The organism is Bosea sp. 124 (genome assembly GCF_003046175.1).
In the GTDB taxonomy this organism is placed as follows: Bacteria; Pseudomonadota; Alphaproteobacteria; order Rhizobiales; family Beijerinckiaceae; genus Allobosea.
Map to the genome: position 1 here is coordinate 1 of NZ_PZZM01000001.1, position 110,036 is coordinate 110,036.

Genomic DNA, 110,036 nt, shown 5'->3' on the forward strand with positions numbered 1-110,036 from the left:
CCGCATCCAGCCTCCAGACAACGCCACCAGCACGCAACGATTGAGGTCTAACTGTGTTCAGAGCGTGATCGCTCGCAATGTCGATGATCTTGCGATCATCGACAAGGTCGAGCGACACATCCTAGCGAAGCGTCAGCGATACTGTCCCGAGCGGGCTGAGCTTGGTGACGATCTCGCCCTTGCCCGGCGAGAGAACCCCGCCGCAGAGGCTGCCCGTGGTGACGATCTGGCCGGCGCGCAAGCCGCCCATCAGCTCGTCCTTGCGGTTTGCCCAGGCGAGGAAAGGCGCCATCGGATCGCCGTTTCCATGCACCGCCGCCTGGTCGTAGATCGTGACGCCGTTGAGCGAGATGAAGCAGCCGAGCCCGGTCAGGTCGTCCAGCACCTTCATGTCGAGTTCCGGGCCGAGATAGTAGCCGCCATGGCCGAGAGCGTCGGCGAGCCAGAGCGCGAAGGGCACGCCCTGCCAGTTGGCGAGGCGGCTCTCGACGATCTCGATGCCGAGATAGGCCTTGTCGCAATGGCCCAGCAGTTCGGCACGCGAATAGGGCTGGCCCGGCCGCATCGGCACGTCTCTGGCGAGCCTGAGCGCAATCTCGATCTCGACGCGGAGCTCGGCACCGATCGCGCCGTCATAAACGTCTCCCGGCGCCAGATAAGGCCCCGGCATCAGGCCGGCGACGGGCAAGCCGCCCTCGGCGATGGCGACCTTCCAGCCGGCTTCGGCATGGCCGAGGCGCTTGGCGATCGCAGCCTGCACGCCCAGCCCTTCGAGGAAGGACGCGGGAACCGGCTGCTCCGTCATCTCGATCAGGGCCTTGTCGCGGCGCGCGGCAACCAGCGCATCGCGCAGGGTCTCGTTCGTGGTCGGCATGCGTCTCGTCCCCGGCTTCGTGTATCGTTTTGTCTTGATCGATCCGGCCCGCACCCTGCACGAGCCGTGTCCTCGATGCCACCCTGCTAAACGGAGCGGCCGCCCCCGGCAAGGCAGCACCGCCTCACACTCCCGCCACGAGCGGACGGCAGACTGACGTTTCGTGGCGGGACTCAATCAGGGAGCACAACTGCATGACAGCGTCCGAAAACGACCAGCGGATCGACTATGTCGAGTTTAACGTCGCCGATCTCGGCCGGGCGCGGGACTTCTATGCAGCCGCCTTCGGCTGGACGATGACCGACTACGGACCAGAGTACTGCGCCTTCGCCGACGGACGGCTGGAAGGCGGCTTCACCACGCAAGGGACGCCCAAACCGGGCGGACCGCTGGTCATCCTCTACGCCGACGACCTCGCCGCGACGCAAGGCCGGATCGAGGCGGCGGGTGGGCGCATCGTGAAGCCGGCGTTCGATTTCCCCGGCGGGCGGCGCTTCCATTTCAGCGATCCCAACGGCTACGAACTCGCGGTCTGGTCGAAGCCTTGAGCGTGGCGCAGGCAGGTTTTTCGGAACCCCGCCTGCCCTCCCGGGTTGCTCGACCATGCTCCCCAGCGACCATGGAAAGGCATCGACCGCGATGAGACTGCTCCTCCCGATCGTCACGGCAGCCGTGCTCAGCGCCTCCTCTGCCTCCGCGCAGACGTCGCTGCTGCCGCAGGACTTCGCGGCCCAAGCCGCGGTCGCGAACATGTTCGGGGTCGAGTCGGCGACGCTCGCCCTGCACAAGACGAGTTCACCCGAGATCAAGAGTTTCGCCCATCGCCTCGCGAATGATCACGGCACGACCGGCAGCAGCCTGAGGCAGATTACGGCGCGGCGTTCCGACATCGCGCTGCCGGAGCGCCCCGATAGCCGCCATCTCGACATGCTGCGCGATCTCTCGTCGATGCAGGGGCCGGAATTCGACAAGGCCTATGTCGCTGCCCAGCGCGCCGCGCAGCAGGAAACTGTGGCGCTGGTCGCGGCTTATGCCGAGAGCGGTTCAGACCCTGAATTGAAGAGGTTCGCTGCCAAGGCCCTGCCGACGCTGCAGTATCTCGACCGCAAGGCTAAGGCGCTGCCGACGCCGGACTGAGCGGCGCCCGATCCGTTGAACACTTGGCGCGACTAGGCAGGAACGTATGTCAGCCTGATCGTGTCCCTGCCGATGACATCGCTGGTCACAAGGCGAAGCCGCGGCCGGGAGCCGGCGAAAAAGGGCTTGCTGCCCCCCAGAACAACCGGGTGGAGGTAGAGTCGATACTCATCGATGAGGCCAAGTTCGGTCAGGCTTCGAGCCAAGTCCGGGCCGGAAACGGCAATCTCCCCAACGAGTTGTGCCTTCAGCCCACGGATCGTCGCCTCGACGTCGCCCTCGACAAGCGTGGCGTTGGGGCCAACCGATTTCAACGAGCGCGACACGACCCATTTCGGTTGCTTCCGCCAAGCCACCGCGAAATCGCGGCGCTCCGGGGTCCACGCAGGGTCGTCTTCGTCCCAATAGCGCATGATCTCGTACATGCGGCGGCCATACACGCTGCCCGCGAGGCCGCGCACATGCTCTGTCCAGTGGTGAAAGAGCAGGGGATCGGGAGCAAACTCCTGATGATCGACATAGCCGTCCAAGGACTGATTCATTCCGAAGACGATCTTTGCCATCGTGCCAAATCTCCAACCCAAGTTCTTCAAAATAGCGCGACTTGCTGTCGCCCGTCATCGAGATCGGGCACGACCCGCGTGGCTTTGTCTGCATGACGTATAATCAGAGGTCCGCTTGACAGCCGCGCACAGCCCGCCTCCGTTGGCCTTCGAACGAGGGAACAGCGCGACATGCTCACCTTGCGACAGATCGAGGTGATCCGCGCCATCATGATCGCCGGGACGATCAGCGGCGCGGCGAAGCTGCTCGCGGTCTCGTCGCCGGGGATCAGCCGGCTGATGAAGCATACCGAGCGGACGCTGCGGTTGAAGCTGTTCGAGCGCCGGCACGGCCGCTATGTGCCGACGCCGGAAGCCAACGACATCTTCGAGCAGATCAACGGGGTCTACAAGAAGGTCGACGACCTGCACTACACGCTGGCGCGGATCGAGCGCGGCGGCGATATCGAGCTCAGGATCGGCTCGGTGCCGAGCATCTGCCACGTCATGGTGCCGCGCGCGATCGAGAAGCTGAAGCGCAAGCATCCCGATCTGCGCCTCGACATCAACATCCTCAAGATCGAGGAAGCGCTCGACTATCTCCTGCTCGGCAAGGGCGAGATCGCGGCGATGAGCTACAAGCTCGACCATCCCGGCATCGATTTCGTGCCGCTCTCCATCGGCGAACTGCTCTGCATCGTCCCGGAAGGGCATGAGCTGGCCGGGCGCGAGGTGATCTCGGCGGCCGAGATCGTGCGCCACGAGCTGATCGGCATCGATCCGAACGATCCCTATGGCCGGATCATGGCCGAGATCTTCAGCCGGCAGGGGCTCGGCTACGACATCGTCATCAAGGCCCGCTTCGGCACCACGGTCTGCTCGCTGGTGCGCGCCGGGCTCGGCATCGCCGTGATCGACCAGTTCACCGTCGCACATGGCTCGATGCAAGGCATCGTGGCTATCCCGATCGCCGAGCCGACGCAGTTCCAGACCTATGTCGCGATCAAGAACGACAAGGCCCCGTCCCTCTATGCGGAAACCTTCGTGGCCCTGCTGCGGCAGGAGATGGATGCGGTCGTCAGGCCGCGCGCGACCATGGCCGCAAGGACCGCTGGAAAGATAACATCAGGTTAGGTAACCGACACCAATTGGTTATCGCGTTATCAGGCCCGATCGGCCTATTCTCCACGCGGCAACGCCTGCCGAGAAGACGGGCGAGCCCAACAGGGACGAGACGATGCCGGGCATTCCCATCGCCAACCGGACGAAGCGCGTGCTGCTCGGGCTGATTGGCTCGCCGATCGCGCATTCGGCCGCGCCTGCCATGCATGAGACGGCAGCGCGGGCGGCAGGTTTCGCGCTGCATTACCACCTGATCGAGGTGGCGGGTGCGGGCCGCGACGATCTCGTCGCCATGCTCGACGGCGTGCGCCGCATGGGCTTTTCCGGCGTCAATGTGACCTATCCCTACAAGGAGGCAGTCGTTCCGCTGCTCGACGCGCTCTCGCAGGAGGCGGCCGCCATGGGCGCCGTCAACACGGTCGTGGCGCGGGACGGGGTGCTGACCGGCCACAACACCGATGCGACGGGTTTCGCCACGGCCTATCGCGCGCTTAACCGCGATGACGGCGACGCGCCGGTCGCGATCATCGGCACGGGGGGCGTCGGCAAGGCGATCGGCTTTGCGCTCGTCGGCTGCGGCGTCGGCCATCTCAAGCTGTTCGACAGCGACCCCGCCAAGGCGCAGGCGCTCGCCACCCAGATCGGCGCGCGGGCACGCGTCGAGATCTGCACCAGCGTCGAGGCGGCGGCGGCCGGCACGGCAGGCCTCGTCAACGGCACGCCGATCGGCATGCTGCCCAACCGCGACAGCCCGATTCCGGCCGGCCTCATCCACAAGTCTCAATGGGTCGCCGACGCGGTCTATCATCCGCTCTGGACACCGCTGCTCAAAGCCGCGCAGACAGCGGGCGCCATGGTGATGACGGGCCGCGAGCTCAGCATCAACCAGGCCGTCGACGCGTTCACGCTGTTCACCGGCGTGCAGCCCCCGGCCGGGGCTATCGCCGAGGCCTTCGACCGAGCCCTGGCCGCACAGGAGGCGAGCCACAAAGCAGCCTGAGATCATCCGAACGACGAACGACCCGCGACAGCCGGGCGACCAAGAAACCAACAAGAACACCAAGCCAAACCCTGGAGGAGACAGCCTTATGAAGACCCAATGGATCATCGCCACCGCGCTGGCGACCGCGCTTGCCCTGCCGGCCTCGGCGCAGGACAAGGTCAAGCTCGTCGATGTCGTCGAGCTGTCGGGCGCCGGCGCCACCGCCGGCACCAACTGGAAGAACGGCATCGACCTCGCCGTCGCCGACATCAATGCCAAGGGCGGCATCCTCGGCAAGCAGATCGAGATCGTCCACTACGACACCCAGACCAATCCGGGGAACACCCGCGCTGCCGTGCAGCGCGCCATCGACGAAGGCACCTATGCCGTGCTCGGCCCGGTCTTCTCAGGCCCGATCGGCGCCTCGATGCAGATCGCCCAGCGGGCCGAGATCGCCCAGCTCGTCGGCGGCGAGGCGGCCGGACTGACCAAGCAGGGCAACCAGTTCCTGTTCCGCACCTCGCTCAGCCAGACGGCAGCGATGCCCAAGATCGCCAACTACCTGAAGAACACGGTCAAGGCCGGCTCGGTCGCGGTCGTCTGGGTCAACAACGACTTCGGCAAGGGCGGTCGCGACGCGATCATTCCCGAGCTTGAAAAGGCCGGCATCAAGGTCGCTGCCGATGTCGCGACCGAACAGGGCCAGGCCGATTTCGCGGCTGACGCGATCAAGATCAAGAACTCCAATGCCGATGCGGTCTTCGTCTATCTGAACGAGGAGGAGAGCGCTCGCTTCCTGCGCGCCGCCAAGCAGCAGGGCATCACCAAGCCGATGGTCGGCGAAACGACGCTGCTCGGCGCCAAGGTGATCGAACTCGCCGGTGAGGCCGCCAATGGCGTCCGCGGCCATGTCGGGCTGTCGATCGACGCGCCGATCCCGGCCTTCCAGGAGTTCGGCAAGAAGTTCCAGGCGAAGTACAACTACGCCTCCGACCATAACGGCCTGAAGGGCTACATGGCCGTCTACATGGTCAAATGGGCGACCGAAAAGCAGAAGAAGTTCGACAAGAAGGGTGTCGCCGACACGCTGCGCGGCGCAACGATCAAGCCCTCGGACGAGCCCGGCATCCTGATGGAGACCACCATCGAGGAGAATGGCGACCTCGACCGCGAGAGCTTCCTCGCCGAGGTCATCAACGGCAAGCAGGTGATCAACGCAACGCTGCCGAAGATCAGGCCGTAAGGGGCCGGGAAACCGCGACCTAAACCCCTCCCCCTCGTGGGGAGGGGCTCAGGTCGAGCCGCCCTCGCCTTTCTTCAACCGCTCATCAGAAGAGCGAGACCGCCATGGCCGAATTCATTGCCTATCTCATCGCCGGCATCGCCACGGGGGCGATCTATGCGCTCGCCGCGATCGGCTTCACGCTGGTCTGGCAGACCTCGCAGACGATCAACTTCGCGCAGGGCGAGTTCGTGATGTTGCCGGCCGTGCTCGTGCTGCTCGCGATCAAGCTGTTCGGCGCGCCGGTCTGGCTGGGCGCATTGATCGGAATTGCCGCCTTCATTGCGATCTTCGGCATCGGCTTCAAGCTCGCCGTGGTCGATCCGATGATCCGGCATGGCGTGCTGCCGCTCGCCATCGCCACCATGGCCTTGTCGATCATCATGAAGGAAGGCGCCAAGGACGGCTTCTCGGCCGAGGCGCAGAACTTCCCCTCCTTCGTGCCGACGCAGACGATCGAGGTCTTCGGCGCGGCAATCTCTCTGCAGCATCTCGCGATCATCGCCTGCGCCTTCGCCGTCATTGGCCTGCTGCAATGGTTCGTCGGCGGCACGCGGCTCGGCCGGCAGATGCAGGCAACGGCGCAGAACCCGACGGTGGCGCGCATCCTCGGCATCCCGGTCGAGCGCATGGTGCTTTTAACCTTCGTCATCAATGCCGCGCTCGCGGTCGTCGCTTCGGTGCTGATCTCGCCGATCTATCTGGCGAAATTCTCCAATGGCGAGGTCATCGGCCTCTTCGCCTTCATCGCGGCGATCGTCGGCGGCTTCAACCAGGTGCGCGGCGCGCTCGTCGGCGGGCTCGTCGTCGGCATCGTCGATTCGATGGCCGCCGCCTACATCTCCAGCTCCTACCGGCTCGCCGTGCCGCTCGTGCTGCTCGTCGTCATCATCCTGCTCAAGCCCGAAGGGCTGATGGGCCGCAGAGAGGAGCGCCGTGTATGAGCGCGCCCGCAACCCAGCCCGCGACCAACGGGCGCCTGACGGCCTCCCCTCGCCTCGCCCGGCTGCCCGGCATTGCCGGCACGATCGACGGCACCTTTCTCACCCTCGTGATCGGCGCCGCAATCCTGTGGTTCGCGCCGGTCGGGATGGGCCGCTACGGCACCTATGTGCTGTCGCTCTGGCTGGTGATGAGCATCGCCGTGATGGGGCTCAACCTGACGCTGGGCTATGCCGGGCTGAAGTCGTTGGCGCAGGCCGCCTTCATGGGGTTAGGGGCCTATACGACGGCGCTGCTGACGACCAAGGCCGGCGTGTCCTGGTATGCCGCCTTTGCCCTGTCGGGGCTCTTGACCTTCGCGGTCGGCATCCTGCTCGGTTTCCCGGCGCTCAGGGTCAAGGCGCATTACCTCGCCTTCGTCACGCTCGCCTTCTCGACGCTGATCTGGCTGATCCTGCGCAACGAGCAATGGCTCACCGGCGGCGTCTTCGGCATCTCCAACATCAACCGGCCGGATTTCTTCGGGATCAAGCTGTTCGGCGCGCTCGAATTCCACCGCTTCGTCGTAGCGGTGACCTTCATCCTGGCGGTGGCGCTGTGGTGGCTGATCCGCTCACCCTGGGGCCGCGCCTTCACCGCGCTCCGCGAGAACCCTATCCGGGCCGCGAGCCTCGGCATCGACACCCGCGCCTATACCCTGCTCGCCTTCGCCATCGGCTCCGCCTATGCGGGTTTTGCAGGGGCGCTCTATGCGCCGCTGGTCGAGTTCATCGACCCCTCGCCCTTCTCGCTGTCGCAAAGCTTCTTCCTGCTGCTGATGGTGGTGGCGGGCGGGTCCGGCTACCTGCTCGGGCCCTTCGTCGGCGCGCTGCTCGGCGTGGTGCTGCCGGAATGGCTGCGCTTCGCCGGATCGCTTTATCTGATCATCTTCGCGTCCATCGTGATGCTGCTGCTGATCGCCTGCCCGCAAGGGGTGAGCGGCCTGCTGGAGCGCGCCTGGGCGAAGCTCACCGGCAAGCGGGGAGACAGCCGATGAACCAGGTCTCTCCAAGTAATAAAGTTCTGGAAGTCAGCAACCTGCACAAGGCTTTTGGGGGCATCAAGGCGGTCAACGGCGTCTCCTTCTCGGTGAATGAGGGCGAGATTCTCGGCATCATCGGGCCGAATGGCTGCGGCAAGTCGACCCTGTTCAACTGCATTCTCGGCCAGTTGGAGCCAACCGAAGGCAGCGTGAAGCTCGACGGGCGGGAGGTCACCAATATGCGCCCGTCCGATCTCAACCGGCTCGGCGTCAGCCGCACCTTCCAGCTCCTGCAGGTCTTCCCGGAATTGTCTGTGCGGGAGAACCTGATCCTCGCGGGCCAGGAGCATGAGGGCTCGATGCTGTCGCGGCTGTTCGGCGCGCGCGATGCGGGGCTGACGGAAAAGGCCGAGCAGATGATCGGCTTCTTCAAGCTCGGCCATCTGGCGGATGCCAAGGCGGGCGGGCTCTCCTACGGCCAGCAGAAGCTGCTCGATGCCGCCATGGCGTTCATGGCCGGCCCACGCCTCGTGCTGCTCGACGAGCCGGCCGGCGGCGTCAACCTGACCATGCTGGGCGACCTCAAGGAGCGCCTGCGCGCCATCAATGCCGAGCAGGGCGCGACCTTCGTGGTGATCGAGCACAACATGGATTTCGTCATGAGCCTGTGCTCGCGCGTCATCGTGCTGGCCGAGGGCAAGGTGCTGGCGGAAGGCACGCCTGCCGAGGTCAGGGCCAACCCGGCCGTGATCGAAGCGTATCTGGGGCATTGAGGCTCATGAGGAGCACGACGACGGCAACTCCCCTCCCCCTCGTGGGGAGGGGTTGGGGGTGGGGGGCGACCCGCCTGGTGAGCGGTCTTCGGATCGAACGCGCCGGCGGAGGAGTTTTGCTGTCCAGCGATTTACCCAGTCGCTCGCCCCCCACCCCTATCCCCTCCCCACCAGGGGGAGGGGAAGAGCTTTGCCGATCTCGCGCAGTGCAGTCCGAAAGGAGGCTCACGCCATGACCACACCCATCCTCGAACTCGATGGCGTGGTCGGCGGATACGGCGCCATGACCATCCTCAACGGCACCATGTTCAAGGTGCCACGCGCCGCCATCACCACCGTGATCGGCCCCAACGGCGCCGGCAAATCGACCGTGTTCAAGGCGATCTTCGGGCTGCTCAGGGTGCGCGAGGGCCAGATCCGGCTGGAGGGCACCGAGATCACCAACTGGAGCCAACGCAAGCTGCTGGAGGCCGGGATTTGCTACGTCCCGCAGGGGCGCAACATCTTCCCGGAACTGTCTGTGCGCCACAATATCGAGCTGGGCGCGGTCGCGGCGGGTTCGCATATCACGGACATGCCCAAACGCATCGAGGCGGCGCTCGACCGCTTCCCGGCGCTGCGGGCCAAGGCCGACGTGCAGGCCTCGACACTCTCGGGCGGGCAGCAGAAGCAGCTCGAGATCGTGCGTGGCCTGCTGCTCGATCCCAAGCTCGTGCTGATCGACGAGCCCTCGATCGGCCTGTCGCCGATGCTGGTGCAGGAAACCTTCGGCATCCTGATGGATCTGCGCGCCAAGGGCGTCACCATCCTGATGATCGAGCAGAATGCGCGCTCGGCGCTCGAGATCTCGGATGAAGGCCTCGTGCTCGAACTCGGCCAGACGCGGATGCAGGGCCCGGCGGCCGAGATCCTCGCTGACCCGCGCGTCGCGCAGTTGTTTCTCGGCGGCGCACTGACGGAGGCGGCGTGATGGGCCGCCTCCTCATGACGAGCCGCCACCCTACTCCCTCCCCCCGCATGCGGCGGGGAGGGTCAGGGTGGGGGGCCGGAAAGCCGGAGCTCCGTCCTGAAGCGGCTTGCCGAGCGGCACTGCCCCCCACCGCAGCCCTCCCCACCGCAAGCGGGGGGAGGGAGTGGCGTCGCGGTTCCAGCGCGAGAAGGTCGGCATGAGCCCCCGCCTCAACATCGCCCTCGTCGGCGCGGGGCTGATCGGTCGGGCGCATCTCGAACGCCTCGACGCTTCGCAGGATTGTGACTGCGCCGCGATCTGCGACCCCACGGATGGCGCCAGGGCGCTCGCCACAGAACGCGGCACACCATGGTTCGCCTCGATCGGCGAAATGCTGGCCGCGATGAAGCCCGATGGCGCGATCATCGCCACGCCCAACGCCATGCATGTGCCGGGCGCCATCGACTGTCTGAAAGCCGGCGTTCCCGTGCTGATCGAGAAGCCGCTGGCGGAGAGCGTGGCTGCGGCGCGGCAATTGGTCGAGGTTCAGGCGCGCACGGGTGTGCCCGTGCTCGGCGGCCATCACCGACGCCACAACCCGATCGTCAAGGCGGCGCGCAAGCTCGTGCAGGGAGGCAGGCTCGGGCGCCTGGTCGCGGTCAACGCGCTGTTCCTGATCCGCAAACCGGACGACTATTTCGACGTCGCCTGGCGGCGCGAGCCCGGCGGCGGGCCGGTGCTGATCAACCTGATCCACGACATCGACAATCTGCGCTTCATCTGCGGCGAGATCGACAGCGTGCAGGCGATGACCTCGAACGCCGCGCGTGGCCTTGCAGTCGAGGACACCGCCGCGCTGATCTTCCGCTTCGCCAATGGGGCACTCGGCACGGCAACCGTCTCGGACGCGACGCCCTCGCCCTGGAGCTGGGAGCTCTCCTCAGGCGAGAACAAGGCGTATCCGCAGCGCGAGGGGCATTGCTACTTGATCGCGGGGAGCGAAGGCTCGCTGTCGCTGCCCGGGCTCGAACGCTGGCACTATGAGGGCAGGCAAGGCTGGTGGGAACCGCTGCTGCGGGAGAGCCTCGCGGTCGAGCCGCTTGAGCCGCTGGCCGAGCAGATCCGGCATTTCTGCGCTGTGATCCGCGGCACAGAAGCGCCGATCACCGACGCCGCAGACGCCGCGCGCACACTTGCTGTCGTCGAGGCCGTCAGCGAGGCTGCGCGGCGTGGCGGCCTCGTCACCATCGCAGGACAGGCAAGGGCACAAGCTGCATGAACCCGACCTCGATCGCCACCGTCTCCCTCAGCGGAGACCTGCCCGAGAAGCTCCAGGCGATTGCCGCCGCCGGTTTCGATGCCGTCGAGGTTTTCGAGAATGATTTCCTGACCTTCGACGGCGGCCCGCGCGATGTCGGCCGCATGATCGCCGATCTTGGCATGACGATCTCGGCCTTCCAGCCCTTCCGCGATTTCGAGGGCATGCCGGAACCGCTGCGGGCGCGGACCTTCGCCCGGGCCGAGCGCAAATTCGCGATCATGAACGAACTCGGCGCCGAGCTGATGCTGATCTGCTCGAATGTCTCGCCGCAGGGGCTGGGCGGGATCGACCGCGCCGCGGCCGACCTTCACGAACTGGGCGATCTCGCTGCGCGCTACGGCGTGCGCGTCGGCTACGAGGCGCTCGCCTGGGGCCGCCACGTCAACGATTACCGTGACGCCTGGGAAATCGTGCGCCGGGCCGACCATCCGCGCATCGGGCTGATCCTCGACTCCTTCCACACGCTGGCGCGCCAGTCGCCGCTGGGGCCGATCGCCTCGATTCCCGGCGACCGGATCTTCCTCGTCCAGCTCGCCGACGCGCCGAAGCTCGACATGGACGTGCTGAGCTGGAGCCGGCATTTCCGCTGTTTTCCCGGTCAGGGTGATCTTGCCGTCGCCGATTTCGTCCGGGCCATCGCGCAGACCGGCTATTCCGGGCCGCTCTCGCACGAGATCTTCAACGACCAGTTCCGCGCCGGCTCGGCCCGGCGGCTGGCCACGGATGGCATGCGCTCGCTGATCGCGCTGGCCGACCAGACCGCTCCGCATCTGCCGCCGCGCACCGGGCTCGTCGACGTCGAGTTCATCGAATTCGCGCTCGACGAGGATACGGCGGCTGAACTCGCCAGGCTCCTCTCCGCACTGGGCTTCCGCCAGACCGGCACGCATCGCAGCAAATCCGTGACGCGCTGGAGCCAGGGTGGCATCAACCTCGTGCTCAACACCGAGAAGGACGGCTTCGCGCAGTCCCACGCGATCATGCATGGCCCCGGCGTCTGCGCGATCTGCCTGCGGGTCGAGGATGTCGAACAGACCGTGGCGCGCGCCCGGGAGCTGCGGATCGCGGCCTTCGAACAGCCCGTCGGGCCCGGCGAGATGCAGATTCCCGCGATCCGGGGCGTCGGCGGCTCGCTGATCTATTTCACGCAGCCGAAGGGTGACCTCGGCGATATCTGGGACACGGATTTCATTGCGGCGAAGGACGACGCCGCCAAGCGGCCAGCGTTGCTCGGCCATGTCGACCACATCTCGCAATCGATGGACTATGACGAGATGCTGTCCTGGCTGTTGTTCTACACCTCGCTTTTCCAGCTCGACCGGATTCCGCAGCTCGCCATCGCCGATCCGGCGGGGCTCGTCGAAAGCCGGCCCATTGTCTCCCCGAACGGGGCGGTGCGCTTCATCCTGAACGGCTCGCAGGCGACGCGCACCCTGTCGTCGCGCTTCGTCTCCGAGCATTTCGGCTCGGGCGTGCAGCACATCGCCTTCGACGCCCCCGACATCTTCGCGGCCGTCACGGCGATGCGCGCGGCGGGGCTCTCCTTCCTCGACATCCCCGAGAACTATTACGAGGACCTGGAGGCGCGGCACGGGCTCGAACCCGCTTTCATCGACGCCTTGCGCGAACACCACATCCTCTACGACCGCGACGGCGAGGCCGAGTTCCTGCAGGTCTACAGCCATGTCTTTGCACAGCGCTTCTTTTTCGAGATCGTCGAGCGACGCGGCGGCTATTCCGGATTCGGGGCGGTGAATGCGCCGGTTCGGCTCGCGGCGCAGGCCCGGGAAGCACGTCCGGTGACGATGCCGCGACCGCTGCGGGAGCCTTAGATCGTCGCGTTGCCGGTGAAGATTGTGTGTCTTAATTGACGGTCGGCCGCGTGATCGTGCATCAAGATACACATGATCTGGGTCATCGAGACCGCCGTTTTCGCCGATTGGCTACAAGGCCTGCGCGATGTGTCGGCACGTGCCCGGATCGTTGCGAGGGTCCGGCGCGCGCAAGGCGGCAACCTCGGCGATGTGAAGCACTTCGATGGCATCGGCGAGATGCGGATCGATCATGGCCTGGGATATCGGCTGCATTTTATCCAGCGCGGCGCCGAACTGATGATCCTGCTGTGCGGCGGCGACAAGCGCCGGCAGGCGGCGGACATCGCCAGGGCAAGGCAGATGGCAAAGGAGCTTTAGGATGCCTATCGAAACGCGGGAATTCGACGTCCGGAACTATCTGAAGACGCCCGAGGATCAAGCGGCCTATATCGAGGCTGCGCTGGAGGACGGCGATGCCTCCTTCATTGCGGCCGCGATCGGTGACATCGCGCGGGCACGGGGCGTGACGGCGTTCGCCGGAGAAACGGGGCTGAGCCGGGAAGCGATCTACAAGACGTTCAGGCCTGGGGGGAACCCGACGCTCGAGACGCTCACCAAAGCAACCAAGGCCCTGGGGTTGAGATTGGCGGTCGTGCCCTGCTGAGGTCCTGGAGCGCAGCCCTCGCAGCGCAAGCTCTCGACGAGGCGCGCCGAACCCTGACGACATCGGGATCGTCGCGAGGCGATGATCTTCACCGTGTCATATCTTCACCGTGTCATGGCGATGCTGCGGTGCTAGCCTGTGTGTGGCGCGGCAGATCAGGAGCAGGCCATGGCACGCGAATGCCGTTTCAACCGCCGTGACACGCTGAAAGCCGCAGCCGCCCTTGCCGCCAGCGCCGCCCTGCCATCGGCGCTCGCAGCCCAGACGCCTGCCCGCATGAAGCTGCGCGTGCTGGAAACCACCGACCTCCACGTCAACGTCGTCCCTTACGACTATTTCCGCGATGCGGCCGACGACACGGTCGGCCTGGCCAAGACCGCGAGCCTGATCAAGGCGGCCCAGGCCGAGGCCAGGAACAGCCTGCTGTTCGACAATGGCGACTTCCTGCAGGGCTCTTCGCTGGGCGACTACATCGCCTACAAGAAGGGGCTCAAGCCCGGCGAGACCCATCCAATGATCGCCGCGATGAACGCGCTGCCCTATCTCTGCGGCACGCTCGGCAACCATGAGTTCAATTACGGGCTCGATTTCCTCGACAACGGGCTGGCCAAGGCCGAATTCCCGCTGGTCTGCGCCAATGTCGAGCGGATCGGCGGTTATCCGCTGGTCGACCCCTGGCGGCTGTTCGAGCAGAGCTTCGAGGACGAGGCCGGGCAGCAGCATGTCCTCAAGATCGGTGTGATCGGCTTCGTTCCGCCGCAGATCATGCAGTGGGACAAGGTCAATCTCGACGGCAGGGTCGTCGCCAGCGACATCGTCAACGCCGCGCACAAGCATCTGCCCGAACTGCTGAAGGCCGGTCCCGACCTCGTCATCGCGCTCTGCCATTCCGGCATCGCCGGCGGCGAGCGGAAGGGCATGGAGGAGAACGCGGCGCTGCATCTCGCCGCGCTCGACGGCATCGACGTGATCCTGACCGGCCACCAGCATCTCGTCTTCCCCGGCGGAAAGGCCTTCGACAGCATTGCCGGCGTCGACAACGTCAAGGGCACGCTGCACGGCAAGCCGGCCTGCCAGCCCGGCTTCTGGGGCTCGCATCTCGGCATCGTCGATCTCGATCTGGAGAAGCGCGGCGAGCGCTGGCAGATCGCCGGATTCAAGGTCGAGCCGAAGCCGATCTACGAGCGGACGCCGGACCGCAAAATCGTCGCGAAGGCGGCCGCCGAACCTGCCGTGCTCGCCAGCGTCAAGGCCGACCACGAGGCGACGCTGGTCTATATGCGCGAACCGGTCGGCACGACCGCCTCACCGATCAACAGCTTCTTCGCGCTGGTCGCCGACGACCCTTCGGTGCAGATCGTGGCCGAGGCGCAGATCGCCTATGCGAAGGGGCTGATGGCGCAGTCGCCCTGGAAGGACCTGCCGTTGCTCTCGGCCGCTGCGCCGTTCAAATCGGGCGGCCGGGCGGGACCGGCCTTCTTCACCGATATCCCGGCCGGGCCGATCACGATCCGGAACGTCGCCGACATCTATCTCTACCCGAACACGGTGCAGGTCGTGAAGGTCACCGGCGCGCAAGTCGCCGAATGGCTCGAACGCTCGGCTGGCATCTTCAACCGCATCGACCCGACGAAGATCGCCGAGCAGCCGCTGATCGATCCGGGCTTCCCGGCCTTCAATTTCGACGTGATCGACGGCGTGACCTACAAAATCGACGTCACGCAGCCGTCGCGCTACGACGGCAACGGCAAGCTCGTCGCGCCCGAGGCGCATCGCATCGTCGATCTCGCCTTCGCGGGCAAGCCGATCGACAAGGCGGCCGAGTTCATCGTCGTCACCAACAACTACCGAGCCTCGGGCGGCGGCAACTTCCCGGGGACGAAGACGACCGTGGTGCTGGAGGCGCCCGACCTGAACCGCGACGTCGTCGTGCGCTATATCCTCGACAAGAAGACGATCGAGCCGAAGGCCGACGACAACTGGGCCCTGGCGCCGTTGCCGCCGGGTGTCGAGGTCACCTTCGTCACCTCACCCGCCGCGGCTGGCAAGTTGCCCGAAGGGCTGAAAGCGCAGCCTGCGGGCGATGCGGGCGACGGCTTCGCGAAATACCGGCTGCAAGGCTGACGAAGCCGGGCGCGAGCTCTTGCCACCGGAATGCATGGACAAAATTTAACTTTGCGTCGCTTTCGCTCTGATATAGATTAGAATTATTCTAATCAATGATCGGCCTGCTCCATGATATCCACGCCCCAGCCCCTCGCCGCCGCCTCCGTCTACGATCCGGTGGCGCGGCTGCTGCACTGGTCGATGGCGCTTCTCATCGCCCTGGCCTTCGCCATCGGACTGATCGTCGATCTCCTGCCGAAAACCTGGGAACACGGCATCGTCGAAACCCACAAGGTGATCGGACTGGGGCTGCTGGCACTGCTGGGCACGCGCATGGCCTGGCGGCTCGGCCATCGCCCGCCGGCGCCGACCGATCGCTCGCCGCTGGTCGCGCGCGCCTCGGGCCTCGGCCATGCCAGCCTCTACGCGCTGATGCTGGCTGTGCCCGTGATCGGCCTCGTCTATGCCGTCCTGCGCGGTCAGGGACTGGATCTCGGCCTGTTCAGCATTCCGCCGATCACCGCTGCCGCCGCGCGCACGGTGTCACGTCCGGTCAAGGAGATCCACGAATGGGCGGCCTATGCGCTGATCGGCCTCGCCGCACTGCATGCACTGGTGGCGCTCTGGCACCATGTGGTGCTCAAGGATGGCGTCTTGCGCCGGATGCTGCCACGGCCGTGAAAGGCGCGTCCCGGGCCTGCCACCGTCAGGCGGCCCGGGCCGTCTTGAGCACGACCTGACGGAAGGCGCCGACGAGGGCCGCATCGAGCTTGCCGCGCATCAGCAGCAGAAGGTCGAAGGCCTGGTCGGGCAGCATCGGCGGTTTGTAGCTGCGCCGCTCGATCAGGGCTGCATAGATGTCGCAGATCGTGATCATGCGCACGATGTCGGAAATCTCGTCGCCGCCCAGCTTGTCGGGATAGCCAGACCCGTCGAGATATTCGTGATGCGAGCGGACGGCGGCGAGCACCTCGGGCCGGAAGCCGCCCTGGGCCAGCAGCATCGCATGGCCGAGCGCGGGATGGCTGCGCATCACGGCCTGCTCGGCCTCGTCGAGCGCGCCGGGCTTGTGCAGGATGTCGAGCGGAATCCTGGCCTTGCCGATGTCGTGGAGCACGGCCGCCCGGGTCACCAGCCGGCGGTCATCCGCCGAGAAGCGGAGCTGATGCGCGAAGCTCGCCGCAAGGCCAGCGACGAGCATGCAGTGCTGATAGGTCAGATCGTCATAGCTCCACACCACCTGGAGCCAGTCGCCAATGTCGCTGGCGCCGGCCATCTGGTCGATGGCGTCGACGGAAGCATCAACCGCGCCGAGCGGGATCGGCTTCCCGGCGGAGGCGGATTCCAGCATGTCGGCGAGCGACACCGCCGCCGTCGCGAGATGGGCGCGGGTGAAGGCCGCCGTGCCGCGAGCCGGATCACCGCCGTCCTCCTCCCGCAGCAATTGGCTAACCGTCTGCAGAAGCAGGGAACAGGCCGCGTCAGCGGGCAGGACCTCGGTCGCGCCGATGGCTCGGGCCTGGATGGTCGAGCGCGCGGTCATGTCCCGCAGAAGGCAGATATAGGGCGCTCCCCGGCTGCGGTGCCGGGCCAGCGCGACCCGCATCGCCTCGACCGACCGCCTCTGTCCGAGGTCGGCGTCGCTGACGACGATCGTCGGCTGGGTGACGGGACCATCGGTCGCTTGCTCAAGTCCGACGACCGTGCACGGCCCCCAGAGAGCGAGGCGTCGCGCCAGGTCCCGGCTTTCGTCCGGGCGGTCGGTGATCAGAAGCATTCCCGCAGGTTTCCCCGGCCCGGCGTCATCGTATCGCAGGACATGGGACATGGAATTTATGAATTTACTGCTTATTCGGATGCGGCTTCCGGTCGATGCGCTAAGGCGCGATCTCGAAGACCACATTCACGGTGGTGCTGTAGCTGTTCTCGCCGCGCTCGACGGGAACAAAGCTGTCCGCGGCCGCCGCCCGCATCATCTTCGGCATCGGACCCGGCCGGGCCGCCTGTTCCTCGATCGAGAGAATGCGGCCCAGCTTGACGCCCGCAGCATCAGCCAGCGTCCGCGCCCGTCCAACGGCGTCGTCGACGGCGCGCTTGCGCGCCTCCGTCAGGCTCGGCCGTGGATCGTCGTTGACGAAGCTGATGTCACCGCCCTGGTTGACGCCGAGGCCGACGACCTTGTCGAGGATGGCGCCGACCACCGAAAGATCGCGGATACGGACCGTCAAGGCATTGCTCGCCGCATAGCCGCTGATCTTCGGCGTCTGAGGCCTGGCCTGCGGGCCGGGCTGGGTATAGCGCGGCTGGATGTTCAGGCCAGCGGTCTGCAGGTCGCGCTCGGCGATGCCGGCCACCTTCAAGGCGCTGAGCACCTGCTTCATCGCCTCGCTGCTGGCGCCGAGCGCGTCGCGCGCGGTGTCTGCCTCGCGCAGCACCGACAGCGTGAGGATCGCCATATCGGGGGCGATACTGACTTCACCCTCCCCGCTGACGCTGATCCGGGGCGAAGGCTGCGTCGGGCCCTGCTGCGCCATGGCGGGGGCCGACAGCGCCGCAACGGCGCCAAGAAGCGCCGATCCAAGAAACACGGTGGCTACGCGGTTCGACATCGAATGATCCTGCTGCTCTCGTCCCGTTCCGGGCACGCCGAGAGAAGCAGGGCCATCATGTCGAAATTATTGCCGGAGAGTGGCCCTCACCCCTCGACGAGCCGCCTTGCGATGACCTGGGCCTGGATTTCGGCAGCGCCCTCGAAGATGTTGAGGATGCGGGCGTCGCAGAGCACGCGGCTGACCGGATATTCCAGCGCGAAGCCGTTGCCGCCGTGGATCTGGAGGGCGTTGTCGGCCGCCGCCCAGGCGACGCGGGCGCCGAGCAGCTTGGCCATGCCGGCCTCGAGGTCGCAGCGGCGCTCGGCATCCTTCTCGCGGGCGGCGAAATAGGTGAGCTGGCGGGCGATCAGGATTTCCACCGCCATCATCGCGAGCTTGTCGGCGACGCGCGGGAAGGCGATCAGCTTCTTGCCGAACTGGACCCGTTCGCGGGCGTAGCGCAGGCCGAGATCGAAGGCCGACTGGGCAACGCCGACAGCGCGGGCCGCCGTCTGGATGCGCGCGGCCTCGAAGGTCTGCATGAGCTGCTTGAAGCCCTGCCCCTCGACGCCGCCGAGCAGGTTTTCCGCCTTGACCTCGAAGCCGTCGAAGGCGAGTTCGTATTCCTTCATGCCGCGATAGCCGAGCACCTCGATCTCGCCGCCGGTGAGGCCTGCGACCGGGAAGGGATCGGCATCGGTTCCGCGCGGCTTCTCGGCGATCAGCATCGAGAGGCCGCGATAGCCGGCGGCGGTGGGGTCGGTGCGGACCAGCAGCGTCATGATGTCGGCGCGGACGGGATGGGTGATCCAGGTCTTGTTGCCGGAGACCCTCCAGACAGCGGCATCCCCTTCGCCGTCTAGGACCGCGCGCGTGCGCAGGCTGGCGAGGTCGGAGCCGGTGTTGGGCTCGGTGAAGACGGCCGTCGGCAGGACCTCGCCCGAAGCGAGCTTCGGCAGCCATGCCTGCTTCTGCTCCGGCGTGCCGCCGCAGAGGATCAGTTCGGCCGCGATCTCGGAGCGGGTGCCGAGCGAGCCGACGCCGATATAGCCGCGCGAGAGTTCTTCCGAGACGACGCACATCGAGACCTTGGAGAGGCCCATGCCGCCGAATTCCTCGGGAATGGTCAGCCCGAAAACGCCGAGCTCGGCCATCTTCTCGACCACCTCGATCGGGATGTAGTCGTTCTTCAGATGCCACTCATGGGCATGGGGGGTGACCTCGGCGGCGCAGAAGCGGCGCATCTCCGAGCGGATCGCCTCAAGCGTCTCGTCGAGGCCCGGATCGCCGACAGCTGCGGCGCCGTCATCCTGGCTAAACAGGGCGACGAGGCGGGCGCGGTTCTCCGGCGTGTTGCCCTCGGCGATCAACGCCTCGGCCGCGGCCGAACGTGCGGCTGCGATGGCCCTCGCCGGGAGGCCGAGCGCTGCCAGCCGGACGATCTCGCCCTGGCTCATCGGGATGCCGCCGAAGATCTGGGCGGCATATTCGCCAGCGCCGATCCGGATGGCGTAATCCTCAACCGCGCCGTAGCGGTCCTCCGCCCCGAGGCGCTCGCCATAGGCCTTGAGCTCGCGCAGCGCCATGACATAGGTCGCGAGCCAGGACAGGCCATGGGCAGCGTGCTGCTCGGCCTCCAGCAGTGCCGAGGAGATCTTGCCGTCGGCCGTAACCTTGCCGCGCACGGCGGCAATCGCCTCCTGCAGCAGGGCCTCGAAACCCGGCAGCGCCGCCCCGATCAAGGCGACGGCCCCGGCGGGCATCTGCGACGGGGCGGCTGCGGCGTTCGCGCTCATGGTTTTCTCTCCCTTGTTGCGACGCAGCATATGCTGAACGGCGAAGGGACGAAAAGCCGTCTTTCGGGTGAAGCCGGGGTCGCGGCGCTATTTCCGGCTCGCCAGCACGACACCGATGATCGTCAGCGCCATGCCGGCAATCTGGATCGGCAACATCGTCTCGCCGAACAGGAACCAGGCTTCGAGCGCGACCAGCGCAGGGACGAGATAGAGGAAGGTCGCGATGCGCGAGACCTCGCCGCGCCGCAGGATGATGAGGTAAAGCCCGATCCCGCCGAGCGAGAGCGCCAGAACCGACCAGGCCAGGACGAGCGCCATGGTCAGGTTCCACTCGATCCGCATCGGCTCGAGCATGAACGCGAGCGGGAGCGTGAACAGGAAAGCGGCGGCATACTGGATCGTCGTGACGGTGCGCAGGTCGCCCGAGACGATGCGGGCCTTCTGGAAAAAGGAGCCGAAGGTCACCGCGACCATGCCAACGACATTCACCGCCACCGGCAGCAGGATGCCCCACAGCGCCACCGGATCGACGCCGACGAGCTTCGGTTCGAGCACCAGCGCGATGCCGAGGAAGCCGCACAGAATGCCGGCCCAGCGGATCGGCGAAATGCGCTCGCCGACGAGGGCGGGGGCGAGTATGGCGGTCAGGATCGGCTGCAGGCCCGCGATCAGGCCGGAGATGCCGGCCGGCAGGCCATGGCGCACCGCCCACCAGACGCCGCAGAGATAGAGCGCATGGAGCAGGACACCGGCAATGATGCAGTCGAGCCAGGCGCGCGGCGTCGCAGGCCAGCGTGCTCCGACAGCCAGCGAAAGCGCGGCGAGCAAGATCCCGGCGCTGGCGAAGCGGACGGACAGGAAGGTCAGCGGATCGGCGTATTGCGCCGAATAGCCCGCGACGATCCAGCCCGACGACCACAGGAAGGTGAAGATCAGCGGGATGGCGCGCAGGAACAGGGGTGATGACAGCATGGGACCGGCTTCGCGAGCGCGATGCTCTACATGGCTTCCAAGGTCCGTGACAGCGCGTCGACGCCCTCCCGCCATGTGCGGGGTGGCGGGTGAAAGCCCGGGCCGCCTCAGTCGCGGTCGGGCGCTCCCGGCGGGAAGAAGTGGCGATAGGGCCGCCCCTCATCGACGGCGCGCGCGAAGGACGGGCGCGTCAGCAGTCGCGCGCGGTAGGCGCGGGTGTTGGGAAAGGCGACATCGATCTCATGGACCCAGTCGGCATAGAACAGCGACGGCGCGGCAGCGCAGTCAGCCATACCGAAATCGTCTCCGCACGCCCATTCGCGCCCGGCCAGCCTTGCGTCGAGCCATTGATAGGCAGCGTCCAGCATGGCGCGCGCGTCGGCGACGCCATGCGGGTCGCGGTCCTGCGGCTCGCGGATGTGGTCGAAGACGATCTTCTGCATCGGCGTCATGACGTAGTTGTCGAAGAAGCGGTCCATCATCCGCACGGCCAGCGCCGCCTTCGCGCCGGCCGGGAGCAACGGGCTTGGACCGGGATGCGAGAGGGCGAGATGCTCGATGATGATGCTCGACTCGATGACGGTCTCAGGCCCGTCGACCAGCACCGGAAAGCGCTTCAGCGGCCAGAGCGCGGCGAGTTCCTCGCCGGCTTGCGGGTCATCGAGGCCGAGCAGCCGATAGGTGAAGGGCGTGTCGTTCTCGTAGAGAGCGACCAGCACCTTCTGGCAATAGGACGAGAAAGGGTGCGCATAGAGCTGAAGGGACATCGACACCTCGATCGATCGTTACTTTACCGAACGATTAAGTGTTATCGTGCTCCGGCGCAAGCCTGCGGGCCGGCGCCCTATCCCGCCAGGGCCTCCGCGACGTCCTCATAGGTCCGCAGGCCCGTCCGGGGCGAATAGACCAGCACGGCCATGTTGCCGGGCGCATGCTCGTTCTTCCACATCTTGTGATGCGCGAGCGGTATCTTCTCCCATGGGAAGACCTCGGACATGCAAGGGTCGACGCGGCGGTCGATGACGAACTGGTTGGCGGCGCTGGCCTGCTTGAGATGGGCGAAATGCGAGCCCTGGACGCGCTTCTGGCGCATCCAGACATAACGGGCGTCGAAGGTGATGTTAAAGCCCGAGGTGCCGGCGCAGAACACGATCATGCCGCCGCGCTTGGCGACGAGGCAGGAGACCGGAAACGTCGCCTCGCCGGGATGCTCGAAGACGATGTCGACATCTTTCTTGCCGGTGATGTCCCAGATCGCCTTGCCGAACTTGCGGGCCTCCTTGGTCCAGTCGTTGTATTCCGGGCTGTTGACCTTGGGCATCTGGCCCCAGCAATTGAAATCCTTGCGGTTGATCACGCCCTTGGCGCCGAGCCCCAGCACATAATCGCGCTTGGTCTCGTCGGAGATCACGCCGATGGCGTTGGCGCCCGATGCGGCGCAAAGCTGCACACCGAAGACGCCGAGGCCGCCCGAGGCGCCCCAGACCAGCACATTGTCGCCGGGCTTGATGGTGTGCGGGGCGTGGCCGAAGAGCATGCGATAGGCCGTCGCCAGGGTCAGCGTGTAGCAGGCGGCCTCCTCCCAGGCGAGGTGCTTGGGCTTGAGCATGAGCTGGCGCGACTGGACGCGGCAGAACTGCGCAAAGGAGCCGTCCGGCGTCTCGTAGCCCCAGATGCGCTGGGAGGACGAGAACATCGGGTCGCCGCCATTGCACTCCTCGTCGTCGCCGTCGTCCTGGTTGCAGTGGACGATGACCTCGTCGCCAACCTTCCAGCGCTTCACTTTCGAGCCGACCGCCCAGACGATGCCGGAGCAGTCCGAGCCCGCGATGTGGAGCGAGCCCTTGTGGACATCGAAGGGGGAGATCGGCTGGCCCAGGCCCGCCCAGATGCCGTTGTAGTTGACGCCGCCGGCCATCACGAGGAGCAGCACCTCCTCCTCGCCGATCGTCCAGGTCGGGACCACCTCGATCTGGAAGCTGTCCTGCGGCGGCCCGTGACGCTCGCGGCGGATCGTCCAGGCATACATATTCGCCGGCACATGGCCGAGCGGCGGCAACTCGCCGAATTCGTAGAGATTCTTATGCGATGTCGCGGTGGGCTGCGGCTTGGACATGGTCGTCTCTCCCCTGCTTTTGTCCGGCGGCTTGCGAGCCGCCGGAGCGGCCCCAGCGGACTTGGCCACGATCATGCACCTTATGCTGCGGCGCGCCATCCACCCATCGGACTATGATGCAGCGCAAAATGACCGATGGCGAGAGGCGCCGGCCATGCCTCGCGTGCGATCCTGCGGAGTCCTGCGCGATCCTTGCCGAGGCCTGTCCGATGCTGCAGCATCCCCTTAACGGCCGGATGCTATATCATCCGGGCGTTTTTCCGAGGATGTTCCATGCGCGCCCTGATCCTGATGCTCGGCCTGCCGGACATGTCGACACCGCAGCTCGTGATTTTCCTGGCCATCGTCGCGGTCGGCGTGCTGCTGTTCGGCTGGATCTCCGACGTGCTGCTGCGCGACGGCGCCTTCGGCATCATCATCAACGGCCTGCTGGTGCTCACCGGCGCGATCCTCGGGACGCTGCTCTGGCGCAAGCTCGGCTACACGATCGGACATAATTCGGCGCTGACCGTCTCCTTCGTCGCCCTGGCTTCGGGGCTGGTGACGCTGATCGTGCTGAGCACGATCCGCCGCTGGCTTTGAACGGGCCGCCGCGCTCCCAAGCGCCACTCAGGCCGGGCGCTGCGCCGCCAGCATGTAGTTGACGTCCGTGTCGCGTGCGGCCGACCAGCGATCCGTGAAGGGGTTGTAGACAACGCCGGTGCTGTCGCCGAGCTCGAGGCCGCCGCGCTCGATCGCGTCGCCGAGTTCGTCGGGTGTCACGAATTTCTGCCAGTCATGGGTACCGCGCGGCAGCCAGCGCAGCACATATTCGGCGCCGACGATGGCGAGCGCATAGGATTTCAGCGTGCGGTTGAGCGTCGCCATGACGAGGAGCCCGCCGGGCTTCACGGCCGCGCAGCAGGCTGCGACAAAGGCCTCGACATCGGCGACGTGCTCGACCACCTCCATCGCGAGCACGATGTCGTAGCGGGCGCCACCAGCCACCAGCGCCTCGATGGTCTGCTCGCGGTAATCGATGGAGAGCCCGCCAGCCTCGGCATGGGCGCTCGCGACCGCGATGTTGGTCGGCGCCGGGTCGAGCCCCGTGACCTGCGCGCCCAGCCGCGCCAGCGGTTCGCAGAGCACGCCGCCCCCGCAGCCGATATCGACCAGGGTCAGCCCCTCCAGCGCCTTCAGCGTCTTCGGGTCGCGCCCGAAGCGCTCGCAGGCGAGGTCACGGATGAAAGTCAGCCGGACCGGATTGAATTTGTGCAGCACGGCCATCGGCCCCCTGGGGTCCCACCAGGTCTTCGCGATCGCTTCGAAGCGCGCGACCTCCGCGGAATCGATGGTCGAACCGTTCCGGATCGAGTCTTCGCGCTGGGCCGTCGCAGCCATGGTCTTGCCTCCGTTTGCCTGCCTCCGCCCCTCGTCGCATTGACAGGCCGGCCGCTGCCCGTCATCTACACCCGCCCCGCGCCAGGCGCGAGGGTGACCTTTCGTCCCGTTTCGAAGCGGGACCCGCGATAGTCGAGAGCCTCTGGACCGCCATGGCCCGTCTGGTGATGAAATTCGGCGGCACGTCCGTCGCCACTGTCGAGCGCATCAAGAACGCGGCCCGGCATGTCAAACGCGAATTCGACGCCGGCCATGAGGTCGCGGTCGTGGTCTCGGCGATGTCGGGCAAGACCAACGAGCTGGTTTCCTGGTGCAAGGAAGCCGCCCCGCTCTACGACCGCGCCGAATACGACGTCGTCGTCGCCTCGGGCGAGCAGGTGACCTCCGGCCTGATGGCGCTGGTGCTGCACGAACTGGGCCTGCCGGCGCGCTCCTGGCAGGGCTGGCAGATTCCGATCTACGGCTCCGACGCGCATGGCTCGTCGCGCATCGAGAGCGTCGACGGCGCCGGCATCCTGGCCGGCTTCGACCGCAACCGCGAGATCGCCGTGTGCTCGGGCTTCCAGGGCGTGCATGCGCAGTCGGGCAGGATCGTCACGCTCGGGCGCGGCGGCTCCGACACCTCGGCAGTCGCCATCGCCGCCGGCCTCAAGGCCGATCGCTGCGACATCTATACCGATGTCGACGGCGTCTATACGACCGACCCGCGCGTGGTGCCGAAGGCGAAGCGGATGGACAGGGTCTCCTTCGAGGAGATGCTGGAGATGGCCTCGCTCGGCTCGAAAGTGCTCCAGGTTCGCTCGGTCGAGATCGCCATGGTCCACCGCGTGCCGACCTATGTGCGCTCCTCCTTCGATGATCCCAACAATCCCAATCCAGGCACCCTCATCTGCGACGAGGACGACATCGTGGAACAGCAGATCGTCACCGGCATCGCGTTCTCGCGCGACGAAGCCCAGATCACCCTCCGGCGCGTGGCCGACAAGCCGGGCGTGGCAGCCGCGATCTTCGGCCCGCTCGCCGATGCCAACATCAATGTCGACATGATCATCCAGGTCGTGTCCGACGACCAGGCGACGACCGACATCACCTTCACCGTGCCGACCGCCGATTACGAGCGCGCCCGGACGTTGCTGGAGAGCCTGCACGACGCGATCCACTATCAGGCGCTGCAGGGCGCGACCGATGTGGTCAAGATCTCGGCGATCGGCGTCGGGATGCGCAGCCATGCCGGCGTCGCCGCGCGCGCCTTCCGGGCGCTGTCGGAGAAGGGCATCAACATCCGCGCGATCACGACCTCCGAGATCAAGTTCTCGGTGCTGATCGACGCCGCCTATACCGAACTGGCGGTCAGGACGCTGCATTCGCTCTATGGGCTCGATGCGGCGTAAAAGCCGCTCGATTTCGCCTCAAATTCATTAAGGGATTCATGAGACCGTCTTAGCCGACGAATTCCCCGGCTTTGGCGTACATTGTCCCACGATCCCAACCACGTCCCATCCGGTGCCAGACCCGTCGCGATCACGGGCGCGGCCATCGAGAAGCTGCTGCTCGCCTCGGGCGTCGATGCGCTGGCGCGGGATGTGGCACGCTCGCTCCTGCCTGTCGTCATCGCGCAGACGGGCAGCGCCTGTTCCGCCTATTGCGACCATATCGAGCGCTCCGTCGCCGACATGAAGGCGCATGTCGTCAAGCACCGCCAGCCGATCGTGGAGGCCGAACGGCGGCATTTCGAATTGCTGTTCAAGGGCGAATTCGGCGACGACTATGCCGAGGGGCTGAACCGGGCGACGATGACCGAGTTCGGCGACGCCATGGGCATCCGCACGAGGCTGGGCACGGCCTTGCGGCTGATCGAGCCGCTGTTCCAGGAGATCGGCCGCAGGCGACGCCTGAGCAGCCGCAAGGCGATCGCCGAAGCCGCAGCCCTGACCCGCCTGATCCTGTGCGACGCTCTCGCCGCGACCTCCTGCCACCAGCGGGCGAGCCGCATCGGCCTGACCCAGCGCGAAAACGCGCTGCATCTCGCCGCCTCGTCCTTCCAGGGCAATATCGGACAGCTGTCGGAGAGCCTGCGGATCGCGGCCACGACACTGCGGAACTACGCCGCGACCAGCCTCTACCGCAGCGGCCAGGCCGACCGGGAGGCGACGCTGGCTGAGGACGCCGCACGGGCCTGCACCGACCGGATCGATCGCGCGGTGGCGGCGACCAACGATCTGGTCAGCGCGCTCGACCATGTCAGCAGCGAAACGCAGCAGAGCTTCTCGATCACCGGAGAGGCCGTCGCCGACACGCGCGAGGTCACCGAATCGATGGCAGTGCTGGCCGAAGCCGCCGGCCGCATCGGCTCGATCGTGACGCTGATCCAGCAGATCGCGACCAAGACCAATCTCCTCGCCCTCAACGCGACCATCGAAGCCGCGCGCGCCGGACCGGCCGGCAAGGGCTTCGCGGTCGTCGCCAGCGAGGTCAAGTCGCTGGCGCACCAGACGGCCAGCGCGACCGGCGAGATCGCCACGCAGATCGCCCAGGTTCAGTCGGCGACCGAATCCTGCGTCGCGCATGTGAACTCGATCAGCCTGACCATCGCGCGTCTCGAGCAATCCGCGGCCTCGATCGCTAACACCGTGCAGCAGCAGACATCGGCCACCAACGAGATGGCGGCCGACACGACCCAGGCGGCGACGCGGACGCGCGAAGGACTCGCCTCGGCGCAGGCTGCCCGGCACTCGATCGGCGACGTCGCGAAGATGTCGATCGAGCTCGACTCGGCGGCCGTGCAGGTCGAGGCCTCCGCAGGCATGATCAGCGACCTGGTCACGCATTTCCTGGCCAATCTGCGCGCGGCGTGAAGCCGCCTGGCGCCTCATCTCTTCGTCGCTCTGGGAGCCGGCCGCCAGCCATGTTAGCCGTGGACCGGCGCTGCCGAAGCCAGTCTTGTGCCAGCGCCACGGGCCGTTTCCAATGCGTATCGCCGTCCTCGCGGACATCCACGCCAATCGCGAAGCCAACGAGGCGGTGCTGGAGGCCGTGCGCGAACTGGCTCCGGACCGGATCATCCTGCTCGGGGACCTCGTCGGCTATGGGCCGGACCCGGTCTACGCCGTCGAGACCGCGGCGCGGCTCGTCGAGGACGGGGCGCTCTGCATCCAGGGAAATCATGACGAAGCCGCCGCGAGCGACGGCCCAGTCAGGATGACGCCGAATGCGCGCGCCGCCATGATCTGGACAAGGGCCCAGCTCACGCCGGCGCATCGCGGCTTTCTCGCCGGGCTGCCACTGACCGCGGATCTCGGGGATACGAGCTTCGTCCATGCCAGCGCCTTCGACCCGCCGGGCTGGAACTATGTCAGCGATGCCGGCGCCGCCCGGCGCTGCCTCGACGCCAGCAGCGCCGCGCTGATCCTGTGCGGCCACACCCACCGCCCGGCCATCCACTATGCATTGCCCGGCCGGATGCCTGTCCCGTTCACGCCTCTCGACGACGTGCCCGCCCCGCTCTCGGCGATGCGGCGGCATGTGGTCGTGGCCGGCTCCGTCGGCCAGCCCCGCGACGGCAACCCTGCCGCCTGCCTCGCCCTGCTCGACACCGCGGCCCGGACGGTGACGATGGTGCGCGTCGCCTATGATGCACGCGAGACCGCACGCAAGATCGCCACCGCCGACCTGCCGCCCTGGCTCGGCATGCGGCTGCTGGTCGGGCGCTAGAGCATTTTCGAGCGAAGTGGATACCGGTTCGCGTGAAGAAAATGCGCCAAAATAATGAGCTGGGGTATGGGGGAATGATGCAGCGGTTTGAACCGGGCTCCATCATCGACGGCTTCGTGCTGGAACAGCGCCTGCCGTCAGGCGGCATGGCCGAGATCTGGCGCGCCAGCCACCCCTCCGTCGCCGGGCCGCTGGTGCTCAAGATCCCCTTTCTCGATCCCGGCCAGGACGTCTCCGTCATCGTCGGCTACGAGGTCGAGGAGCTGATCCTGAAGCGGCTGAGCGGGCCGCATGTGCCGCGCTTCGTCAACGCCGGGCCGCTCGACCAAATTCCCTATCTCGCGATGGAATGGGTCGCGGGCACGAGCCTCGCCGACACGGTCGCGACCGCGCCGCTGCCGGCGGAGGAGGTCGCGACGATCGGCATCGCCATCGCGGTCGCGCTGGCCGACGTGCATCGTCAGGGCGTCGCGCATCTCGACCTGAAGCCGCAGAACATCATCATCGCAGAGCGCGGTGCCGTATTGCTCGATTTCGGCCTCGCACGCCATGCCGAGCTTCCCGACCTGTTCGGGGCCGAGAGTTCGGGCCCGATGGGCAGCGCTGCGTATATGGCGCCGGAACAGGTCCTGGGCGACAGGTCCGACCCGGCCAGCGACCTGTTTGCGCTCGGCTGCATCCTCTATCAGCTCGCGACCGGCGAGGAACCGTTCGGCCGGCCGGCGACCCTGGCCGGCCTCAAGCGCCGCCTCTATCACGACCCGAGGCCTCCGCGCGCCGTCAACCCCGCCGTCCCGGCCTGGCTGGAGGAGATCATCATGCGCTGCCTGGAGGTCGATCGCGGCCGGCGCTATGGCGAGGCCGGCAAGATCGCCTTCGACCTGCGCCATCCCGACCAGGTCGTCCTGACCCGGCGGCGCGGACAGCGGGCACCGGCCGGCTTCTGGCAGCGGCTGCTCGCACTGTTCCAGAAACGCGACGAGCGCCAGTTGCTCGGGATGCCGGAAGCGGGGCAACGCCGGGCCGGGCCGGGACTGGTGCTGACGGCCGTCGATCTCTCGGTCGGGCCGGATGCGCTCGCCGCCGCCGTCCGGGCCGAGACGGCAAGGCTGCTCGCCGCGCGGCAGGATTCCTGGCTGGCCTGCCTCACCGTCCTGAAGACAGAACTGATCGCCGAGACGAAATATGCCGACGAGACCGGCCGCTCGCTCTATATCGGGCGCCTCGTCGCCCTGAAGGACTGGGCTCGCTCGCTGCAACTGCCGGAAGAGCGCGTCAGCTATCACGTCATCGAAGTGGTCAGCGCTGCGGACGCGATTCTGCGCTACGCCGAGCACAACGATGTCGACCATATCGTGCTGGGCGCCCGCTCCTCCTCGGCGCTGCGCCGACATCTCGGCAGCGTCTCCAGCAAGGTCGTGGCGGAGGCGCAGTGCTCGGTCTCGGTGGTGCGGATGAAGAGTGGCGGCGCGCCGGACGCCGGGGCGCCCTGAGTCCGGGCCGGTTGACCGGGCGATGTGGCGCCGCGACAATGCCCGCCATGTCCGCCGGCCCCGCCTCCTCCGCTCCCGAATTCGACACCGGCCGGCTCGATGCCTTCCTGCGCGCTGCCCTGCCTGGCCGCGCGCAGGGCGCGATGACGCTGGAGCGGATCAGCGGCGGACAGTCGAATCCGACCTTCTTCCTGTCCTATACGGCGGCCGGCACGCGGCTGGTGCTGCGCAAGAAGCCGCCGGGCCCGCTGCTGCCCTCCGCCCATGCGGTCGATCGCGAATACCGCGTGCTGAAGGCGCTGGCGAACTCGAGTGTCCCGGTGCCGCCGGTCGTGCTGTTCCATGGCGATGACGACGTTGTCGGCACGCCGTTCTACGTGATGGAACGGCTGGACGGCCGCGTCTTCCACGACACCGCCCTGCCCGGCGTGGCGCCCGAGGCGCGCCGCGCGATGTATTTCGCCATGGCCGAGACGCTGGCCGCGCTGCACGGCTTCGACTGGCAGGCGGCTGGCCTCGCCGATTTCGGCAAGCCCGGAAACTACTTCGCCCGCCAGATCGCGCGCTGGGGCCGGCAATGGTCCGAGACGAAGACGCATGAGATCGCGGCGGTGGACCGCGCCTTTGCCTGGCTTACCGAGCATCTCGACGACAGCGTCGAAACCACTATCGTCCATGGCGATTTCCGGCTCGGCAACCTGATGTTCGCTCCCGATGCGCCGCGCGTCGTGGCCGTCCTCGACTGGGAGCTCTCGACGCTGGGACATCCGCTCTCGGACGCCGCGTTTTCCTGCCTGCCCTGGCATTCGACGCCGCAGATGTATGCCGGCATCGACGGGCTCGACCGCGTGGGTCTCGGTATCCCGACGCAGGCCGAATATCTCGAGCGCTATTGCGCGGCGGCGGGACGCAGCGAGGGACCCGGCCGGTTCCACCTCGCCTTCTCGCTGCTGCGCTTCGCCGTCATCCTTGACGGCATCGCGGCCCGCGCGAAGGCCGGCAATGCGGCGGCCGAGAACGCCGTCGCGGTCGGCGAGATGGCCGAGAGTTTCGCGCTGCGCGCGCAGGCCGTGATCGACGGCCGCGACTGAAGGAAAACGCCATGGATTTCGCCTATTCCGCCAGGGTCGAGGAGCTGCGCACGCGGCTGCAGGCCTTCATGGACGCCCATATCCAGCCGGCCGACGCCGTCTGGCGGCATGAGGTCGAGGCCGGGCGCTATCCGATGGCGCTGATCGACGGGCTGAAGGCCAAGGCGAAAGCCGAAGGATTGTGGAATCTGTTCCTGCCGGCACTGAAGCAGGATGAGCCCGGCACGCGGCTCGCCAACCTCGAATATGCGCCGCTCGCCGAGATCATGGGCCGGATCTACTGGTCGTCGGAGGTGTTCAACTGCAACGCCCCCGATACCGGGAACATGGAAATCCTGCACATGTTCGCGACGCCAGAGCAGCGCGAGCGCTGGCTGGTCCCGCTCATGAACGGCGAGATCCGCTCCTGCGTCGGCATCACCGAACCCGGCGTCGCCTCCTCGGACCCGACCAATCTCCAGACCACGATCATCCGCGACGGCGACGACTACATCATCTCGGGCCGCAAATGGTGGACCACCGGCGCGCTGCATCCCAACGTCAAATTCTGCATCGTGATGGGGCTTTCGGATCTGGCGCCCGATGCCGATCCACACCGGCGCCATTCGATGGTGATCGTGCCGATGGATGCGAAGGGCGTCAGCGTGATGCGTAACCTGCCGCTGCTGAATCACCATTCTCCAGAAGGCCATACCGAGACCGATTTCGACCAGGTCCGCGTACCCGCCACCAACATCCTCGGCGAGGAAGGGGCGGGCTTCGCGCTGGCGCAGGCGCGGCTGGGCCCAGGCCGAATCCACCACTGCATGCGCTCGATCGGGCAATGCGAGGTGGCGCTCGAGCTGATGGTCGAGCGCGCGCTGCAGCGCAAGGCCTTCAGCCGCAACCTCGCCGATTATGCCAATGTGCAGGACTGGATCGCCGAGGGCCGCATGGAGATCGACCAGGCGCGGCTGCTGTGCCTGCGCGCCGCCTGGATGATGGACAACCTCGGCAACAAGGCCGCCCGCACCGAGGTCTCGTCGATCAAGGTGGTCGCGACCAGATTGCAGACGAAGATCGCCGACCGGGCGATGCAGGTCTTCGGGGCAGCGGGTCTCTCCAACGATACCCCGCTGGCCTTCATCTATAGCTGGGGCCGGGCGCTGCGCTTCATCGACGGGCCCGACGAGGTGCATCTGCGCACCGTCGCCCGCGCCGAGATCAAGAAGCGCCAGCAATCTGGCCACTCGACCTTTGCCGAGCAGGGCGTCCGGATGCCCTATCAGAAACCCGCGCACTGACCGGGCCCCCCCCATGGCCGGCGCGCCGCCCGTCTGCCTGTTCGACGGCGTCTGCGTGCTCTGCTCAGGCGGGGTGCAGTACACGCTGCGGCACGAGCGCGACCACGAAATACGTTTCGTCGCGATCCAGTCGCGCGAGGGTCGCGCGCTCGCGCAGCTTCATGGCGTCGATCCCGACCAGCCCGACAGCTTCCTGTTCATCGAGAACGATGTCGTGCTGCGCAAATCTGAGGCCGTCCTCGGCGTCGTCGCGCATCTCAGCTGGCCAGCAAGGCTGGTTCTCGCCGCCCGCATCCTGCCGCGGTCGCTACCGGACTGGCTCTATGACCGGATTGCCCGCAATCGCTACAGGTTGTTCGGGCGCAAGGAGAGCTGCAGCCTGCCCGACCCCGAACAACGCCATCGCTTCAGCCTGCCGGAGACGCCGTGAGGCGCTTCTGACGCCATCGTGAAGCGTAACGGCGCGCATGGCTGCCGCTCGCGGGCAGGACTGGACTTGGCAGCGGGCAACGTGATGATCGCGCCATCATTCCCTACGGTATCTTTCGGCGAGACCTTTCCATGAGCAAGCTCTTCAGCCCCTTCCAGATCGGCGGCCTCACGCTCGCCAACCGCATCGTCATCGCGCCGATGTGCCAGTACTCGGCGGATAATGGCAATGTGAGCGACTGGCACACGATCCATCTCGGCAATCTCGCCCTGTCGGGCGCCGGTCTGCTGATCATCGAGGCGACGGCGGTCGAGCCGGCCGGACGGATCAGTCCGCAGGATGTCGGGCTGTGGTCGGACGAGAACGAGGCGGCGCTGGCCGGCGTTCTGAAGTCGGTGCGGAAATGGTCGGACATGCCGATCGGCGTCCAGCTCGCCCATGCCGGGCGCAAGGCCTCAGTCGACCAGCCCTGGAAGGGCGGCGCCCAGCTCGGCGTCGAGCAGGGCGGCTGGCAGGTGTTCGGCCCGTCCTCCGCCGGCTTCGAGAGCTATCCCCGCCCGCCGCAGGAGCTGTCGACCGATGACCTCGCCCGGCTGAACGAGGCCTTCGCCACTGCGGCCAAGCGCAGCGTGCGGCTCGGGCTCGACATGATCGAGCTGCACGGCGCCCATGGCTATCTGCTGCACCAGTTCCTGTCGCCGCTTTCGAACCGGCGCGACGACGAATACGGCGGCTCGCTGGAGAACCGGATGCGCTTCCCGCTCGCCGTGTTCGAGGCGGTGAAGGCGGCGGTCCCGGCCGGATACCCGGTGGGAATGCGCGTCTCGGGCACGGACTGGGTCGCGGGCGGCTGGGACATCGAGCAGACGATCGCCTTTGCCAACGAGTTGAAGGCGCGCGGTGCCGACTTCATCCATGTCTCCAGCGGCGGCAATTCGACGGCACAGCAGATCCCGCTCGGCCCGAACTATCAGGTGCCGCTGGCGCGGGCCGTGAAGCAGGCGACCGGCGTTCCGACCATCGCAGTCGGGCTGATCACCGAGGCCGACCAGGCCGAGGCGATCGTCGGCACGGGCGAAGCCGACCTCGTCGGGATCGCGCGCGGCATCCTGTTCGATCCGCGCTGGCCCTGGCATGCGGCCGCCCATCTCGGCGCCCGCGTCAAGGTCGCGCCGCAGTTCCTGCGCTCGCAGCCGCGCCAGTACAAGGAGCTGTTCAGCTAAGCCGGGGACGGCTTGGCTCATCGGCTTTGTCCGAAAACCGCGTTCCAATTTTCGGGCCGATGTTCTAGGACCGCCTGCCACATCATGCTCCAGTTCCTCGCGACTTCGACGCCGTTCTTCGCGGTGATCGCCTTCGGCGCGCTGATGTCCGGGCGGATGGGGCTCGGCCCCGAGGCCATCCGCATCCTCAACGTCTTCGCCTTCTTCGTGGCGGCGCCGGCCATGATCCTGCGCGTGGTCGCGCGCCAGCCGCTCGCCGAGCTCTGGAACATGGCGTTCTTCGGCGCGCTCTCGGCGATCGCCATCGTCGTCCTGCTGGTCGGGCTCGCCGTCGCACGCAAGCTGTTGCGCCTGCCCTATCTCGACGCGGTCTCGCGTGGGCAGGCGCTCATCGCGTGCAATTTCACCTTCCTCGGAATCCCGTTGATGCTGGCTTTTCTAGGCGATGCCGCTGCCGGGCCGATCGCCATCGCCCTGATCATCGACGGGGCCGTGGTGTTGCCCTTCGCCTATGGGCTGCTGGAGGCCGGACGAGGCGACGGCTCGCTCGCCGCCAGTGCCTGGAAGCTGGTGCGCGGCACCTTCTTCAATCCGTTCATGCTGTCGATCCTCGGCGGCGTCGTGCTGTCACTGGGACAGATCACGATCCCCGAGCCGATCGACCGTTTTCTCGGTTTTCTCGGGCCGGCAGCGGCGCCCGCGGGTATCTTCGCGCTGGGCCTCGCCACAAGGCAGTGGAGCCGGGGCGGCTGGCCGCTCGGATCGATCTTGCCGCTGGTCGCCGGCAAGCTGATCCTGCATCCGCTGATCGTCTTCGTGGTGATGGCCTATGTGCTCCGGCTAGACCCTTTCTGGGTCAAGGCCGGCGTGCTCTATTCAGCGCTGCCGATCGCCAGCAACGTCTTCCTGCTCGCCGAACGCGCCGGAGGCGATGCGCGCGTCATCGCGCTGTCCGTCGTTGCCTCGACTGCGCTGGCGGCCCTGAGCTTCCCCATCGCCGGCTGGCTCGTGACGCTCTGGGCCGGCGGCTGAAAGACGAAACCGGAGTCGTTTTGCATGACCGCCTATTCCGCCCTCTCCGCCCATTTCGGCCGCGCCTCGGCGCTCGGCAACGCCATCGGCATCCTGCAATGGGACAACGACGTGATGATGCCGAAAGGCGCTGCCGGCGCGCGGGCCGAGAGCATGGCGCTGCTGCGGGTGATGCATCACGGCATGATCACAGATGAGCGGATTGGCGACTGGCTGGCGGACGCGGACGCGGATGAGGGGCTCGGCGAGTCGAAGCTCGGGCCCTGGGAGCGCGCCAATCTGCGCGAAATCCGGCGGGTCTGGACCGTCGAGACCGCGCTGCCGTCCGATCTTGTCGAGGCCTCGAGCAAGGCGATCTCGGCCTGCGAGATGCGCTGGCGACAGGCGCGGGCCGAGGCCGATTTCGCCGGGCTCCTGCCCTATCTCGCCGAAGTCCTGACGATCCAGCGCGAGATCGGCCGGGCCAAGGGCGAGAAGCTCGGCCTCTCGCCTTACGACGCCCTGCTCAACGACTACGAGCCGGGCGGGCGCTCGGTGAAGATCGACGCGCTGTTCGACGATCTCGCCGGCTTCCTGCCGGACTTCACGCAGGAGGTGCTGGCCGCGCAGGCGCAGCGGCCCCAGGTGCCCGACCCGGAAGGCCCCTTCGCGATCGAGAAGCAGCGGGCGCTCGGCCTCAGGATGATGGCGGCGCTGGGTTATGATTTCGAACGCGGCCGGCTCGACGTCTCGACGCATCCGTTCTGCGGCGGGGCCGACAACGATGTCCGCATCACCACCCGTTATGACGAGGCCGACTTCGCCAAAGCGCTGATGGGCGTGCTGCACGAGACCGGCCATGCGCTCTACGAGCAGGGCCGGCCGCAGGGCTTCCTGAACCAGCCGGTCGGCGCCGCGCGCGGCATGAGCCTGCATGAGAGCCAGTCGCTGCTGGTCGAGATGCAGGCCTGCCGCTCAAGTGAGTTCATCGCCTTCGCCGCACCGCTGATGCGGGAGAGCTTCGGTGGCTCCGGCCCCGGCTGGGAGACCGACGCGCTGTGGCGGCGCTACACCAAGGTCGAGCCCGGCTTCATCCGGGTCGATGCCGACGAGGTGACCTATCCCGCCCACGTCATCCTGCGCTACCGGCTGGAGAAGGCGCTGATCGCCGATGCGATGCCGCTTTCCGAGCTGCCAACCGCCTGGAACGCAGGCATGCGCGAGCTGCTCGGCGTCAACGTGCCGGACGACCGGCTCGGCTGCCTGCAGGACGTGCACTGGCCGAGCGGCGGCTGGGGCTATTTCCCGACCTATACGCTCGGCGCCATGACGGCGGCGCAGATTTTCGAGGCCGCCTGCGTGGCCTCGCCCGACATCCTGCCGGCAATCGGCCGCGGCGATTTCTCCGGGCTGCTCGGCTGGCTGCGCACCAACATCCACAGCCAGGGCTCGCTGCTGGAGACGGATGCGCTGCTGACGCAGGCGACGGGCCGGCCGCTGGATGCAGAGGTGTTCAAGGCACATCTGCGGCGGCGTTACGGGAGCGAAGAGTGAGGGAGGGCGGCGAAGAGGCATGGACCCGACACGCACTCTGCGGGATCATCGCATCATGGTCCGAATCGTTGCCGCCCTGCTCGCCGCTTCTGTGCTGTGCACCGCTTCCATGGCGCTCGCGGCCAATGCCTGCCGGCCGACGCGTGACGGGAAGGACCGCATCGACCCGGCGGGGGGCTGCCCGAGCGGGTATTTCATGCGCGGCGCCTGCTGTGAGTCCTTCAACACCATGTCGCAGCCCAGCGCTGCCGTGAAGACATGCCCAGCGGGTACGGTTGCAAATCTCGGAGCCTGTGTCGCCAAGAAGTGACCGGCGCAACCCCTCACTCAGCCGCGCACATCTCTTCCCCCAGCTTCAGGCTCGACCTCCGCTGGATCTTGTCGTCCTTGGCAAAGAGCTCCGCCAGCCAGTCGACGAAGACGCGGACCTTGTTGGAGAGGTGGCGGTTCGGCGGGTAGACGATGTGCAAGGGCTTCGGCGCCGAGCACCAGTTGGTCAGGACAGGGACCAGGGCGCCCGCCGTGATGTGGTCCTGCACCATGAAGGTCGGGGCCTGGATGACGCCGAGGCCGGCCAGCGCGGCGGCGACATAGCCCGTGCCCTCGTTGAGTGAGACGATGTAGTTGCCCCTGACCTCGATGCTCTCGCGCCCGTTGGCATAGAGGAAAGGCAAGGTGCGGCTGCCGCCCGCCATGCGGTAGCCGACGATGGCATGCTCCTTCTCCAGATCGTTCGGATGCTTCGGCATGCAGTGGCTGGCGAGATAGGATGGTGCGGCGCAGGTGATCGTGAACATCTCGCCGATGCGCCTTGCGATCAGGCTCTGGTCCTGAATTTCGCCGCCACGGATGGCGCAGTCGAGATTCTCGGCCAGGAGATCGGCCGGGCGGTCGCTCAGGCCGAGATCGAGCTGGATTTCGGGATAGCGCTCATGGAAGGCCGGCAGCGCCGGAATGATCACCGCCAGAGCGAGCGAGGCGCTGCAATCGACCCGCAGCCGCCCGCTCGGGCGCGCCTGCGACAGCGCCATGCTGGCATCGAGTTCGTCGATCTCGCCCAGCACCCGCAACGCCCGCTCGTAATAGGCCGCGCCATCCATCGTCACCGTGACGCGCCGCGTCGTGCGGTTCAGGAGTTTTGCGTGCAGATGCGCCTCGAGCTGCTGGATCTGCTTCGTCACCGTCGGCTTGGGCATTTCGAGCAGATCCGCGGCGCGCGAGAAGGTGCCCGCCTCGACCACCCTGACGAAGGCGCGCATGGCGTTGAGCTGATCCATTCCACTCCTCCGCTTCGGTTCATCGCCTTCTGCCTATTATTTCTCTCAGGAAATAATGAATGAACAAAAGAGCCATTTATTGCTCCAACAGTATCTCTTAAATCGTGCTGCATCGCAACACCACAGGCCGCGCCATGCTCGCCACGTCCACTCAGCCCTACCGTAACCCTCGCTCCGTCTTCTGGCGGCAGGAGACGATTGTGGCCGGGTCGACCTCTCTGGCCGCCAGGCTCTACGCCCCGGCCGAGATCGCGGCGCAGGCCGGGCTGGTCGTGCATCTGCATGGCGGCTCCTTCACCGGCGGCTCGCTGATGGAGGGCGAAGCCGTCGCGACGATGCTGGCCGAAGCCGGCGCCGTGGTGCTTTCGCTCGATTATCCGCTGGCGCCGGCGCATCGGTTCCCCGAGGCGCTGGAGGCCGCATATGGGGCGCTCGCCGGCATCGGCAAGAGCCGCGTCCGCTGGGCCGCCAAGCTGGCGCCGCTCTATGTCGCGGGCGAGGAAGCCGGCGGCAACCTCGCAGCCGCGCTCGCTTTGATGGCGCGCGACCGACGCGGGCCGTTGCTGTCCGGCCAGATCCTGCTTTCGCCGATGCTCGACCCCTGCCTCGGCACCTGCTCGCTCCGGGAGGTCGATGCCGGGCCGGTTGGCTGCCACTGGGCCGATGGCTGGTCGGACTATCTCGGTTCGCCCGACAAGGCGGCCCATCCCTATGCCGCCCCGAGCAACGCCTCGCGCCTCGCCGGACTGCCGCCTGCCTTGCTGATCTCGGCGCAGGACGACCCGATGCGCGACGAGGCCGCCGCTTACGCGTCACGCCTGCAGGAAGCGGGTGTGAGCGTGCGGCACCATGTGCAGACTGGGCCGACGCAATGGCCCATCGCCTATGCCGGCGCGCCCGAGAATGGCTCCTGCCTCTGCCTGGCATGCCACCATGTGAGTGATTTCTACGCCCTGACAGCACCGCCCTAGGCGCGCGACCGCGCCTTTCCGCTTTTTGCCTTTCTCTCATCCAAGGAACCAACCCATGATTCAGGGAACGCATCGTCGTGGCCTGCTGGGCGGCGGGCTCGCCGCCGGCGCCTCGCTCGCCACCCTCGCCCTCGCCTTCAACCTGTTCGGAGGCCACGCTCACAGCGACGCGCCGGCCGCCACTCCGGCGGCGCCGCCGGCAACTCCGGTCTCGGTGGCAACCGTCGAACCGCGCGACATCGTCAACTGGGCCGAGTTCTCCGGCCGGCTCGAGGCCATCGAACGGGTCGAATTGCGCTCGCGCGTCTCCGGCGTGGTCGAATCCGTGCATTTCCGCGAGGGCGGACTGGTCAGGCAGGGCGATCTCCTCGTCAGCATCGACCAGGCGCCTTATCTCGCCGAATTCGAACGGGCGCAGGCGCAGGTTCTCGCCGCCGAGGCGCGCGTCGCCCTCGCCTCCGGCGAGCATGAGCGTGGCCAGCAGTTGATGGCCAGCCGCAACGTCTCGCAGCGTGAGCTGGACACCCGCTACAATGCGCTGCGCGAGGCGCAGGCCAATCTGCGCGCCGCGGAAGCCGCCCAGCGGACGGCACGGCTCAATCTGGATTACACCCAGATCCGGGCGCCGATCAGTGGCCGCATCGGCAGGCTCGGCGTCACCATCGGCAACCTGGTCGCGGCCGGCGCTTCGGCCCCGCTGCTGACGACGCTGGTCTCGGTCGACCCGGTCTATGCCTCGTTCGACGCCGACGAGCGCACCGTGCTCGATGCGCTGGCCAGCCTGCCGGGCAGCGAGCGCGCGCTCGACCGGATTCCGGTCCGGCTCGCGACCGCGACCTCGGAGGCCGCGAACTTCACCGGCAAGCTGCATTTCGTCGACAATGGCGTCGATGCGGCAAGCGGCACGGTGCGGGTGCGCGCGCTGCTCGACAACCCTGACGGCAAGCTGCTGCCGGGCCAGTTCGTCCGTGTCCAGATGGGCCAGGCCCGGGCCGAGCAGGGGCTCGCGATCAACGAGCGCGCCGTGGGCACCGACCAGAACAAGAAGTTCGTCTTCGTCGTCGGCGCCGACAACAAGGCGCTCTGGCGCGAGGTGACGCTGGGAGCCTCGAATGAGGGGCTGCGCGTCGTCACCTCCGGCCTGAAGCCGGGCGAGCGCATCGTCGTCAACGGCCTGCAGCGCATCCGCCCGGGCGCATTGGTCGCGCCGGAAGCGGTGCCGATGGCCGAGAAGTCCGAGCTGAAGCGCGAGCCGGCCAAGACCGAACTCGCACAACGCTGATCGATACACGCGTCATTCTCGGGCGAAGCGAAGCGCAGAGCCCCCAGAATCTCCTGCAGGAGATGCCCGGGTCAAGCCCGGGCATGACGGCGCTTTTCACGCAAGACATCCGCTCCAAAGGGGGGCGTGCCATGAACCTGTCCAAATTCTTCATCGACCGGCCGATCTTCGCCGGCGTGCTCTCCGTCCTGATCTTCCTCGCCGGGCTGATCTCGCTGCGGATCCTGCCGATCTCGGAATATCCTGAGGTGGTGCCGCCCTCTGTGGTGGTGCGGGCGCAGTATCCCGGCGCCAATCCGCGCGTCATCGCCGAGACCGTGGCGACGCCGATCGAGGAGCAGATCAACGGCGTCGAGAACATGCTCTACATGTCGAGCCAGGCGACGACGGACGGCGTGATGACGCTGACCGTCACCTTCAAGCTCGGCACCGATGCCGACAAGGCCCAGCAGCTCGTCCAGAACCGAGTCTCGCAGGCCGAGCCGCGCCTGCCCGAGGAGGTGCGCCGCCTCGGCGTCACCACGATCAAGAGTTCGCCCGACCTGATGCTGGTCGTGCATCTGCTCTCGCCCAATAACCGCTACGACATGACCTATCTGCGCAATTACGCCGTCCTCAACGTCAAGGACCGGCTGGCGCGGATCGACGGCGTCGGCCAGGTCCAGCTCTTCGGCTCGGGCGACTATTCGCTGCGCGTCTGGCTCGACCCGCAGAAGGTCGCGGAGCATGGGCTCTCGCCCGCCGATGTCGTGCGCGAGATCCGCGCCCAGAACGTCCAGGCGGCGGCGGGCGTCGTCGGCGCCTCGCCGAGCGCGGCGGGGCTCGACCTGCAGCTCTCGGTCAACGCGCAGGGTCGTCTGCAAAGCGAGGAAGAGTTCGGCGAGATCATCGTCAAGACCAGCCCGTCCGGCGCCGTCACGCGGCTCCGCGACATCGCCCGGCTCGAACTCGGCGCGGCGGACTACGCACTGCGCTCGCTGCTCGACAACAAGCCGGCCGTCGCCGTGCCGGTGTTCCAGGCACCGGGTTCGAACGCCATCACCATCGCCGACCAGATCCGCACCACGATGGAGGAGATCAAGCAGAACATGCCGGAAGGCGTGGACTACTCGATCGTCTACGACACCACACAGTTCGTGCGCGCCTCGATCAAGGCCGTGATCACGACGCTGCTGGAGGCGATCGCGCTCGTCGTGCTCGTCGTCATCATCTTCCTGCAGACCTGGCGGGCCTCGATCATCCCGCTCGTCGCCGTGCCGATCTCGGTCGTCGGCACCTTCGCGGTGATGCATCTGTTCGGCTTCTCGATCAATGCACTCAGCCTGTTCGGCCTCGTGCTCGCCATCGGCATCGTCGTCGATGACGCGATCGTCGTGGTCGAGAATGTCGAGCGCAACATCGAGGAGGGGCTGGAACCGCGCGAGGCGACGTACAAAGCGATGCGCGAGGTCTCCGGCCCGATCATCGCGATCGCGCTCGTGCTGGTCGCGGTGTTCGTGCCGCTCGCCTTCATCAGCGGCCTCACGGGGCAGTTCTACCGCCAGTTCGCGCTGACCATTGCGATCTCGACAGTGATCTCGGCGGTGAACTCGCTGACGCTGTCTCCGGCGCTGGCGGCGCTCCTGCTGCGCTCGCACCATGCACCGAAGGACGCGCTGACGCGGGGCATGGACAAGGTGCTCGGCTGGTTCTTCCGCGGCTTCAACCGCTTCTTCCAGTGCTCGTCGGAGGCCTATGGCGGCGGCGTGCGCCGCATCCTGTCGCGCAAGACGCTGATGATGGCGGTCTATCTCGTGCTGGTCGGCCTGACCGCCGTGCTGTTCCGTACGGTGCCGGGCGGCTTCGTGCCCGGTCAGGACAAGCAGTATCTCGTCGGCTTCGCGCAATTGCCCGATGCCGCCACGCTCGACCGCACCGAGGACGTCATCCGCCAGATGGGCGAAATCGCCCTGAAGCACCCGGGCGTGCAGAGCGCCGTCGCCTTCCCGGGCCTGTCGATCAACGGCTTCACCAACTCGTCGAATGCCGGCATCGTCTTCGTGACGCTGAAGCCGTTCGAGGAGCGTAAGGACCCGTCATTGGGCGGCGCCGCGATCGCGATGCAGCTCAACGGCCAGTTCGCCGGCATCAAGGAGGCCTTCATCGCGATGTTCCCGCCGCCGCCCGTCCAGGGGCTCGGCACGATCGGCGGCTTCAAGCTGCAGATCGAGGACCGCGCGGGGCTGGGCTACAAGGCGCTGGACGAGGCGACCAAGGCCTTCATGGCGAAGGCCGCCGCCGCCCCCGAACTCGCCGGCATGTTCTCGAGCTTCCAGGTCAATGTTCCGCAGCTCTATGCCGATATCGACCGCACCAAGGCGCGCCAGCTCGGCGTTGCGGTGACGGATGTCTTCGACACGCTGCAGATCTATCTCGGCTCGTCTTATGTCAACGACTTCAACAAGTTCGGCCGGACCTACACGGTCAGGGCGCAGGCCGACGCGCCGTTCCGCGCCTATGCGGAAGACATCGGCAAGCTGCGCGTGCGCTCGGGCACGGGCGAAATGGTGCCGCTCAGCGCCGTGTTGAACGTGCGCAACGACACCGGGCCGGAACGCGCCATGCGTTATAACGGCTTCCTGGCCTCGGACATCAATGCCGGCGCCGCGCCCGGCTACTCGTCCGGGCAGGCGCAGGCGGCGGTCGAACGCATCGCGGCCCAGACACTGCCGAAGGGTTTTGCCTTCGAATGGACCGAGCTGACCTATCAGGAAATCCTCGCCGGCAATTCCGCCGTGCTCGTGTTCCCGATCGCGATCCTGCTCGTCTTCCTGGTGCTGGCGGCCCAGTATGAGAGCCTGACGCTGCCGATCGCGATCATCATGATCATCCCGATGGGGCTGCTCGCGGCGATGGCGGGCGTCTGGTATTCGGGCGGCGACAACAACGTCTTCACCCAGATCGGCCTCGTCGTGCTGGTAGGGCTATCCGCCAAGAACGCGATCCTGATCGTCGAATTCGCGCGCGAGCTCGAATTCGAGGGCAGGACGCCGGTCGAGGCCGCGATCGAGGCCAGCCGGTTGAGGCTCAGGCCGATCCTGATGACCTCGCTCGCCTTCATCATGGGCGTGGTGCCGCTGGTGCTGTCGACCGGGGCCGGCGCCGAGATGCGGCAGGCCATGGGCGTCGCAGTCTTCGCCGGCATGATCGGCGTCACCGCCTTCGGCATCTTCCTGACGCCGGTGTTCTATGTGCTGATGCGCAAGCTCTCCGGCAACAAGCCGCTGCGGCAGCATGGCGCCGTGCCGGAGCCGGCGCATCTGGCCGAGGCGGCTTGAGCTCGCCGCGCTAACAGAGCGCCGTCATCCTAGGCTTCGCGAAGCGAAGTCCCGGGATCCAACGAAGGGCTTCGTGCTCGACGATGGATCCCGGGCGGACCTTCGGTCGCCCAGGATAACGGCGTGTTTCAGAGTCTCAAGCTCTGGATCGAGGGCGGCTTACCGCTCGATCATCTTGTTCCAGCGGCTGTTCCATTCCGGGCGCTTGGCATTGATCGCGTCCCAATCCAGCACCACGGCGGTCTTCATGAAGCCGTGAAAGGCCTCGAGCTTCTTCTCGGCCTCAGGCGTCGTCGCCTTCGACCTGGTGTTCGACGGCACGACGTTGCCGACCGCCAGCGCCTTGGACTGCGCCTCAGCCGAGAGCAAATAGGCGGCGAGCTTCTGCGCCAGTTCCGGCTCGGAATTGTTGGCGATGACGCATTGCGCCACCATCAGCACCACCGAACCTTCCTTGGGCTGGGCGTATTCGACCGGGATGCCCTTTTCCTTCAGATTCGCGACGCCGGTCGGGGTCAGCGGGAAGATCGCGGCCTCGCCGGTCTGGACCATCTCGGAGATCTTGGCCGAGTTCGGAATGAACTCGATGACGTTCTTGCCGATCGTCTCGCGGAACTTGGCGAATCCAGGCTCGACATTGGCCTCGGTGCCGCCCTGGATGCGGTTGAACATCAGAAAGGCGTGCAGGCCGAAGGAAGAGGCCGAGGCCGACTGGAACACGACCTTGTCCTTGAACTTGGGGTCGGCCATGTCCATCCAGGAGGTCGGGGCGGCCCAACCCTTCTCGTCGAACATCTTCTTGTTATAGGCGAGGCCGGTCATGCCCATGTCGATGCCGACGGCCATGTCGCCCTTCATGCGGGCGCCCTGGTCGAGTTCGGCGAGTTCGGGGCCGTCCTTCAGCTTCTCGCAAAGGCCGGCCCCGACGGCGCGGACCATGACGCCGTCATCGAGGAACATGACGTGCATCTGCGGCTTGTCCTTGGCTGCCGTCGCCTTGGCGAGGATGTCCGAGGAGGTGCCCGGGACGACGACGACCTTGACGTTGTTCGTCTTCTCGAATTCCGGGAGGACGCCCTGGGTGAAGGTCTTCTCGAAGTTGCCGCCATTCATGCCGATATAGAGCGTCTTGGTCTGGGCGAAAGCCGCCGTGCCGGCGATGAGCGCGAGCGTGGCGACGGCGGCGCCAAGAGCGTTGCGGCCGGAAATGGCCTTGCGACGATCAATCATGAGAGGTCTCCCCTGTGTTGCGGCTCTGAATGGCGATCCGCACCCGAGCCGTCGGCTGTGCGGTCGCTGCGTGAAGGGACTTGCGCAAAGCGCGCGATCGAGAAGGCCTCGATCGGCGTGGTCGTGGCGCCGTCGCGGACGAGTTCGGCCAGCACCTCGCCGACACCGGGCGCGATCTGGAATCCCGCTCCGGAAAAGCCGAAGGCGTGGAAGAGGCCGGGCGTGGTGCCGCTTGGCCCGATTACCGGGTTGCGGTCCGGCATCGAAGCCTCGGTGCCGGTCCAGAAGCGGATGGCCTGGGCGTGGTGCATCGCCGGGAAGAGTTCGGCCGCCTTGTTCATGATGGCGAGCGCGCCTTCGCCGGCAGGCCGGGAGAAATCCGGATCGGCCAAAGGCAAGCCGCGCTCGCCACCGACGATGCAGTTCCCGCGCACGACCTGCCTTGCATAGATGCCGGCGCCCTCCATGCCGGTATTGACCGTCATGATCGGCGCGAGCGGCTCCGTCACCACCATCGAGGGGTAGATCCGGCTGACCGGGACCGGCTCGGCAAAACTTTCAGCGAAGCGGCCGGCCCAGGCGCCGGCACTGTTGATGAGCGCGCCGGCCCGCAGCGTCAGTCCGTCGCCCGCCTCCAGCGCGAAGCCGGCCCCGTTGCGGGTCGCACCCGTCACGGGCGTGTTCTCCAGCACATGGGCGCCGGCCCGGCGCGCAGCGCTGGCGAAGCCGGCCGAGACCAGGCGCGGATTGGCGTGGCCGTCGCCAGCACAAAGCGAGGCGCCGGTGATGTCTCCGTCGATCCAGGGAAAGCGCTGGCGCAGGTCGTTATGGCCGATCAGCTCGAGATCGAGACCCTGATCGGCGACAGCGGTCGCATAGGCTTCAAGCGCTGCCATGTCGGCCTCGCCGCGGGCAAGCTTGAGATGGCCGGAGCGCAGGAATTCGCCATCGATGCCGATGAGGGCGGCCAGACGCGGCCAGATCGCATGGGCGCGCTGCGACAGCGGCAGTTGCTCGCGCGGGCGGCCCTGCCGGCGCACACCGCCATAGTTCACCCCGCTCGCCTGCGCGCCGCAGAAGCCCTTGTCGAGCAAGGCAACGGACAGGCCCATGCCGCGCAAGGCGAGCGCCGCCGAGGAGCCGACGAGCCCGCCGCCGATGATCGCGACATCGACATCGAGGCGCGCGCTCACGACACCGTCTCCGTCTCCCGCGCGGCCGGCTTCAACACCAGCGGTACCGGCTTCAGCGGCGCCTGCGAGCGCAGACGCCCGACGTCTTCGAGGCTGCGCCCCGTCCGGGCTGCGAGCAGTTCCGCCGCCGCTCCGGCGCAGATGCGCCCCTGGCAACGGCCCATGCCGACGCGACTGACGGCCTTCAGCCGGTTGATCTCCGTGATGTCGAAATGGTCGATCGCCCTGCGGGCCTCGCCGGCGCTGATCTCCTCGCAGCGGCAGAGCAGCGTGTCGTCGGCGCAATCGGCTGCCCAATGCGCCGGGAAGGGGAAGGCCGCCTCGAGCACGTCGCGGAAGCGGTCGATACGGGCGAGTTCCGCCTCCAGCCGGGCCGCGCGCTCCGGCGCATGCGGCAGGCCGCGATCCTCGCGGAGCGCCAGTGCCGCCCGCTCCCCTGCCCGCTCCGCCGCGTCAGCTCCCGCGATGCCGGCACCGTCTCCCGCAAGATAGACGCGGGGGATGCTGGTGCGCCCGGTCGCATCGCGCCGGGGCAGCCAGGCGCGGTCACGCTGATCGAACCGGAAGGCGCAGCCGGCGAGATCGGCGGCTTGCGTCTCCGGGCGCAGGGCAAGACCATAGCCGACGCCGTCGCAGACGATCCGGCGCGCGTCGCCGCCCTGCCGCCAGGCGATGCCTGCGACGGCACTCTCACCCTCGATCCGGACATCCTCGACGCCATAATGGATGGCGACGCCGCGCAGGCGCAGTTCGGCGACGAAACGCATCCCGCGCAGGATGATGGCCGGGAACAAGGGCAGGCCCCGCAGCATGGCGAATTTGGCCGAGAAGGGGGCTGCGTCCAGCACGGCGGCGACCTCGACGCCGGCCTTCATATACTGCCAGGCGACGAGATACAGCAGCGGGCCGGAGCCTGCGAAGACGACGCGCCGGCCGATGGCACAGCCCTGCGCCTTCAGGGCGATCTGGGCACCGCCGAGCGTGAAGACGCCGGGCAGCGTCCAGCCCGGGATCGGCAGGATGCGATCGGTGGCGCCCGTCGCCAGGATCAGCCCGTCATAGGTGACGCGGCGGCTCTCGCCCGCGACCGCGATGTCGGCCACGCCTTCGCGCAGGTTCCAGAGCAGAGCCTGGGGCCAGTAGTCGATGCGGCCTGCCAGACCGGCGAAATCGCGATGCAGGGCCTGCGCCTTGCCGGCCTCGGACCCGTAGAGCGCCCTCGCGCTGCGCTCGTCCGGGACGAGGCGCTGGCGGTAGATCTGGCCGCCGCAGGACGGCGCCTCGTCGACCACCAGCGGCCGAAGTCCCGCCGCGACGAGCGCCTGCGCCGCACGAATGCCGGCCGGCCCGGCGCCGACGACGAGCGGCTGGGCGCGCCCGATCACGCGGCCAGCCTCGCTCGCGTGACGATGCTCATGCCTGCGGCCAGCGGCGTGGTGCAGGCGCGCAGGCGTTCGCCATCGGCCAGTGTCACCCAGCAGTCCTGGCAGGCGCCCATCTGGCAGAAACCGGCGCGCGGCTGGCCCGAGAACTCCGTCTGCCGGACGGCATCGGCCTGGCTGAGGATCGCGGTCAGCAGCGTGTCGCCGGCCCGGCCCTCGCAGGCAGAGCCGTCGAGGATGAAGGCGATGGCAGCGTGATCCTTGCGGGCGATGCGATGGAGCAGCGGCATGGCTCTCGCCCTCACTTCTGCCCGACGAGGATCTTGTCGAGGCCGAAGGCGCGGTCGAGGATCAGCATGGCGCCGGCCGTCAGCGCGATCATCAGAGCGGAGACCGCCGCCATCATCGGATCGATCGATTCCGTGGCGTACATGTACATCCGCACCGGCAGCGTCACCGTCTGCGGCGAGGTCACGAAGATCGACATCGTCAGCTCGTCGAACGAGTTGATGAAGGCGAGCAGCCAGCCGCCGGTGATGCCGGGCAGGATCATCGGCGCCGTGACCCGGCGGAACACCGTCCAGTGCGAGGCGCCGAGCGTCATCGCCGCCTGCTCGGCGCTGCGGTCGAGCCCCGTGAAGGCCGCCATCACCAGCCGCAGCACATAGGGCGTGATGATGATGACATGGGTCGCAACCAGCCAGGCGAAGGAGCCGGTGCCGCCGATCAGCGCAAACAGCCGCAGAAAGGCGACGCCGAGCACCAGATGCGGGATGATCAGCGGCGACAGGAAAAGCGCGTTCAGCGCATCGCGGCCGGGAAAGTCGTATCGGTCGATGGCGAGCGCGGCAGGCACCGCGAGCGCCACCGAGATCGTCGCGGCCAATGTCGCCAGCCAGAGGCTGTTGGCGAAGGAGGCGACGAAATCGGGATGGACGAAGATCTCGCGGAACCAGCGCAGCGAGAACGACGTCGTCGGGATCGAGAGCGTGTTCTCGGGCGTGAAGGCGACGAGGCAGATCACCACCAGCGGCGCCAAAACGAAGGCGACGACGAGGCTGTGGAAGATCAGGGCGGTGGGGCCGTTCTTCTGCATGGCGCCCTCCTCAACCCAAGGTCCGGCGGGCGCGGGCCTCGACCATGCGGTTATAGGCCAGCATGATGGCGAGGTTGGCGACGAGCACGATGATGGCGATGGCGGCGCCGAGCGGCCAGTTCAGCTCGTGCATGAATTCGTCATAGACCAGCGTCGCGGCCATCTTGAGCCGGCGTCCGCCAAGCAAGCCGGGAATGGCGAAGGCGCTGGCGGAGAGCCCGAAGACGATCAGGCTGCCCGACAGCATGCCGAGCGAGACCTGCGGCATCACCACGCGGCGCAGCGCCGTGAAGTGGGAGGCGCCCAGCGTCAGGGCGGCCGCCTCGACCATCGGATCGAGCTTCTGCAGCGCCGTCCAGACCGGTATGACCATGAAGGGCAACATGACGTGGACGAGCGCGATCACGATCGCCGTCTCGGTGTAGAGCAGCTTGACGGTGCCGAAGCCGAGCACCTGCAACGTCTGGTTCACCAGCCCGGTCGAGCCCAGCAGCATGCTCCAGCCGAAGGCGCGCACCACCACGGAAACCAGCAGCGGCCCGATGATCACCAGCAGGAAGACCGAGCGCCAGGGATCGCGCATCCGCGACAGGATATAGGCCTCGGGCGCCCCGATCAGCACGCAGATCAGCGTCGTCAGGAAGGCGAGCCGCAGCGTGCGCCAGAAGATGCCGAGATAGTAGCTGTCGGAGAAGACCGCGGCGTAGTGACCGAGCGTGAATTCGTTCTTGATGCCGGTGGTGTGGTCATAGGCGTGGAAGGACAGGATGACCGTCAGGATCAGCGGCAGGACGACCAGCCCGAGGAAGAGCAGCGCGCCGGGGCCGACGAGCAGCCAGGGCGTCGGATTGGCGCGTTTCGCAGCCGGAACGACAAGGCCGGCAGCGCCGATATCTGGGCTTGCGCTGCTCATGCGGCGGCTCCCGCCAGCGCATCGACCTTGAGACTCGCCGGCGCCCAGGAGAGCGAGACCTGCGCGCCCTCGCCCGGCGGCTCCTCGCCCTGGTTCGGCACCGAGACCGAGACGACCCCGACCGGCGTCTCGACGTTGAAGAGCCAGTAGCTGCCGAGGAAGAAACGGGCTGCGATGCGCCCGTCCAGAACTCCTTGCCCGGCCTCGCCCAGCAGGATCTTCTCCGGTCGCAGCGACAGCGCGACAGCCTGCCCGTCCGCGAGACCAACCAGCTCGCTCGGCAAGGCGAGGCTTGCCACCTCCGCACGACCGCCCCGCCAGATGCCCTCGATCCGGTTCATCTTGCCGACGAAGGAGGAGATGAAGGCCGTCGCCGGCCGCTCATAGAGCCGGTAAGGCGCATCGATCTGGGTCATCGCGCCCTGTTCCATCACCACGACGCGGTCGCTGATCGAGAGCGCCTCGGCCTGGTCATGTGTCACCATGATCGTCGTGGTGCCGACGCTGCGCTGGATACGGCGCAGTTCGAACTGCATCTCCTCGCGCAGCTTGGCGTCGAGATTGGAGAGCGGCTCGTCCAGCAGCAGCACCGGCGGCTCGATGACGAGCGCTCGCGCAATGGCGACACGCTGACGCTGTCCGCCCGAAAGCTGGCGCGGATAGCGCTCGGCGAGAGCCGCGAGATGGACCAGCGCCAGCATCTCCGCGACGCGCCTGTCGCGCTCGGGTTTCGCGACCTTGCGCATCTCCAGTCCGAAGGCGACGTTCTCCGCCACGGTCATATGCGGGAACAGGGCGTAGCTCTGGAAGACGATGCCGAGGCCGCGCCGGCTCGGCTTCTCATGGGTGATGTCGCGCCCATCGAGCGTGATGCGCCCGCCCGTCGGCTCGACCAGGCCCGCGATCATCTGCAGCGTCGTGGTCTTGCCGCATCCGGAGGGGCCGAGCAGCGAGACGAATTCGCCCTTGGCGACGCTCAGGTCGACATCGCGCACGGCGGCGAGTTCACCATAGACCTTGCTCAGCGATTGCAGCGTCAGGAAGCCCATCGGCACCTCGAATGCGGGCTCCCGGACATGATCGAACCGGAGGCCGGACTGCGATGCCCCAAGGAGACGCAGGCGACATAAATCCGTCAATCGAGGATTTCACATTGGAGAATTTATATTGACACAATTCTTCCATGTGGAATTTATTTCCTTCCGAGACGCGACTCATTCCGCACAAAATGTCCGAAACTAGCGAACCCCCATCGAGTCTCCAGCGCGCGCTGCGCCTGCTGCGCATCGTGTCGGCGGGCGATGCCGCCGGCATGCGGCTGAAGGACATCGCCAGCGCCGCCGGCTGCGGCCAGCCCAGCGCTCACCGCGCCTTGCGCGACCTGATGGCGGAGGGCTTCGTCGAGCAGGTCGCGGGCGGCAAGCGCTACCGGCCGGCGCTCGATTTCTTCGTGCTGGCCGCCCGCGCCGGCCAGGCCGGAGGCCTGCGCGAACTGGCGCGGCCGGCGCTGCTGCGGCTCTCGGCGACGCTGAGCGACACCGTCTTCCTGCTGGTGCGCAACGGCTATGACGCGGTCTGCCTCGACCGGATCGAGGGCCCCTTCCCGATCCGCTCCTTCACCGGCGACATCGGCGGCAAGGTGCCGCTCGGCATCGGTCAGGGCAGCCTCGCCATCCTGGCGCATCTGCCGGAAGCCGAGCGGGAGGCGGTGATCCGCTTCAACATGCCCCGCCTGCTCGATCGCGGCTTCCTCGACGAGGCGGCGCTGCGCAGCGGGCTGGCGAAGGCCCGCGAACAGGGCTGGGTCAATCTCAACACCGGGCTGATACCCGGCATGGCGGGCGCCGCCGTGCCGGTCTGCGACGCGGAAGGGCGCGCGGTGGCAGCGCTCAGCATCGGCACGCTGGCCGAGCGGCTGCGCGAGGACCGGCTCCCGAACGTCGTCGGCATCCTGCAAACGGAGGCGCAGGCGCTAGGCGCCAGACTCAACCCTTTCGACATGGCGCTGCGCTATCCCTCGCGCAGCCTGAGCGCGGTCGCCGGCTGAAACGGCGCTTCCCCGAGAGCGCAAAACGCCGTAGCGTCACACAACCCTTGAGGGAGATCGCCATGGAAACGATCCTTTCCCGACTGCGCCTCGCCTTGCTGATGATCGGCCTGCCCCTGCTTCCGCCAGCCGGCAATGCGGCTGCGGCGGAGCCGCCGGCGATCAGGCCCAGTGCCGGCCCGCTGCCCGCCGGCGCGGGCTTCGCGTTCGAGCGCAGGACAGAGGACACGCGGCAGTCGCTCAGCGGGGTCGCCTGCCCGGCGATCGCCGCCGCGCCGCGGCTCTGCCTGGCGGTTTTCGACGAAGGCGGCGAAGCGCGCTACCTGACGATCGATGACGCCGCGATTCGCCCCAACCCGAAACGCGTGGTGCTGCGGCCGGGCAAGGTCGAGCTCGATGGCGAGGCCGCCGCGACCGACGGCAAGTTCTACTACATCGCCGGTTCGCACAGCGCCAAGCGCGGCGATTGCGAGGCCAATCCGCAGAGCCGTCACCTGATCCGCTTCATGATCGACCCCGCCACGGGCCGCGGCAAGGAGGACGCCACCGGGAAACTGGCCGGATTTGCGGATACGGGCGCGCTCTGGACCCTGATGGCAGGCCTGCCCGGGCTGAAGGACCATGTCGGCGACGGGATGTGCCTCGGCACCGAGCCGCCGAAGAAGAAGCCGGAACTGCGCGGCAGGCGCGGCGTCAACATCGAGGGGCTCGCCATTCGGGACGGCAGGCTGTTCATCGGCTTTCGCGGCCCTGCGAGCAACGGCACAGCCAAAATCCTCTCCATCGATGCCGAGGCGCTGTTTGCGGGAGGCGATGCCGCGCCGAAGCTCGGCACCATCGCTGTCGGCCAAGGGCGGGCCGTGCGGGACCTGCTCGCGGTCAGCGACGGCATTCTCGTGCTCGCCGGCCCCGACGACGACGACAAGAACGAGAATCGCGGCTGGGTCGTGCTGCGCTGGGACGGCAAGGATGCCGGCGACGCCACCGTCCAACCAACGCCTCTGGCCGCGCTGGACCTGAGCGGCGTGCCATTACGGAACTGCTCGGAAACGATCAAGCGCAAGGACATCAAGCCCGAAGCGCTCGCCGTTCTCGACGACAAGCCGGACCAACCTTATCAGGCGGTCATTTTCTCCGACGGGCTCTGCGACGGCGGGGCGCTGCGCTTCAGCATCCCGCGCTGATCTGCCATGCCGCACGGCTCTTGCCTCGCGGTGGGAAAGCATGGTCTCGAAGGCCAGCCCCCTTCCTGAAGGCAAAGCGTCATGACCGAAACCGCCCCCAAGCCCGCCCCGCGCATCGCGATCACCTATTGCTCGATGTGCCAGTGGATGCTGCGCGCCACCTGGCTCGGCCAGGAACTGCTCTCGACCTTCGGGCAGGATCTCGGCGAGATCGCGCTGATCCCGCGCACCGGCGGCATCTTCCAGATCCATTACGACGGCGAGCTGATATGGGACCGCAAGGCCGATGGCGGCTTTCCCGACTCCAAGGTGCTGAAGCAGCGCGTGCGCGACCGGCTCGACCCCGAGCGCAGCCTCGGCCATGTCGACGGGCATGTCGCGGTGGAGAGCGTCTGACGCCGAGGCGTCATTCTCGGGCTTGCCCCGAGCATCCCGCAAACCAGTGCCTTCTCATCATGCGATTCTCGGGTCAAAGCCCGAGAATGACGCATCCTATCCCGCGGCGCGGCTGCGCGTCGCCGCGATCCAGGCCTTCAGCCGTGCCTCCGGATCGGCGTTGAGGGTGATGTCCGTCACCGCCGCGACGATGTCCGCCCCCGCCTCGAAAACGCCCGGGGCGCGCTCCAGCGAGATGCCGCCGATGCCGACCAACGGGATCGTGCCGATGCGGCGCTTCCATTCCGTGACGCGATCGAGCCCCTGCGGGCCCCAATGCAGCGCCTTCAGGATGGTCGGATAGACCGGCCCCAGCGCGACATAGTCGGGCTGCGTCGCCAGCGCCCGCTCCAGCTCCGCCTCGTCATGGCTGCTGACGCCGAGCCTCATGCCGGCCTTGCGGATGGCGGCGAGATCGGCCCCGTCAAGATCCTCCTGGCCGAGATGGACGAAGTCGCAGCCTTCCTCGATCGCCAGATGCCAGTAGTCGTTAACGACGAGGACGCAAGCCGCGGCCTCGCAGAGCCGCTTGGCGCGGGCGATCTCGCGGCCAGTCTCGACCTCGCTTTTGTCCTTGATGCGCAGTTGAACCAGCTTCACGCCGAGCGGCAGCATGCGCTCCAGCCAGCCGGCACTGTCGAAGATGGGGTAGAAGGGATCGAGCTTCATGCGAGACAGGTCTTTCACGACAGGAACGCCTTGCCCATGACGGGGGTGGAGGGAGCGGCCATGTCGCGGGCTTCGATCGGCTGCGCCTCGAAGGCCTGCCGGCCGGCTGCGATCGCCATGGCGAAGGCCTGCGCCATCAGCGCGGGATCGCCGGCTTTCGCAACCGCGGTGTTGAGCAGGATCGCGTCATAGCCCAACTCCATCGCCTGCGCAGCGTGGGAAGGCAGGCCGATGCCGGCATCGACGACGAGCGGTATGCCCGGGAAATGCTGGCGCAGGGTGCGCAGGCCGTAAGGGTTGTTCAGCCCCCTCCCTGAGCCGATCGGCGCGCCCCAGGGCATCAACACCTCGCAGCCGGCATCGAGCAGGCGGCCAGCGACGACGATGTCCTCGGTTGTGTAGGGAAAGACCTCGAAGCCGTCATCGGTGAGGATGCGCGCGGCCTCGATCGTCCCGACGACGTCGGGCTGGAGCGTGTCGTCTTCGCCGATGACCTCGAGCTTGATCCAGTTCGTGCCGAAGACCTCGCGTGCCATATGCGCCGTGGTCACCGCCTCTTTGACGCTATGGCAGCCGGCGGTGTTGGGCAGTACCCGGACGCCGAGTTCGCGGATCAGCGACCAGAAGGCCTGGCCGGCACCGCCCTCGCCCGCCTCGCGGCGCAGCGAGACGGTGACGACTTCGACGCCGGACAGCCTGACCGCCTCGGCGAGGATCGCCGGCGAAGGATAACGCGCCGTGCCGAGGAAGAGCCGGTTCTTCGGTTCGAAACCATAGAAGTCGTTCATCTCGGACCTTTGCATCTCAGCCCCCTGCATTTCAGCCGCCCTGCATCGGTGCGAGAACCTCGATACGGTCGCCCTCGGCCAGCCTGAGCGCCTCGCGCTGGCGGGCCGCGACGAAATCGCCGTTCACCGCCGTGGCGACGACCTTGCCGGCGTAGCCGAGTTCGGCCAGCGCCTCCGCCAGCGTCGCGGCGGCTATCTCCCGGGGTTGCCCGTTAAGCAGCAGCGTCATGCAACATCTCCGGAATGGCGGCTGGATCGAGCACGGCCTCGGCCGCCAGCCGCGCCATGGCGGGGCTGAGGAGGAAGCCGTGGCGGTAGAACCCGTTGACATGGAGCACCCGGCCCCGGCGCGTCAGCCGCGGCAGGTTGTCGGGAAAGGCCGGGCGGGCATCGACGCCGATCTCGACCAGCTCGGCCTCGCCGAAGGCGGGATGCAGCGCATAGCCCGCGCCGAGCAGTTCCAGCATCGAGCGGGCCGAGATGCGGCCGCGCTCACCGCTTTCGATCATGGTCGCGCCGACCATGAAGAGCCCGTCGGCGCGCGGGACAACATAGAGCGGAATACGCGGATGCAGCAGCCGGACCGGGCGCGACAGCGCAATGTCGCGGCTCTTCAGCAGCAGCATCTCGCCCTTGACGCCGCGCAGATCGGACAAAGCATCGCGAGCCGAAAGGCCGCGGCAGTCGAGCACGGTTTCGGCGGCGATGTCGCCGGCCGCCACCTCGCTGCCGAAATGGATGCGACCGCCCAGCGCCCTGACCTTGTCGGCCAGGCCGGCGAGTGCCAGGCGCGGATCGAGATGCGCCTCGCCGTCGAAGAACAGCCCCTTGCCGAAGCGCCCGGCGAGATCGGGTTCGAGCGCCGCGATCCCCTCCCCGTCCAGCTCGACGAAATGGGAGGTGCGCTGCCCGAAACGCCTGAGCTCGCTGCGGTCGCGGCTCGGCGCCAGCACGAGCGTGCCGTTGCGGACGACACCGCCGACATGGCGCGCCCACCACGCTGCGGCTTCCTGGCCCAGGCGGATCACGGGTTCCTCGGCGCTCTCGCCCTCGCACCACGGCGCGAGCATGCCGCCCGCATGCCAGGAGCAGGCCCGCTCGCCCGCGAAGGCGCCGCGCTCATGCATCTCGACCGTGGCGCCCCTGCCGAGCAGTTCCACCGCGCAGGCGAGGCCGACGACGCCCGCACCGACGATGCCGACATGGACGGGTCTGTCCAGACGTGGATGCGTCTTCGCCATGCCGTTCCCCTTCCCGGGAAGGCAACGGTCATGGCGTGACGAGGCGAGCGACGAGCCGATGACCGTTCCCTTCGCCGGCATTACCCGGATCAGGTTCGATGGGTTGGTGCATCAGCACCTCTCAGCCTCGCGGCACCCCAACGGATGAGTGGCAGTTTAGGGCCCCGAGCCCGACGGGGCAAGCCGTCAGGCCAGCGGCCTGGCGAAGCGTGCGATGGCCTCCGCGGTCGGCGTCGTGCCCGCGCCGGGCTTCTGGGGCTTCAGGAAACAGCCATCGACGACATCGGCCGGCTCCTCGAAGGCGTCCTTGATCCAGGGAATGTATTCGAGGACCGGCGTCGCCTGATGCCAATAGGCGAGATGGACATGGACCTGACTCATCTCGCCGGCATGGGGCGCGACCGGCAGGCGGCTGGCAAGCGCCAGGTCCGCGACCTGGATGTATTCGGTGATGCCGCCGAGCCGGGTCACATCGGGCTGGACGAAATGGATCGCATCGGCCGCGATGAAGGCGCGGAAGGCGTCGAGCGAATAGAGCTGCTCGCCAAGCGCGACGGGGATCGAGGTCGAGCGGGCGAGCGCCGCATGCGAGCCGACATCGTCATACCAGAGCGGCTCCTCGAACCAGAAGATGTCGAGCGGCTCGGCGCGGGCGCAGAAGCGCTTGCAGGTCGGCAGGTCCCATTTGCCGTTGCCGTCGATGGCGAGGGTGACATGGGAGCCGACCGCCTGCCGCACCGCCTCGAGCCGGCCGATATCGATGCCGGGGTCGGCGTAGCCGACCTTGACCTTGATGCGGTGGAAGCCGTCGCGTTCGACCGCCTTGCGGCAGCAGTCGACGAGTTGGTCCTTGGGAATCGAGAGCCAGCCGATATCGGTGTTGTAGGCTTCGAGCCGGGGCTTGCTGGCGCCGCCGAGCAGATGCCAGAGCGGCACGCCGGCCTGCTTTGCCTTGAGATCCCAGAGCGCGACATCGACGGCCGCAAGAGCGAGCTGGGTGATGCCGGCGCGGCCGACCCATTGCAGCGCCGGGTGACGGGCGAGCTTGAGCCAGAGCCGATTCGTCTCGGCCGCATCCTCGCCGATCAGCAGCGGGGCGTAGCAGTCGCGGATGCAGGCGGTGATCAGCCGGTCGGAGGGCAGATCGGCATGGGTGCCAGTGAAGCCATAGCCTTCCAGCCCGTCCTCAGTGACGATCTTCGTGCCGACCACGCCCCAATGGCTGATGCGGTGCGTCGAATCGGAGATCGACCCGCCCGTGACGGGGATATGCAGGATGAAGGGTTCGATACTGGCGATGCGCATAATGGTCCTCCCGGCCTCCGCTCGCCGCGTGAATTGGCTGCGACGGCGTGTTGCCAAGAGTTCGACCACAGGATGCCGGCCGCTTCAACGGCGATGGAGGACGGCTGGCAAAGCCCAATGCGCGGCAAGGGCAGATGGCGGGCGCGGCGCTTCTGGTGGTTCGAAACGATCAATCAGGGAAGTGGCGGAGACGGAGGGATTCGAACCCTCGATACCCTTGTGGGGTATGCTCATTTAGCAAACGAGTGCCTTCAGCCTCTCGGCCACGTCTCCGTTAGACGCTCTATGCCCGATTGCCGCTCGCTTTGACAAGCCGTCGAATGGACATTCCCGCGTGTTTCCGCATCCGCCTCCCGGCCGCGGCGCGATGGCGGCGCAGGTGCTGTCGCAAAGCCGTCAAAGCGACTGGACAGCCCGAGCGCCACCGACTATACCCCGCCCACCAACAGGGATGCGGCTTCACGCTTCCCCGGCGCCCAGATAGCTCAGTTGGTAGAGCATGCGACTGAAAATCGCAGTGTCCCTGGTTCGAATCCAGGTCTGGGCACCATTTCCTTTCCGGCGTTTCGTCCGTCGAGATTCGAGCCTTTGCAGAGCCTTGCGCGTCACCAACGGGATCCGAACGGTGCGCGATACCGACTCCACAGGCTGGCCCGGTGAAACGCCCGCATCATGCGCCCGCCCCAAGTATTCCGGCCGGAACCGTATCGCGGGCGGTCTCAGCCCTTCCCTTGTTCCCTTGGCCGAGGGGAACGATCCCGCACCCTCGGCGTTACCCAGAGCCCGCCAGACGCGGCGCGAAAGGATTTGACATGAACAGGACGTTCCTTGCCGGCATGATCGGCGCTATCGCTCTCGCAGGCGCCGCAATGGCTGCGCCCGCCGCGGCCGAGACGGCGGGGAACCTGCCTGCCGCGATTGCCCATCAGCTCGACAGGCAGGCTGCAGAATTCACGATGACCGCCGCAAAGCAGCGCCGGCTGCTGATGATGCAGGAATCTGCGCGCCAGCAGCGCTACGGGCGTGGCGGCGGCGGCTATGGACGCGGCCCCGGTTACGGGAATCGCGGCGGCTATGGCGCCAGGCCGGGCTACGGTCCCCGCCCCGGCTATGGTTCCCGTCCGGGCTATGGCACGCGTTCGCGCGACGCCCGCGGTTACGGCTACTGATCGCAGGGTTCATCCCTTGCCCGGATGCCCCCGCTGGCAACAGCGGGGGCATCTTTTTTGGGTGCATTTCTTGCCCCCGCCGGCAGCCTTTCAGGAGAGGCGGCGATCACGGATGTCGAGGATGCGATCGCAGACCGCGCGATGTTCGGCGAGCAGCGCCTCGAGCGGCGTCAGCGGCCGGAAGGCGCGGCTGTCATGGGCCTCCTCACCCTCCTCGCTCCACGCATCGATGGCCTCCTCCGCCGCATGCATCTGCGACCCGGATGGCGCCTCGTCGGCGGGCTCGCCGCGCTCCTGCGCGAGAAGCAGCGCGATGCGGCGCCGGAGCACCTGCTCGGCTTCGAGAACGGGCTCGAGTTCATCCCGATAGGCCATCGCTTCAAACCCCATAGAGCGGTCGCTGCCGCCGCGCGCCATCAGGCCTCAGAGCCATGGGGGCGCACGAGCGCCCCCATCCCGCGCAAGTGCGGCGAACCACGGCCAGCGGCCTACTGGATGATGCCGCGCTTGATCATGCCGTCGATATCGCAGCGGCAAGCCGAGCCCACCGGGAGCGGCTGCGTCTGGCAGGCGCCGCGCGACGTCGCGCAGTAGTCGCCAAAGCGCCGGCCGCGCGGCCGGTAGGGCTGCTCGTCATAGCCGTAGCGCGGACGCCGATCGTCATAGCCACGCTCATAGCCATAAGGCTCGGGCTGATAGCGCTGACGCGGCTGGGGCTGGGGCTGGGGCTGGCGATAGCCGGGAGGCGGCGCCTGATAGCGATAGCCCGGCGGTGGAGCCGAGGGGGCATCCTGCGCCACCTGATAATCCTGCGCCCCTGCCGAGGCCACGGACAAAAGCGCCGCAGCGGCGACGGCCATGAGTGTCAGCTTGCGGAACATCCTGCGTATCCTTCTCCCGACACCATCCGGCTGCAATCAATGCGTGGATGGCTGGTCAGGTTCCGATTAGCAGCGCGATCATGAATGAGGGCTGAAACGAAGGCAGACCGGCCTGGCGCCGTCACGCCTCCTCGTCGCGTTCGCGTGGCGGCAGGCCGGTCTCGGTCTCCTCGACCGCTTCGCCGGGGATGACATAGCTGCCCTTCAGCCAGCGGCCGAGATCGATATCGGCGCATCTCGCCGAACAGAACGGTTTGTAGCGCGCCACCGCCGGCTTGCCGCAGATGGCGCAGGGCTTCACCGGGGACGGCCTTGCGGCAGGCGGCGTATTGTCGTTGTCAGTCATATTTGAGCGTGATTCCTCCATCGACGACGAGTTCAAGGCCCGTCACGTAGCGCGCTTCATCGCTGGCCAGGAACAAGGCCGCATAAGCGACGTCCCAAGCCTCGCCCATATGGCCCATCGGGACCTGCGCGTCACGCGCCGCCCACATCGCGTCGATGTCGCCCTCGCCATAGACCTGGGCGAGGCCGGCGGAATGCTCGATCATCGGCGTCTTCATCAGCCCGGGCAGGATCGCGTTCACACGGATCTTCTGGCGGGCGTATTGTACGGCGGTGGTCCGGGTGAGCTGGTTCAGCGCCGCCTTGGTGGCCGAGTAGCTGGCATAGGGCACGCCGGTATAGCGGATCGAGGCAATCGAGGAGATGTTGATGATCGAGCCGCCCTCCCCGCTCTCCTCGAACTGGCGCTGCATCACCGGGATGACATGCTTCATCGCCAGGAAGGCGCCGGTGAGGTTGACCCTGAAGACGCGGTCCCAGACCTCCTCGGAGAGTTCGACGACGCCGCCGACCTCGGCGATGCCGACATTGTTGTCGAGGATATCGATGCGGCCATAGCGACCGAGCGTGCGCCCCACGAGATCGGCCATGGCATCGGCCCTGGTCACATCGGTCTCCACAGCGAAGGCCTGGCCGCCCTCGTTCTGGATGAAGGCGGCCGTCTCCTCGGCCGCGTCGCGGTTGATGTCGGCGCAGATCACCTTCGCGCCCTCGCGGGCGAAGACCGTGGCGGTGGCCTTGCCATTGCCCCAGCCGGGCCCGATCGAACCCGCTCCGGCGACGATCGCGACCTTTCCCCTCAGACGTCCGGACATGCGTATTCCTCCGTTCGGCGCGCCTTGTCAGGCCGGCGCGTTTTGCGGGTGCAGGATCGGGGGTTATCGGACGGGGTGCAAGGCCGGGCGAGATGGACGGGCGGTTCGCGGAACCGGAATATCCGCGAGTCATCGACGCCTGTTCACTACTGAAAAATACTGATAATTTCTTTCGGCGTCGGAATCGAACGCAGCGGCAGGCAGGCGCGCCGCTTCCTTTTCAGGAGCAAGAACCATGAAGATAGCAGCAGCTTTTTCGCTCCTGATGGCCGTCCTCTTCGCCAGCATGCCGGCGGCGGCACAGTCGTCGCAACTGGGCCCGGCCACCGGCACGGTCAAGATCGAGCAGCTTCAGGTCGCCTTCATCGGCTCTGGAGCGATCGGCGGCGGCACCCTGAAATTCCGCGGCCGCTCCTATGGCATCACCGTCGGCGGCCTCGGCATCGGCGGCATCGGCGCCTCGCGCCTGCGGGCCACCGGAACGGTCTACGGGCTAAGCAACGTCAAGGACTTCACCGGCGCCTATGTCCAGCTCCGCGAAGGCTGGGCGCTCGGCGATCAGGGCAAAGGGCGGCTCTGGCTGCGGAACACGAATGGCGTGACCCTGCGCCTGGCGACGCAACGCAAGGGCTTGCAGCTCTCGCTCGGTGCCGACGGGGTGCTCATCGGCTTCAAGTGATTTCCCGACATCCGGCGGCGACGCCGCGGCGAGCGATGCCGCTGCCGGAGGCGGACATTTCCCGGACAGTCGGATGGCAAGCCGACAGGAATGAATCAGTCGCGACAGCCTGTCGCGACTGGCCCTTACCCCACATTCATCCAGCCGAAGCGGACAGGAAAGCCCTCGCCGCCGAGCAGGTTGACCGTCTCGTGCAGCGGCAGGCCGACGACGGCGGTGTAGGAGCCGACGAGCTTGACCACGAAGGAGCCGGCGATGCCCTGGATGGCGTAGCCGCCGGCCTTGCCGCGCCACTCGCCCGAGGCGAGATAGGTCTCGATGTCCTCGGTCGAGAGCCGCTTGAAGCGCAGTCTGGTCTCGACCACCCGCTCGCGGATCGCTCCGCCCGGCGTCACCAGCGCGACCGAGGTGTAGACCCGGTGCGCACGGCCCGAAAGCAGGCGCAGGCAGGCGGCGGCCTCGTCGACGATCTCGGCCTTGGGCAGGATACGGCGCCCCACCGCGACGACGGTATCGGCGGCGATGATGTAGCAGCCTTCGAGATCGGGGCGGCTGGCCGCGCCGATTCGGGCTGCCTGGGCCTTCTCGCGGGCGAGCCGGCGGGAGAGGTCGCGCGGGCGCTCGCCCTTCAGCGGTGTCTCGTCGAGATCGGTCGGCAGCAGCGCATCGGGTTTCAGCCCGGCCTGCTCCAGCAAGGCCAGGCGACGCGGCGAGGCCGAGGCCAGCACCAGCATCGGCCGCCAGCCGGGGTGTTTGGGAGAGGCGAAGAAGCTCAAGGGCAGCCCGATACGGTTCCGGCGGCCGGGACGCCGCGCTGTGCAACAGGCTCTAGAGCATTTTCGGCGATGGATAAATCCGCCCGTTTCGTGTTGCAACAGACGCGGGACATTGCCACGAAAGCGGGCGCGTCATTCACCTTGCGCATAAATAGGGCAGCCCCTCACCGCCTACCGCATTGCACAACGGGTCGGAACCCGCCACATTGCAGGGCTGACCTCGTGGCCGCCTTGCGGATGCACCCATCAGCCAACCTCTCCCGAAGTCCCGGAGTTTCCCAACCCATGGCCCGATCGAGCAGAAAGCCGCGTGCCGCGACGGCCGCGGGAGGTGAAGCGCAGGCGCTCGCCAGCAGGATGATGAGCCTGCACGCCGATGCCGGACTGACGATCGCGATGCGCATGCCGCTGCTGGTGAGAGGCGCGCTCGGTGACAGCCATGGCCAGCGTGAGGCGGCCAAGGCCGTCAGCGAAAAGGTCTCGGCCGTGATGGAGAGTGGTTTCGCTGCCGGTCACGCCACGGCGATGTTCTGGTGGGGCATGGCGCTCAACCCGCTCGCCCGCATCGATCTGGCCGCGGAGGCCGTCAAGGTCGCCCACAGCACGCTGGAGCCGTTCTCGAAGCGCACCAGCGCCAATGTGGCGCGGCTGACCAGCCGCAAGCGCTGAAAGCCGAAGCCTTCAGGCCCGGGTTTCGTCAGGCTCCTTCGGCCGGCGCTTCCAGCGGCTCTGCCGCAGCGGCGGCGTGCTCGCGCTCGAGCTTGCGGTAGCGCGCCACGCTGAGCGGGATCAAGGCGAGATAGGTGATGACGACCAGCGCCAGCATCTCGAACGGATAGGCGAAGAGCAGCCCCGCCACCACCACCACCGCGACGAAGATCGGCAGCACCCGGTCGCGCGGCACGCGGGTGCCCAGCGTCTTGCCGGCATAGCAGGGGATGCGCGAGATCGTCAGGAAGGCGATGAACAGGATATAGGCGCCGACCGGCACCGCGCCGTAATCCTGCACCGGCACGCCGATGAAATGCAGGTAGAGCGGCAGCATCGCGGTGATCGCGCCCGCAGGGGCCGGCATGCCGACGAAGAAGTTCTTCTGCCATTCGGGGCGATTCGGATCGTCGATCATGACGTTGAAGCGCGCGAGCCGGAGTGCCATGGCGCAGGCCAAGGTCAGCACGATGATCCAGCCGAAGGAGCGCAGGTCGTGCAGGACGAAGATCCACAGCACATAGCCGGTGGCGACGCCGAAATTGACGAAGTCCGACAGCGAATCGAGCTCGGCACCGAAGCGCGAGGTGCCCTTGAGCATCCGCGCGAGGCGGCCGTCGACGCCATCGAGCGCGGCTGCGATCAGGATGCAGATCGTCGCCGTCTCGAGCTTGCCCTCGACGACGAGGCGCATCGCGGTCAGCCCGAGGCAGAGCGCCAGCAGGGTGATGACGTTGGGCGCGATCAGCCGGAACGGGATCGGCTTGAAGCGGGCGCGCTTCGATTCGACGCGCTCGGGCTCGAAGGGGGGAAAGAGATCGCTCATGCGAGCCGGAATACGCGGTTTCGGGGGCGGAGGCTAGGTGGCTCTTCCCTTCTCCCCTTACGGCAGAAGGGAAGAGGGGAGCCCCTCAAATCCCGCGGAACATCCGCGGCGCCGGCTCGCTGCCGGCGAAATCGGCCAGCACCGTCTCGCCCGCGAAGGCGGTCTGGCCCTCGCCGACCAGCGGCACGACGCCGAGCGGCAGGTAGACATCGACGCGCGAGCCGAAGCGGATCAGGCCGAAGCGCTCGCCGGTGCCGATGACGTCGCCCTCCTTGACGAAGGGCACGATGCGGCGCGCGATCAGGCCAGCGATCTGGACGACGCCGACGATGCCGGCCGTGGTCTCGATCGCGAGTGCGTTGCGCTCGTTGTCGTCGCTCGCCTTGTCGAGCTCGGCATTGAGGAACAGGCCCGGCGTATAGGCCATCTTGACGATGCGGCCGGGAACCGGGGCACGGTTCACATGGCAGTCGAAGACGTTCATGAAGATCGAGATGCGCGTCATCGGCTCAGCCGGGAGGTTGAGCTCCGGCGGCGGCAGGGCCGAGGCGATCTGGCTGACGCGGCCATCCGCCGGCGAAATCACCAACCCCTCGCGCTGCGGCGTGATCCGGATCGGATCACGGAAGAAATAGCAGATCCAGAGCGTGATGATCGAGCCGATCCAGCCGAAGGGCGACCAGAGATTGGCGAGCACGATCGTCGCGACCAGCGCGATGGCGATGAAGACGTAACCTTCCTTGTGGATGGGCACGATCACCTTGCGGACGGAATCGACGAGCGACATGGCTAAAGTTCCGTGATGTGGCTGGCGCGGTATCCGCGCATGTGGCTGCGACCTGTGGCGGAATGACCTCCGCACGCTTTGGACGCGTGGTGTAGGGGGTTCGGAGCCGCGGGGAAAGGGGTCTGCGGCAGCTTGTCCCTTATCCGCCCGGGCAGTGCTGCACGAGATCGGCGAGTGCGCGCCGGCTCGCCGTGAGATCGAAGGTCGCGGAAGCGGTATGGCCGTTGGCGGCCGGAACCGAAACCACCAGCCGCGCCGTGGTGAGCACGAGTTCCAGCAACGGCATCGGAGACGACAGGTGGATGGCGTGATCGTCGCCGACAACGCCATCGATCGCGCTCAAAGGCCGAGCATCGGGCTGCAGCGCCAGCGTTGCGCTCCGCCGCGTGGGCCCAAAAAGCCGCTCCTCTGTCAACGGAACGAACGCAGCCGAGAGATTGGCGTCGATGCAGCGAATGGCCAGGCCAAAGGGCGACTTCTTGCCGGAGACGATGGCGGCGACGTCCTTACGCCCGCCCACCTTGTCATGAGTGACCACGGCCCAGGATCCGATTGTCTTGACCCCGCTCGCATGGGCGAAGCTGGCGGGCAAGATCAGCGCCACCAGGACACCCGTGAACACGGCGATACGGCGCAAGCTCAACCTGACAATAGACCCGATCATTGCGACAAGGACCCCCTTGGCTTGCTGATCGGCGTCAGGATTTGGCGCCATTCGGATGGAACAGGCCGGTCGATCTCGGCCGGGAAGGCCGGCAGCAACGAAAACGCGAGCGGCTGCTCGCTCTGGAGCACGAGCGTGTCAGCCCTGAGAAGCCGGGCCGAATGACGCGGAACGACAGCCCCGGCAGCGACCACGACACCGCCGGCGCTCAGCACGAAGCAGGAATCAAGAGGGTTCCAAGCTCTCGCCTGTGGCAGGACAGAGGGAGCCTGCGGCGCCGATTGCGCGAACTGCCCGCCCTGCCATCGGACTGTCAAAGCCTCGTCGAGTCGCAGGGGCGCATGGGGAAGCGTCGGCGCAGCGGGCATCGGCCATGCCAGCCCTCTCGGCACGGCGCAGGCCGTCAGGAGGCCGGGGCGGCTCGGCTGCGAGACCCAGAGCGACCAAACCTGCGTCGGTTCAGCGCCACGGGAGCCGACCGCGGAACAGGACACAAGGGCGATCCCCAGAAGTGCCTTCACGAAGCGCAGGCGCTTCCACATCTCGCCCACCGTCAGCCGAAGTCGAGACGTCATGGCTACGGCCCGCACCTGCGAAGTGCAAGGGGACGTCGGCGCCGCTGCGCTTCCCGTGACGATCGGCAGCAGGGAGCCCGTCACAGGCGAAATCCTGCCGATCATCGGCCGATGGAACGGCGGCCGATGATCGGCGCATTGGCGCCTCATTCCGGAGGGAGCATGGCGTCATGATGATGGAAACCGCATCGTGACGACACTCACCGCCCTGGACGCGACGGCGTCGTCCGGTCTGGTGGAGAGCCGGCGGCCGGCGCTGTCGGTGATCGCCTCGCTGCTGCGCAACCCGCTGCAGGCAATGCCTCCGGAGGTCTATCGCGAGAAGCTCGTGCTGGCGAAGACCGGCGGCCGCACCAGCCTTTATGTCTGCGATCCGCCGCTGATCCAGGAGGCCCTGACGAAGCAGGCCGCCTGCCTCGGCAAGGGCGACCTGATCCGCAAGGTGCTCGGGCCGGCGATCGGAGAAGGCCTGCTGACGGCGGATGGCGCGCATTGGCGCTGGCAGCGGCAGGCGGTGGCGGCGGGTTTCCAGCATGAGCGGCTGCTCGGCTTCCTGCCGGCGATGATCGCGGCCGCCGAGGCGACGCGTGAGCGCTGGCGAGCCGGCGCGGCTGCGCTCGACATCGGTCATGAGATGATGCGCACGACCTTCGACATCATCGTAGAGACGATGCTGTCGGGCTCGCAGGCCCTCGATGTCGGCAAGGTCGAGCGCGCGATCTCGGATTATCTAGAACCGACGAACTTCATGTTCGTCTACAATCTGTTCGGCGCGCCCGACTGGCTGCCCTATCCCGGCCGCGGCAAGGCTAGGGCCTCTGTCGGCTATCTGCGCGAGAGCCTCGGCCGGCTGGTGGCGCAGCGCCGGGCCGATGCGGAGCCTCGTGGCGACCTGCTCGACATGCTGCTGGGCAGCGCCGATCCGGAAACCGGCCGGGCGATGAGCGATGCCGAGATTGTCGACAACCTGCTGACCTTCGTCACGGCCGGCCATGAGACCACGGCGCTCGGGCTCGCCTGGACGCTCCATCTGCTCGCCCAGCATCGCGAGCACGAGGCGGCCGTGCTCGACGAGATCGCTCGCGTCACGAGCGACGGACTGCTGCGGCCGGAGCATGTCGCGGCGTTGCCGCTGACCAGGGCCGTGTTCCAGGAGGCGATGCGGCTCTACCCGCCCGCGCCCGTCATCACGCGCCAGGTCGAGGCGCCCTTCACGCTCGGCGGCGTTTCGCTGAAGGAGGGCATGGTGCTTTATGTGCCGATCCAGGCCGTGCATCGGCACGCGCTGCTCTGGGAGCGGCCGGATGTGTTCGACCCCGGCCGCTTTGCGCCGGAAGCCGCGCGCGGACGGCATCGCTATGCCTATCTTCCCTTCGGCGCCGGGCCGCGCATCTGCATCGGCAGCGCTTTCGCCACGATGGAAGCGGTCGCGATCCTCGCGGTTCTGCTGCCGGCGCTGCGGCTGGAACCGCTTTCGGCTGTCGCGCCGGAGCCGACGCTGAAGATCACGCTGCGGCCGAAGCAGCCGCTGCGGATGAGAGCTATCGCGCGCGGCTGAGTTCGGCTGACCTCAGGCGTGCGCGCGATAGCTTGTGAAGCGCCGCGCCGCGCGCCAGGTCAGCACCACGAAGGCGACGAACAGCAGCCCCTCCGAAATCGCGAAAGGCGGCTCCGACTGGGTCGGCGCCAGCGCCCGCAAGGCCGCGACCTTGGAGAACAGCTGGGCCACCAGCACGAAGAGCAAGAGGTAGAAGGTCAGCATCGCCGTGACGGCGTAGGTATGACGCCAAATCCCGTCGAGGCGGCGGGCATAGAGCGCAAAGCCGGCGATCCCGACGAGCACCAGCGAGATCGCGCCGATGATGTGCGAGGGCAGCAGGCCGTTGAAGGGAAAGCCGAAGCCGGTCGCGCTGGTGGCGAAGGCGGTCGAAAGGAAGACGCCGGTCCAGCCCGGGCGGATATGCCCCTTGAGCAGGCCGGCGGCGACAGGGAAGCCCGCCACGATGGCTATGAGGCTGAGCCAGGTGTGGAAGCCCACGAACGTCGTCGGATTGAACATGGTCATCCCCCGGCCCTGCGCGGAAGCCGGAGGCTCCCCTTCGTCAGGATGCAGGAAGCGCGCCGCAGATGCGAGGGGTTTTAGACTGGCCGCCACGAACCGCACCGCACGCCGTCATGCTCGCCCTTGTGGCGAGCATCCACGTCTTGAACACAGGTCTCGACCAGCAAAGACGTGGATGGTCGGGACAAGCCCGACCCTGACAGAAACGGCCGGAGCTTGCCTTACGGCGTCAGCGAGACCCGCACGCTCGGCTCTTCCTCGGCGGTGGCACGCTGGAGGGTCGCCTTGGCCTCGTCGACCTGGCGCTGGCGGTTCCAGAGCGCGGCGTAGATGCCGTTCGCGGCGAGGAGATCGCGGTGGTGGCCGCGTTCCGCGATCAGCCCCTTGTCGAGCACGATGATCTCGTCGGCATTGATCACGGTGGAAAGGCGGTGAGCGATGACCAGCGTGGTGCGGCCCTCGCTGACCCGGTCGAGCGCGTCCTGGATCTCCTTCTCGGTGAAGCTGTCGAGCGCCGAGGTCGCCTCATCGAGCACAAGCACCGGCGGACCCTTCAGGATGGTGCGGGCGATGGCGACGCGCTGCTTCTCGCCGCCCGACAGCTTCAGGCCGCGCTCGCCGACCGAGGTGGCGTAGCCCTCCGGCAGCGACTTGATGAACCGGTCGATCTGGGCAAGGCGGGCGGCCTCCTCGACCTCCGCCTCGCTCGCTTCCGGGCGGCCATAGCGGATGTTGTATTCGATCGTGTCGTTGAACAGCACGGTGTCCTGCGGGACCATGCCGATGGCGGCGCGCAGCGACACCTGCTGGACATCGGCGATGGGCTGGCCGTCGATCAGGATGCGGCCCTTCTGCGGCTCGTAGAAGCGGAACAGCAGGCGCGAGATCGTCGACTTGCCGGCGCCGGACGGGCCGACGATGGCGATCGTGCGGCCCGCCGGCACGGTGAAGGAAATGCCCTTCAGGATCGGCCGCTCGGGGATATAGGCGAATTGGACATCCTCGAAGGTGACCTCGCCGGCCAGCACGGCGAGCGGCTTCGCGCCGGGCTTATCCTGGATCTCGGGGTCCTTGCCGATCAATGAGAACATCTGCTCGATGTCGAGCGTCGCCTGCTTGATCTCGCGATAGACCGTGCCCATGAAATTCAGCGGCTGGTAGAGCTGGATCAGCATGGCGTTGATCAGCACGAAATCGCCGACGGTCAGCGTGCCGGCACGGAAGCCCTGCACCGCCATCACCATCGAGATCGTCAGCCCGGTCGCGAAGATGGCCGCCTGACCGAAATTGAGCCAGGCGAGCGAGGTGTAGGCCTTGATCGAATTACGCTCGTAACGCGCCATCGACAGGTCGTAGCGGGCGGTCTCGCGCGCCTCGGCGCCGAAATACTTCACCGTCTCGTAGTTCAGGAGCGAATCGATCGCCTTCGAATTGGCGTCCGTGTCGGACTCGTTCATCTGGGTGCGGATGGCGATGCGCCATTCCGTCGCCTTGATGGTGTAGGCCATATAGGTGGTCACCATCACCACCAGCACGACGACATAGATCCAGTTGAAGATCGTCAGCAGGACGGCGGTGATCAGCACGAGTTCGATGACGACGGGCACAAGCTGGTTCAGGCCGAGCCGGACCATCTCCTCGATGCCGTTGCGGCCACGCTCCAGCACCCGCGTCAGCCCGCCGGTCTTGCGCTCGAGATGAAAGCGCAGCGAGAGGTGATGCAGATGGCCGAAGGTCTGCAGCGCCAGCGTCCGCACCGCATGCATGAAGACGGGCGCAAACAGCGCGTCGCGCGCCTGGATGAAGGCGGCCGAGCCGACGCGCGCGAGACCGTAGATCACCGTCAGCGCCAGCGGCGCCCCCACCAGCCAGGGCAGCCAGCGCTCCAGGCTCGATGGCGTATCGGCGAGCGCGTCCGTCGCCCATTTGAAGGCGAAGGGCACGCCCATCAGCACGATGCGCCCGAGCACCAGCAGGGCGAAGGCGGCGACGACGCGCTTGCGCAGATCGGCACGGTCCGCCGGCCAGAGATAGGGCCAGAGCGCACGGAAGGTCTCGACGAAGCCCGACCCCGGCTGGAGCAAGGCAGGACGCACGAGGGTCGGCGCCGGTGGCGGCGCGGCAGGCGGAGACATCTTGGGACGATTCCAGGTTGGGGCGCTGATATAGGCGCAATCGCCGGCAAATGCATGTGGGCTGGACGAAGGACGGGATTGCAGCGGCGGCTGCCTTGCTTACGTCCAAAGCCCGGTGTCAGATTGCACCCGGAGCGCCCCAGGCGCGTCACCGGGGAAGAAACAAACATGAAAATTCAACGTGTTGTCGTGACCGGACTGCTGGGTATCGGTGTTGGCCTGCTGTCCGCCGCCCTGCCCGCCATGGCGCAAGGCGCCAAGCCACCGGCCCAGATCACCATCAAGAACATGAGGAGCGCGCCGCTGACGACCTTCGAGATCGCCACCGGCGGCGACCAGCCCCGGCTCGTCGGCAAGATCGCCAAGCCGCTGGCGCCGGGCCAAAGCGTCGCCGTGAAACTGAACAAGCCGGCGGGCTGCAGCTATTTCGTGCTGGCGAAGTTCGGCGACGATGTCGAGAGCGACGCAGAGGACATGAATCTCTGCAAGGACAAGATCATCCGCCTGACGGAGTGAGGATATCGGACGTCATGGTCGGGCTTGACCCGACCATGTCTTGCCGAAGCCGCGAAAGGCGCTTCACGCGTCGAGAGATTCCCGGGTCTGCGCTACGCTTCGCCCGAGAATGACGGGTCACTCACGCCGTCGCGCCGGCCCGCATCAGCTTGTAGGTGATCGAGTCGACCAGCGCCTGGAACGAGGCGTCGATGATGTTGGCGCTGACGCCCACGGTGGTCCAGCGCTCGCCGGTCTCGTCGGCGGATTCGATCAGGACGCGTGTCACCGCGTCGGTGCCGCCCTGGAAAATCCGCACCTTGTAGTCGACGAGGTGCAGGCCCTCGATCAGCGACTGGTAGTGGCCGAGGTCCTTGCGCAGCGCGACATCAAGCGCGTTGACGGGGCCGGCCGCCCCCTCGGCCGCCGAGATCAGCAATTCGTCGCCGACCTTCACCTTCACGATCGCCTCCGAGAAGGTGACGAGCTCGCCCAGGGCATTGTAGCGGCGCTCGACATTCACCTTGAAGCGCTCGACCTCGAAATAAGCCGGGACCTCGCCCATGATACGCTTGGCGAGGAGGTAGAACGAGGCATCGGCGCCCTCGAAGGCATAGCCCTGCGCCTCCTTCTCCTTGACCTCCTCCAGCACGCGGGCGAGGCGCGGATCGTCGCGACCGAGCGTGACGCCGATGCGCTCCAGCTCGGCGACGAGGTTCGACTTGCCGCCCTGGTCAGAAATCAGCACCTTGCGCAGATTGCCGGTCGCCTCCGGCGGAACATGCTCATAGGTGCGCGGGTCCTTCAGCACGGCCGAGGCATGGATGCCGGCCTTGGTCGCGAAGGCGGACGCCCCGACGAAGGGCGCGTGACGGTTCGGCGCGCGGTTCAGCATCTCGTCGAGCGAGCGCGAGACATGGGTCAGCTCGGCGAGCTGCTGCTCGCCGATGCCGATCTCGAAGCGGCCGCGATAGCGCTCCTTCAGCTTCAGCGCGCCGATCAGGGTGACCAGATTGGCGTTGCCGCAGCGCTCGCCGAGACCGTTCAGCGTGCCCTGGATCTGGCGTGCGCCGGCCTCGACAGCGGCCAGCGAATTGGCGACGGCGCAGCCGCAATCGTCATGGGCGTGGATGCCGAGATGGTCTCCCGGCACGCGCTTGGCCACCTCGGCCACGATGGCCCCGATCTCGTCTGGCAGCGTGCCGCCATTGGTGTCGCAGAGCACGACCCAGCGCGCGCCGGAATCGTATGCCGCGCGGGCGCAGGCGAGCGCGTAATCGGGATTGGCCTTGTAGCCGTCGAAGAAGTGCTCGCAGTCGAGCATGACCTCGCGGCCGGCGGCCTTCGCGGCCTCGACGCTCTCACGGATGCCGGCGAGGTTGTCCTCGAGCGGGATCTCGAGCGCGACATGGACATGGTAGTCCCAGGCCTTGGCGACGAAGACGATCGCGTCGGCCTTCGCTTCCAGCAGCGCCCTGAGCCCGGGGTCGTTGGCGGCCGAGCGCCCTGCCCGTTTGGTCATGCCGAACGCGGCGAACTTGGCTGTCCTTGTCGGCTTTTCCGCAAAGAACGCCGTGTCGAGCGGGTTCGCGCCGGGATAGCCGCCCTCGACATAGTCGATGCCGAGCCTGTCGAGCAGGCCGGCGACGGCGCGCTTGTCGTCGAGCGAGAAATCGACGCCGGTGGTCTGCGCGCCGTCGCGCAAAGTCGTGTCGAAGAGATGGATGCGGGCGGCCGTCATCGGTCGCGCTTCAGCTTGAGGCGCAGGATACGGGGGATCACCATGGCCAGCATGACGAGCTTGATCGCGACGGAGAGCGAGCCGGCAGGGCGGATCTTGGGGGTCGGGGTCATCGGATGTGGTCGTCCAATCGGGTAAACTGCCGGAGCGGGCGCTGCTGGAGCGGAGCGTTCAGATCAGCCCAGATCGTGTCGACGATCTCGTCAGGCCTCTGCAGGATGTCCGCATTCCAGAATCGACGAATGCGAAAGCCTTGGGCAACGATCCATGCGTCGCGCTCCTCGTCATAGGCGTTCTCGGCATGCTGGCCGCCGTCGGCCTCGATGATCAGCCGGCGCTCAAGACAGACGAGATCGACGATATAGCGCCCGATCTCGACCTGCCGGCGAAATTTGAAACCGCTGAAGCGGCGATCGCGTAGGAGATGCCAGAGCTTGCGCTCGGCCTCGGTCGGCTCCCGGCGCATGGCGCGAGCACGCCGCTTCAGGGTTTGCCCAAGCGTCGGCGCGGTCTCCCCTTCTCCCCTCGCGGGAGAAGGGGGCCGCGCAGCGGCCGGATGAGGGGGCGCCGTGACGTTTCCGGGGCGTGCGTTTGCGGACGCATCAATGGCACCGTCACGGCGCCCCCTCACCCCAGCCCTCTCCCGCGAGGGGAGAGGGGGTGCGTCGCGGTTCATCGCTTGACCTCCCAGGTCGTTGTCGGCTCGCCGGTGGCAGGATCCTTGCCGTCCTTGAGCGCGATGCCCATGGCAGCGAGTTCGTCACGAATGCGGTCGGATTCAGCGAAGTTCTTCGCGCGGCGGGCGGCGAGACGGGCAGTAACGAGGCTGTCTACCTTACGGTCGAGCTCCCGGTCCCTAACGTCCTGCTTGAGCAATTCGGCCGGCACGCCGTCATGATATAGGCCGAACAGGAAGAGCGCCTCCCGCAGCCTAGCCGCTGCAACAACTTTCCGAGGGCCATTCATTTCGGCTCGCACTGCCTTGGCTAGTGCGTGAAATCCTGCGATCGCCGCAGCAGTGTTGAGATCGTCAAGCAGGGGCTGCACCACCTCCGCGACCTCTCCATCGTGCGCTGGCGCTTCAAAGCACAGCTCGTTCCATTCGAAAAGATTTGATCGCGCTTCGACCAGTCGGTCGACCGTCCAATCAATCGGCTGACGGTACTGCGTCATCAACATTGCAAGCCGAAGTACGCGGCCATGCCATTTCTGGCCGCCGAAGCTCTCCGTCTCCAGCAATTCGTTGATCGTGACGAAATTGCCGAGGCTCTTCGACATCTTCTCGCCTTCGACCTGCAGGAAGCCGTTGTGCATCCAGTAGTTCGCCATGCGGCCGATGCCGGCCTCAGCCCCGAAGGCGCAGCAGGATTGGGCGATCTCGTTCTCGTGGTGCGGAAAGACGAGGTCGATGCCGCCGCCATGGATGTCGAAGACGTTCTTCTGCGGATCGTCGCAGGAGAGCCCGCCGCCGAAGGGCTCGAGCAGCTTCGCCATCGACATGGCCGAGCATTCGATGTGCCAGCCCGGGCGGCCGGGCGTGGCGATGCCGGCCGGCGACGGCCAGCCCGGATCGATGCCGTCGCGGCTCGGCTTCCAGAGCACGAAATCCATCGGGTCTTTTTTGTAAGGGGCCACATCCACCCGTGCGCCGGCCATCATCTCGTCGAGCGAGCGGCGGGCGAGCGAGCCGTATTTCGGCGCCGCCTTCAGATGCGCGACGGCCGGGACATGGAACAGCACATGCTCCTCGGCGACATAGGCGACGCCGCGCGCGATCAGGCGCTCGATGATCGCCTTCATCTCCTCGATATGGTCGGTGGCGCGCGGCTCCTCGTCCGGCCGCAGGCAACCCAGCGCATCGATGTCGGCATGGAACTGCGCGGTCGTGCCTTCCGTGACCTTCGCGATCGCCTCGTTCAGCGGCAGACCGGGCCAGTCACGCGCCGCGCGGGCGTTGATCTTGTCGTCGACGTCGGTGAGGTTACGGGCATAGGTGACCTTGGTCTCACCCTTGCCGCCATCCCAAATGCCCTGCTTCGCCAAATGCTTGAGCAGCCGGTAGAGCACGTCGAAAACGATGACCGGGCGGGCGTTGCCGATATGCGCGTAATCGTAGACCGTCGGGCCGCAGACATACATCCGCAGGTTCTGCGGATCGACGGGAACGAAATCCTCCTTCGTCCGCGTCAGCGTGTTGTAGAGCCTGAGGGTCGGCGACATCGGGAGTATCCTGGCGAACGGCGAAAGCGTGACGGCGGTCCTGGCCGCTGGCCGGGGCGCTTTCTGTCTTTACCGTTTCAGGATGAGGACGTGAGCAGCCGGCCAGCGAGAGCTAGCGGCAAATAATGGAAATCAGGTTGAGGGCCCGCGTCATCGGGAAACGCTTGCCTGCGTGCGGGCTTTGCGTCAAGAGGGCGCCCCAACTTCGCCGCACTGCACCATCAGAAGGCCGGCGCTTCATTCAATCTTAACTGCCGGGAACCATCCTCGCGATTCGAGGGTTGAGCGCCCGTCAGCCACGAGGACACCCCAGAGATGCGCCGCGCCGTTGCCCTGATCGGCCTGTTCGGGATCGTCGGAGCCGGGCTTTCGCTGTCGGTCCTGCCGACCAGCAAGACCGCCGCCGCCCCCAGCGACCAGCGCACCTTCCTGATCCCGGCCAGCGACGGCTACGGCGTCGCCGACTGCCTCTCCAGCAAGTCGGAATGCGGCAAGATCGTCGCCGACGCCTGGTGCGAAGCACAAGGCTTCGCCAGGGCGAGCGCCTATGGTCTGGCCACGCGGGAGGATTTCACCGGGTCACTGTCCAAGGTGAAGGCTGCGCCCGCCGCGGCACCGGAGCAGCCGCTGGTCATCACCTGCGGCGGCTGAGGCCGCTTTCCTACTTGATCCAGTCGGCGCATTTCGGCGCCTCGCCCGTGCCGCCCCAAGGCATGATCGGGACGGTCGAGGTCGAGTTCTGCGGCGAGCCGTCGATCAGCTTGTCCGAATAGACCAGATAGACCAGCACGTTGCGCTTGGCATCGCAGCCGCGCACGATCTGCATCTTCTTCCAGACCAGCGAGCGGCGTTCGCGGAAGACGACATCGCCCTGATCGGCCTTCTCGCGGAACTTGATCGGGCCGATCTGACGGCAGGCGAGCGAGATTTCGGACACCTCCTCGGCGACGCCGAACATGCCGGAGACGCCGCCCTTCTCGGGGATGGTGTAATGGCAGGCGACGCCCTCGACGACAGGATCATCGACGCCGTAGACCGCGAGCTTGTCGTCGGGGGTCAGCATCTTCCAGACGGTGGACTTCCTGAAGATCAGGTCTTCTTGCGCCACGGCCGGCAGCGCCTGAGCCGCAAGGCCGAGCAGGCCGGCGATGACGGCGGAAGCGATGGCATTCATGCGCATGGACGATCTCCTTCGGCGGCAAGGCGCCGCCTGCCCGGATATGGTGGCGGGCGAGCGTGCCCGCCAGATCAGTCTCACGCCGCCAGCGGCTTGAAGGCGAGATAGGCGGCCGCGACCGCCCCGACCGTGCCGAGCAGGAACAGCACCAGCTTGAACTGGGTGAGGCGGCTGGCGAAGGCGACGTCGCCAGCCTCAACCTTCGGATATTTGTCGAGCAGCCTTGCCACAGAGAGGTTCTCGGCGACATCGCAGAGGCCGCCCAGCAGCCAGCCGCCGCCGCAGAGCGCCGCGACCCACCAGGGCTGGCCACGCATCGACAGGCCCGCGATCAGGATCGCGCCAACGATGGCATAGGTGAAGGCGCAGGCGACATCGGCCGGAAGCACCCGGTTGCGATAGCGGGCGCGGTGCGTCTCGCCATACATGGCGAAGAGCTTCTCGACATCGGCGACGTTGAAGCCGTTCCAGTCATTTTCCAGCATGCGCGGCACGCCCTGCCGGCTCGACCAGAAGCCGACCGCCCAGAACAGCACCATCACCAGCGCCGGCCCCCAGACGAAGAAGGCCAGCGGAACGGTCGCGGGATAGAACGGCACGGCGTCGATCATGGGGCGTGAGCTTTCGCAGCGGGCTTCGTCGATGGATGCGGCGGCAGGTTAGCCGCCGCTCCGGCAGGCGCCAAGCTCTCCGACGCAAAAGCCGCCGCGCGGTTCCTTCGGCGACGGCTCGGGCCTGCACGCGCCAACCGCCTCACCCGACATGCGGCAAGATCTCCTGCTCGATCGCCCCGAAGATCGAATGGCCGGTCGAAGTCTTCACCTCGATGCGGATCGTGTCGCCGAAGCGCAGAAACGGCGTGCTGGCCGCGCCCGTCAGGATCGTCTCGACCATGCGCTGCTCGACGATGCAGGCGTAGCCGGCACCGCCCTCGGCCAGCGCACGCCCCGGACCGCCATCGGCGCCGCGGTTCGAGACCGTACCGGAGCCGATGATCGTGCCGGCGCCGAGCCGACGCGTCCTCGCGGCATGGGCCATCAGCGCGCCGAAGTCGAAGGTCATGTCGGTGCCGGCATCGGGCCGCCCGAACAGCCTGCCATTGATCTGCGCCAGAACGGGCAGGTGCAGCTTGCCGCCGCGCCAGGCGTCGCCGAGTTCGTCGGGGGTGACGGCGACCGGCGAATAGGCACTGGACGGCTTCGCCTGGACGAAGCCGAAGCCCTTCGCCAGCTCCGGCCCGGCCAGGTTGCGCAAGCTGACATCATTGGCCAGCATCACGAGGCGGATATGGCCGAGCGCGGCCTGCGGGCTGACGCCCATCGGCACGTCGCCGGTGACGACCGCGACCTCGGCCTCGAAATCGATGCCCTGATCCTCGGCGATCGCATGCACCGCCTGGCGTGCACCCAGCGGCGTATCGGAGCCGCCCTGATACATCAGCGGTTCCGTCAGAAGATTTTCCGGCAGGGCGACGCCACGCGCCTTCCGGGTCAGTTCGACGTGGTTGGCATAGGCCGAGCCGTCGAGCCACTGATAGGCACGCGGCAGCGGCGCGGCGCAATCATGCTCGTGAAAGCGGAAGGAGGGGACCGAGCCGTGCTCCAGGCTCACCGCCAGATCGGCGAGGCGCGGGGCGAGCCGGTCCCAGTCATCGAGCGCGGCCTGCAGCGTCGGCACCACCGGGAAGGCATCGGTGGCGCGCGTCAGATCCTGCGAGACCACGACCAGCCGGCCATCCCGGCCATGCATAAGTGAAGCGAGTTTCATGTCTTTTCATTCCTCGCGCGACACGCCAATAAGGGCTCAACAAGCCCGTGGGAGGAACACCTTATGAAACGTCGCGACTTTTTGAAAACAGGTGCACTCGCCGCCGCCGCCACGCCCGTCGCGATGCCGGCCGTCGCACAGTCGCAGCCCGAGGTGAAGTGGCGGCTGACGTCGAGCTTCCCCAAGTCGCTCGACACGATCTTCGGGACCGCACAGCACTTCTCAAAGCTCGTCAGCGACGCGACCGACGGCAAGTTCCAGATACAGGTCTTCGCTCCGGGCGAGATCGTCCCGGGTCTGCAGGCGCTCGACGCCGTCTCCTCGGGCACAGTCGAATGCGCGCATTCGCCGACCTATTTCTACATCGGCAAGGACCCCGCGCTGGGGCTCGGCACCGGCATCCCCTTCGGGCTGAACGCCCGCCAGCAGCATAGCTGGTGGTATTTCGGCGGCGGCGAGCAGATCGTGAACGGCGTTCTCGACCGCTTCAACGCCTATTCGATCCCCTGCGGCAATTCGGGCTGCCAGATGGGCGGCTTCTTCCGCAAGGAACTCACCGGCCTCGACGACCTCAAGGGGCTGAAGTTCCGTATCGGCGGGATGGGCGGGGCGGTGCTGGCCAAGCTCGGCGTGGTGCCGACGCAGATCGCGCCCGGCGACGTCTACCCGGCGCTGGAGCGCGGCACGATCGATGCGGCGGAATTCGTCGGCCCCTATGACGACGAGAAGCTCGGCTTCATCCGGGTCGCCAAATATTACTACTATCCCGGCTGGTGGGAGGGCGGCGCGATGCTGCACCTGATCATCGGCAAGGAGGCCTGGGCCAAGCTGCCGAAGCACTATCAGGCGATCGTCCAGAACGCCTGCGAGGCGGCCAACAACTGGATGCTGGGCAAATACGACTTTGTGAATCCGGGCGGACTGCGCCGGCTCGTCGGCCAGGGCGCACAGCTCCGGCCCTTCCCGCTGCCGGTGATGGAAGCGGCCCTCAAGGCCGCCGAGGAGTATTACGCCGAGACCTCGGCCAAAAGCGCCGACTTCAAGGCAGGCTACGATTCGATGGTCGCCTTCCGCGGCGAGAACCTGCTCTGGTGGCAGGTCGCCGAGTTGTCCTACGACTCGTTCATGAACCGGCTGAAGGCGCGCTGAGCGGCCGGCTCAGCTTTGGAGGCGGCCAGCTGACCATGTCGACGAAACCGCCCTCTCCCCCGCCGGAGACTCCGCTCCGGCTGGAACAGTTCCTGCCCTACCGCCTCAACGTCGTCGCCTTCCATTCGGCGCGGGCGCTGGGGCGGATCTATGACGCGCATTTCGGCATCGGCATCCCGGAGTGGCGGGTGGTCGCGCAGCTTGGCGAATTCGGCAAGCTGACCTCGCGCGACATCGGCGAACTGGCCCAGATGCACAAGACCAAGGTCTCGCGAGCCGTCTCCGAACTGGAGAAGCGCGGGCTGGTCTCGCGGGCCGAGAACCGGCAGGACCGGCGCGAGTCCTTCGTCGCGCTGACGCCCGCCGGCGAGCGGATCTATGCGCAGATCGTGCCGCTGGCGCTGGCCTTCCAGGCGCGCTGGACGGAAGGAATCGCGACCGAGGAACTCAAGGTGTTCGAGCGCGTGCTCTCGACGCTGACCGAACGCAGCCGCCATCTCGCCGGCAGCTATCGCGAGGACGAGGGCTGAGGTCGCGACTGCCCTCGGGTATCGTTGTGAATCCCCTGAGCCCTCATCCGGAGGAGCCATTCCGTTGGGAATGGCTCCTCGGGATGAGGGCTGGTTAGTCAGAAGAACCGCGCGAGGTTGCGGCGGATGCGGTCCAGCGGAACCTCACCGGCCGGCGGCGGCACAAAGGTTTGCCCAGTGATGGTCTCGAACGCGCGGACATAGACATCCGTCGTCTGTGCGATCAGCGCCGCCGGGATCGGCGGCAGCTCTTCCTTGTAAGGGTCGCAGCGGGCGACCACCCAGTTGCGGACGAAGTCCTTGTCGAAGGATTCCGGCTTCTCGCCGGCCTCGAAGCGCGCCGCGTAGCTGCCGGCCATCCAGTAACGGCTGGAATCGGGGGTGTGGATCTCGTCCGCCAGCAGGATCGTGCCATCCCTGTCGGTGCCGAACTCGTATTTGGTGTCGGCCAGGATCAGGCCGCGCTCGGCGGCGAGCGCCTGCCCGCGTGCGAAGAGCGCCAGCGCATAGCCGCTCACCATGTCCCATTGCTCGCGGGTCAGGAGCCCCTCGGCAACGATGCCGGCGGCCGAAAGCGGCTCGTCATGGCCGCCGTCGAACGCCTTGCTGGTCGGGGTGATGATCGCCTCGGGCAGCTTTTCATTGTCGCGCAGGCCATCGGGCAGGCGCACGCCATACATCTCGCGCAGGCCCTGCTTGTACATCGTCAGGATCGAGGTGCCGGTCGTGCCGGCGAGATAGCCGCGCACCACGATCTCGACGGGAAGAATGTCCAGCCGCTTGCCGATCACGACATTGGGATCGGGATATTCGAGCACATGGTTGGGGCAGATGTCCGCCGTCTTCTCGAACCAGTGGCGCGCCGTCTGGGTCAGCACCTGCCCCTTGAACGGGATCGCGGCGATCGCCCGGTCGAAGGCGCTCAAGCGATCCGTCGAGATCAGGATGCGGCGCCCGTTGGGCAGGTCGTAATTCTCGCGGACCTTGCCGCGATAATAGTTCGGAAGCTCGGGGATGAAGGCGTCTTCGAGTGCCAGAGGCTTTTGGAGCGCCAGAGGTTCGGTCATGTCGGCATCGCCCGGTCACGAAGCCCGCGCGGCGTGCGCGGACGGGGTCCGAGCCTTCTAGACAGTCGGCGCGCGCGCGCCAACCGCTTCAGTGAATTCCCTGCTCGATCAGGCGTGCCGATTGCCCGGCGGCGGCGAATATGGCATGCGGATCGGGCATCGGACCTGCCGTTCGCGGCCTGCCCGATGCCCCTCCATAGTTCCGTCGCGTTTGGCGGGTGTTGTTGCGCCCGAAGGCGAGCCCGCCAGCTTTGGGCAAGGATCGTCAGGCCCAATCAAGACCGGCAAGCAGGTGACGTGATCCGACGCGCGATGACATCGAGACCCTCCTGGCTAAGATTTGCCTCGCCGAGATCCGACTGGCCGAGATTTGCCTGGCTCCGTCGCAGCGGGCGCTTCGGTGCTGTGCTTCTGGCCCTGGCGAGCATGGGCGGGGCGGCGCTGGCGCAGTCGCCGTCCTGCAATGCATGGCGCTCCGAACTCGCCAGCCTGCAGGGCCAGCGCGGCGGCGATCCGCGCGCGGCACAGGCAGCGCAGCGCGTCGGCGCGCAGCTCGCGCAGGCGACGAGCCAGTATCGCGCCATGGGCTGCGAGCGCGGTGGCTTCACCTTCTTCGGCGAGGGCCCGCCGGCGCAATGCGGTGGCCTGCGCGCGCAGATCGGCCAGTTGCAGGCGCAATATGGCAGCCTGCAGCAACAGGGTCAGGGCGGCGCGGTCGAGCAGCGCCGGGCCCAGCTCGCTGCCGCCATCAGCAACAACTGCCGGGCCCAGCAGCGCGGCTTCTTCGAGACGATCTTCGGCCTCGAGCCGCGCCGCGGCGAAATCGATTCGACGCTTCCGGAACTCGATCCCGAGCAGCCGCTCGAGCCCGAAAAGCCGCGCATGGGTGGGCCGCAGACCGTCTGCGTGCGGACCTGCGACGGCTTCTTCTTCCCGCTCGCCAACAATCCGGGCGGTCGCGACAGCTCCGACGAGATGTGCCAGGCGCTGTGCCCCGGCGTCGAAACGCTCGCCTATGGCATGACCAATGGCGGCGACATCCAGAACTCCGTCGCGCGCGCCACCGGCCAGCCCTATTCCTCGCTGGCCAATGCCGGAAAATACCAGCGCAGCTTTGACGCCGCCTGCACCTGCCGCGGCCAGGGCCAGAGCTGGGCCCAGGCCCTCAAGGAGGCGGAATACCTGCTCGACAAGCGCAAGGGCGATGTCATCGTCACCGAGCAGCGGGCGGCCGAACTGTCGCGCCCGAAAGAGGCCAAGCCCGATCCGAAGCGGCGCGGCGCGGCACCGACGGTGCAGCCGGCCGCAGCCCCGGAGATTCCAGACGAGAAGCCGATGCCATCGGAAAATTCCCCGACTTCGGGCACGGAATCGGCCGGTGTCGGACCGAGTTCGGTCGGCGAACGCGTCCTCGACAAGGGCGACGGGCTGAAGCGGGAGACGCGCAGCGTCACAGGCGAGCGCCGGACGGTACGGATCGTGGCGCCGAATCTCGCGCCGAATCTCGGTCCGGCCGCTGCGAGACCATGACAGGCTGAATTTGTTCCATGCCGTGATCGCATGGCGGCAGCGCAAAATTTGTCAGCCTCAACGCTGGACGCATGACTGTGGCGGCGCGATAGAGGGTGCAACCATCAACACGATTGCCTGGAACGTCGCCGGACCGTGCCTGATCGTGCCGCCGTGGCGGGTGCGGGAGAGGCTCTGACGACGCCGGGCCGAGAGGCCGCCATGTCAGAGACCGCAGCGACGACCCATCCCCATCCGATCGAGATCGCCGACGCCAAACGCCGCATCAAGGCGATCTTCGTCGGTTCCGTCGGCAATCTCGTCGAATGGTACGACTTCTACGCCTACACCGCCTTCTCGCTCTATTTCGCGCCGGCCTTCTTCCCCTCGAGCGATCCCGTCGTGCAGCAACTCAACGCCGCGACGCTGTTCGCCGCCGGCTTCATCGTGCGCCCGCTCGGCGGCTGGCTCTTCGGCCATCTCGCCGATCGCTACGGGCGGCGCCTGTCGCTGACGATCTCGGTGCTGATGATGTGCTTCGGCTCGCTGATCATCGCGCTGACCCCGACCTATGCCACGATCGGCTTCGCGGCCCCCGCCCTGCTCGCGCTGGCGCGCATCATCGAGGGGCTGAGCCTCGGCGGCGAGTATGGAGCCAGCGCGACCTACCTCTCCGAGATCGCGGACCCCGAGCATCGCGGCTTCTATTCCAGCTTCCAGTACGTCACGCTGATCGGCGGACAGCTCACCGCCATTCTCGTCCTGCTGCTGCTGCAGAACGTGTTCCTGACGCATGAGCAGCTCGTCGCCTGGGGCTGGCGCATTCCCTTCGTCATCGGCGCACTGCTGGCGATCACCGCCATGTTCATGCGCCGGCACATGCACGAGACCGAGTCCTTCACCGAAGCGAACAAGAACCCAGTGAAGCGCGAGAGCTCGATCCGCGGCCTGATGCGCTATCCCCGCGAGATCGCGATCGTGGTCGGGCTGACGGCGGGCGGCACGGCCGCCTTCTACACCTTCACCACCTATATGCAGACCTTCGTGCGCCAGACGGCCGGCTTCTCCGACATCACCACGACCTATATCATCGCCGGCTCGCTGATCTTTGCCGCCGTGCTGCAGCCGATCTATGGCGCGATCTCCGACAGGATCGGCCGCAAGCCGATGCTGATCTTCTTCGGTGTCGCGGGAACGCTGCTGACCGTGCCGCTGCTGACCACGCTCGCGGGGACGAAATCGCCTTGGATGGCCTTCCTGCTGATTTCAGGCGCCTGGATCTTCGTCGCCGGCTACACCTCGATCAACGCCGTGGTGAAAGCCGAACTGTTCCCGACCTCGATCCGCGCCACCGGCATCGCCGTGCCTTATGCGGTCACAGTCTCGGTCTTCGGCGGCACGGCTCCGGCGATCGCGCTCTGGTTCAAGCAACAGGGGCACGAGCAGTATTTCTTCTACTATCTCGCCGGCGTGATCTTCATCTCGCTTTTGGTCTATTCAACGATGCGCGACACCAAACACGACTCGGCGATGCATCGGCACGATTGAGGACGCAGACTGAACCGCGACGTCATGGTCGGGCTTGACCCGACCATCTCTGAAACCAGTGTCATCTGGTCACGAGATTCTCGGGTCGCTGCTTCGCAGCGCCCGAGAATGATGGGAAAAATCAGGCCGCTTCGCCCGCCAGACGCTTCAGCGCCTTCGCGCGGCCGATCAGCGGCAGCAGGGCCGCCAGCTCAGGGCCATGGTCCTGCCCGGTCAGGGCCTGGCGCAGCGGCATGAACAGGGCCTTGCCCTTGGCGCCGGTCGCAGCCGAGACCGCAGCGGTCCAGCTCTTCCATGTCGTCGCGTCGAAGGGCTCGGACGGCAGCACGGCGGCAGCGGCCTCAGCGAAGGCGGGATCGGCGATCACCGGCGCGAGCGGGCCGCGCACCACCTCGTCCCAGATGCGCACCTCGTCGAATCTGGCAAGATTGCCCCGGATCGCGAGCCAGAAGGCCTCGCCTCCCTCGACGCCGACATCGGTCAGGCGGCCGGCGACCGCCTCATGGGGAAGCTGATGCAGCGTGCGGGCGCTCAGCGTCTCGAGGTCGTGCTCGTCGAACTTCGCCGGAGCGCGCGAGACATGGGCGAGATCGACCAGATTGGCCAGTTCGTCGAGGCTGGCGACGGGCCGCACCGCATCCGACGAACCGGTCAGGACGGCAAGAGCTGCGACCGCGAGCGGCTCGACGCCGGCCTCGCGCAGGCCGCGCAGCGAGAGATGGCCGAGGCGCTTGGAGAGCCCCTCGCCGCTTGCGGTGGTCAGCAGGTTATGGTGGCCGAAGGCGGGAAGCGCCGCACCCAGCGCCTCGAAGATCTGGATATGGACCGCCGTGTTGGTGACATGGTCCTCGCCGCGGATGATGTGGGTCACGCCCGTCGCAGCATCGTCGACCACCGAAGGCAGATGGTAGAGATAGCTGCCGTCCTCACGGATCAGCACCTGGTCCGACAGCGAGGCGCAATCGACATGGGCGTCGCCGCGGATCAGATCTTTCCAGGCGACGATGCGCGGCTCGAGCAGGAAACGCCAATGCGGTTTGCGCCCTTCCGCTTCCAGCTCCGCCTTGTCCTCGGCGGTCAGCTTCAGCGCGGCGCGGTCGTAGATCGGCGGCAGGCCGCGCGCGAGCTGGCGCTTGCGGCGGCGGTCGAGTTCGTCGGCGGTCTCGTAGCAGGGATAGAGCCGCCCCGCCGCACGCAGGCGCTCCGCCGCCTCGTCATAAAGCGCAAGCCGCTGCGACTGGCTGATCACGGCGTCGGGCACGATGCCGAGCCAGGCGAGGTCCTCGGCGATGGCCTCGGCGAATTCGGGCTTCGAGCGGGCCAGATCAGTGTCGTCATAGCGCAGCATGAAGCGGCCGCCATGGCGGCGCGCGAACAGCCCGTTGAACAGCGCCGAGCGGGCGTTGCCGATATGCAGATAGCCCGTGGGCGACGGGGCGAAGCGCAGAAGAGGCGATGCGGTCATGGCGGGGCTTATGGCGCTTTTGCCCCGGCCGGACAATCGCTGCTTGCGGTTCGCGGGCGTGAGGCTGCGCATGACCGCCCGATCTGCGCCTCGCCACCCGTGTTGCAACGCAACAGGTTTCGCAGCTAGAAGGGGTCATTCGAATGGACCCGGTGCAAATCCGGGTGGCTCTTCCGGCCGCCGATCCGCCGGACAACCCAAATGTCGATCAAGCTCGATCCTGCCCCTTTGCGCAGGCGCTGATTGCTCGTGGGTTCTTCAATGTCAAAATTGGCTTCCTACCGCCGCGAATGGTTCTCCAACATCCGGGCCGACATCCTGTCCGGCATCGTCGTCGCCCTGGCCCTGATCCCGGAGGCGATCGGCTTCTCGGTCATCGCCGGCGTCGATCCGAAGGTCGGGCTCTATGCCTCCTTCGCGATCGCCTGCGTCTCCGCCTTCGTCGGCGGCCGCCCCGGCATGATCTCGGCTGCGACTGCAGCCACGGCGGTCCTGATGGTCACGCTCGTCAAGGAACACGGCCTTCAATATCTGTTCGCGGCAACGATCCTGATGGGGCTGATCCAGATCGGCGCCGGTGCGCTCAGGCTCGGGCGCCTGATGAGCTTCGTCTCGCGCTCGGTCATCACCGGCTTCGTGAATGCGCTCGCGATCCTGATCTTCATGGCGCAGTTGCCCGAACTGATCGGCGTGCCGACGCTGACCTATGCTATGATCGCGGGCGGCCTCGCGATCATCTATCTCCTGCCCTATCTGACCAAGGCCATCCCCTCGCCGCTCGTCGCCATCGCCGTTCTGACGGCGCTCGCATGGGGCTTCGGGCTGAACCTGCGGACGGTCGGCGATCTCGGCGAATTGCCCTCGACGCTGCCCGTCTTCGCCCTGCCGCAGGTGCCGCTGAACCTCGAGACGCTGAAGATCATCTTCCCCTATTCGGTCGCGCTGGCCGCGGTCGGCCTGCTCGAATCGCTGCTGACGGCTCAGATCGTCGACGACATGACTGAGACGACGAGCAACAAGAGCCAGGAATGCTACGGACAGGGCGCTGGCAACATCGCCTCGGCGCTGATCGGCGGCATGGGCGGCTGCGCCATGATCGGCCAGTCCGTGATCAATGTGACCTCGGGCGGGCGCGGCCGGCTCTCGACTTTCGTCGCCGGCGCCTTCCTGCTGTTCCTGATCGTGGTGCTCGACGATCTCGTGCGGATCATCCCGATGGCCGCCCTCGTCGCCGTGATGATCATGGTGTCGATCGGCACCTTCTCGTGGCGATCGGTGCTCGATCTCCGGCGCAACCCGCTGCCGTCATCGATCGTCATGGTCGCGACCGTCGTCACCGTGGTCGCCACCCACGACCTTGCCAAGGGCGTGCTCGTCGGCGTGCTGTTGTCGGGCGTGTTCTTCGCGGGCAAGGTCGCGCGGCTCGTCGCCGTCGAGAAGCTTGCCAGCCCCGACGGGAAGGCTTGCGACTATATCGTCCGCGGCCAGATCTTCTTCGCCTCGACAGAAAGCTTCCTCGCAGGCTTTGGCTTCGACGAGCGACCGGAGCGCGTCACGATCGACCTGACCCATGCGCATTTCTGGGATATTTCGGCGATCGGCGCGCTCGACAAGGCGGTTCTCCGGTTCCGCCGGAACGGCGCGGAGGTCAGCGTGCTCGGTCTCAACGAGGCCAGCGCCACGATGGTCGACCGCTTCGGGCAGCACGACAAGGCCGATGCCGGCACCGCGGCGGTGCATTGAGAGCGACGGCGCCCGCAGCCGTCAGAAGTCGAAGCTCTCGCCGCCGCCGCGACCGACGCCCTTGACCAGCGCCGCATCGGGGCTGTGGGCGGCCTCGCCCTTATCGGAAAAGCCGTTGACGATCGGATAGCGCCGGTCGCGACTGAGGTTGCGGCTGGTGATCTTTACCCCCGGCGCGGCCTGGCGGCGCTTGTACTCGGCGCGATGAAGCAAGCGCTCGACCGACAGCACCGTCTCGCGATCCTGCCCGCCTGCTATGATGTCGGCGACGCGCTGCTCGCGCTCGATCAGGGCAAGCAGGATCGCGTCGAGCACCTCGTAAGGCGGCAGGGTATCCTGATCGGCCTGGTCCTCGTGCAATTCGGCGCTGGGCGGCCGGGTCAGGATCGCTTCGGGGACGACGATGCCGTCCGGCCCCTGCGCGCCGGCCGGTTTCCAGCGGTTGCGCAGCGCGGCGAGCCGGAAGACGTCGGTCTTGTAGAGGTCCTTGATCGGGTTGAAGCCGCCATTCATGTCGCCGTAGAGCGTGGCGTAGCCGCAGGACACCTCCGACTTGTTGCCGGTCGTGACCAGCATCCAGCCGAACTTGTTGGAGAGCGCCATCAGGAGTGTCCCGCGTGTACGGCTCTGCAAATTCTCCTCGGTGACATCCGGCGAGCGGCCGGAGAACAAGCCCGCCAATGCGGCATCGAAGGCCTCGACCGCCCCCGCGATCGGCACGGTCTCGTAGCGGACACCGAGCGCAGCCGCGCAGGCTTGCGCATCGGCCAGGCTCCGCGGCGCGGTGAAGCGCGATGGCATCATCACGCAGGTGACGCGATCAGCCCCGAGCGCATCGACCGCCATCGCGGCGCAGAGCGCGGAATCGATGCCGCCCGACAGGCCCAGCACGACGCCGGGGAACCCCGTCTTGCCGACATAGTCGCGCAGGCCGAGCACGCAGGCGGCGTAATCGGCCTCGTCCGCGGCCTCGACCGCAGCGACCGCGCCCGGCCGGCAGAGCCAGCGCCCCGCCTCGCGCACCCAATCCGTCACGACGAGCGCCTCGTGGAAGGCGGGAAGCTGATGCGTCAGGTTGCGTGCGGCATCGAGCACGAAGGAGGCACCGTCGAAGACGAGTTCGTCCTGGCCGCCGACCTGGTTGAGATAGACCAGCGGCAAGCCGGATTCGACGACGCGCGCGACTGAAACATTCACGCGCTCGTCGCCAACGCCGCGCCGGAAGGGCGAGCCGTTCGGAGCCAGCAGGATTTCCGCCCCGGTCTCGGCGAGGCACTCGACGACCTCCTCCCCCCAGATGTCCTCGCAGATCGGCAGGCCGAGGCGAACCAACCCGCGAAACACCACAGGGCCAGGCAGCGGCCCCGGCGCGAAGACGCGCGCCTCGTCGAAGACGCCGTAATCCGGCAAGGCGACCTTGAAGCGGACCGACTGGATGACGCCGCCGTCGAGCAGCGCATAGGCGTTGTAGAGCTGGCCGCCCTCCGCCCAGGGCAGGCCGAGCAGAAGGGCCGGGCCGCCATCGACGGTCTCGCGCGCCAAGTCCTCGCAGGCCCTGCGGCAGGCGTCCTGGAACGCCGGCTTCAGCACGAGGTCTTCCGGCGGATAGCCGCACAGGAACAGCTCCGGGAACATCACGAGATCGGCGCCCGCCTCCCCGGCCCGGTGGCGGGCATCCCGCACCTGTCGGGCGTTGGCAGCGACGTCGCCGACAGTCGGGTTCGATTGCGCGAGGGCAAGGCGGAAGGAGGTCGCGGTCATGGCGGGGCTGTAGCGCGGCCGGCCGGGGCGGGCAACGGCGACGACAGCGGCCCCGTGAACGATCTCGCCGCGGCTTAACCCGGCGTTAGGGTTAATCCCGCATGAATCAGCGACGAGCCGCTCTTGCACGACTGCCGGCCGCCGTTCGGAGAAGCGATCATGCGTACCCGCCAGATCACCGCGATGGGCCAAGGCACCTTGGTCGCCTGCGCCCTCGCCGCCTGCACCCTTGGTGCGATGACGGCCGCCAGAGCCGCCGACTACCCCGTGCTGCGCGGCTCGCAGATCGAAGACGCGCCCCCCGCGCCGGAATATTTCGACGGCAAGGCGAACTGGTCCGGATTCTTTGTCGGCGGCGGCGCCGGCGTCTCCTCCACCAAGTTCGAACCCGGCAACGGCCTGCAGAATCTGGCGAATTTCGCCTTCCGGAACACGCTGCTCGGCAGCGAGGCCAATATGGGATCGCTGGTCAGCAACCTGCCTTCCAAGCGCGACAGCGGATCGACCTTCTTCGGCTTCACCGGCTACAATTTCGCCTTCGGCGACGCGATCATCGGTCTCGAAGTCGATTACACGCGCGCGAACCACGAATACCTGGTCAGCGATTTTATTGGCCGGCGCTTCACGACCTCGGACGCCACCGTCAACGACTTCTCGCTCACGACCCGGCAGGGCGCCGAACTGCTCGACTATGCGACCGCGCGCATCCGGATGGGCTGGGCCTATGGACGGATCATGCCTTATGCAACGATCGGCGGCGCCGTCGGGCGATTCAACACGACCTCGACCATCGACGCGACCTGGCGTTTCACGCGCACGAACCCGGTTACCGGCGTGATCGAGAACAACGTCGTCGCGGCAGGCTATCCGCTTCGGGTCGGCGAGACCAAGCAGAACGTCTACGGCTTCGGCCTGGCCGCCGGCGCCGGCATCGACATGGCGTTGACCGACAACCTGTTCCTGCGCGCTGAATACCAGATCATCCGCTTCGCCGATGTCGAGGGAACCACGACGACGGTCAATACCGGACGCGTCGCCGCCGCCCTGAAATTCTGACCGCAGCCTTCCAGTCTTCCAGAACGAAAAAAGCCGGGGCAACCGCCCCGGCTTTTTGCTTTTCGCGGCGAAGACCGCCTGTTCCTACTCGGCCGCCTCGACCTCCGGCCGCGCCCGGCCGGAGCGCTCGCGCTTGACCAGCTCGGCGACGAGGAAGGCGAGTTCGAGCGCCTGCTCGGCGTTGAGGCGCGGGTCGCAGACCGTGTGATAGCGGTCGTTCAGATCCGCATCGGTCATGCCACGCGCGCCGCCGGTGCATTCGGTGACGTTCTTGCCCGTCATCTCGAGGTGCAGGCCGCCGGCATGGGTGCCCTCGGCCTGGTGCACGGAGAAGAAGTTCTTCACCTCGGTCATGATCAGGTCGAAGGGCCGGGTCTTGTATCCGCTGGCCGCCTTGACCGTATTGCCGTGCATCGGGTCGCAGGACCAGACGACGTTGCGCCCTTCCCGCTTGGTCGCACGCACAAGCGCCGGCAGGTTGTCGAAAACCTTGTCGGCGCCGAAGCGGGCGATCAACGTCAGGCGGCCCGGCTGGTTTTGCGGATCGAGCACCTCGATCAGCTTCATCAGCCCGTCCGCCGTCATCGACGGCCCACATTTCAGGCCGATCGGGTTGCGGATGCCGCGGAAGAACTCGACATGGGCGTGATCGAGCTGGCGCGTGCGGTCGCCGATCCAGATCATGTGGCCCGAGGTGTCGTACCACTCGCCCGTGGTCGAGTCGGTGCGGGTCATCGCCTGTTCGTAGCCGAGCAGAAGCGCCTCGTGGCTAGTGTAGAAATCCGTGGTCCGCATTTCGGGATGCGTCTCCGGATCGATGCCGATGGCGCGCATGAAATCGAGCGCCTCGGTGATGCGCTCGGCCACCTCATTGTAGCGCGAAGAGGCCGGCGCATCCTTGATGAAGCCGAGCATCCAGCGATGGGCGTTGTCGAGATTGGCGTAGCCGCCCGTCGCGAAGGCACGGATCAGGTTCAGGGTCGCTGCCGATTGGCGATAAGCCTCGAGCTGGCGGCGCGGATCGGGGATGCGCGCCTCCGCCGTGAACTCGTTGTCGTTGACGATGTCGCCCTTGTAGCTCGGCAGTTCGACGCCACCGATCGTCTCGGTGGGGGCCGAGCGCGGCTTGGCGAACTGGCCGGCGATACGCCCGACCTTCACCACGGGCGAGCCGCCGGCAAAGGTCAGCACCACCGCCATCTGCAGGAAGAGCCGAAAGAAATCGCGGATGTTGTCGGCGGAATGCTCGGCGAAGCTCTCGGCGCAATCGCCGCCCTGCAACAGGAAGGCCTCGCCGGCCGCAACCTTGCCCAACGCCCGTTTGAGCTTGCGCGCCTCGCCTGCAAAAACGAGCGGCGGAAAGCCGGCGAGCTGCTGCTCGACCGCCCTCAGGGCTGCCTGGTCCGGATAATCCGGAATCTGCTGGACGGGCTTTGCCCTCCAGCTCTCGGGCGTCCACCGCTCCGACATGGGTCCTGCTCCTGACTTGAAACCGCGCTGGTTAACCTCTTTGAAGCGCGAAGGCGGGCCTATACACCCTGGGCGCGGCGAAGGCCACCGTGCCGATCACGCGCCCCGCGCCATGCAGGCCTGCGTTCATGTTTAGCGAATCCTGAATCGTTTCAAGGCGCTGCGGGCGTCGGCTCGCAAACCGATTCCAATCGATGAGAAAGCGATTCAATCGGGTCAGACGGCGATTCAACGCGTTCGGACTTTGAATCCATCGAGGCTGGCGGATCCCGCCGAATGGCTCAGGCCGGCTCGATATCGCTACGCCCGAAATCATCGCCCTTGAACAGCAGTGTGGCCTTGAGATTCTTGGCGGTCGCGTAGGAGAAACAGTCGCCGAGATTGAGGATGCCGGGGCGACCACCGCCGATGCCGTAACGCTCGGCGGCCTCGACCGCGAGAGCGGTGATCGCCATGTCGGGTGCGACGGGCTCAATCGCGGCGACCCTCATAAATTCGTCCACCAGACGTAAGCCCAGCCTTCGATCGCAATTCTTCAGGCGAGCCACCGCACATGCGGCCTCCCAAACGGTGACCGTCGATGCAAAACGCTGCCGCGGCGGCCATCGGCCGAGCCGTTGCGACAGAGCACCGCCGTCAGGCTCCGGCATCAGCATCGCCACGAGGGCGGAAGCGTCGATGACGATCAAAGCTCGCGGCTCTCGCCGCTCAGCTCATCATAGAAGGCGCGGTCCGCCGGTAGCCCGCTATCGGGCATCGCGGCCAACTTCGCATGGATCGGCGCGAGCTTTTCCCACAGCGTCGGCTCGGCAGCCTCGCGCTCGTCCTTTTCGCGCAGCGCCTCGTGGACGATCTCGGTCAAGCCCTTGCCGTGCTTGCTGGCAAGCTTGCGGGCCAATGCCTCGACCTCGTCGTTCTTGATGCTGATGCCCATGGAAGCACCCCATTCTAGATACGTCTCTCAGTATTCTAGAATACGCTCGGTAGGACCTCAACGCAATCGCCCGCCTTACCCCGCCCGCGGCGTCCGCATGGTCACGAGCTCTTCGGCCGCGCTCGGATGCAGAGCGATGGTGCGGTCGAAATCGGCCTTGGTCGCGCCCATGGTGACGGCGATGGCGACGGCCTGGATGATCTCGCCGGCATCATGGCCGAGGATGTGGACGCCGAGCACCTTGTCGGTCTTCGCATCGACGACGAGCTTCATGTAGATGCGCTCCGCCCGGCCCGAGATCGTCGCCTTCATCGGGCGGAAGGCCGATTCGAAGATGCGCAGCTCGTGGCCGGCCGCGGCGGCCTGCACTTCCGACAGGCCGACGGTGCCGATCTCGGGCGTGGTGAACACGGCCGAGGCGATCAGCCCGTGGTCCATCTGCCAGGACTTGCCGCCGAAGACCGTGTCGGCGAAGGCATGCCCCTCGCGGATCGCCACGGGTGTCAGGTTGATCCGGTTGGTAACGTCGCCGACCGCATGGATCGAGGGCACGGTGCTGGCCGATCCGGCATCGACCACGACCTCGCCCAGCGAGCCGAGTTCGACGCCGGCTTCGGCGAGGCCGAGGCCGGCCGTGTTGGGGCGGCGGCCAGTCGCGACGAGCACGACGTCGGCATCGATCGGCGCGCCCTTGGCGCAATGGGCGCGGCGCGTTCCGTCTGAGAGAGCCTCGATGCGCTCGACCGTGCAGCCGAGGCGGAAGTGGATGCCGGCATGTTCGAGCGCGTCGCGCAGGCGGTTTCGGATATCCTCGTCGAAGCCGCGCAGGACGTTGTCGCCGCGATGCAGCACCGTAACCTCGACGCCGAGGCGCACGAACAGGCTGGCGAATTCAAGCGCGATATAGCCGCCGCCGACGACCAGCATCCGCTTCGGCAGGCTCGGGAGATGGAAGATCTCGTTCGAGGAGATGCCGAGTTCGCCGCCCGGGATCGGCGGATCGAAAGCAGGCCAGCCGCCGGTCGCGACCAGGATGTGCCGGGCGCGGATCGTCTCGCCGCTCCTGGCGAGGCGAAGGGTGTGGGCGTCGACGACCGTGGCGCGTTCCTCGCGGATCGCCACGCCGGCGCCGTCGAGCCCCTTGCGGTAGAGGCCCGAGAGACGCGTGACCTCGTTGGCGACGGCGTCGCGCAATGTCGGCCAGTCGAAACTTGGCTTGGCCACCGTCCAGCCGAAACCGGCGGCGTCCTCGACATCTTCGGCGAAGCGGCTGGCATAGACGAAGAGCTTCTTGGGGACGCAGCCGCGGATGACGCAGGTACCGCCGATGCGGTCCTCCTCAGCGATCATCACGCGGGCGCCATGCCCGGAAGCGATGCGCGCCGCGCGGGTGCCGCCGGAGCCTGCCCCGATGACGAAGAGATCGACGTCGAATTCAGCCATGATACCCTCTCACGCGTCGCGCCCTCGTTCGCTCGGGCTGACGCACAGCCATACGGCCGCAGCGGCAAGAGCCGCAATCCACCAGCCCTGCCAGGCGCCGTGCGCGACGGAGGCGATGGCGAAGGCGGAGGCCGCCAACGCCAGTCGCGGAGCCAGGTCACGCGTCGCCAGATGCCGCAGGCGATACAGGAAGGCGAGGCCGGCGAAGGCCAGCAGCGCGGCGCCGACCGCGCCCGTCTCGACCCAGGCCTGCATCGGCGCACTGTGAGGATGCCCGACCGCCAGCATCGGGCGGTGCGTGGGCGAGACCTCGCGCGCGACGGGATGCCGGTCCAGCGTCGAGGAGGTGCCGAAGCCCGAGCCCAGAAGCGGGCGCGCCATGATGGCCTCGCCGAAGCTCAGCCAGATGTCGGTTCGTTCGCGCGTATGCGAACTCGCGAGCTTTTCGTGCAGCGCCGGCGGCAAACTCGCATCGACGAGCCGGCCCGTGACCGGCGACAGCAGCATGGTCGTAGCGAAGCCCAGCGCAACGGCCGACAATGTCAGCCGCGGCAGAACCCGGGCCGCGAGCCAGGTGACCGCCATGATGGCGAGACCGAAGCTTGTGGCTCCGCTATCTGAATCCGAGGCGAGCGCGACGAGCGCGAGCAGGGCGAGGCCGGCGAGCAAACGGTCGCGCGGCATGGCGCCGGGGCGTAAAAGCCCCGGCAGCACGGCCGCCGTGAGGACGAGGCAGGTCAGGGCCGGGCGATTGAAAATGAAGCCCTGCTGCTTGCCGACGCCGAGCATGACCCGCAGCGAGAGATCGCTGGCCAGTTCGGCCATCATCAGGGCAGCCGCCGCGACGAGCGCCCATGCGAGCCCTCGATCCGCCGCGATGCCATGCCGGAACCGGCCACTTGCGACAATCGCCAGACCGCATCCCAGCGGCAAGACCATTTCGCCCCATGCGGCGAGCCCCGGGACCGGCCGATGGCTCCAGGCCAGGGTCACGAGCGACCAGGCGATGAAGGCGCAGAGGCAAAGCCCGACAGCGCCGCGCAGGTGCCCAAGCAGACGCGACAGCAGCGGGCGCCAGCCTTCCGCGACGATCGCCGCCGCGCCGAAGGAGACGGTGGCGAGGCCGAGGACGAGCGGGGCCGAACGATTGGCCAGCCACATCGCCAGCGGCATCAGGACAAGCAACGCCGTGCCCAGCGTCGCCAGCCGAGCAGAGAGGACAGGAGGCAGCGCGCCTTCGGCGGCAGGAACTCCGGGTCCGGGTGAGGCCGTTGTGCTCATCGTCCAGCGCTTACGCGATCATCTCGACAGCGGCCAGTGGCTTGTCGAGATCGCGCGCCATGGTCGTAGAACCAAAGGCCAAGAAGCCGAGGGCCGGGGTCGTTCCGGACGAAATCTCTTGACTCATGATTGTGCAATCATGCGCAATTGACGAGGACGCGCCCTGCCATCAGTGGCAGGCCGACGAACGAACAACGCGCAAAGAAGCCGCGTGCGGAGGAAATTCACATGCTCACATCCATCCTGAAGCGCGGCGCCATCGTGGCGGTCGCGGTGGCCGGTCTCTCGACGGCGGCCTTCGCCCAGCTCGAACTCAAGATCATGGCCCCGGCCTCGCCCGGCGGCGGCTGGGACGGCACGGCGCGATCGATGCAGCAGGCACTGACGGCCTCCGGCATCGCCAAGAGCGTGCAGGTAAACAACGTCACCGGCGCCGGCGGCACGATCGGCCTGGCGCAGTTGATCAACGCCAAGGGCGACGGTTCGCAGCTCATGGTCAACGGCTTCGTCATGGTGGGCGCGATCCTGCTCAACAAGTCGCCGGTGAACCTGTCGCAGACGACGCCGATCGCGCGCCTGACTGCCGAGGCGCTGGTTATCGTCGTGCCGACGGATTCTCCGATCAAGACCGCCAAGGACCTGGCCGAGCGCGTCAAGGCCGACCCGGCCAAGGTGACCTGGGCCGGCGGCTCGGCCGGCGGCGCCGACCACATCCTGGCCGCTCTCTTTGCCGAGGCTGCCGGCGGCGACGCCAAGAAGATCAACTACATCCCGTTCTCGGGCGGCGGCGAGGCCCTGGCTGCCATGCTCGGCGGGCGGGTGACCGCCGGCATTTCGGGCTATGGCGAGTTCGAGGGCCAGATCAAGGCGGGTAAGCTGCGCGTCCTCGGCGTCTCGTCCTCGGCGCGCCTCGCCAATGCGCCGGATGCTCCGACACTCAAGGAGGGCGGCGTCAATCTCGAACTGATGAACTGGCGCTCGGTCGTCGCTCCTCCCGGCCTCAGTGCCGAACAGACCAAGACGCTGTCGGACGCCATGTCCAAGCTGGTGAAGTCGAAGGAATGGGCCGAGATCCTGAAGGCTCGCGGCTGGGACGACGCCTATCTCGGCGGTGCCGAGTTCGAGGCCTTCATGAAGGCCGAGCAGGTGCGCGTCGCCAAGGTCATGACGGATGTCGGCCTCGTAAAGTAACGCCCTCGCATCAACGCGGGCAGAGGAAGGGGGCCGGGAGATCGGCCCCCTTCGCGCCTCGGCACCATTTTCCCTGAACGCAAAGCCAGACGACGGGAACGCCATGACGAACGAGAAACTGGCCCGCGGAGCCGACAGGCCCGCCCTTGTTGTCGGCGTCCTGCTGCTCGCGCTGGCAGGAATCGTCTATTACGACGCCTCGCAGCAGACGATCACCTCGAATTACGGTCTCGGACCGACGGCGATGCCCTATGTCGCCTGCATCGGGCTCGTCATACTGGGCCTGGCGCATCTCTTCGTCGCCTTCCGCGACGGCCTGCCCAGGCCGGAGGCCGCGGACAGGACGGCGCTGTTCTGGATCATCGGCGGCCTCATCGGCCTGATCGCCTGCATCGCGGCCGGCGCCGGCTTCGTCATCGCGATCACCATCCTCTTCGCCTGCACCGCGCGGGGCTTCGGCCGGCGCGCGCTGGCGGTGGATGCAGGCATCGGCTTCGGGCTCGGCCTCGTGATCTTCCTGGTCTTCGCCAAGCTCCTGACCCTGCTGCTGCCGGCCGGGCCTCTCGAACGCCTGTTCCTCTGAGGACCGCCGGCCATGGAAACCGCTCTCTCGCTTCTCAACGGCTTCAGCGTCGCGCTCGAACCGTCCAAGCTGCTGTTCTGCCTGATCGGCGTCTTCCTCGGCACCGCCGTCGGCGTGCTACCCGGCATCGGCCCGGCGCTGACTGTGGCGCTGTTGCTGCCGGTGACCTTCAAGCTCGACCCGGCGGGCTCGCTGATCATGTTCGCCGGCATCTATTACGGCGGCATGTATGGCGGCTCGACCACCGCGATCCTGCTGAACGCGCCGGGCGAGAGCGCCTCGCTCGCGACCGCGCTCGAAGGCTCGAAGATGGCCAAGGCCGGGCGCGGCGGCCCGGCGCTGGCGACGGCGGCGATCGGCTCCTTCGTCGCCGGATTGATCGCCACCTTCGGGTTGGCCTTCCTGGCCCCCTGGCTGGTCGAGGTCGCGATCAAGTTCGGTCCCTGGGACTATTTCGCGCTGATGATCGTCGCCTTCGTCACGGTCTCGGCGACCTTCGGGGATTCGCCCTTGCGCGGGCTGACCAGCCTGTTCCTCGGCATCACGCTCGGCCTCGTCGGCATCGACAAGCTGACCGGCCAGGCGCGCCTGACCTTCGGCGTGCCGGAACTGCTGAACGGCGTCGAGGTGACGACGCTGGCCGTCGGCCTGTTCGCGGTCGGCGAGGCGCTCTTCGTCGCCTCGAAGCGCTTCCGCGACCCTGAGGAGATCATCCCGATCAAGGGCTCGCTGTGGATGAGCAAGGAGGACTGGAAGCGCTCCTGGGCGCCGTGGCTGCGCGGCACCGCCTTCGGCTTCCCGATCGGCGCCCTGCCCGCCGGTGGCGCCGAGGTGCCGACCTTCCTGAGCTATTCGACCGAGAAGAAGCTCTGCAAATATCCGGAAGAATTCGGCAAGGGCGCGATCGAGGGCGTGGCGGGGCCGGAGGCGGCCAATAACGCGTCGGCCGCCGGCACGCTGGTGCCGCTGCTGACGCTCGGCCTGCCGACTTCCGCGACGGCGGCGATCATGCTGGCGGGCTTCCAGCAATACGGGCTCAATCCCGGACCGCTGCTCTTCGCCGAGAAGCCCGACCTGGTCTGGGGCCTGATCGCATCGCTGTTCATCGCCAACGTCATGCTGGTGATCCTGAACCTGCCGCTGATCGGGCTCTGGGTGAAGCTGCTCGCCGTGCCGCAGCCCTGGCTCTATGCCGGCATCCTGGTCTTCGCGACCATGGGCACTCTTGCCGTCAACGCCTCGCCGGTCGAGCTCGGCATGCTCTTCCTGTTCGGCTATCTCGGCTATCTGATGCGGCGCTACGACTATCCGGTCGCGCCGATGGTGGTCGGGCTGATTCTCGGGCCGATGGCCGAGGCGCAGCTCCGGCGCGCCCTCCAGATCAGCCTCGGCGATCCGATGATCTTGCTCGAGAACCCGATCTCGGCGACGCTGCTCGGGCTTGCCTTCATTGCGCTGGTCGCGCCCTTCGCGATGAAGGGGCTGAACAGGTTCAAGGCCGCCGAGGACTGAGGTCCGTCAGCGGCCGGGAACGATCCCGAGCCGGATCAGGCTCTCGCCCGTCGCGGCGAGCGCCTCGGCCGCCGGACGCGGCTCCCAGCCGAGCATGGCGCGGGCCTTGGCGCTGGAGGCATTCTTCCTGCGCCCCAGTTCCGGCGTCGCCGCCTGCCGGGCCGCCGCGCTGAAACGGGCGACGAGACGCACCAGCCAGTCCGGCAGCACGCGGGTCGAGACCTTGTCCGCGGCGGGCCCGAGCCGATCACGAAGCGCCTGCGCGATCTCCTGCATGGTCAGGAAGTCGCCGGCTGTCGCGATGAAGCGCTCGCCGGCGGCGGCCGGATCCGTCATCGCCCGCAGATGCAGATCGGCAACGTCGCGGACATCGACGACGCCGAACATCAGCCGGGGCAGTGCCGCGAGCCGGCCCTCGAGCATGCTCTTCACCAGCAGGATCGAGGCCGACATGTCGGGCCCGAGCAGCGGACCGAAGATGCCGACGGGGTTGATCACCACGAGCTCCAGGCTCGTGCCCTCCCCATCGACGAACTCCCAGGCGGCCCGCTCGGCCAGCGTCTTGGACTTCGGATAGGCAGCGAGGCCGGGCGCGGACGGGTCGGTCCAGTCGCTCTCCGCATAAGGCCGGCTCAGCGGCTTGCCATAGCCGATGGCGGCGAAGGAGGAGGTCAGGACCACGCGCTCGACACCGGCCGCATGGGCTGCCCGCAGCACCCGCAGCGTGCCCTCCCTTGCCGGGCGGATCAGCTCGTCCTCATGCTTCGGCGCGGCGGCCGAGAGCGGCGAGGCAACATGGAGGACATGGCGACAACCCGCCACGGCCTCGGCCCAGCCGGCATCGGCGGTGAGATCGGCCGTCACGATATCGAGACGCGCGCCGGGGTCGATGCCGGCGGAAGCCAGTGCGGCGCGAAGCCCGGCCTCCCGCTGCGGCGAACGCAAGGTGGTGCGGACCCGATGCCCCGCAGCCAGCAAGGCAAGGATGCAATGGCCGGCAAGGAAGCCGGAGCCGCCGGTAACGAGCACTGAACCAGTCTTCATGGGAACGCTCCGGCTCGACATCTCTTAGACGGCACAAGGCACTGACCGGCTCCGGCCCGCCATGGCGCCCGCGGAACGAAAGCAGCCGCCGGCGCTTGGCCCCGGCGGCTCCGTCATATCGGTCGCGTGCGAGACAGGCGTCTCAGATCAGAGCTGGTGGCCGCGCTTGCGCATTTCCTCGCTGAAGCGGTCGAACAGCAAATTGCTGGTCTGCAGGCTCCAGGGCTGGAGCAGCGCGAAAATCTCGTCGATCGCGCGCGGGCGCATCGCATTGTAGCGCTGCCCGACCGGCGATTTGAAGAAGGCCGCCACTTCCCTGAGATCGGCCTCGCTCATGCGCTTGGCGAAGATGTAGGCGGCAGAGGCGATGATCTCCTGGCGCTTCTTCTCGGCCTCGGGGCGGAGCTTCTCGATCACGTCTTCCATGTCCTTGCGGACCTCGGGACGCGTCGTGCCGACGGTCTGGCTGACGCGCTCACGGAACTCGAGATAGATCGCCTCGAAGGACTCGGCGAGGCCCGAGAGGATCACGACATCCCGGCCCGCCTCGAGATAAGACTGGGGAATGTCGGGCTGCGCCGGCTGCGCGGCGGTCTGGGCCTGTGCGGGCATGGCGCCAAGAAGCGCCAGGCTGACGGCCGCGCCGACGAAATGGTGACGGATCATGGCGTTGGCCCCTTCATCATGCGCCGGTTCGCGCATTCACAACTGGATCGCGGCCCGCGCCTGCCTGGCACATCAGCCGCCTGATCGTTTCGGTAACGCCCTGCCGGGCTCGACTCAACCCCGCCCCGCGACCGCATTGGCATCTCGCGGTCTCCATAGAGCATCGATGCGTAAAGTGGAAATCGGTTTTCGCCCGGGACGATGCGCGGCCCCGGCGACGTCATGTCCGCCAGCGGGCCGCGCCCCTTCGGGAAAGGCCGCTATTCGAGCGTTCCGAGAACGGTCAGGCCCGTGCCGCTGGCAAGAATGGCGGCGGTGGCAAAGCCGATGAACAAGCCGTGTTCGACGACGCCGGGAATCACCGCCAGCGCGGCAGAAAGCGCTTCCGGCCGGGTGATGACACCGAGATGGGCATCCAGAATGTAGTGGCCGCCATCGGTCAGGAGCACGCTGCCATCGGGCTTGCGGCGCAAGACGAGTTCGCCCGACGCACCGGCCGACGCGATCGCGGCCAGGACGGCGCGGCGCGTCGCCTCCAGCCCGAAGGGAACGACCTCGATCGGCAGCGGGAAGCGCCCGAGCGTATCCACGAGCTTGCTGTCGTCGGCGATCACGATCATGCGCGCCGAGGCTGCCGCGACAATCTTCTCGCGCAGCAGCGCGGCGCCGCCGCCCTTGATCAGGCGAAGCTCGGCATCGAGTTCGTCGGCGCCGTCGATGGTGAGATCGAGTTCGGGCGTCTCGTCGAGCGTCGACATCGGGATGGCGAGCGCGCGCGCCTGCGCCTCCGTCACCTCCGAGGTCGAGACGCAGATGACGCCGAGACCACCCGCAACGCGGGCGCCGAGCAGGTCGACGAAATGCTTCGCCGTCGAGCCGGTGCCGAGACCGAGGCGCATCCCCGGCCGGACGAATTCGAGAGCGCGCGCCGCTGCGAGCTTCTTCAGATCATCCTGGGTCACGCGCCGAGCCCGCCCATGAGCATGTATTTGATCTCGACGAACTCCTCCATGCCGTGGAGCGAGCCCTCGCGGCCGAGGCCGGATTCCTTGACGCCGCCGAAGGGGGCGACCTCGGTGCCGAGGATGGCGGAGTTGATGCCGACCATGCCGTATTCCAGCTCCTCGGCGACGCGGAAGGCGCGGCCGAGATCCTTCGAGTAGAAATACGCCGCCAGCCCGAAAGGCGTGTCGTTGGCCATGGCGACGACCTCGTCCTCGGTCTTGAAGCGATAGACCGGGGCGACGGGGCCGAAGGTTTCCTCGTTGGTCACCAGCATCTTGGTGGTGACGCCCGAGATCACCGTCGGCTCGTAGAAGGTGCGGCCGAGCGCGTGGCGATGCCCGCCGACGACGACCTTGGCACCATGGCTGACCGCGTCGGCAACGTGGCGCTCGACCTTCTCGACCGCGCGCTCGTTGATCAGCGGGCCCTGGACGACGCCGACATCGGTGCCGTTGCCGACCTTCATCTTCGCGACCTCACCGGCGAACTTCGCGACGAATTCGTCATGGACACCGTCCTGCACGAAGAGCCGGTTGGTGCAGACGCAGGTCTGGCCCATGTTGCGGAACTTGGCCGCGATCGCGCCCTGCACGGCGGCGTCGATATCGGCGTCGTCGAAGACGATAAAGGGGGCGTTGCCGCCGAGTTCGAGCCCGACCTTCTTCACCGTCGAGGCGGCCTGCTGCATCAGGAGCTTGCCGACCGGCGTCGAGCCGGTGAAACCGATGAAGCGCACCGCCGGATGGCTGGTCATGACCTTGCCGATCGCGACCGCATCGCCCGTGACGATGTTGAGCACGCCCTTGGGGAAGCCGGCGCGGATCGCGAGCTCGATCAAAGCGAGCGCCGTGAGCGGGGTGTCGGGAGCCGGCTTGACCACGAAGGTGCAGCCCGCAGCGAGACCTGGCGCGCATTTGCGGGTGATCATCGCGGCCGGAAAGTTCCAAGGCGTGATCGCGGCGCAGACGCCGACCGGCTGCTTTGCGACGATGATGCGCGAATTCGGGAAGGGCGAGGGAATCGTCTCGCCATAGATGCGCTTGGCTTCCTCGGCGTAGAATTCGACGAAGGAGGCGGCGTAGGCGACCTCGCCGCGCGCTTCGGCCAGCGGCTTGCCCTGCTCGGCCGTCATGATCTGGGCGATGTCCTCCTGGTTCGCCATGATCAGGTCGAACCATTTGCGCAGGATGACGGAGCGCTCCTTGGCGCTCTTCCTCGCCCAGGGCTTGAAGGCGCGCGAGGCGGCCTCGACCGCAGCCGTGGCCTCGTCCGCACCGAAGCGCGGCACCTTCGCCAGAACCTCGCCGGTCGCCGGATTGTCGACAGCATCGACACCTTCGCCGATCCAGGCGCCATCGACATGGCACTGCGACTTCAGGAGAGTGGGATCGTTCAACGTGAGCATGACGGGCCTCGATGACGCGAAATGAAGAACTTGGACGCGACGGGAAGAACTTGGACGCGAAGGGATGAATTCGCGTCTGCATCTAGCATGCCGGCGTCACGGCTGACGACCGGCCAGCGGCGCATAACAGCAATAGGTCCTGCGCTTTTGAGCCTGCCCGGCGGCGGATTATTTCGGCGGGCTACTTATTTCGGGGGGCTATTTGGCCTGCGCCGTGCAGACGGTCTTGTCGTCGAAGACGTAGCAGATGCTCATCTCGCCGGTGCGGATGTTGACCCGGAAGATGCCACCCTCGCGCTCGTGGCGGGATGGCATCAGGGCGTAGTCGCTCGGCGGCTGCGGGCCGGCGCCCTCCCCGGCCGGGAAGCAGACCGTCACGCCGACGCCGCCTTCCTTGAGCTGGAACTGGCAGGCGGCGACCTCGCCGGTCGCCTTGTCGATGCGGTAGACCCGATTGAGATCGGTCTGCGGCGCAGGCGCGAATTCGAAAGGCGCGGCCAGGACCGCTCCGCCCAGGGCGAGCCAGCCGCCGAGCGCCATGCCTGCCAATCGTCCGAGGGATTTCAACACCACACCATTCCTTCCGCGAATCGCCGGAACGATAGCACCATTGGCCGAGTGGATGATGTCCCCTCGGCCGCTTGCAAAGCCGGGTCGAAGCGCCTTTAAGCGGGCTCGCGTCACGCTAGGAGAGCCGCACCGATGAGCCTGCCCCCCATCGTCGTCTTCGATCTCGACGGCACGCTCGCCGAAACGGCGCCCGACATCATGCGCACGCTGAACGTCATCCTCGAGCGCGAAGGCCTGCCGGCGTTGCCGCTGGAGCGGGCCCGCGAGTTGGTCGGGGCCGGTGCCCGCGCCCTGATCGAGCGGGGCTTCCGCGTCTCGGGCCAGCCGCTCGACGAGGAGACGCTGGAACGGCTATTCGAGGATTTCCTACTGATCTATGCCGAGGATGTCGCGTCCAACAGCCATCTCTTCGACGGCGTGCTGGAAGCGCTCGATACGCTCGCAGCCGAGGGCTACGCGCTCGCCGTCTGCACCAACAAGCCGATCCTGCACACGCGCCTGATCCTCGATCATTTCAAGATCTCGCAGCGTTTCGCGGCGGTGGCGGGGCGCGACAGCTTTCCCTTCCACAAGCCCGATCCGCGGCACCTGACCCTGACGATCGAAGCGGCCAAGGCCGATCCGGCCCGGGCCGTGATGATCGGCGACTCGCGCACCGACATCGCGACCGCGCGTGCGGCGGGCATTCCGACGATCTGCGTGCCCTTCGGCTATACCGACGTGCCGATCGAGACGCTCGCGCCCGATGTGATTATCCAGCATTTCGACGCGCTGGCCGACGCCGTTCGCCAGGTGATCGGTGGCCGGATCGGCCGCGAGGCTGTGGCGCATTCTTGACGCCACGGCGCGCGCCGACTAGGAGAAGCGCCGGTGCGGGCGACTAGCTCAGCGGTAGAGCACTCCCTTCACACGGGAGTGGTCACAGGTTCGATCCCTGTGTCGCCCACCATTTCCCCCTTCCGCGCTCCGACATCGCCGCTTTCTTCGAGCTCCGCCGGCACTGGCCTGCGGCAGGGCATGCGCGCCGCAGGCGTCCCTCGCCCGCATCGCGACAAGGCCGGGGACAAGCACCCGGGCAGTCTGGCGCAGAACTTGCTGCCCGCCCTGTTGCTGGGGACAATCGACATCCGAATCCGAAGGGCGGGTGATGGACGCGTTCACGATGATCATTCTCGCCTGCGTGGCGGGCGAGCCGAAATGCACCTCTACACGCGTTGCGGAAGTGCAGTTCACCAGCGTCGAGGCCTGCGAGGCACGCATCGACGGCATCACCGCATCGATGACCAGGACGTTCGGTCAGCGGCCAGAGTTCAAGGGTCGCGCGGTGACCTATGATGTGAGTTGCATGAGCCGCAAGGAGCTGCTCCAGACCTTCGGGATCGCCGACCTCGACATCTGAGGCGGCGGCCGAACTTGCTGCCGCGACCATCGCCGCCGGACGTCGACGCTGCGGCGCATGGGCGCTGCCGAGGCCGCCATGTTGCAGGCGCGCAACGCGCCGCATCAAAGCCTGCCTGCTCGCACCGATGTGATGAGCGGCCGATTGCACCGCTGGCATGACTCTGACAGGAAATTGAGGAGATGTTGACTTTTTGTGGTCAGCTTCGTGTCCCGCGCCCCTTTTCGCCGCCGCCCGAGGTCCCGATGAACCGCTTTTTCCGTATGGCCATGTTCACTGGCCTTGGCATGCTTGGCCTTGCGACATCCGCTCGCGCCGAGATCGACCCGCTGACCCGCCAGCCGCTGTTCACCTATGAGGACCCGTCCAAGGCGCAGGCGACTGCGATCCCGCGCGAGGTCGTCTCCTTCAGCGGCAAGTACAATGCCGGCACGATCGTGATCAACACGACCGAGCGCCGCCTCTATCTCGTGATGCCCGACGGCAAGGCGATGCGCTACGGCGTCGGCGTCGGCCGCCCCGGCTTCGATTGGGCCGGCTCGCAGAGCATCACCCGCAAGACCGAATGGCCGACCTGGACGCCCCCGTCCCAGATGCTGAAGCGCCGCCCCGACCTGCCGCGCTTCATGCCGGGCGGCCCGGAAAACCCGATGGGCGCGCGCGCCATGTATCTCGGCTCGACCCTCTACCGCATCCACGGCTCGAACGAGCCGGAGACGATCGGCCAGGCGGTGTCGTCGGGCTGCATCCGCATGCTGAACGAGGACGTGATCGACCTCTACGAGCGCGTGAAGGTCGGAACCCGGGTCGTCGTCGCCCGCTGAGAGGGACGGCATCGTCATCTCGACCAGGGTCGCCCTTCCGGGCGGCCCTTTTTTGTCGGCGATGGCGTCTGGCCCGCCCGGCGGCATCTGCCGGGCGCGCGCGGGTATCCCGAGGAACAGCACATTCATGCGAACGGCTGATCGAAAATGAACCTGGATGATGTCGTCAATGCCTTCGTGCCCGGTCCGCGGGTTCGGATTTCAGGCCGGGCTGACGGGCCGCTCGCCGGGCTGAGCTTCGCCGTCAAGGATCTGTTCGACGTCGCGGGCGTGCCCACCGGCGGCGGCAACCACGACTGGGCGGCGTTCAACCCCGTTCCCGAGCGCCACGCCTGGGCCGTCCAGACCCTGCTCGATGCGGGAGCCGATCTGGTCGGAAAGACCATCACCGACGAGGTCTCGCTCGGCATCCTCGGCGAGAACGCGTTCGACGGCACGCCCGTCAACACCGCTGCGCCGGATCGCGTGCCGGGCGGCTCGTCTTCCGGGTCGGCGGCTGCGGTTGCAGCCGGGCTCTGCGACACGGCGCTCGGCACGGACACCGGCGGCTCGGTGCGCGTGCCGTCGAGCTTCTGCGGGCTCTACGGCATCCGCCCGAGCCATGGCCGGGTCGATGTCACCGGCATGCTGCCGCAAGCGCCAACCTCTGACACGACCGGGTGGTTCGCGCGCGATGCACAGACCTTTGCCCGCGTTTCCACAGTGATGCTGGGCGAGGCGCCCGGCCCGCTGCCGACGCGGCTTCTCGTTGCTGTCGATGCCTTCGGCTTCGCGGATCCGGAGGTTGCCGAGGCGCTGGCGCCCATGGTCGCGCGCCTCGGACGGATCGTCGGCGACGTGCGCGAGGAAATCATGGCTCCCCAGGGCCTTTCGGTCTGGGCCAGGGCCCAACGGACGCTTCAGCCCGTCGAAGCCTGGCAGACCTTCCGGCCCTGGGTCGAAAGCGCCAATCCCCGCATGGCATTCAGCGTCGCAGCCGGGTTGCTCAACGGGGCGCGGATGCCGGAGGCGGATCGTGTCTGGGCTGCACTGATGCGACAGGAAGCGCGGGCGCGCCTGCGTTACCTGCTGCCGCCGGGCACGATCCTGTGCCTGCCGACCACGCCGTTTCCCGCGCCGAAACGCGGCCTGCCCCAGCCGGTCCTGCAAGCGCTGAAGGACCGGATCAGTTGCCTGTGCGCGCAGGGCGGCCTGACCGGCTCGCCGCAGGTGAGCCTGCCCGGTGCGAACGTGGATGGCGCGCCGGTCGGGCTTTCGATCATCGGCGGGCGCGGCACGGACGCCGCGCTCATCGCCGTCGCCAAAGCCATGGAGGCCGCCTCGTGACCGACCTGACACCCAACCTGCCCGACATCGTCGCCGAAGTCGCAGCGCTGTTCGAACGCTACGAGCAGGCGTTGATCGACAAGACTGTCGATGTGCTCGACGCGACCTTCTGGAACAGCCCGCACACGATCCGCTATGCGCTGCACGAGAACGGCTACGGGTTTGCCGAGATCCATGGTCATCGCGTCGCCCGGCCGCCGGGGCCTGGCATCAAGGAAAAGCGGATCAGGCTCGAGATCCTGACGCTCGGGCGCGACATCGCGACGGTGAACCTGGAATTCAAGGTTCGCGGACGAGACCTGATCGGCCGGCAGAGCCAGAGCTGGGTGCGCTTTCCAGATCTCGGCTGGAAGGTCATCTCGGCCCACGTCTCGACCATGGACGGCATACGACTCTATTGAGGCCGGAGCTCATCCGCGCCCTCACCTCTTGCGCAGCGGCTCGCGCGACAGCCCCTGGGCGGCCAGTGCGTCGAGATAGGCTTGCATCTTCGCCTCGCCGGTCTCACCCAGTTCGCGCAGATAGTCCCAGCCATAGATACCGGTGTCGTGCATGTCGTCGAAGGTCAGCTTCACGGCATAGTGACCGACCGGCTCGACCTTGAGGATCTCGACCTCGGCCTTGCCGGGGATGGTCTTCTTCTGGGTCGGGCCATGGCCCTGCACCTCCGCCGAGGGGCTTTCGACGCGCAGCAATTCGGCCGAAAGCGCATGGCTCGTGCCATCTTCAAAGGTGATGTGGAGGGTCCGGCGGTCCTTCGAGAGGCGGATTTCGGTCGGCCAGGACGACATGGCTGGGCTCGCTCACAAGACGTGGTTTAATCGGACGAATGGGGCACTCAGTGACGGCCGCGACAATGGCTGCGCTTGACCTTGATCATTGCCATGCCAATGTCTGGAGGTGATAGCAATGCGGCCCGCCACGCGATCGCGCCGGGGCGGCAACCATGATCAGGGCAGGCGCCGACCGTGCTTCTCGAGACCCTCACGCCGAAAACCGCAGGACCTGGCACGCTTGCGCCCGTGACGCGCGCGCCGCTGACCGACCCGTTCGGCCGCGACATCTCCTATCTGCGCATCTCCGTGACGGATCGCTGCGATTTCCGCTGCGTCTACTGCATGTCCGAGGACATGACCTTCCTGCCCAAGCGCGACCTGCTGACGCTGGAGGAGATCGACCGCGTCGCCAGCGCCTTCGTCGCGCGCGGCACACGCAAGCTGCGATTGACGGGCGGCGAGCCGCTGGTGCGGCGCGACGTGATGAGCCTGTTCCGTTCGCTCTCGCGCCACCTCGCCTCGGGCGCGCTGGAAGAGCTGACGCTGACGACCAACGGCTCGCTGCTGACGCGCTATGCGCAGGAGCTGGCGGATTACGGCGTGCGGCGGATCAACGTCTCGCTCGACACGCTCGACCCCGACAAGTTCCGCAAGATCACGCGCTGGGGTGATCTCGACAAGGTCCTCGCCGGCATCGAGGCGGCCCGCAAGGCCGGGCTTCGCGTCAAGATCAACGCGGTTGCGCTGAAGAGCGTCAACGAGGACGAGATCGAAAGCCTGATGACCTGGTCGCACGGCCTCGGCATGGACCTGACCTTGATCGAGGTCATGCCGCTGGGCGAGATCGAGCCCGGGCGCATCGACCAGTTCCTGCCGCTGTCCATCGTGCGGGCGCGGCTGATGGACACATACAACCTCGTCGAGGACCCCTACCGGACCGGCGGACCGGCGCGCTATGTGCGCGTGCAGGAGACGGGCGGGCTCGTCGGCTTCATCACGCCGATGACGCATAATTTCTGCGAGAGCTGCAACCGCGTGCGGCTGACCTGCACCGGCACCCTCTATATGTGCCTGGGCCAGGAGGACGCCGCCGATCTGCGCGCGCCGATCCGGGCCTCCGCCGAGGATGCCGCGCTGCACCGTGCCATGGACGAGGCGATCTCGCGCAAGCCGAAGGGGCACGACTTCGTCATCGAGCGCCAGGGCGCGAAGCCTGCCGTCGGACGGCATATGAGCGTCACCGGCGGCTGAGGGTGGCCGCCGTCCGGAGTCGCCAGACCGGCGGGCGGGGACGGCGAACGGGCTTTGCGGCTCGCGCCTTGACGCGTCCCTCGAAAGGCTTAACGGTTCCTCGATGGTGGCTGTTGCGGGCGTTCGATGATCAGAGGCTTTCTTCCTCGGCTCAAATCGATCGCAGATGCCGTCTCACGCTTCGTGCAGGAAACCCATATCGCAAGACTGACGATCATGGCCGTGCGGCTCTGGCCCCGGCTGCGGCTGCTTTCCCTCCTGCTCGCGCTGCTCGGGCTCAGCTGTGTGCTTCTGGCCGGATGGTCGGCGCGGACGGTGTTCATGACCCTGTCGCCGGCCTCGCCCAGCGGCATTGGCGCCGGCATCGCCGCGGCCCTGACGGGCGTGGTCATGCTCGAACTCTGCGCCTTCACCATGATCGCCGGCATCGAGGCCGTGCTGCAACTGGCGCATGATTTCGGCCGGCACCGGGCCGGCGCCCTGCTCGCGCTCGCCACGATCCTTGCGGCGGCGGTGGCGCTGCGTGCCCTGTCCGATGGGGCGGAGCAGGGTATGGAAGGCTGGGCCGCGCTTGGCGTCACAGCCGTGCTGCTGGCGCTGACCGGCTGGTTCGAGCGGCGCTATCGCAGGCCGGCCCGGCTAGGCTTCCGGGATTTCCACGTCGATGTCGTCGAGGCCCGGCAGTTCCTGGCGAGCGCCGTCCATGGCGCGTGAACCTGGCCCCGCCGGCGGCACGATCCCGCCGATCACCGCCCATCATCTCGCGGAGGTGGTGCAGGCCGGGCATCACGGCGCCAGCGACGCGCTGGAGAACAACCCGCCGCCACATTCGACCCTGCCCTCGCAGACCGAACTGACCCTGCTGGCGCGGGTCATCGAACTCTTCGGCGCCATCCGGCAGGAGGCGGCCGCCGCTCTGAACAATCTGCATGCGGAGATCGTCGGCCGGCGCGAGACGGTCACACAGGAGCGCTACGAGGGCCGTGTCCGCTCCATCGAGGCGTCGATGCGCGGGCTTTTGAACCGACATGGCGGCGAGCTGGAGCAGCGCGTCTACGATGCGCTCAAGGCCAAGCGCGAATACGAGTACTTCAACTACACGCATCGCCGCACCGCAGATCCCAAGATCGACAAATGGCAGTTCATCCTGCTGTTCCTGATCGTGCCGCTGGCGATCGAGAGCCTGCTCAACGGCAATTTCTTCGCGGAGGCCAGCGAGTTCGGCCTGGTCGGCGGCGCCGCCACGGCCGTGATCATTTCCGCGCTCAACATCTCGCTGGGCTTCCTCACCGGGATGTGGCCGGCGCGCTACTGCCAGCATGTGCGGGCCTCGCATCTGTTCTGGGCCCTGCCCGTCTATGTCGCGCTGATCATCCTGATCGTGATGTTCAACCTTGCCGTCGGGCATTATCGGGAAATGCTGATCGCCACGCCCGATGCACGCTCGCTGCAGGTGCTGCCGCGCATGCTGGAGAACCCGCTCGGGATCACCGAGCTGAAATCGGCAGCGCTGGTGCTGATCGGCTGCATCGTCGCCTTCGCCTCGGCCGTGAAGGGCTATTCCGCGTTCGGCAGCTATCCGGGCCACGGCAATGCCTACAAGCGCTGGCGGCAGCGCTGGAGTGCGGTCGAGGAGGAGCGGCGCCGGCTCGATATCGAACTCCTGCCGGAGCTGGAAATCGTTCGATCCCAGATCGACGGCTTCAAGGAGGATTGCACGCGCGAACTCGGTCGCCTGCAGACATCGAAGGCGACAGCAGACCAGGTGCGCGACCTCTATGTGGCGAGGCTCGCACAACTGCGCAACGCCAAGGATGCCGCCCTGATGCAGTACCGCGAGGCCAATCTGCGCGTGCGGACCGATATTCCACCGGCCTATTTCTCGCAGCAGCTCAACGTCGCCGAAATCGACCAGCCAAGCGAGCTTCCCGAGCATGGCGCGGTCAAGGCCCTGATCGAGGATTTCGAGCGCCAGCTTGCCAATATGCCGGCCCTCGTCGAGGCGAAGCTGCGGGACAGGCTGGCCCTGGTGCGTGCGCTCGATCTCGCCGGGGAAATCGAGCGGCTGAAGACGCGCGCCGCCGAAGCCGGGCGCGACGCCTTCGAGCAAGACGAAGCGACCCGCCGGCAGATCAACGCAGAATTCGCCGCAATGCCGCGCTAGATCGGCGCCCATACCATCAAACCCGAGGCGATCGAGCGCTTTGTTCTAGCATGAGATTTATCCGAGAGTGGATTCCACCTTTCGGTGCGATGCTCTAGGCAGCACATGCAGTTCGGCGACGGAATGAAGAGCACCCTATGAAGAGCGAGAGCTGGGCGATCGTCGCCTCCATCCTGGCGGGCGTCGCGCTGGTCGGCTTCTTCGCGGCGCCGTCGCTGCTGCGCGGCCCGCCGCGCGATGCCGAGTCGCTGTGCCTGAAGACCGGCGCGGTCGGCCATACGCTGGTGCTTGTCGACAAGAGCGATCCCTGGAGCGAAGTCCAGGCCGGGCGGCTGAAACGGCTGGTCAAGCGGATCGGCGACGAACTGCCGGCCGACCGGATGCTCTCGATCTATGTCTTCAACGACGTGTTCGAGCCCGGCTTTCCGCCGCTGCTGTCGCTGTGCAATCCGGGGCGCACCGCGAGCGAGCTGATCGGCAATCCGCGCCGGGACTATGTCCGCTGGGTCGAGAAATTCGGCAGGCCGCTCGACGATGCGCTGGCAGTGCTGACGCAACCCGCCAAGGGGAACCTGTCACCGATCGTCGAAGCGGTCGGCGACGTCGTCTCGCGCCCCGAGACCCGCGTGCGGGAGGGTGAGAAGGCGCTCGTTCTGGTCTCCGACATGCTGCAGAACTCGAACCAGTTCACGGTCTTCGGCACGAACGCCACAGCACGCGATCCCGAACGCCTCAAGCGCCTCGTCGGCAAGGTCTGGCAGGATTCAGGAGCTAACGCCTGGCGCCTGCAGGTTCATCAGGTCCAGGGCGTGTATGATCCCCAGCGCCTCGAACAGGCCGGCTCGCTCTGGCAGCAGACGCTGCGCGGGCTCAACATCCCGTTCGTCTGGGAACGGCTGTAGGCATCCACCCGGCGCGAACCCTACATCCGGTAGGCCATGCGCACGCCACCCCAGTGGCGACCGTTGACCCTGAGCGGCGCATCGACCTCGCGCACCATTTCGGTGACGCCGCCGCCCATGTCCCGCAGAT

Annotated in this window: 110 protein-coding genes, 3 tRNA genes, 1 riboswitch and 1 other annotated feature (1 of these 115 running past the window's edge); of the genes, 59 read left to right on the top strand and 54 right to left on the bottom strand. The window is 67.1% G+C overall.

Going from position 1 to position 110,036, the window contains the following annotated elements; all coding sequences use genetic code 11:
- Positions 1–121: 121 nt before the first annotated feature.
- Positions 122–874, bottom strand: a complete 753-nt coding sequence (locus C8D03_RS00005; protein ID WP_108044421.1) for a hydratase — start codon at positions 872–874, stop codon at positions 122–124.
- A gap of 194 nt (positions 875–1,068) precedes the next feature.
- Here C8D03_RS00005 and C8D03_RS00010 point away from each other — a divergent pair, with 194 nt between their 5' ends.
- Together C8D03_RS00010 and C8D03_RS00015 are read left to right on the top strand one after the other, a co-directional pair.
- Positions 1,069–1,422, top strand: coding sequence for a VOC family protein (locus C8D03_RS00010; protein WP_108044422.1), 354 nt, complete (start codon positions 1,069–1,071; stop codon positions 1,420–1,422).
- 91 nt (positions 1,423–1,513) lie between these two features.
- On the top strand, positions 1,514–2,011 hold the full coding sequence (locus C8D03_RS00015; RefSeq protein ID WP_181300551.1) for a DUF4142 domain-containing protein: 498 nt from the start codon (positions 1,514–1,516) through the stop codon (positions 2,009–2,011).
- 32 nt (positions 2,012–2,043) lie between these two features.
- Here the strand turns inward: C8D03_RS00015 and C8D03_RS00020 are convergent, their stop codons facing one another.
- Complete coding sequence (locus C8D03_RS00020; RefSeq protein ID WP_108044424.1) at positions 2,044–2,574, bottom strand: dihydrofolate reductase family protein; 531 nt, start codon at positions 2,572–2,574, stop codon at positions 2,044–2,046.
- A gap of 171 nt (positions 2,575–2,745) precedes the next feature.
- Here C8D03_RS00020 and C8D03_RS00025 point away from each other — a divergent pair, with 171 nt between their 5' ends.
- The 13 genes from C8D03_RS00025 (at position 2,746) to C8D03_RS00085 (ending at position 16,210) form a co-directional block, all read left to right on the top strand.
- On the top strand, positions 2,746–3,687 hold the full coding sequence (locus tag C8D03_RS00025) for a LysR family transcriptional regulator (protein ID WP_108044425.1): 942 nt from the start codon (positions 2,746–2,748) through the stop codon (positions 3,685–3,687).
- 103 nt (positions 3,688–3,790) lie between these two features.
- Positions 3,791–4,675 carry a shikimate dehydrogenase gene (locus C8D03_RS00030; protein ID WP_108044426.1) on the top strand — a complete coding sequence of 295 codons (885 nt, stop codon included), beginning with the start codon at positions 3,791–3,793 and terminating at the stop codon, positions 4,673–4,675.
- 88 nt (positions 4,676–4,763) lie between these two features.
- Complete coding sequence (locus tag C8D03_RS00035; RefSeq protein WP_108044427.1) at positions 4,764–5,900, top strand: ABC transporter substrate-binding protein; 1,137 nt, start codon at positions 4,764–4,766, stop codon at positions 5,898–5,900.
- A gap of 104 nt (positions 5,901–6,004) precedes the next feature.
- On the top strand, positions 6,005–6,883 hold the full coding sequence (locus C8D03_RS00040; protein ID WP_108044428.1) for a branched-chain amino acid ABC transporter permease: 879 nt from the start codon (positions 6,005–6,007) through the stop codon (positions 6,881–6,883).
- Positions 6,880–7,917 carry a branched-chain amino acid ABC transporter permease gene (locus C8D03_RS00045; protein WP_248308292.1) on the top strand — a complete coding sequence of 346 codons (1,038 nt, stop codon included), beginning with the start codon at positions 6,880–6,882 and terminating at the stop codon, positions 7,915–7,917. The genes C8D03_RS00040 and C8D03_RS00045 overlap by 4 nt, the downstream gene beginning before the upstream one ends.
- Positions 7,914–8,675, top strand: coding sequence for an ABC transporter ATP-binding protein (locus C8D03_RS00050; RefSeq protein ID WP_108044429.1), 762 nt, complete (start codon positions 7,914–7,916; stop codon positions 8,673–8,675). Before C8D03_RS00045 ends, C8D03_RS00050 begins: the two co-directional genes overlap by 4 nt.
- 232 nt (positions 8,676–8,907) lie before the next feature.
- Positions 8,908–9,645 carry an ABC transporter ATP-binding protein gene (locus tag C8D03_RS00055; RefSeq protein ID WP_108044430.1) on the top strand — a complete coding sequence of 246 codons (738 nt, stop codon included), beginning with the start codon at positions 8,908–8,910 and terminating at the stop codon, positions 9,643–9,645.
- Positions 9,646–9,841: 196 nt separating this feature from the next.
- Positions 9,842–10,903 (top strand): Gfo/Idh/MocA family protein, encoded by a 1,062-nt coding sequence (locus C8D03_RS00060; RefSeq protein WP_108050997.1) that lies wholly within the window; start codon positions 9,842–9,844, stop codon positions 10,901–10,903.
- Positions 10,900–12,777, top strand: coding sequence for a bifunctional sugar phosphate isomerase/epimerase/4-hydroxyphenylpyruvate dioxygenase family protein (locus C8D03_RS00065; protein WP_108044431.1), 1,878 nt, complete (start codon positions 10,900–10,902; stop codon positions 12,775–12,777). The genes C8D03_RS00060 and C8D03_RS00065 overlap by 4 nt, the downstream gene beginning before the upstream one ends.
- A gap of 72 nt (positions 12,778–12,849) precedes the next feature.
- Positions 12,850–13,137 carry a type II toxin-antitoxin system RelE/ParE family toxin gene (locus C8D03_RS00070; RefSeq protein WP_108044432.1) on the top strand — a complete coding sequence of 96 codons (288 nt, stop codon included), beginning with the start codon at positions 12,850–12,852 and terminating at the stop codon, positions 13,135–13,137.
- A 1-nt stretch (position 13,138) separates the two neighbouring features.
- Complete coding sequence (locus C8D03_RS00075) at positions 13,139–13,423, top strand: addiction module antidote protein (protein ID WP_108044433.1); 285 nt, start codon at positions 13,139–13,141, stop codon at positions 13,421–13,423.
- Between the two features lie 168 nt (positions 13,424–13,591).
- Positions 13,592–15,547, top strand: a complete 1,956-nt coding sequence (locus C8D03_RS00080) for a bifunctional 2',3'-cyclic-nucleotide 2'-phosphodiesterase/3'-nucleotidase (protein ID WP_108044434.1) — start codon at positions 13,592–13,594, stop codon at positions 15,545–15,547.
- A 111-nt stretch (positions 15,548–15,658) separates the two neighbouring features.
- Positions 15,659–16,210 (top strand): cytochrome b, encoded by a 552-nt coding sequence (locus C8D03_RS00085; RefSeq protein ID WP_108044435.1) that lies wholly within the window; start codon positions 15,659–15,661, stop codon positions 16,208–16,210.
- 25 nt (positions 16,211–16,235) lie between these two features.
- Here C8D03_RS00085 and C8D03_RS00090 read toward each other — a convergent pair whose 3' ends face one another.
- The 6 genes from C8D03_RS00090 to ccrA form a co-directional block, all read right to left on the bottom strand.
- Positions 16,236–17,306: an HD-GYP domain-containing protein gene (locus C8D03_RS00090; protein WP_181300553.1), complete on the bottom strand. Its 1,071-nt coding sequence runs from the start codon at positions 17,304–17,306 to the stop codon at positions 16,236–16,238.
- A gap of 100 nt (positions 17,307–17,406) precedes the next feature.
- Positions 17,407–18,138: an SIMPL domain-containing protein gene (locus C8D03_RS00095; RefSeq protein ID WP_108044437.1), complete on the bottom strand. Its 732-nt coding sequence runs from the start codon at positions 18,136–18,138 to the stop codon at positions 17,407–17,409.
- A gap of 86 nt (positions 18,139–18,224) precedes the next feature.
- Positions 18,225–19,916 carry an acyl-CoA dehydrogenase family protein gene (locus C8D03_RS00100; protein ID WP_108050999.1) on the bottom strand — a complete coding sequence of 564 codons (1,692 nt, stop codon included), beginning with the start codon at positions 19,914–19,916 and terminating at the stop codon, positions 18,225–18,227.
- An 87-nt stretch (positions 19,917–20,003) separates the two neighbouring features.
- On the bottom strand, positions 20,004–20,888 hold the full coding sequence (locus tag C8D03_RS00105) for a DMT family transporter (RefSeq protein WP_181300555.1): 885 nt from the start codon (positions 20,886–20,888) through the stop codon (positions 20,004–20,006).
- Positions 20,889–20,995: 107 nt separating this feature from the next.
- A complete protein-coding gene (locus tag C8D03_RS00110) occupies positions 20,996–21,655 on the bottom strand; it encodes a glutathione S-transferase family protein (RefSeq protein WP_108044439.1) in 660 nt (219 codons plus the stop codon).
- A 77-nt stretch (positions 21,656–21,732) separates the two neighbouring features.
- Positions 21,733–23,004, bottom strand: a complete 1,272-nt coding sequence (ccrA, locus tag C8D03_RS00115; RefSeq protein ID WP_108051001.1) for a crotonyl-CoA carboxylase/reductase — start codon at positions 23,002–23,004, stop codon at positions 21,733–21,735.
- A gap of 273 nt (positions 23,005–23,277) precedes the next feature.
- Here ccrA and C8D03_RS00120 point away from each other — a divergent pair, with 273 nt between their 5' ends.
- Positions 23,278–23,586: a hypothetical protein gene (locus C8D03_RS00120; protein ID WP_108044440.1), complete on the top strand. Its 309-nt coding sequence runs from the start codon at positions 23,278–23,280 to the stop codon at positions 23,584–23,586.
- Between the two features lie 27 nt (positions 23,587–23,613).
- On the opposite strand, the gene ubiG is transcribed toward C8D03_RS00120, so the two are convergent.
- Positions 23,614–24,384 (bottom strand): bifunctional 2-polyprenyl-6-hydroxyphenol methylase/3-demethylubiquinol 3-O-methyltransferase UbiG, encoded by a 771-nt coding sequence (ubiG, locus tag C8D03_RS00125; protein WP_108044441.1) that lies wholly within the window; start codon positions 24,382–24,384, stop codon positions 23,614–23,616.
- Between the two features lie 152 nt (positions 24,385–24,536).
- On the opposite strand from ubiG, the gene C8D03_RS00130 reads away from it, so the two are divergent.
- The 11 genes from C8D03_RS00130 (at position 24,537) to C8D03_RS25960 (ending at position 36,490) form a co-directional block, all read left to right on the top strand.
- Positions 24,537–25,775, top strand: a complete 1,239-nt coding sequence (locus tag C8D03_RS00130; RefSeq protein WP_108044442.1) for an aspartate kinase — start codon at positions 24,537–24,539, stop codon at positions 25,773–25,775.
- Positions 25,776–25,856: 81 nt separating this feature from the next.
- Positions 25,857–27,239, top strand: coding sequence for a methyl-accepting chemotaxis protein (locus C8D03_RS00135; RefSeq protein WP_108044443.1), 1,383 nt, complete (start codon positions 25,857–25,859; stop codon positions 27,237–27,239).
- Positions 27,240–27,351: 112 nt separating this feature from the next.
- Positions 27,352–28,095 carry a metallophosphoesterase family protein gene (locus C8D03_RS00140; RefSeq protein ID WP_108044444.1) on the top strand — a complete coding sequence of 248 codons (744 nt, stop codon included), beginning with the start codon at positions 27,352–27,354 and terminating at the stop codon, positions 28,093–28,095.
- Between the two features lie 74 nt (positions 28,096–28,169).
- Positions 28,170–29,588: a bifunctional serine/threonine-protein kinase/universal stress protein gene (locus tag C8D03_RS00145; RefSeq protein ID WP_248308293.1), complete on the top strand. Its 1,419-nt coding sequence runs from the start codon at positions 28,170–28,172 to the stop codon at positions 29,586–29,588.
- A 38-nt stretch (positions 29,589–29,626) separates the two neighbouring features.
- Positions 29,627–30,679 carry a phosphotransferase family protein gene (locus C8D03_RS00150; RefSeq protein WP_248308294.1) on the top strand — a complete coding sequence of 351 codons (1,053 nt, stop codon included), beginning with the start codon at positions 29,627–29,629 and terminating at the stop codon, positions 30,677–30,679.
- 11 nt (positions 30,680–30,690) lie between these two features.
- Positions 30,691–31,962, top strand: a complete 1,272-nt coding sequence (locus tag C8D03_RS00155) for an acyl-CoA dehydrogenase family protein (RefSeq protein ID WP_108044446.1) — start codon at positions 30,691–30,693, stop codon at positions 31,960–31,962.
- Between the two features lie 13 nt (positions 31,963–31,975).
- Positions 31,976–32,392 carry a thiol-disulfide oxidoreductase DCC family protein gene (locus C8D03_RS00160; protein ID WP_108044447.1) on the top strand — a complete coding sequence of 139 codons (417 nt, stop codon included), beginning with the start codon at positions 31,976–31,978 and terminating at the stop codon, positions 32,390–32,392.
- A 131-nt stretch (positions 32,393–32,523) separates the two neighbouring features.
- Positions 32,524–33,615 (top strand): NADH:flavin oxidoreductase/NADH oxidase, encoded by a 1,092-nt coding sequence (locus C8D03_RS00165; RefSeq protein WP_108044448.1) that lies wholly within the window; start codon positions 32,524–32,526, stop codon positions 33,613–33,615.
- An 84-nt stretch (positions 33,616–33,699) separates the two neighbouring features.
- A complete protein-coding gene (locus C8D03_RS00170; RefSeq protein ID WP_108044449.1) occupies positions 33,700–34,647 on the top strand; it encodes an AEC family transporter in 948 nt (315 codons plus the stop codon).
- 24 nt (positions 34,648–34,671) lie between these two features.
- Positions 34,672–36,180, top strand: a complete 1,509-nt coding sequence (locus tag C8D03_RS00175; RefSeq protein WP_108044450.1) for a carboxypeptidase M32 — start codon at positions 34,672–34,674, stop codon at positions 36,178–36,180.
- A gap of 19 nt (positions 36,181–36,199) precedes the next feature.
- Positions 36,200–36,490: a hypothetical protein gene (locus C8D03_RS25960; protein WP_146170009.1), complete on the top strand. Its 291-nt coding sequence runs from the start codon at positions 36,200–36,202 to the stop codon at positions 36,488–36,490.
- Positions 36,491–36,503: 13 nt separating this feature from the next.
- Here C8D03_RS25960 and C8D03_RS00185 read toward each other — a convergent pair whose 3' ends face one another.
- Positions 36,504–37,457, bottom strand: a complete 954-nt coding sequence (locus C8D03_RS00185; RefSeq protein WP_108044452.1) for a LysR family transcriptional regulator — start codon at positions 37,455–37,457, stop codon at positions 36,504–36,506.
- A gap of 200 nt (positions 37,458–37,657) precedes the next feature.
- On the opposite strand from C8D03_RS00185, the gene C8D03_RS00190 reads away from it, so the two are divergent.
- From C8D03_RS00190 to C8D03_RS00200, 3 genes are all read left to right on the top strand, one after another.
- Entirely contained in the window at positions 37,658–38,428 is a 771-nt protein-coding gene (locus C8D03_RS00190) for an alpha/beta hydrolase fold domain-containing protein (RefSeq protein WP_248308295.1), read from the top strand.
- A gap of 55 nt (positions 38,429–38,483) precedes the next feature.
- A complete protein-coding gene (locus C8D03_RS00195; RefSeq protein WP_108044453.1) occupies positions 38,484–39,710 on the top strand; it encodes an efflux RND transporter periplasmic adaptor subunit in 1,227 nt (408 codons plus the stop codon).
- Positions 39,711–39,841: 131 nt separating this feature from the next.
- Positions 39,842–43,027, top strand: coding sequence for an efflux RND transporter permease subunit (locus C8D03_RS00200; RefSeq protein ID WP_108044454.1), 3,186 nt, complete (start codon positions 39,842–39,844; stop codon positions 43,025–43,027).
- Positions 43,028–43,186: 159 nt separating this feature from the next.
- On the opposite strand, the gene C8D03_RS00205 is transcribed toward C8D03_RS00200, so the two are convergent.
- The 7 genes from C8D03_RS00205 to C8D03_RS00235 are packed head-to-tail and all read right to left on the bottom strand — an operon-like array spanning position 43,187 to position 49,890.
- Positions 43,187–44,257, bottom strand: coding sequence for a polyamine ABC transporter substrate-binding protein (locus C8D03_RS00205; protein ID WP_108044455.1), 1,071 nt, complete (start codon positions 44,255–44,257; stop codon positions 43,187–43,189).
- Complete coding sequence (locus tag C8D03_RS00210) at positions 44,254–45,450, bottom strand: NAD(P)/FAD-dependent oxidoreductase (RefSeq protein ID WP_108044456.1); 1,197 nt, start codon at positions 45,448–45,450, stop codon at positions 44,254–44,256. Before C8D03_RS00210 ends, C8D03_RS00205 begins: the two co-directional genes overlap by 4 nt.
- Entirely contained in the window at positions 45,447–46,835 is a 1,389-nt protein-coding gene (locus C8D03_RS00215; RefSeq protein ID WP_108044457.1) for an NAD(P)/FAD-dependent oxidoreductase, read from the bottom strand. The genes C8D03_RS00210 and C8D03_RS00215 overlap by 4 nt, the downstream gene beginning before the upstream one ends.
- Positions 46,832–47,122, bottom strand: a complete 291-nt coding sequence (locus tag C8D03_RS00220; RefSeq protein WP_108044458.1) for a (2Fe-2S)-binding protein — start codon at positions 47,120–47,122, stop codon at positions 46,832–46,834. Before C8D03_RS00220 ends, C8D03_RS00215 begins: the two co-directional genes overlap by 4 nt.
- A gap of 11 nt (positions 47,123–47,133) precedes the next feature.
- The gene (locus C8D03_RS00225) at positions 47,134–47,928 is read right to left on the bottom strand and encodes an ABC transporter permease (protein WP_108044459.1); all 795 of its coding nucleotides are present in this window, start codon (positions 47,926–47,928) and stop codon (positions 47,134–47,136) included.
- Positions 47,929–47,938: 10 nt separating this feature from the next.
- Positions 47,939–48,841 carry an ABC transporter permease gene (locus tag C8D03_RS00230; RefSeq protein ID WP_108044460.1) on the bottom strand — a complete coding sequence of 301 codons (903 nt, stop codon included), beginning with the start codon at positions 48,839–48,841 and terminating at the stop codon, positions 47,939–47,941.
- Positions 48,838–49,890, bottom strand: coding sequence for an ABC transporter ATP-binding protein (locus tag C8D03_RS00235; protein ID WP_108044461.1), 1,053 nt, complete (start codon positions 49,888–49,890; stop codon positions 48,838–48,840). Before C8D03_RS00235 ends, C8D03_RS00230 begins: the two co-directional genes overlap by 4 nt.
- Before the next feature lie 179 nt (positions 49,891–50,069).
- Here C8D03_RS00235 and C8D03_RS00240 point away from each other — a divergent pair, with 179 nt between their 5' ends.
- The 3 genes from C8D03_RS00240 to C8D03_RS00250 all read left to right on the top strand — a co-directional run bounded on the left by C8D03_RS00240 (position 50,070) and on the right by C8D03_RS00250 (position 52,468).
- Positions 50,070–50,888: an IclR family transcriptional regulator gene (locus tag C8D03_RS00240; RefSeq protein WP_108044462.1), complete on the top strand. Its 819-nt coding sequence runs from the start codon at positions 50,070–50,072 to the stop codon at positions 50,886–50,888.
- 62 nt (positions 50,889–50,950) lie between these two features.
- The gene (locus C8D03_RS00245) at positions 50,951–52,072 is read left to right on the top strand and encodes a DUF3616 domain-containing protein (protein ID WP_108044463.1); all 1,122 of its coding nucleotides are present in this window, start codon (positions 50,951–50,953) and stop codon (positions 52,070–52,072) included.
- A gap of 81 nt (positions 52,073–52,153) precedes the next feature.
- A complete protein-coding gene (locus C8D03_RS00250) occupies positions 52,154–52,468 on the top strand; it encodes an Rdx family protein (protein WP_108044464.1) in 315 nt (104 codons plus the stop codon).
- 96 nt (positions 52,469–52,564) lie between these two features.
- Here C8D03_RS00250 and C8D03_RS00255 read toward each other — a convergent pair whose 3' ends face one another.
- From C8D03_RS00255 to C8D03_RS00280, 6 genes are all read right to left on the bottom strand, one after another.
- On the bottom strand, positions 52,565–53,176 hold the full coding sequence (locus C8D03_RS00255; protein ID WP_108044465.1) for a thiamine phosphate synthase: 612 nt from the start codon (positions 53,174–53,176) through the stop codon (positions 52,565–52,567).
- A 14-nt stretch (positions 53,177–53,190) separates the two neighbouring features.
- A complete protein-coding gene (locus tag C8D03_RS00260) occupies positions 53,191–53,964 on the bottom strand; it encodes a thiazole synthase (protein ID WP_108051007.1) in 774 nt (257 codons plus the stop codon).
- Between the two features lie 31 nt (positions 53,965–53,995).
- Positions 53,996–54,193: a sulfur carrier protein ThiS gene (gene thiS, locus C8D03_RS00265; protein ID WP_108044466.1), complete on the bottom strand. Its 198-nt coding sequence runs from the start codon at positions 54,191–54,193 to the stop codon at positions 53,996–53,998.
- The gene (thiO, locus tag C8D03_RS00270) at positions 54,177–55,205 is read right to left on the bottom strand and encodes a glycine oxidase ThiO (protein WP_108044467.1); all 1,029 of its coding nucleotides are present in this window, start codon (positions 55,203–55,205) and stop codon (positions 54,177–54,179) included. The genes thiS and thiO overlap by 17 nt, the downstream gene beginning before the upstream one ends.
- Positions 55,206–55,254: 49 nt before the next feature.
- Positions 55,255–55,355, bottom strand: a riboswitch (TPP riboswitch).
- Positions 55,356–55,391: 36 nt separating this feature from the next.
- Complete coding sequence (locus tag C8D03_RS00275) at positions 55,392–56,510, bottom strand: mandelate racemase/muconate lactonizing enzyme family protein (protein WP_108044468.1); 1,119 nt, start codon at positions 56,508–56,510, stop codon at positions 55,392–55,394.
- Between the two features lie 182 nt (positions 56,511–56,692).
- Positions 56,693–56,783: transfer RNA gene (locus C8D03_RS00280), tRNA-Ser, on the bottom strand.
- 201 nt (positions 56,784–56,984) lie between these two features.
- On the opposite strand from C8D03_RS00280, the gene C8D03_RS00285 reads away from it, so the two are divergent.
- Both C8D03_RS00285 and C8D03_RS00290 read left to right on the top strand, forming a co-directional pair.
- A tRNA-Phe gene (locus C8D03_RS00285) sits at positions 56,985–57,060 on the top strand.
- 262 nt (positions 57,061–57,322) lie between these two features.
- On the top strand, positions 57,323–57,679 hold the full coding sequence (locus tag C8D03_RS00290) for a hypothetical protein (protein ID WP_108044469.1): 357 nt from the start codon (positions 57,323–57,325) through the stop codon (positions 57,677–57,679).
- Positions 57,680–57,769: 90 nt separating this feature from the next.
- Here C8D03_RS00290 and C8D03_RS00295 read toward each other — a convergent pair whose 3' ends face one another.
- From C8D03_RS00295 to C8D03_RS00310, 4 genes are all read right to left on the bottom strand, one after another.
- Positions 57,770–58,096, bottom strand: a complete 327-nt coding sequence (locus tag C8D03_RS00295) for a hypothetical protein (protein WP_146170011.1) — start codon at positions 58,094–58,096, stop codon at positions 57,770–57,772.
- A gap of 71 nt (positions 58,097–58,167) precedes the next feature.
- Positions 58,168–58,560 carry a hypothetical protein gene (locus C8D03_RS00300; protein WP_108044471.1) on the bottom strand — a complete coding sequence of 131 codons (393 nt, stop codon included), beginning with the start codon at positions 58,558–58,560 and terminating at the stop codon, positions 58,168–58,170.
- A 121-nt stretch (positions 58,561–58,681) separates the two neighbouring features.
- Entirely contained in the window at positions 58,682–58,906 is a 225-nt protein-coding gene (gene yacG / locus C8D03_RS00305) for a DNA gyrase inhibitor YacG (RefSeq protein WP_108044472.1), read from the bottom strand.
- Entirely contained in the window at positions 58,899–59,720 is an 822-nt protein-coding gene (locus tag C8D03_RS00310) for an SDR family NAD(P)-dependent oxidoreductase (protein WP_108044473.1), read from the bottom strand. The genes yacG and C8D03_RS00310 overlap by 8 nt, the downstream gene beginning before the upstream one ends.
- A gap of 235 nt (positions 59,721–59,955) precedes the next feature.
- Here C8D03_RS00310 and C8D03_RS00315 point away from each other — a divergent pair, with 235 nt between their 5' ends.
- Positions 59,956–60,399: a hypothetical protein gene (locus tag C8D03_RS00315; protein ID WP_146170013.1), complete on the top strand. Its 444-nt coding sequence runs from the start codon at positions 59,956–59,958 to the stop codon at positions 60,397–60,399.
- Between the two features lie 125 nt (positions 60,400–60,524).
- Here C8D03_RS00315 and C8D03_RS00320 read toward each other — a convergent pair whose 3' ends face one another.
- Positions 60,525–61,133 carry a Maf-like protein gene (locus tag C8D03_RS00320; RefSeq protein WP_108044475.1) on the bottom strand — a complete coding sequence of 203 codons (609 nt, stop codon included), beginning with the start codon at positions 61,131–61,133 and terminating at the stop codon, positions 60,525–60,527.
- 399 nt (positions 61,134–61,532) lie between these two features.
- Between C8D03_RS00320 and C8D03_RS00325 the strand changes: the two genes are divergently transcribed.
- Positions 61,533–61,844, top strand: coding sequence for a hypothetical protein (locus tag C8D03_RS00325; RefSeq protein ID WP_181300557.1), 312 nt, complete (start codon positions 61,533–61,535; stop codon positions 61,842–61,844).
- Positions 61,845–61,872: 28 nt separating this feature from the next.
- Here the strand turns inward: C8D03_RS00325 and C8D03_RS00330 are convergent, their stop codons facing one another.
- The 3 genes from C8D03_RS00330 to C8D03_RS26685 all read right to left on the bottom strand — a co-directional run bounded on the left by C8D03_RS00330 (position 61,873) and on the right by C8D03_RS26685 (position 64,133).
- On the bottom strand, positions 61,873–62,709 hold the full coding sequence (locus C8D03_RS00330; RefSeq protein WP_108044477.1) for a CDP-alcohol phosphatidyltransferase family protein: 837 nt from the start codon (positions 62,707–62,709) through the stop codon (positions 61,873–61,875).
- Between the two features lie 85 nt (positions 62,710–62,794).
- Positions 62,795–63,571 (bottom strand): phosphatidylserine decarboxylase, encoded by a 777-nt coding sequence (locus tag C8D03_RS00335; protein WP_282568534.1) that lies wholly within the window; start codon positions 63,569–63,571, stop codon positions 62,795–62,797.
- A gap of 64 nt (positions 63,572–63,635) precedes the next feature.
- Positions 63,636–64,133: a hypothetical protein gene (locus C8D03_RS26685; RefSeq protein WP_248308297.1), complete on the bottom strand. Its 498-nt coding sequence runs from the start codon at positions 64,131–64,133 to the stop codon at positions 63,636–63,638.
- A 792-nt stretch (positions 64,134–64,925) separates the two neighbouring features.
- On the opposite strand from C8D03_RS26685, the gene C8D03_RS00345 reads away from it, so the two are divergent.
- On the top strand, positions 64,926–66,293 hold the full coding sequence (locus tag C8D03_RS00345) for a cytochrome P450 (protein ID WP_248308298.1): 1,368 nt from the start codon (positions 64,926–64,928) through the stop codon (positions 66,291–66,293).
- A gap of 12 nt (positions 66,294–66,305) precedes the next feature.
- Here C8D03_RS00345 and C8D03_RS00350 read toward each other — a convergent pair whose 3' ends face one another.
- Both C8D03_RS00350 and C8D03_RS00355 read right to left on the bottom strand, forming a co-directional pair.
- Positions 66,306–66,800: a hypothetical protein gene (locus C8D03_RS00350; RefSeq protein WP_348981687.1), complete on the bottom strand. Its 495-nt coding sequence runs from the start codon at positions 66,798–66,800 to the stop codon at positions 66,306–66,308.
- A 218-nt stretch (positions 66,801–67,018) separates the two neighbouring features.
- Positions 67,019–68,932: an ABCB family ABC transporter ATP-binding protein/permease gene (locus C8D03_RS00355; protein ID WP_108044480.1), complete on the bottom strand. Its 1,914-nt coding sequence runs from the start codon at positions 68,930–68,932 to the stop codon at positions 67,019–67,021.
- A gap of 168 nt (positions 68,933–69,100) precedes the next feature.
- Here C8D03_RS00355 and C8D03_RS00360 point away from each other — a divergent pair, with 168 nt between their 5' ends.
- Positions 69,101–69,448 (top strand): hypothetical protein, encoded by a 348-nt coding sequence (locus C8D03_RS00360; RefSeq protein ID WP_146170017.1) that lies wholly within the window; start codon positions 69,101–69,103, stop codon positions 69,446–69,448.
- A 121-nt stretch (positions 69,449–69,569) separates the two neighbouring features.
- Here C8D03_RS00360 and cimA read toward each other — a convergent pair whose 3' ends face one another.
- The 3 genes from cimA to cysS form a co-directional block, all read right to left on the bottom strand.
- The gene (gene cimA / locus C8D03_RS00365; protein ID WP_108044482.1) at positions 69,570–71,168 is read right to left on the bottom strand and encodes a citramalate synthase; all 1,599 of its coding nucleotides are present in this window, start codon (positions 71,166–71,168) and stop codon (positions 69,570–69,572) included.
- A 109-nt stretch (positions 71,169–71,277) separates the two neighbouring features.
- On the bottom strand, positions 71,278–71,844 hold the full coding sequence (locus C8D03_RS26690) for an endonuclease domain-containing protein (RefSeq protein ID WP_108044483.1): 567 nt from the start codon (positions 71,842–71,844) through the stop codon (positions 71,278–71,280).
- Positions 71,841–73,388, bottom strand: a complete 1,548-nt coding sequence (gene cysS / locus C8D03_RS00375) for a cysteine--tRNA ligase (RefSeq protein ID WP_108044484.1) — start codon at positions 73,386–73,388, stop codon at positions 71,841–71,843. The genes C8D03_RS26690 and cysS overlap by 4 nt, the downstream gene beginning before the upstream one ends.
- Before the next feature lie 315 nt (positions 73,389–73,703).
- Between cysS and C8D03_RS00380 the strand changes: the two genes are divergently transcribed.
- Positions 73,704–74,039: a hypothetical protein gene (locus C8D03_RS00380; RefSeq protein WP_108044485.1), complete on the top strand. Its 336-nt coding sequence runs from the start codon at positions 73,704–73,706 to the stop codon at positions 74,037–74,039.
- Positions 74,040–74,049: 10 nt separating this feature from the next.
- On the opposite strand, the gene C8D03_RS00385 is transcribed toward C8D03_RS00380, so the two are convergent.
- The 3 genes from C8D03_RS00385 to C8D03_RS00395 form a co-directional block, all read right to left on the bottom strand.
- On the bottom strand, positions 74,050–74,562 hold the full coding sequence (locus C8D03_RS00385) for a CreA family protein (protein WP_181301271.1): 513 nt from the start codon (positions 74,560–74,562) through the stop codon (positions 74,050–74,052).
- 80 nt (positions 74,563–74,642) lie between these two features.
- Positions 74,643–75,176, bottom strand: a complete 534-nt coding sequence (locus C8D03_RS00390; RefSeq protein ID WP_108044487.1) for a hypothetical protein — start codon at positions 75,174–75,176, stop codon at positions 74,643–74,645.
- Positions 75,177–75,318: 142 nt separating this feature from the next.
- The gene (locus tag C8D03_RS00395; protein WP_108044488.1) at positions 75,319–76,332 is read right to left on the bottom strand and encodes a fumarylacetoacetate hydrolase family protein; all 1,014 of its coding nucleotides are present in this window, start codon (positions 76,330–76,332) and stop codon (positions 75,319–75,321) included.
- Positions 76,333–76,395: 63 nt separating this feature from the next.
- Here C8D03_RS00395 and C8D03_RS00400 point away from each other — a divergent pair, with 63 nt between their 5' ends.
- Positions 76,396–77,481, top strand: a complete 1,086-nt coding sequence (locus C8D03_RS00400; protein ID WP_108044489.1) for a TRAP transporter substrate-binding protein — start codon at positions 76,396–76,398, stop codon at positions 77,479–77,481.
- Between the two features lie 35 nt (positions 77,482–77,516).
- On the top strand, positions 77,517–78,011 hold the full coding sequence (locus C8D03_RS00405) for a MarR family winged helix-turn-helix transcriptional regulator (protein ID WP_108044490.1): 495 nt from the start codon (positions 77,517–77,519) through the stop codon (positions 78,009–78,011).
- A gap of 98 nt (positions 78,012–78,109) precedes the next feature.
- Here C8D03_RS00405 and C8D03_RS00410 read toward each other — a convergent pair whose 3' ends face one another.
- The gene (locus C8D03_RS00410) at positions 78,110–79,078 is read right to left on the bottom strand and encodes a phosphoribosylaminoimidazolesuccinocarboxamide synthase (protein ID WP_108044491.1); all 969 of its coding nucleotides are present in this window, start codon (positions 79,076–79,078) and stop codon (positions 78,110–78,112) included.
- A 405-nt stretch (positions 79,079–79,483) separates the two neighbouring features.
- On the opposite strand from C8D03_RS00410, the gene C8D03_RS00415 reads away from it, so the two are divergent.
- Both C8D03_RS00415 and C8D03_RS00420 read left to right on the top strand, forming a co-directional pair.
- Positions 79,484–80,608 carry a DUF2865 domain-containing protein gene (locus C8D03_RS00415; protein WP_181300559.1) on the top strand — a complete coding sequence of 375 codons (1,125 nt, stop codon included), beginning with the start codon at positions 79,484–79,486 and terminating at the stop codon, positions 80,606–80,608.
- Positions 80,609–80,809: 201 nt separating this feature from the next.
- Positions 80,810–82,135 (top strand): MFS transporter, encoded by a 1,326-nt coding sequence (locus C8D03_RS00420; RefSeq protein ID WP_108044493.1) that lies wholly within the window; start codon positions 80,810–80,812, stop codon positions 82,133–82,135.
- Between the two features lie 121 nt (positions 82,136–82,256).
- Here the strand turns inward: C8D03_RS00420 and gltX are convergent, their stop codons facing one another.
- Complete coding sequence (gene gltX / locus C8D03_RS00425) at positions 82,257–83,600, bottom strand: glutamate--tRNA ligase (protein WP_108044494.1); 1,344 nt, start codon at positions 83,598–83,600, stop codon at positions 82,257–82,259.
- A 142-nt stretch (positions 83,601–83,742) separates the two neighbouring features.
- Positions 83,743–83,798, top strand: a sequence feature (sul1 is cis-regulatory element that is thought to sense ions involved in sulfur or methionine metabolism; They are found in Alphaproteobacteria).
- Between the two features lie 63 nt (positions 83,799–83,861).
- Between gltX and C8D03_RS00430 the strand changes: the two genes are divergently transcribed.
- A complete protein-coding gene (locus C8D03_RS00430) occupies positions 83,862–85,343 on the top strand; it encodes a SulP family inorganic anion transporter (RefSeq protein WP_108044495.1) in 1,482 nt (493 codons plus the stop codon).
- Between the two features lie 21 nt (positions 85,344–85,364).
- Here C8D03_RS00430 and C8D03_RS00435 read toward each other — a convergent pair whose 3' ends face one another.
- Positions 85,365–87,104, bottom strand: a complete 1,740-nt coding sequence (locus C8D03_RS00435; RefSeq protein WP_108044496.1) for an NAD+ synthase — start codon at positions 87,102–87,104, stop codon at positions 85,365–85,367.
- A gap of 159 nt (positions 87,105–87,263) precedes the next feature.
- Between C8D03_RS00435 and C8D03_RS00440 the strand changes: the two genes are divergently transcribed.
- Complete coding sequence (locus C8D03_RS00440; protein ID WP_108044497.1) at positions 87,264–88,160, top strand: outer membrane protein; 897 nt, start codon at positions 87,264–87,266, stop codon at positions 88,158–88,160.
- A gap of 84 nt (positions 88,161–88,244) precedes the next feature.
- On the opposite strand, the gene C8D03_RS00445 is transcribed toward C8D03_RS00440, so the two are convergent.
- The 5 genes from C8D03_RS00445 to C8D03_RS00465 all read right to left on the bottom strand — a co-directional run bounded on the left by C8D03_RS00445 (position 88,245) and on the right by C8D03_RS00465 (position 93,288).
- Positions 88,245–89,630, bottom strand: coding sequence for a class II 3-deoxy-7-phosphoheptulonate synthase (locus C8D03_RS00445; protein WP_108044498.1), 1,386 nt, complete (start codon positions 89,628–89,630; stop codon positions 88,245–88,247).
- 281 nt (positions 89,631–89,911) lie between these two features.
- Positions 89,912–90,319: a type II toxin-antitoxin system VapC family toxin gene (locus C8D03_RS00450; RefSeq protein ID WP_108044499.1), complete on the bottom strand. Its 408-nt coding sequence runs from the start codon at positions 90,317–90,319 to the stop codon at positions 89,912–89,914.
- Entirely contained in the window at positions 90,316–90,564 is a 249-nt protein-coding gene (locus C8D03_RS00455) for a type II toxin-antitoxin system VapB family antitoxin (RefSeq protein ID WP_108044500.1), read from the bottom strand. The genes C8D03_RS00450 and C8D03_RS00455 overlap by 4 nt, the downstream gene beginning before the upstream one ends.
- Positions 90,565–90,639: 75 nt before the next feature.
- Complete coding sequence (gene gor, locus C8D03_RS00460) at positions 90,640–92,007, bottom strand: glutathione-disulfide reductase (protein WP_108044501.1); 1,368 nt, start codon at positions 92,005–92,007, stop codon at positions 90,640–90,642.
- 9 nt (positions 92,008–92,016) lie between these two features.
- Positions 92,017–93,288 carry an O-antigen ligase family protein gene (locus tag C8D03_RS00465; RefSeq protein ID WP_108044502.1) on the bottom strand — a complete coding sequence of 424 codons (1,272 nt, stop codon included), beginning with the start codon at positions 93,286–93,288 and terminating at the stop codon, positions 92,017–92,019.
- Between the two features lie 228 nt (positions 93,289–93,516).
- Between C8D03_RS00465 and C8D03_RS00470 the strand changes: the two genes are divergently transcribed.
- From C8D03_RS00470 to C8D03_RS00480, 3 genes are all read left to right on the top strand, one after another.
- Positions 93,517–94,479, top strand: a complete 963-nt coding sequence (locus tag C8D03_RS00470; protein ID WP_108044503.1) for a Bug family tripartite tricarboxylate transporter substrate binding protein — start codon at positions 93,517–93,519, stop codon at positions 94,477–94,479.
- A 103-nt stretch (positions 94,480–94,582) separates the two neighbouring features.
- Positions 94,583–95,062, top strand: coding sequence for a tripartite tricarboxylate transporter TctB family protein (locus C8D03_RS00475; protein WP_108044504.1), 480 nt, complete (start codon positions 94,583–94,585; stop codon positions 95,060–95,062).
- A gap of 12 nt (positions 95,063–95,074) precedes the next feature.
- The gene (locus C8D03_RS00480) at positions 95,075–96,574 is read left to right on the top strand and encodes a tripartite tricarboxylate transporter permease (RefSeq protein WP_108044505.1); all 1,500 of its coding nucleotides are present in this window, start codon (positions 95,075–95,077) and stop codon (positions 96,572–96,574) included.
- A gap of 6 nt (positions 96,575–96,580) precedes the next feature.
- Here C8D03_RS00480 and C8D03_RS00485 read toward each other — a convergent pair whose 3' ends face one another.
- From C8D03_RS00485 to C8D03_RS00505, 5 genes are all read right to left on the bottom strand, one after another.
- Entirely contained in the window at positions 96,581–97,618 is a 1,038-nt protein-coding gene (locus C8D03_RS00485) for an SDR family oxidoreductase (RefSeq protein WP_108044506.1), read from the bottom strand.
- A gap of 147 nt (positions 97,619–97,765) precedes the next feature.
- The gene (locus tag C8D03_RS00490; protein ID WP_181300561.1) at positions 97,766–98,284 is read right to left on the bottom strand and encodes a DUF2059 domain-containing protein; all 519 of its coding nucleotides are present in this window, start codon (positions 98,282–98,284) and stop codon (positions 97,766–97,768) included.
- A 260-nt stretch (positions 98,285–98,544) separates the two neighbouring features.
- The gene (gene rpiA, locus C8D03_RS00495) at positions 98,545–99,246 is read right to left on the bottom strand and encodes a ribose-5-phosphate isomerase RpiA (protein ID WP_108044508.1); all 702 of its coding nucleotides are present in this window, start codon (positions 99,244–99,246) and stop codon (positions 98,545–98,547) included.
- Positions 99,243–100,694, bottom strand: a complete 1,452-nt coding sequence (locus tag C8D03_RS00500) for an NAD-dependent succinate-semialdehyde dehydrogenase (protein WP_108044509.1) — start codon at positions 100,692–100,694, stop codon at positions 99,243–99,245. Before C8D03_RS00500 ends, rpiA begins: the two co-directional genes overlap by 4 nt.
- Positions 100,695–100,892: 198 nt before the next feature.
- Positions 100,893–101,264: a hypothetical protein gene (locus C8D03_RS00505; protein WP_181300563.1), complete on the bottom strand. Its 372-nt coding sequence runs from the start codon at positions 101,262–101,264 to the stop codon at positions 100,893–100,895.
- A 132-nt stretch (positions 101,265–101,396) separates the two neighbouring features.
- Here C8D03_RS00505 and gph point away from each other — a divergent pair, with 132 nt between their 5' ends.
- From gph to C8D03_RS00535, 6 genes are all read left to right on the top strand, one after another.
- Positions 101,397–102,101: a phosphoglycolate phosphatase gene (gene gph, locus C8D03_RS00510; RefSeq protein ID WP_108044510.1), complete on the top strand. Its 705-nt coding sequence runs from the start codon at positions 101,397–101,399 to the stop codon at positions 102,099–102,101.
- A gap of 37 nt (positions 102,102–102,138) precedes the next feature.
- Positions 102,139–102,213, top strand: a tRNA-Val gene (locus tag C8D03_RS00515).
- A gap of 213 nt (positions 102,214–102,426) precedes the next feature.
- Positions 102,427–102,663 (top strand): hypothetical protein, encoded by a 237-nt coding sequence (locus C8D03_RS00520; RefSeq protein WP_146170019.1) that lies wholly within the window; start codon positions 102,427–102,429, stop codon positions 102,661–102,663.
- A gap of 245 nt (positions 102,664–102,908) precedes the next feature.
- The gene (locus tag C8D03_RS00525; RefSeq protein WP_108044512.1) at positions 102,909–103,487 is read left to right on the top strand and encodes a L,D-transpeptidase; all 579 of its coding nucleotides are present in this window, start codon (positions 102,909–102,911) and stop codon (positions 103,485–103,487) included.
- Between the two features lie 147 nt (positions 103,488–103,634).
- Complete coding sequence (locus tag C8D03_RS00530) at positions 103,635–104,813, top strand: amidase (protein ID WP_181300565.1); 1,179 nt, start codon at positions 103,635–103,637, stop codon at positions 104,811–104,813.
- Positions 104,810–105,214, top strand: a complete 405-nt coding sequence (locus tag C8D03_RS00535; RefSeq protein ID WP_248308299.1) for an AtzH-like domain-containing protein — start codon at positions 104,810–104,812, stop codon at positions 105,212–105,214. Before C8D03_RS00530 ends, C8D03_RS00535 begins: the two co-directional genes overlap by 4 nt.
- A 21-nt stretch (positions 105,215–105,235) precedes the next feature.
- Here C8D03_RS00535 and C8D03_RS00540 read toward each other — a convergent pair whose 3' ends face one another.
- The gene (locus tag C8D03_RS00540; protein WP_108044513.1) at positions 105,236–105,604 is read right to left on the bottom strand and encodes a gamma-butyrobetaine hydroxylase family protein; all 369 of its coding nucleotides are present in this window, start codon (positions 105,602–105,604) and stop codon (positions 105,236–105,238) included.
- 231 nt (positions 105,605–105,835) lie between these two features.
- On the opposite strand from C8D03_RS00540, the gene moaA reads away from it, so the two are divergent.
- The 4 genes from moaA to C8D03_RS00560 all read left to right on the top strand — a co-directional run bounded on the left by moaA (position 105,836) and on the right by C8D03_RS00560 (position 109,906).
- Positions 105,836–106,840, top strand: coding sequence for a GTP 3',8-cyclase MoaA (gene moaA, locus C8D03_RS00545; protein ID WP_181301273.1), 1,005 nt, complete (start codon positions 105,836–105,838; stop codon positions 106,838–106,840).
- Positions 106,841–107,056: 216 nt separating this feature from the next.
- A complete protein-coding gene (locus C8D03_RS00550) occupies positions 107,057–107,554 on the top strand; it encodes a hypothetical protein (protein WP_146170020.1) in 498 nt (165 codons plus the stop codon).
- Positions 107,544–109,004, top strand: coding sequence for a hypothetical protein (locus C8D03_RS00555; RefSeq protein ID WP_108044516.1), 1,461 nt, complete (start codon positions 107,544–107,546; stop codon positions 109,002–109,004). Before C8D03_RS00550 ends, C8D03_RS00555 begins: the two co-directional genes overlap by 11 nt.
- Before the next feature lie 137 nt (positions 109,005–109,141).
- Positions 109,142–109,906, top strand: a complete 765-nt coding sequence (locus tag C8D03_RS00560; RefSeq protein WP_108044517.1) for a hypothetical protein — start codon at positions 109,142–109,144, stop codon at positions 109,904–109,906.
- Between the two features lie 20 nt (positions 109,907–109,926).
- Here the strand turns inward: C8D03_RS00560 and C8D03_RS00565 are convergent, their stop codons facing one another.
- On the bottom strand, positions 109,927–110,036 hold the 3' portion of the coding sequence (locus tag C8D03_RS00565) for a methyl-accepting chemotaxis protein (RefSeq protein ID WP_248308632.1). 1,600 nt of this gene lie beyond the right edge of the window; 110 of the gene's 1,710 nt are visible here — the last part of the coding sequence; its start codon lies off the right edge, out of view — the gene reads right to left on this strand; it ends in the stop codon at positions 109,927–109,929.

Excerpts from the sequence above, each read along its gene's own strand:
- C8D03_RS00005 (WP_108044421.1), bottom strand. The coding sequence starts at position 874 with ATGCCGACCACGAACGAGACCCTGCGCGATGCGCTGGTTGCCGCGCGC.
- C8D03_RS00010 (WP_108044422.1), top strand. The coding sequence starts at position 1,069 with ATGACAGCGTCCGAAAACGACCAGCGGATCGACTATGTCGAGTTTAAC.
- C8D03_RS00015 (WP_181300551.1), top strand. The coding sequence starts at position 1,514 with ATGAGACTGCTCCTCCCGATCGTCACGGCAGCCGTGCTCAGCGCCTCC.
- C8D03_RS00020 (WP_108044424.1), bottom strand. The coding sequence starts at position 2,574 with ATGGCAAAGATCGTCTTCGGAATGAATCAGTCCTTGGACGGCTATGTC.
- C8D03_RS00025 (WP_108044425.1), top strand. The coding sequence starts at position 2,746 with ATGCTCACCTTGCGACAGATCGAGGTGATCCGCGCCATCATGATCGCC.
- C8D03_RS00030 (WP_108044426.1), top strand. The coding sequence starts at position 3,791 with ATGCCGGGCATTCCCATCGCCAACCGGACGAAGCGCGTGCTGCTCGGG.
- C8D03_RS00035 (WP_108044427.1), top strand. The coding sequence starts at position 4,764 with ATGAAGACCCAATGGATCATCGCCACCGCGCTGGCGACCGCGCTTGCC.
- C8D03_RS00040 (WP_108044428.1), top strand. The coding sequence starts at position 6,005 with ATGGCCGAATTCATTGCCTATCTCATCGCCGGCATCGCCACGGGGGCG.
- C8D03_RS00045 (WP_248308292.1), top strand. The coding sequence starts at position 6,880 with ATGAGCGCGCCCGCAACCCAGCCCGCGACCAACGGGCGCCTGACGGCC.
- C8D03_RS00050 (WP_108044429.1), top strand. The coding sequence starts at position 7,914 with ATGAACCAGGTCTCTCCAAGTAATAAAGTTCTGGAAGTCAGCAACCTG.
- C8D03_RS00055 (WP_108044430.1), top strand. The coding sequence starts at position 8,908 with ATGACCACACCCATCCTCGAACTCGATGGCGTGGTCGGCGGATACGGC.
- C8D03_RS00060 (WP_108050997.1), top strand. The coding sequence starts at position 9,842 with ATGAGCCCCCGCCTCAACATCGCCCTCGTCGGCGCGGGGCTGATCGGT.
- C8D03_RS00065 (WP_108044431.1), top strand. The coding sequence starts at position 10,900 with ATGAACCCGACCTCGATCGCCACCGTCTCCCTCAGCGGAGACCTGCCC.
- C8D03_RS00070 (WP_108044432.1), top strand. The coding sequence starts at position 12,850 with ATGATCTGGGTCATCGAGACCGCCGTTTTCGCCGATTGGCTACAAGGC.
- C8D03_RS00075 (WP_108044433.1), top strand. The coding sequence starts at position 13,139 with ATGCCTATCGAAACGCGGGAATTCGACGTCCGGAACTATCTGAAGACG.
- C8D03_RS00080 (WP_108044434.1), top strand. The coding sequence starts at position 13,592 with ATGGCACGCGAATGCCGTTTCAACCGCCGTGACACGCTGAAAGCCGCA.
- C8D03_RS00085 (WP_108044435.1), top strand. The coding sequence starts at position 15,659 with ATGATATCCACGCCCCAGCCCCTCGCCGCCGCCTCCGTCTACGATCCG.
- C8D03_RS00090 (WP_181300553.1), bottom strand. The coding sequence starts at position 17,306 with ATGCTTCTGATCACCGACCGCCCGGACGAAAGCCGGGACCTGGCGCGA.
- C8D03_RS00095 (WP_108044437.1), bottom strand. The coding sequence starts at position 18,138 with ATGTCGAACCGCGTAGCCACCGTGTTTCTTGGATCGGCGCTTCTTGGC.
- C8D03_RS00100 (WP_108050999.1), bottom strand. The coding sequence starts at position 19,916 with ATGAGCGCGAACGCCGCAGCCGCCCCGTCGCAGATGCCCGCCGGGGCC.
- C8D03_RS00105 (WP_181300555.1), bottom strand. The coding sequence starts at position 20,888 with ATGCTGTCATCACCCCTGTTCCTGCGCGCCATCCCGCTGATCTTCACC.
- C8D03_RS00110 (WP_108044439.1), bottom strand. The coding sequence starts at position 21,655 with ATGTCCCTTCAGCTCTATGCGCACCCTTTCTCGTCCTATTGCCAGAAG.
- ccrA (WP_108051001.1), bottom strand. The coding sequence starts at position 23,004 with ATGTCCAAGCCGCAGCCCACCGCGACATCGCATAAGAATCTCTACGAA.
- C8D03_RS00120 (WP_108044440.1), top strand. The coding sequence starts at position 23,278 with ATGCGCGCCCTGATCCTGATGCTCGGCCTGCCGGACATGTCGACACCG.
- ubiG (WP_108044441.1), bottom strand. The coding sequence starts at position 24,384 with ATGGCTGCGACGGCCCAGCGCGAAGACTCGATCCGGAACGGTTCGACC.
- C8D03_RS00130 (WP_108044442.1), top strand. The coding sequence starts at position 24,537 with ATGGCCCGTCTGGTGATGAAATTCGGCGGCACGTCCGTCGCCACTGTC.
- C8D03_RS00140 (WP_108044444.1), top strand. The coding sequence starts at position 27,352 with ATGCGTATCGCCGTCCTCGCGGACATCCACGCCAATCGCGAAGCCAAC.
- C8D03_RS00145 (WP_248308293.1), top strand. The coding sequence starts at position 28,170 with ATGATGCAGCGGTTTGAACCGGGCTCCATCATCGACGGCTTCGTGCTG.
- C8D03_RS00150 (WP_248308294.1), top strand. The coding sequence starts at position 29,627 with ATGCCCGCCATGTCCGCCGGCCCCGCCTCCTCCGCTCCCGAATTCGAC.
- C8D03_RS00155 (WP_108044446.1), top strand. The coding sequence starts at position 30,691 with ATGGATTTCGCCTATTCCGCCAGGGTCGAGGAGCTGCGCACGCGGCTG.
- C8D03_RS00160 (WP_108044447.1), top strand. The coding sequence starts at position 31,976 with ATGGCCGGCGCGCCGCCCGTCTGCCTGTTCGACGGCGTCTGCGTGCTC.
- C8D03_RS00165 (WP_108044448.1), top strand. The coding sequence starts at position 32,524 with ATGAGCAAGCTCTTCAGCCCCTTCCAGATCGGCGGCCTCACGCTCGCC.
- C8D03_RS00170 (WP_108044449.1), top strand. The coding sequence starts at position 33,700 with ATGCTCCAGTTCCTCGCGACTTCGACGCCGTTCTTCGCGGTGATCGCC.
- C8D03_RS00175 (WP_108044450.1), top strand. The coding sequence starts at position 34,672 with ATGACCGCCTATTCCGCCCTCTCCGCCCATTTCGGCCGCGCCTCGGCG.
- C8D03_RS25960 (WP_146170009.1), top strand. The coding sequence starts at position 36,200 with ATGGACCCGACACGCACTCTGCGGGATCATCGCATCATGGTCCGAATC.
- C8D03_RS00185 (WP_108044452.1), bottom strand. The coding sequence starts at position 37,457 with ATGGATCAGCTCAACGCCATGCGCGCCTTCGTCAGGGTGGTCGAGGCG.
- C8D03_RS00195 (WP_108044453.1), top strand. The coding sequence starts at position 38,484 with ATGATTCAGGGAACGCATCGTCGTGGCCTGCTGGGCGGCGGGCTCGCC.
- C8D03_RS00200 (WP_108044454.1), top strand. The coding sequence starts at position 39,842 with ATGAACCTGTCCAAATTCTTCATCGACCGGCCGATCTTCGCCGGCGTG.
- C8D03_RS00205 (WP_108044455.1), bottom strand. The coding sequence starts at position 44,257 with ATGATTGATCGTCGCAAGGCCATTTCCGGCCGCAACGCTCTTGGCGCC.
- C8D03_RS00220 (WP_108044458.1), bottom strand. The coding sequence starts at position 47,122 with ATGCCGCTGCTCCATCGCATCGCCCGCAAGGATCACGCTGCCATCGCC.
- C8D03_RS00225 (WP_108044459.1), bottom strand. The coding sequence starts at position 47,928 with ATGCAGAAGAACGGCCCCACCGCCCTGATCTTCCACAGCCTCGTCGTC.
- C8D03_RS00230 (WP_108044460.1), bottom strand. The coding sequence starts at position 48,841 with ATGAGCAGCGCAAGCCCAGATATCGGCGCTGCCGGCCTTGTCGTTCCG.
- C8D03_RS00235 (WP_108044461.1), bottom strand. The coding sequence starts at position 49,890 with ATGGGCTTCCTGACGCTGCAATCGCTGAGCAAGGTCTATGGTGAACTC.
- C8D03_RS00240 (WP_108044462.1), top strand. The coding sequence starts at position 50,070 with ATGTCCGAAACTAGCGAACCCCCATCGAGTCTCCAGCGCGCGCTGCGC.
- C8D03_RS00245 (WP_108044463.1), top strand. The coding sequence starts at position 50,951 with ATGGAAACGATCCTTTCCCGACTGCGCCTCGCCTTGCTGATGATCGGC.
- C8D03_RS00250 (WP_108044464.1), top strand. The coding sequence starts at position 52,154 with ATGACCGAAACCGCCCCCAAGCCCGCCCCGCGCATCGCGATCACCTAT.
- C8D03_RS00255 (WP_108044465.1), bottom strand. The coding sequence starts at position 53,176 with ATGAAGCTCGATCCCTTCTACCCCATCTTCGACAGTGCCGGCTGGCTG.
- C8D03_RS00260 (WP_108051007.1), bottom strand. The coding sequence starts at position 53,964 with ATGAACGACTTCTATGGTTTCGAACCGAAGAACCGGCTCTTCCTCGGC.
- thiS (WP_108044466.1), bottom strand. The coding sequence starts at position 54,193 with ATGACGCTGCTGCTTAACGGGCAACCCCGGGAGATAGCCGCCGCGACG.
- thiO (WP_108044467.1), bottom strand. The coding sequence starts at position 55,205 with ATGGCGAAGACGCATCCACGTCTGGACAGACCCGTCCATGTCGGCATC.
- C8D03_RS00275 (WP_108044468.1), bottom strand. The coding sequence starts at position 56,510 with ATGCGCATCGCCAGTATCGAACCCTTCATCCTGCATATCCCCGTCACG.
- C8D03_RS00290 (WP_108044469.1), top strand. The coding sequence starts at position 57,323 with ATGAACAGGACGTTCCTTGCCGGCATGATCGGCGCTATCGCTCTCGCA.
- C8D03_RS00295 (WP_146170011.1), bottom strand. The coding sequence starts at position 58,096 with ATGGCGCGCGGCGGCAGCGACCGCTCTATGGGGTTTGAAGCGATGGCC.
- C8D03_RS00300 (WP_108044471.1), bottom strand. The coding sequence starts at position 58,560 with ATGTTCCGCAAGCTGACACTCATGGCCGTCGCCGCTGCGGCGCTTTTG.
- yacG (WP_108044472.1), bottom strand. The coding sequence starts at position 58,906 with ATGACTGACAACGACAATACGCCGCCTGCCGCAAGGCCGTCCCCGGTG.
- C8D03_RS00310 (WP_108044473.1), bottom strand. The coding sequence starts at position 59,720 with ATGTCCGGACGTCTGAGGGGAAAGGTCGCGATCGTCGCCGGAGCGGGT.
- C8D03_RS00315 (WP_146170013.1), top strand. The coding sequence starts at position 59,956 with ATGAAGATAGCAGCAGCTTTTTCGCTCCTGATGGCCGTCCTCTTCGCC.
- C8D03_RS00320 (WP_108044475.1), bottom strand. The coding sequence starts at position 61,133 with ATGCTGGTGCTGGCCTCGGCCTCGCCGCGTCGCCTGGCCTTGCTGGAG.
- C8D03_RS00325 (WP_181300557.1), top strand. The coding sequence starts at position 61,533 with ATGATGAGCCTGCACGCCGATGCCGGACTGACGATCGCGATGCGCATG.
- C8D03_RS00330 (WP_108044477.1), bottom strand. The coding sequence starts at position 62,709 with ATGAGCGATCTCTTTCCCCCCTTCGAGCCCGAGCGCGTCGAATCGAAG.
- C8D03_RS00350 (WP_348981687.1), bottom strand. The coding sequence starts at position 66,800 with ATGACCATGTTCAATCCGACGACGTTCGTGGGCTTCCACACCTGGCTC.
- C8D03_RS00355 (WP_108044480.1), bottom strand. The coding sequence starts at position 68,932 with ATGTCTCCGCCTGCCGCGCCGCCACCGGCGCCGACCCTCGTGCGTCCT.
- C8D03_RS00360 (WP_146170017.1), top strand. The coding sequence starts at position 69,101 with ATGAAAATTCAACGTGTTGTCGTGACCGGACTGCTGGGTATCGGTGTT.
- cimA (WP_108044482.1), bottom strand. The coding sequence starts at position 71,168 with ATGACGGCCGCCCGCATCCATCTCTTCGACACGACTTTGCGCGACGGC.
- C8D03_RS26690 (WP_108044483.1), bottom strand. The coding sequence starts at position 71,844 with ATGAACCGCGACGCACCCCCTCTCCCCTCGCGGGAGAGGGCTGGGGTG.
- cysS (WP_108044484.1), bottom strand. The coding sequence starts at position 73,388 with ATGTCGCCGACCCTCAGGCTCTACAACACGCTGACGCGGACGAAGGAG.
- C8D03_RS00380 (WP_108044485.1), top strand. The coding sequence starts at position 73,704 with ATGCGCCGCGCCGTTGCCCTGATCGGCCTGTTCGGGATCGTCGGAGCC.
- C8D03_RS00385 (WP_181301271.1), bottom strand. The coding sequence starts at position 74,562 with ATGAATGCCATCGCTTCCGCCGTCATCGCCGGCCTGCTCGGCCTTGCG.
- C8D03_RS00390 (WP_108044487.1), bottom strand. The coding sequence starts at position 75,176 with ATGATCGACGCCGTGCCGTTCTATCCCGCGACCGTTCCGCTGGCCTTC.
- C8D03_RS00395 (WP_108044488.1), bottom strand. The coding sequence starts at position 76,332 with ATGAAACTCGCTTCACTTATGCATGGCCGGGATGGCCGGCTGGTCGTG.
- C8D03_RS00400 (WP_108044489.1), top strand. The coding sequence starts at position 76,396 with ATGAAACGTCGCGACTTTTTGAAAACAGGTGCACTCGCCGCCGCCGCC.
- C8D03_RS00405 (WP_108044490.1), top strand. The coding sequence starts at position 77,517 with ATGTCGACGAAACCGCCCTCTCCCCCGCCGGAGACTCCGCTCCGGCTG.
- C8D03_RS00410 (WP_108044491.1), bottom strand. The coding sequence starts at position 79,078 with ATGACCGAACCTCTGGCGCTCCAAAAGCCTCTGGCACTCGAAGACGCC.
- C8D03_RS00420 (WP_108044493.1), top strand. The coding sequence starts at position 80,810 with ATGTCAGAGACCGCAGCGACGACCCATCCCCATCCGATCGAGATCGCC.
- gltX (WP_108044494.1), bottom strand. The coding sequence starts at position 83,600 with ATGACCGCATCGCCTCTTCTGCGCTTCGCCCCGTCGCCCACGGGCTAT.
- C8D03_RS00430 (WP_108044495.1), top strand. The coding sequence starts at position 83,862 with ATGTCAAAATTGGCTTCCTACCGCCGCGAATGGTTCTCCAACATCCGG.
- C8D03_RS00435 (WP_108044496.1), bottom strand. The coding sequence starts at position 87,104 with ATGACCGCGACCTCCTTCCGCCTTGCCCTCGCGCAATCGAACCCGACT.
- C8D03_RS00440 (WP_108044497.1), top strand. The coding sequence starts at position 87,264 with ATGCGTACCCGCCAGATCACCGCGATGGGCCAAGGCACCTTGGTCGCC.
- C8D03_RS00445 (WP_108044498.1), bottom strand. The coding sequence starts at position 89,630 with ATGTCGGAGCGGTGGACGCCCGAGAGCTGGAGGGCAAAGCCCGTCCAG.
- C8D03_RS00455 (WP_108044500.1), bottom strand. The coding sequence starts at position 90,564 with ATGGGCATCAGCATCAAGAACGACGAGGTCGAGGCATTGGCCCGCAAG.
- gor (WP_108044501.1), bottom strand. The coding sequence starts at position 92,007 with ATGGCTGAATTCGACGTCGATCTCTTCGTCATCGGGGCAGGCTCCGGC.
- C8D03_RS00465 (WP_108044502.1), bottom strand. The coding sequence starts at position 93,288 with ATGAGCACAACGGCCTCACCCGGACCCGGAGTTCCTGCCGCCGAAGGC.
- C8D03_RS00470 (WP_108044503.1), top strand. The coding sequence starts at position 93,517 with ATGCTCACATCCATCCTGAAGCGCGGCGCCATCGTGGCGGTCGCGGTG.
- C8D03_RS00475 (WP_108044504.1), top strand. The coding sequence starts at position 94,583 with ATGACGAACGAGAAACTGGCCCGCGGAGCCGACAGGCCCGCCCTTGTT.
- C8D03_RS00480 (WP_108044505.1), top strand. The coding sequence starts at position 95,075 with ATGGAAACCGCTCTCTCGCTTCTCAACGGCTTCAGCGTCGCGCTCGAA.
- C8D03_RS00485 (WP_108044506.1), bottom strand. The coding sequence starts at position 97,618 with ATGAAGACTGGTTCAGTGCTCGTTACCGGCGGCTCCGGCTTCCTTGCC.
- C8D03_RS00490 (WP_181300561.1), bottom strand. The coding sequence starts at position 98,284 with ATGATCCGTCACCATTTCGTCGGCGCGGCCGTCAGCCTGGCGCTTCTT.
- C8D03_RS00500 (WP_108044509.1), bottom strand. The coding sequence starts at position 100,694 with ATGCTCACGTTGAACGATCCCACTCTCCTGAAGTCGCAGTGCCATGTC.
- gph (WP_108044510.1), top strand. The coding sequence starts at position 101,397 with ATGAGCCTGCCCCCCATCGTCGTCTTCGATCTCGACGGCACGCTCGCC.
- C8D03_RS00520 (WP_146170019.1), top strand. The coding sequence starts at position 102,427 with ATGATCATTCTCGCCTGCGTGGCGGGCGAGCCGAAATGCACCTCTACA.
- C8D03_RS00525 (WP_108044512.1), top strand. The coding sequence starts at position 102,909 with ATGAACCGCTTTTTCCGTATGGCCATGTTCACTGGCCTTGGCATGCTT.
- C8D03_RS00530 (WP_181300565.1), top strand. The coding sequence starts at position 103,635 with ATGAACCTGGATGATGTCGTCAATGCCTTCGTGCCCGGTCCGCGGGTT.
- C8D03_RS00540 (WP_108044513.1), bottom strand. The coding sequence starts at position 105,604 with ATGTCGTCCTGGCCGACCGAAATCCGCCTCTCGAAGGACCGCCGGACC.
- C8D03_RS00550 (WP_146170020.1), top strand. The coding sequence starts at position 107,057 with ATGGCCGTGCGGCTCTGGCCCCGGCTGCGGCTGCTTTCCCTCCTGCTC.
- C8D03_RS00555 (WP_108044516.1), top strand. The coding sequence starts at position 107,544 with ATGGCGCGTGAACCTGGCCCCGCCGGCGGCACGATCCCGCCGATCACC.
- C8D03_RS00560 (WP_108044517.1), top strand. The coding sequence starts at position 109,142 with ATGAAGAGCGAGAGCTGGGCGATCGTCGCCTCCATCCTGGCGGGCGTC.